Source organism: Aminobacterium sp., assembly GCF_034926885.1.
GTDB lineage: Bacteria > Synergistota > Synergistia > Synergistales > Aminobacteriaceae > Aminobacterium.
This window is the reverse complement of record NZ_JAYFQR010000002.1, coordinates 57,672-173,014: the sequence shown is the minus strand read 5'-3', so window position 1 is coordinate 173,014 and position 115,343 is coordinate 57,672. Positions and strand designations below refer to the sequence as shown.

At 42.0% G+C, this 115,343-nt stretch carries 116 protein-coding genes and 4 tRNA genes (2 of these 120 cut by a window edge); 111 read left to right on the top strand and 9 right to left on the bottom strand.

Translation table 11 applies throughout. The features are described from left to right. From VB083_RS01380 to VB083_RS01295, 18 genes are all read left to right on the top strand, one after another. Nucleotides 1-197 carry the 3' end of a hypothetical protein gene (locus VB083_RS01380; protein WP_213691363.1) on the top strand. The gene continues 355 nt to the left of window position 1, outside the view, so the window shows 197 of its 552 coding nt (coding positions 356-552); its start codon lies beyond the left edge, outside the window; its stop codon occupies nt 195-197. Then, nucleotides 178-810, top strand: coding sequence for a hypothetical protein (locus VB083_RS01375; RefSeq protein WP_213691362.1), 633 nt, complete (start codon nt 178-180; stop codon nt 808-810). Before VB083_RS01380 ends, VB083_RS01375 begins: the two co-directional genes overlap by 20 nt. A gap of 105 nt (nt 811-915) precedes the next feature. Next, nucleotides 916-1,335 (top strand): S1 RNA-binding domain-containing protein, encoded by a 420-nt coding sequence (locus VB083_RS01370; RefSeq protein ID WP_213691361.1) that lies wholly within the window; start codon nt 916-918, stop codon nt 1,333-1,335. Continuing rightward, nucleotides 1,332-1,964 carry a DUF501 domain-containing protein gene (locus tag VB083_RS01365; protein ID WP_213701288.1) on the top strand — a complete coding sequence of 211 codons (633 nt, stop codon included), beginning with the start codon at nt 1,332-1,334 and terminating at the stop codon, nt 1,962-1,964. Before VB083_RS01370 ends, VB083_RS01365 begins: the two co-directional genes overlap by 4 nt. Further along, nucleotides 1,945-3,339: an argininosuccinate lyase gene (argH, locus tag VB083_RS01360; protein WP_213695911.1), complete on the top strand. Its 1,395-nt coding sequence runs from the start codon at nt 1,945-1,947 to the stop codon at nt 3,337-3,339. Before VB083_RS01365 ends, argH begins: the two co-directional genes overlap by 20 nt. Before the next feature lie 81 nt (nt 3,340-3,420). Then, a tRNA-Lys gene (locus tag VB083_RS01355) sits at nt 3,421-3,496 on the top strand. 4 nt (nt 3,497-3,500) lie between these two features. Beyond that, nucleotides 3,501-3,576, top strand: a tRNA-Glu gene (locus tag VB083_RS01350). 14 nt (nt 3,577-3,590) lie between these two features. Beyond that, nucleotides 3,591-3,666, top strand: a tRNA-Thr gene (locus tag VB083_RS01345). A gap of 270 nt (nt 3,667-3,936) precedes the next feature. Beyond that, entirely contained in the window at nt 3,937-4,203 is a 267-nt protein-coding gene (locus VB083_RS01340) for a helix-turn-helix domain-containing protein (protein ID WP_323401623.1), read from the top strand. After that, entirely contained in the window at nt 4,200-5,045 is an 846-nt protein-coding gene (locus VB083_RS01335; protein WP_323401622.1) for an AAA family ATPase, read from the top strand. The genes VB083_RS01340 and VB083_RS01335 overlap by 4 nt, the downstream gene beginning before the upstream one ends. Continuing rightward, complete coding sequence (locus VB083_RS01330; protein ID WP_323401621.1) at nt 5,042-5,854, top strand: hypothetical protein; 813 nt, start codon at nt 5,042-5,044, stop codon at nt 5,852-5,854. The genes VB083_RS01335 and VB083_RS01330 overlap by 4 nt, the downstream gene beginning before the upstream one ends. Nucleotides 5,855-7,016: 1,162 nt before the next feature. After that, nucleotides 7,017-7,493, top strand: a complete 477-nt coding sequence (locus VB083_RS01325) for a hypothetical protein (RefSeq protein ID WP_323401620.1) — start codon at nt 7,017-7,019, stop codon at nt 7,491-7,493. 21 nt (nt 7,494-7,514) lie between these two features. After that, nucleotides 7,515-8,099: a hypothetical protein gene (locus tag VB083_RS01320; protein ID WP_323401619.1), complete on the top strand. Its 585-nt coding sequence runs from the start codon at nt 7,515-7,517 to the stop codon at nt 8,097-8,099. Nucleotides 8,100-8,114: 15 nt separating this feature from the next. Further along, complete coding sequence (locus tag VB083_RS01315; protein WP_323401618.1) at nt 8,115-8,330, top strand: hypothetical protein; 216 nt, start codon at nt 8,115-8,117, stop codon at nt 8,328-8,330. A 27-nt stretch (nt 8,331-8,357) separates the two neighbouring features. Then, complete coding sequence (locus tag VB083_RS01310; protein WP_323401617.1) at nt 8,358-9,824, top strand: hypothetical protein; 1,467 nt, start codon at nt 8,358-8,360, stop codon at nt 9,822-9,824. A gap of 43 nt (nt 9,825-9,867) precedes the next feature. Continuing rightward, nucleotides 9,868-10,182: a hypothetical protein gene (locus tag VB083_RS01305; RefSeq protein WP_323401616.1), complete on the top strand. Its 315-nt coding sequence runs from the start codon at nt 9,868-9,870 to the stop codon at nt 10,180-10,182. Nucleotides 10,183-10,344: 162 nt separating this feature from the next. Beyond that, nucleotides 10,345-11,667 (top strand): hypothetical protein, encoded by a 1,323-nt coding sequence (locus VB083_RS01300; RefSeq protein WP_323401615.1) that lies wholly within the window; start codon nt 10,345-10,347, stop codon nt 11,665-11,667. 12 nt (nt 11,668-11,679) lie between these two features. Continuing rightward, nucleotides 11,680-12,750, top strand: coding sequence for a hypothetical protein (locus VB083_RS01295; protein ID WP_323401614.1), 1,071 nt, complete (start codon nt 11,680-11,682; stop codon nt 12,748-12,750). 433 nt (nt 12,751-13,183) lie between these two features. Here the strand turns inward: VB083_RS01295 and VB083_RS01290 are convergent, their stop codons facing one another. Further along, nucleotides 13,184-14,371: a tyrosine-type recombinase/integrase gene (locus VB083_RS01290; protein ID WP_323401631.1), complete on the bottom strand. Its 1,188-nt coding sequence runs from the start codon at nt 14,369-14,371 to the stop codon at nt 13,184-13,186. 380 nt (nt 14,372-14,751) lie between these two features. Between VB083_RS01290 and cobC the strand changes: the two genes are divergently transcribed. The 31 genes from cobC to VB083_RS01135 all read left to right on the top strand — a co-directional run bounded on the left by cobC (nt 14,752) and on the right by VB083_RS01135 (nt 47,515). After that, on the top strand, nt 14,752-15,405 hold the full coding sequence (gene cobC / locus VB083_RS01285) for an alpha-ribazole phosphatase (protein ID WP_213701287.1): 654 nt from the start codon (nt 14,752-14,754) through the stop codon (nt 15,403-15,405). Nucleotides 15,406-15,468: 63 nt separating this feature from the next. Further along, nucleotides 15,469-16,059: a sigma-70 family RNA polymerase sigma factor gene (locus tag VB083_RS01280; protein ID WP_213691005.1), complete on the top strand. Its 591-nt coding sequence runs from the start codon at nt 15,469-15,471 to the stop codon at nt 16,057-16,059. A 63-nt stretch (nt 16,060-16,122) separates the two neighbouring features. Beyond that, complete coding sequence (locus tag VB083_RS01275) at nt 16,123-16,758, top strand: hypothetical protein (RefSeq protein ID WP_213691004.1); 636 nt, start codon at nt 16,123-16,125, stop codon at nt 16,756-16,758. 33 nt (nt 16,759-16,791) lie between these two features. Then, on the top strand, nt 16,792-18,528 hold the full coding sequence (locus VB083_RS01270) for a BamA/OMP85 family outer membrane protein (RefSeq protein WP_213691003.1): 1,737 nt from the start codon (nt 16,792-16,794) through the stop codon (nt 18,526-18,528). Then, the gene (locus tag VB083_RS01265; protein WP_323401613.1) at nt 18,506-19,765 is read left to right on the top strand and encodes a hypothetical protein; all 1,260 of its coding nucleotides are present in this window, start codon (nt 18,506-18,508) and stop codon (nt 19,763-19,765) included. Before VB083_RS01270 ends, VB083_RS01265 begins: the two co-directional genes overlap by 23 nt. Before the next feature lie 13 nt (nt 19,766-19,778). Continuing rightward, entirely contained in the window at nt 19,779-20,825 is a 1,047-nt protein-coding gene (lpxD, locus tag VB083_RS01260; protein ID WP_213701285.1) for a UDP-3-O-(3-hydroxymyristoyl)glucosamine N-acyltransferase, read from the top strand. Continuing rightward, the gene (lpxC, locus tag VB083_RS01255) at nt 20,822-21,661 is read left to right on the top strand and encodes a UDP-3-O-acyl-N-acetylglucosamine deacetylase (RefSeq protein ID WP_213691000.1); all 840 of its coding nucleotides are present in this window, start codon (nt 20,822-20,824) and stop codon (nt 21,659-21,661) included. The genes lpxD and lpxC overlap by 4 nt, the downstream gene beginning before the upstream one ends. A gap of 13 nt (nt 21,662-21,674) precedes the next feature. Further along, complete coding sequence (gene fabZ, locus VB083_RS01250; RefSeq protein ID WP_213695466.1) at nt 21,675-22,130, top strand: 3-hydroxyacyl-ACP dehydratase FabZ; 456 nt, start codon at nt 21,675-21,677, stop codon at nt 22,128-22,130. Between the two features lie 2 nt (nt 22,131-22,132). After that, complete coding sequence (gene lpxA, locus VB083_RS01245) at nt 22,133-22,936, top strand: acyl-ACP--UDP-N-acetylglucosamine O-acyltransferase (protein ID WP_213690998.1); 804 nt, start codon at nt 22,133-22,135, stop codon at nt 22,934-22,936. Further along, nucleotides 22,929-23,426 (top strand): KdsC family phosphatase, encoded by a 498-nt coding sequence (locus VB083_RS01240; RefSeq protein WP_213690997.1) that lies wholly within the window; start codon nt 22,929-22,931, stop codon nt 23,424-23,426. Before lpxA ends, VB083_RS01240 begins: the two co-directional genes overlap by 8 nt. Further along, entirely contained in the window at nt 23,416-24,513 is a 1,098-nt protein-coding gene (gene lptG, locus VB083_RS01235; protein WP_213690996.1) for an LPS export ABC transporter permease LptG, read from the top strand. Before VB083_RS01240 ends, lptG begins: the two co-directional genes overlap by 11 nt. 1 nt (nt 24,514) lies before the next feature. Beyond that, nucleotides 24,515-25,324, top strand: a complete 810-nt coding sequence (locus VB083_RS01230) for an LpxI family protein (RefSeq protein WP_323401612.1) — start codon at nt 24,515-24,517, stop codon at nt 25,322-25,324. Beyond that, on the top strand, nt 25,309-26,403 hold the full coding sequence (gene lpxB, locus VB083_RS01225) for a lipid-A-disaccharide synthase (RefSeq protein WP_213690994.1): 1,095 nt from the start codon (nt 25,309-25,311) through the stop codon (nt 26,401-26,403). Before VB083_RS01230 ends, lpxB begins: the two co-directional genes overlap by 16 nt. Further along, nucleotides 26,400-27,506, top strand: coding sequence for a cdisaccharide synthetase (locus tag VB083_RS01220; RefSeq protein ID WP_213695463.1), 1,107 nt, complete (start codon nt 26,400-26,402; stop codon nt 27,504-27,506). The genes lpxB and VB083_RS01220 overlap by 4 nt, the downstream gene beginning before the upstream one ends. Next, nucleotides 27,499-29,253 carry an ABC transporter ATP-binding protein gene (locus tag VB083_RS01215; RefSeq protein WP_213690992.1) on the top strand — a complete coding sequence of 585 codons (1,755 nt, stop codon included), beginning with the start codon at nt 27,499-27,501 and terminating at the stop codon, nt 29,251-29,253. Before VB083_RS01220 ends, VB083_RS01215 begins: the two co-directional genes overlap by 8 nt. After that, a complete protein-coding gene (lpxK, locus tag VB083_RS01210; RefSeq protein WP_213695462.1) occupies nt 29,237-31,510 on the top strand; it encodes a tetraacyldisaccharide 4'-kinase in 2,274 nt (757 codons plus the stop codon). Before VB083_RS01215 ends, lpxK begins: the two co-directional genes overlap by 17 nt. Next, a complete protein-coding gene (kdsA, locus tag VB083_RS01205; protein WP_213695461.1) occupies nt 31,485-32,342 on the top strand; it encodes a 3-deoxy-8-phosphooctulonate synthase in 858 nt (285 codons plus the stop codon). The genes lpxK and kdsA overlap by 26 nt, the downstream gene beginning before the upstream one ends. A 2-nt stretch (nt 32,343-32,344) precedes the next feature. After that, nucleotides 32,345-33,352: a KpsF/GutQ family sugar-phosphate isomerase gene (locus VB083_RS01200; protein ID WP_213690989.1), complete on the top strand. Its 1,008-nt coding sequence runs from the start codon at nt 32,345-32,347 to the stop codon at nt 33,350-33,352. A 43-nt stretch (nt 33,353-33,395) separates the two neighbouring features. After that, nucleotides 33,396-34,601 carry a 3-deoxy-D-manno-octulosonic acid transferase gene (locus VB083_RS01195; protein WP_213699656.1) on the top strand — a complete coding sequence of 402 codons (1,206 nt, stop codon included), beginning with the start codon at nt 33,396-33,398 and terminating at the stop codon, nt 34,599-34,601. Next, nucleotides 34,571-35,806 (top strand): hypothetical protein, encoded by a 1,236-nt coding sequence (locus tag VB083_RS01190; protein WP_323401611.1) that lies wholly within the window; start codon nt 34,571-34,573, stop codon nt 35,804-35,806. The genes VB083_RS01195 and VB083_RS01190 overlap by 31 nt, the downstream gene beginning before the upstream one ends. 2 nt (nt 35,807-35,808) lie before the next feature. Beyond that, entirely contained in the window at nt 35,809-36,534 is a 726-nt protein-coding gene (kdsB, locus tag VB083_RS01185; protein WP_213699655.1) for a 3-deoxy-manno-octulosonate cytidylyltransferase, read from the top strand. Between the two features lie 24 nt (nt 36,535-36,558). Further along, nucleotides 36,559-37,680, top strand: coding sequence for an ELM1/GtrOC1 family putative glycosyltransferase (locus tag VB083_RS01180; protein WP_213699654.1), 1,122 nt, complete (start codon nt 36,559-36,561; stop codon nt 37,678-37,680). Beyond that, nucleotides 37,677-38,693, top strand: coding sequence for a glycosyltransferase family 4 protein (locus VB083_RS01175; RefSeq protein ID WP_213699653.1), 1,017 nt, complete (start codon nt 37,677-37,679; stop codon nt 38,691-38,693). The genes VB083_RS01180 and VB083_RS01175 overlap by 4 nt, the downstream gene beginning before the upstream one ends. Nucleotides 38,694-38,713: 20 nt before the next feature. Next, nucleotides 38,714-39,793: a glycosyltransferase family 4 protein gene (locus VB083_RS01170; protein ID WP_213699652.1), complete on the top strand. Its 1,080-nt coding sequence runs from the start codon at nt 38,714-38,716 to the stop codon at nt 39,791-39,793. Then, nucleotides 39,783-40,796: a glycosyltransferase family 9 protein gene (locus tag VB083_RS01165; protein WP_213695456.1), complete on the top strand. Its 1,014-nt coding sequence runs from the start codon at nt 39,783-39,785 to the stop codon at nt 40,794-40,796. Before VB083_RS01170 ends, VB083_RS01165 begins: the two co-directional genes overlap by 11 nt. After that, nucleotides 40,793-41,758 carry a glycosyltransferase family 9 protein gene (locus tag VB083_RS01160; protein WP_213695455.1) on the top strand — a complete coding sequence of 322 codons (966 nt, stop codon included), beginning with the start codon at nt 40,793-40,795 and terminating at the stop codon, nt 41,756-41,758. Before VB083_RS01165 ends, VB083_RS01160 begins: the two co-directional genes overlap by 4 nt. 17 nt (nt 41,759-41,775) lie before the next feature. After that, nucleotides 41,776-42,987, top strand: a complete 1,212-nt coding sequence (locus VB083_RS01155) for an O-antigen ligase family protein (RefSeq protein WP_213699651.1) — start codon at nt 41,776-41,778, stop codon at nt 42,985-42,987. A gap of 294 nt (nt 42,988-43,281) precedes the next feature. Further along, nucleotides 43,282-44,724: an S-layer homology domain-containing protein gene (locus VB083_RS01150; RefSeq protein WP_323401610.1), complete on the top strand. Its 1,443-nt coding sequence runs from the start codon at nt 43,282-43,284 to the stop codon at nt 44,722-44,724. A gap of 123 nt (nt 44,725-44,847) precedes the next feature. Continuing rightward, entirely contained in the window at nt 44,848-45,594 is a 747-nt protein-coding gene (locus tag VB083_RS01145; RefSeq protein ID WP_213691891.1) for a coiled-coil domain-containing protein, read from the top strand. Between the two features lie 80 nt (nt 45,595-45,674). Then, complete coding sequence (pfkA, locus tag VB083_RS01140; RefSeq protein WP_323401609.1) at nt 45,675-46,634, top strand: 6-phosphofructokinase; 960 nt, start codon at nt 45,675-45,677, stop codon at nt 46,632-46,634. 2 nt (nt 46,635-46,636) lie between these two features. Next, entirely contained in the window at nt 46,637-47,515 is an 879-nt protein-coding gene (locus VB083_RS01135; protein ID WP_213699647.1) for a DUF4392 domain-containing protein, read from the top strand. On the opposite strand, the gene VB083_RS01130 is transcribed toward VB083_RS01135, so the two are convergent. Beyond that, a complete protein-coding gene (locus VB083_RS01130; protein WP_307879832.1) occupies nt 47,472-47,969 on the bottom strand; it encodes an ECF transporter S component in 498 nt (165 codons plus the stop codon). The genes VB083_RS01135 and VB083_RS01130 overlap by 44 nt on opposite strands. 154 nt (nt 47,970-48,123) lie before the next feature. Here VB083_RS01130 and VB083_RS01125 point away from each other — a divergent pair, with 154 nt between their 5' ends. The 11 genes from VB083_RS01125 (at nt 48,124) to VB083_RS01075 (ending at nt 59,787) form a co-directional block, all read left to right on the top strand. Then, nucleotides 48,124-48,579, top strand: coding sequence for a hypothetical protein (locus tag VB083_RS01125; RefSeq protein WP_213695407.1), 456 nt, complete (start codon nt 48,124-48,126; stop codon nt 48,577-48,579). A gap of 31 nt (nt 48,580-48,610) precedes the next feature. Next, complete coding sequence (gene fsa / locus VB083_RS01120; RefSeq protein ID WP_213695406.1) at nt 48,611-49,270, top strand: fructose-6-phosphate aldolase; 660 nt, start codon at nt 48,611-48,613, stop codon at nt 49,268-49,270. Next, a complete protein-coding gene (gene rho, locus VB083_RS01115) occupies nt 49,260-50,642 on the top strand; it encodes a transcription termination factor Rho (RefSeq protein ID WP_374047594.1) in 1,383 nt (460 codons plus the stop codon). The genes fsa and rho overlap by 11 nt, the downstream gene beginning before the upstream one ends. 35 nt (nt 50,643-50,677) lie before the next feature. Next, nucleotides 50,678-52,096, top strand: coding sequence for a LysM peptidoglycan-binding domain-containing protein (locus VB083_RS01110; protein WP_213699646.1), 1,419 nt, complete (start codon nt 50,678-50,680; stop codon nt 52,094-52,096). A 111-nt stretch (nt 52,097-52,207) separates the two neighbouring features. After that, on the top strand, nt 52,208-53,809 hold the full coding sequence (locus VB083_RS01105) for a CTP synthase (protein WP_213691965.1): 1,602 nt from the start codon (nt 52,208-52,210) through the stop codon (nt 53,807-53,809). A gap of 38 nt (nt 53,810-53,847) precedes the next feature. Then, a complete protein-coding gene (locus VB083_RS01100; RefSeq protein ID WP_213695404.1) occupies nt 53,848-54,930 on the top strand; it encodes a hypothetical protein in 1,083 nt (360 codons plus the stop codon). A 46-nt stretch (nt 54,931-54,976) separates the two neighbouring features. Further along, a complete protein-coding gene (locus VB083_RS01095; protein WP_213691963.1) occupies nt 54,977-55,411 on the top strand; it encodes a hypothetical protein in 435 nt (144 codons plus the stop codon). Nucleotides 55,412-55,434: 23 nt separating this feature from the next. Beyond that, complete coding sequence (locus VB083_RS01090; protein WP_323401608.1) at nt 55,435-56,583, top strand: hypothetical protein; 1,149 nt, start codon at nt 55,435-55,437, stop codon at nt 56,581-56,583. Next, nucleotides 56,561-57,118, top strand: coding sequence for a hypothetical protein (locus VB083_RS01085; RefSeq protein WP_213695402.1), 558 nt, complete (start codon nt 56,561-56,563; stop codon nt 57,116-57,118). Before VB083_RS01090 ends, VB083_RS01085 begins: the two co-directional genes overlap by 23 nt. Then, nucleotides 57,106-58,785, top strand: a complete 1,680-nt coding sequence (locus VB083_RS01080; protein ID WP_323401607.1) for a hypothetical protein — start codon at nt 57,106-57,108, stop codon at nt 58,783-58,785. The genes VB083_RS01085 and VB083_RS01080 overlap by 13 nt, the downstream gene beginning before the upstream one ends. Before the next feature lie 48 nt (nt 58,786-58,833). Further along, on the top strand, nt 58,834-59,787 hold the full coding sequence (locus VB083_RS01075) for a D-alanine--D-alanine ligase (RefSeq protein ID WP_213701277.1): 954 nt from the start codon (nt 58,834-58,836) through the stop codon (nt 59,785-59,787). Nucleotides 59,788-59,812: 25 nt separating this feature from the next. Here the strand turns inward: VB083_RS01075 and greA are convergent, their stop codons facing one another. After that, nucleotides 59,813-60,304, bottom strand: coding sequence for a transcription elongation factor GreA (gene greA / locus VB083_RS01070; protein WP_307879835.1), 492 nt, complete (start codon nt 60,302-60,304; stop codon nt 59,813-59,815). 95 nt (nt 60,305-60,399) lie between these two features. Between greA and VB083_RS01065 the strand changes: the two genes are divergently transcribed. The 15 genes from VB083_RS01065 (at nt 60,400) to VB083_RS00995 (ending at nt 75,244) form a co-directional block, all read left to right on the top strand. Next, nucleotides 60,400-62,133: a ribonuclease J gene (locus VB083_RS01065; RefSeq protein ID WP_213695399.1), complete on the top strand. Its 1,734-nt coding sequence runs from the start codon at nt 60,400-60,402 to the stop codon at nt 62,131-62,133. Further along, nucleotides 62,123-62,929: an undecaprenyl-diphosphate phosphatase gene (locus tag VB083_RS01060; protein WP_213699643.1), complete on the top strand. Its 807-nt coding sequence runs from the start codon at nt 62,123-62,125 to the stop codon at nt 62,927-62,929. Before VB083_RS01065 ends, VB083_RS01060 begins: the two co-directional genes overlap by 11 nt. Before the next feature lie 6 nt (nt 62,930-62,935). Next, nucleotides 62,936-63,184 carry a hypothetical protein gene (locus VB083_RS01055; protein WP_213691956.1) on the top strand — a complete coding sequence of 83 codons (249 nt, stop codon included), beginning with the start codon at nt 62,936-62,938 and terminating at the stop codon, nt 63,182-63,184. Next, nucleotides 63,169-63,774 (top strand): Maf family protein, encoded by a 606-nt coding sequence (locus VB083_RS01050; protein ID WP_213699642.1) that lies wholly within the window; start codon nt 63,169-63,171, stop codon nt 63,772-63,774. The genes VB083_RS01055 and VB083_RS01050 overlap by 16 nt, the downstream gene beginning before the upstream one ends. After that, nucleotides 63,774-65,693, top strand: a complete 1,920-nt coding sequence (locus tag VB083_RS01045; RefSeq protein WP_213695396.1) for a DUF5693 family protein — start codon at nt 63,774-63,776, stop codon at nt 65,691-65,693. The genes VB083_RS01050 and VB083_RS01045 overlap by 1 nt, the downstream gene beginning before the upstream one ends. Next, nucleotides 65,690-66,706, top strand: coding sequence for a polysaccharide pyruvyl transferase CsaB (csaB, locus tag VB083_RS01040; RefSeq protein ID WP_307879838.1), 1,017 nt, complete (start codon nt 65,690-65,692; stop codon nt 66,704-66,706). The genes VB083_RS01045 and csaB overlap by 4 nt, the downstream gene beginning before the upstream one ends. Beyond that, a complete protein-coding gene (locus VB083_RS01035) occupies nt 66,699-67,538 on the top strand; it encodes a transketolase (protein WP_323401606.1) in 840 nt (279 codons plus the stop codon). Before csaB ends, VB083_RS01035 begins: the two co-directional genes overlap by 8 nt. Continuing rightward, nucleotides 67,535-68,491 carry a transketolase family protein gene (locus VB083_RS01030; RefSeq protein ID WP_213691888.1) on the top strand — a complete coding sequence of 319 codons (957 nt, stop codon included), beginning with the start codon at nt 67,535-67,537 and terminating at the stop codon, nt 68,489-68,491. Before VB083_RS01035 ends, VB083_RS01030 begins: the two co-directional genes overlap by 4 nt. A gap of 2 nt (nt 68,492-68,493) precedes the next feature. After that, the gene (locus VB083_RS01025) at nt 68,494-69,189 is read left to right on the top strand and encodes a cell division ATP-binding protein FtsE (RefSeq protein ID WP_213691887.1); all 696 of its coding nucleotides are present in this window, start codon (nt 68,494-68,496) and stop codon (nt 69,187-69,189) included. After that, nucleotides 69,176-70,060, top strand: a complete 885-nt coding sequence (locus VB083_RS01020; protein ID WP_213695393.1) for a cell division protein FtsX — start codon at nt 69,176-69,178, stop codon at nt 70,058-70,060. The genes VB083_RS01025 and VB083_RS01020 overlap by 14 nt, the downstream gene beginning before the upstream one ends. A 28-nt stretch (nt 70,061-70,088) precedes the next feature. After that, a complete protein-coding gene (locus VB083_RS01015) occupies nt 70,089-71,303 on the top strand; it encodes a murein hydrolase activator EnvC family protein (RefSeq protein ID WP_323401605.1) in 1,215 nt (404 codons plus the stop codon). Nucleotides 71,304-71,340: 37 nt separating this feature from the next. After that, nucleotides 71,341-72,549, top strand: coding sequence for a S41 family peptidase (locus tag VB083_RS01010; protein ID WP_213690239.1), 1,209 nt, complete (start codon nt 71,341-71,343; stop codon nt 72,547-72,549). Between the two features lie 13 nt (nt 72,550-72,562). Next, entirely contained in the window at nt 72,563-73,480 is a 918-nt protein-coding gene (locus tag VB083_RS01005) for a divergent polysaccharide deacetylase family protein (RefSeq protein ID WP_213690238.1), read from the top strand. Between the two features lie 13 nt (nt 73,481-73,493). Beyond that, the gene (locus VB083_RS01000) at nt 73,494-74,780 is read left to right on the top strand and encodes an adenylosuccinate synthase (RefSeq protein ID WP_213690237.1); all 1,287 of its coding nucleotides are present in this window, start codon (nt 73,494-73,496) and stop codon (nt 74,778-74,780) included. A gap of 71 nt (nt 74,781-74,851) precedes the next feature. Further along, nucleotides 74,852-75,244, top strand: coding sequence for a GNAT family N-acetyltransferase (locus VB083_RS00995; protein WP_307879839.1), 393 nt, complete (start codon nt 74,852-74,854; stop codon nt 75,242-75,244). A 64-nt stretch (nt 75,245-75,308) separates the two neighbouring features. On the opposite strand, the gene VB083_RS00990 is transcribed toward VB083_RS00995, so the two are convergent. Beyond that, nucleotides 75,309-75,383: transfer RNA gene (locus VB083_RS00990), tRNA-Val, on the bottom strand. Between the two features lie 98 nt (nt 75,384-75,481). On the opposite strand from VB083_RS00990, the gene VB083_RS00985 reads away from it, so the two are divergent. After that, nucleotides 75,482-75,904, top strand: coding sequence for a hypothetical protein (locus VB083_RS00985; RefSeq protein ID WP_213690797.1), 423 nt, complete (start codon nt 75,482-75,484; stop codon nt 75,902-75,904). Nucleotides 75,905-75,983: 79 nt separating this feature from the next. Next, nucleotides 75,984-77,606, top strand: coding sequence for a carbon starvation protein A (locus tag VB083_RS00980; RefSeq protein WP_213690798.1), 1,623 nt, complete (start codon nt 75,984-75,986; stop codon nt 77,604-77,606). A gap of 41 nt (nt 77,607-77,647) precedes the next feature. Here VB083_RS00980 and VB083_RS00975 read toward each other — a convergent pair whose 3' ends face one another. Then, nucleotides 77,648-77,824 carry a hydrogenase expression protein HypA/HybF gene (locus tag VB083_RS00975; RefSeq protein WP_213690799.1) on the bottom strand — a complete coding sequence of 59 codons (177 nt, stop codon included), beginning with the start codon at nt 77,822-77,824 and terminating at the stop codon, nt 77,648-77,650. 136 nt (nt 77,825-77,960) lie between these two features. On the opposite strand from VB083_RS00975, the gene VB083_RS00970 reads away from it, so the two are divergent. Genes VB083_RS00970 through VB083_RS00960 form a run of 3 tightly spaced genes read left to right on the top strand, consistent with a single transcriptional unit; the run spans nt 77,961 to nt 81,182 of the window. Beyond that, nucleotides 77,961-79,700 carry a 2-oxoacid:acceptor oxidoreductase subunit alpha gene (locus VB083_RS00970; RefSeq protein WP_323401604.1) on the top strand — a complete coding sequence of 580 codons (1,740 nt, stop codon included), beginning with the start codon at nt 77,961-77,963 and terminating at the stop codon, nt 79,698-79,700. After that, complete coding sequence (locus VB083_RS00965) at nt 79,701-80,564, top strand: thiamine pyrophosphate-dependent enzyme (protein WP_213690801.1); 864 nt, start codon at nt 79,701-79,703, stop codon at nt 80,562-80,564. It begins immediately after the preceding gene. 39 nt (nt 80,565-80,603) lie between these two features. After that, the gene (locus tag VB083_RS00960) at nt 80,604-81,182 is read left to right on the top strand and encodes a redoxin domain-containing protein (protein WP_323401603.1); all 579 of its coding nucleotides are present in this window, start codon (nt 80,604-80,606) and stop codon (nt 81,180-81,182) included. A 28-nt stretch (nt 81,183-81,210) separates the two neighbouring features. Here the strand turns inward: VB083_RS00960 and VB083_RS00955 are convergent, their stop codons facing one another. The 4 genes from VB083_RS00955 to VB083_RS00940 all read right to left on the bottom strand — a co-directional run bounded on the left by VB083_RS00955 (nt 81,211) and on the right by VB083_RS00940 (nt 84,430). Beyond that, complete coding sequence (locus VB083_RS00955) at nt 81,211-81,966, bottom strand: hypothetical protein (protein WP_213690803.1); 756 nt, start codon at nt 81,964-81,966, stop codon at nt 81,211-81,213. Between the two features lie 21 nt (nt 81,967-81,987). Then, nucleotides 81,988-82,479 (bottom strand): 2-amino-4-hydroxy-6-hydroxymethyldihydropteridine diphosphokinase, encoded by a 492-nt coding sequence (gene folK / locus VB083_RS00950; RefSeq protein ID WP_213690867.1) that lies wholly within the window; start codon nt 82,477-82,479, stop codon nt 81,988-81,990. Continuing rightward, nucleotides 82,479-83,696, bottom strand: a complete 1,218-nt coding sequence (gene folP / locus VB083_RS00945; RefSeq protein WP_323401602.1) for a dihydropteroate synthase — start codon at nt 83,694-83,696, stop codon at nt 82,479-82,481. Before folP ends, folK begins: the two co-directional genes overlap by 1 nt. 83 nt (nt 83,697-83,779) lie before the next feature. Then, on the bottom strand, nt 83,780-84,430 hold the full coding sequence (locus tag VB083_RS00940) for a histidine phosphatase family protein (RefSeq protein WP_213690804.1): 651 nt from the start codon (nt 84,428-84,430) through the stop codon (nt 83,780-83,782). A gap of 193 nt (nt 84,431-84,623) precedes the next feature. Between VB083_RS00940 and hrcA the strand changes: the two genes are divergently transcribed. From hrcA to VB083_RS00785, 31 genes are all read left to right on the top strand, one after another. Beyond that, nucleotides 84,624-85,640, top strand: a complete 1,017-nt coding sequence (gene hrcA, locus VB083_RS00935) for a heat-inducible transcriptional repressor HrcA (RefSeq protein WP_213690805.1) — start codon at nt 84,624-84,626, stop codon at nt 85,638-85,640. A gap of 25 nt (nt 85,641-85,665) precedes the next feature. After that, the gene (locus VB083_RS00930) at nt 85,666-86,322 is read left to right on the top strand and encodes a nucleotide exchange factor GrpE (protein WP_323401601.1); all 657 of its coding nucleotides are present in this window, start codon (nt 85,666-85,668) and stop codon (nt 86,320-86,322) included. Nucleotides 86,323-86,381: 59 nt separating this feature from the next. Then, nucleotides 86,382-88,214 carry a molecular chaperone DnaK gene (gene dnaK, locus VB083_RS00925; RefSeq protein ID WP_213690807.1) on the top strand — a complete coding sequence of 611 codons (1,833 nt, stop codon included), beginning with the start codon at nt 86,382-86,384 and terminating at the stop codon, nt 88,212-88,214. Nucleotides 88,215-88,227: 13 nt separating this feature from the next. Next, on the top strand, nt 88,228-89,370 hold the full coding sequence (dnaJ, locus tag VB083_RS00920; RefSeq protein WP_323401600.1) for a molecular chaperone DnaJ: 1,143 nt from the start codon (nt 88,228-88,230) through the stop codon (nt 89,368-89,370). A gap of 80 nt (nt 89,371-89,450) precedes the next feature. Next, nucleotides 89,451-90,317, top strand: coding sequence for a 50S ribosomal protein L11 methyltransferase (locus tag VB083_RS00915; RefSeq protein ID WP_323401599.1), 867 nt, complete (start codon nt 89,451-89,453; stop codon nt 90,315-90,317). Further along, nucleotides 90,314-91,618: a tRNA (N(6)-L-threonylcarbamoyladenosine(37)-C(2))-methylthiotransferase MtaB gene (mtaB, locus tag VB083_RS00910; RefSeq protein ID WP_213690810.1), complete on the top strand. Its 1,305-nt coding sequence runs from the start codon at nt 90,314-90,316 to the stop codon at nt 91,616-91,618. Before VB083_RS00915 ends, mtaB begins: the two co-directional genes overlap by 4 nt. Nucleotides 91,619-91,709: 91 nt before the next feature. Next, complete coding sequence (locus VB083_RS00905) at nt 91,710-93,266, top strand: Hsp70 family protein (RefSeq protein ID WP_213690811.1); 1,557 nt, start codon at nt 91,710-91,712, stop codon at nt 93,264-93,266. Next, nucleotides 93,263-94,243 carry a J domain-containing protein gene (locus VB083_RS00900; RefSeq protein WP_323401598.1) on the top strand — a complete coding sequence of 327 codons (981 nt, stop codon included), beginning with the start codon at nt 93,263-93,265 and terminating at the stop codon, nt 94,241-94,243. Before VB083_RS00905 ends, VB083_RS00900 begins: the two co-directional genes overlap by 4 nt. A gap of 29 nt (nt 94,244-94,272) precedes the next feature. Next, nucleotides 94,273-94,614 (top strand): histidine triad nucleotide-binding protein, encoded by a 342-nt coding sequence (locus VB083_RS00895; RefSeq protein ID WP_213699639.1) that lies wholly within the window; start codon nt 94,273-94,275, stop codon nt 94,612-94,614. Between the two features lie 34 nt (nt 94,615-94,648). Then, the gene (gene rpsU, locus VB083_RS00890; protein ID WP_213690814.1) at nt 94,649-94,837 is read left to right on the top strand and encodes a 30S ribosomal protein S21; all 189 of its coding nucleotides are present in this window, start codon (nt 94,649-94,651) and stop codon (nt 94,835-94,837) included. A 6-nt stretch (nt 94,838-94,843) separates the two neighbouring features. Continuing rightward, nucleotides 94,844-95,308 (top strand): GatB/YqeY domain-containing protein, encoded by a 465-nt coding sequence (locus tag VB083_RS00885; RefSeq protein WP_213690815.1) that lies wholly within the window; start codon nt 94,844-94,846, stop codon nt 95,306-95,308. Between the two features lie 74 nt (nt 95,309-95,382). After that, a complete protein-coding gene (gene nrdR / locus VB083_RS00880; RefSeq protein ID WP_213690816.1) occupies nt 95,383-95,844 on the top strand; it encodes a transcriptional regulator NrdR in 462 nt (153 codons plus the stop codon). Nucleotides 95,845-95,981: 137 nt separating this feature from the next. Beyond that, nucleotides 95,982-97,115: an ABC transporter substrate-binding protein gene (locus tag VB083_RS00875; protein ID WP_213690817.1), complete on the top strand. Its 1,134-nt coding sequence runs from the start codon at nt 95,982-95,984 to the stop codon at nt 97,113-97,115. Nucleotides 97,116-97,209: 94 nt separating this feature from the next. Beyond that, a complete protein-coding gene (locus VB083_RS00870; RefSeq protein WP_213690818.1) occupies nt 97,210-98,103 on the top strand; it encodes a branched-chain amino acid ABC transporter permease in 894 nt (297 codons plus the stop codon). Then, the gene (locus tag VB083_RS00865) at nt 98,103-99,149 is read left to right on the top strand and encodes a branched-chain amino acid ABC transporter permease (protein ID WP_213690819.1); all 1,047 of its coding nucleotides are present in this window, start codon (nt 98,103-98,105) and stop codon (nt 99,147-99,149) included. The genes VB083_RS00870 and VB083_RS00865 overlap by 1 nt, the downstream gene beginning before the upstream one ends. Then, the gene (locus tag VB083_RS00860; RefSeq protein WP_213690820.1) at nt 99,146-99,934 is read left to right on the top strand and encodes an ABC transporter ATP-binding protein; all 789 of its coding nucleotides are present in this window, start codon (nt 99,146-99,148) and stop codon (nt 99,932-99,934) included. Before VB083_RS00865 ends, VB083_RS00860 begins: the two co-directional genes overlap by 4 nt. Further along, nucleotides 99,927-100,646 (top strand): ABC transporter ATP-binding protein, encoded by a 720-nt coding sequence (locus VB083_RS00855; protein ID WP_213690821.1) that lies wholly within the window; start codon nt 99,927-99,929, stop codon nt 100,644-100,646. The genes VB083_RS00860 and VB083_RS00855 overlap by 8 nt, the downstream gene beginning before the upstream one ends. Nucleotides 100,647-100,770: 124 nt before the next feature. Next, entirely contained in the window at nt 100,771-101,340 is a 570-nt protein-coding gene (gene pgsA, locus VB083_RS00850) for a CDP-diacylglycerol--glycerol-3-phosphate 3-phosphatidyltransferase (protein WP_213690822.1), read from the top strand. A gap of 25 nt (nt 101,341-101,365) precedes the next feature. Next, nucleotides 101,366-102,589, top strand: coding sequence for a M20 family metallo-hydrolase (locus VB083_RS00845; RefSeq protein ID WP_213699637.1), 1,224 nt, complete (start codon nt 101,366-101,368; stop codon nt 102,587-102,589). 135 nt (nt 102,590-102,724) lie between these two features. Next, a complete protein-coding gene (gene secA / locus VB083_RS00840) occupies nt 102,725-105,400 on the top strand; it encodes a preprotein translocase subunit SecA (protein WP_323401597.1) in 2,676 nt (891 codons plus the stop codon). Between the two features lie 19 nt (nt 105,401-105,419). Then, complete coding sequence (locus tag VB083_RS00835) at nt 105,420-107,249, top strand: hypothetical protein (RefSeq protein WP_213690825.1); 1,830 nt, start codon at nt 105,420-105,422, stop codon at nt 107,247-107,249. 29 nt (nt 107,250-107,278) lie between these two features. Further along, nucleotides 107,279-108,955, top strand: a complete 1,677-nt coding sequence (gene argS, locus VB083_RS00830) for an arginine--tRNA ligase (RefSeq protein WP_213690826.1) — start codon at nt 107,279-107,281, stop codon at nt 108,953-108,955. Between the two features lie 4 nt (nt 108,956-108,959). After that, entirely contained in the window at nt 108,960-109,265 is a 306-nt protein-coding gene (locus VB083_RS00825) for a septum formation initiator (RefSeq protein ID WP_213690827.1), read from the top strand. Between the two features lie 79 nt (nt 109,266-109,344). Beyond that, on the top strand, nt 109,345-109,629 hold the full coding sequence (rpsF, locus tag VB083_RS00820; protein WP_213690828.1) for a 30S ribosomal protein S6: 285 nt from the start codon (nt 109,345-109,347) through the stop codon (nt 109,627-109,629). A 12-nt stretch (nt 109,630-109,641) separates the two neighbouring features. After that, on the top strand, nt 109,642-110,133 hold the full coding sequence (locus tag VB083_RS00815; protein ID WP_213690829.1) for a single-stranded DNA-binding protein: 492 nt from the start codon (nt 109,642-109,644) through the stop codon (nt 110,131-110,133). Between the two features lie 15 nt (nt 110,134-110,148). Further along, nucleotides 110,149-110,415, top strand: coding sequence for a 30S ribosomal protein S18 (rpsR, locus tag VB083_RS00810; protein WP_213690830.1), 267 nt, complete (start codon nt 110,149-110,151; stop codon nt 110,413-110,415). Between the two features lie 90 nt (nt 110,416-110,505). Then, on the top strand, nt 110,506-111,456 hold the full coding sequence (locus VB083_RS00805) for a YybS family protein (RefSeq protein ID WP_213690831.1): 951 nt from the start codon (nt 110,506-110,508) through the stop codon (nt 111,454-111,456). Nucleotides 111,457-111,461: 5 nt separating this feature from the next. After that, nucleotides 111,462-111,908 (top strand): 50S ribosomal protein L9, encoded by a 447-nt coding sequence (gene rplI, locus VB083_RS00800; RefSeq protein ID WP_213690832.1) that lies wholly within the window; start codon nt 111,462-111,464, stop codon nt 111,906-111,908. A gap of 2 nt (nt 111,909-111,910) precedes the next feature. Next, nucleotides 111,911-113,263 (top strand): replicative DNA helicase, encoded by a 1,353-nt coding sequence (dnaB, locus tag VB083_RS00795; protein ID WP_213690833.1) that lies wholly within the window; start codon nt 111,911-111,913, stop codon nt 113,261-113,263. Nucleotides 113,264-113,305: 42 nt separating this feature from the next. Continuing rightward, a complete protein-coding gene (locus VB083_RS00790; RefSeq protein WP_323401596.1) occupies nt 113,306-114,232 on the top strand; it encodes a ParB/RepB/Spo0J family partition protein in 927 nt (308 codons plus the stop codon). After that, nucleotides 114,219-115,343 carry the 5' portion of an O-antigen ligase family protein gene (locus VB083_RS00785; RefSeq protein ID WP_213690835.1) on the top strand. 585 nt of this gene lie beyond the right edge of the window, so the window shows 1,125 of its 1,710 coding nt (coding positions 1-1,125); it begins with the start codon at nt 114,219-114,221; the stop codon falls past the right edge of the window. Before VB083_RS00790 ends, VB083_RS00785 begins: the two co-directional genes overlap by 14 nt.

The following is a 115,343-nucleotide window of genomic DNA, read 5'->3' as shown; positions in this document are numbered from 1 at the left end:
CAGAAAATGGTGTTTTTATACTTCAAGCTGATGCCATGGGATCACCTCTCCGTTTGCGTCTTTCAGAAGAGTATTCCTCAGAAATTGATAGTGTAGCTTCTTTCCTTGTAGAAGTGGCAAAAACAATGGAACTTTCCGAACCTTTTTCGAGAATAGAGAAGGCGTTGAAAGTTATTGATGATGAACAAACAAATTGATGAGCAACGTTTTTACAACTTCAAGGAGGTTTTATTACGGCTCTTCCTTGGTCGAGTAAAAGTTCGGCATTTACAATCAAACTCTAAAATGTTCCAAGTTTTTAGCCTTTATAGAAGTCTTCCTATTCATAAAATTCTTTCTGAGGTGCATGTTTCAACCCTTTCTTTATTGGAAAATGGAACTCAACATGAACCGTATGTGAGTACGTTATCTCTTTTAAAAAATGACGTGCAGGTGCATAGTGTGGTGCTTTCTTCTTTCTTAACAAGAGTTCATTCTTTTAAAACTAGAATGAATAAGGTTACTATAAAAAGTGGAATTCAGATCATGCGTGCATTACCACAGACTCGAGAAAACCGCTCCTCCTCACATTTGTTAAAACCACGAAAAGATGGACATGCTTTTTTGGCGTTGTTTTCTCCTATAATAGAAAAAGCTTTAGTGAAAAGTGTTTTGAATAAAGAGACTGGAACACTGCTAATTTGGTATAATTCCCAGAGCAGGTCTTTTTTCTCTCAGAGTTTGGTGTTATTTAGCCGTCTGGGAAAGAATGGAGGCCTCGTCTGGGAGTGGCATGATCTTCCTCACGAAATGTCTAATTTTAAAAAATAGACCTAGACATTGAACATTTGTTAGAATTATCATTGCCATTTAGAGATAGAGGCAGACTTTTTAAAAAGGCCTTTCATATTAGCCTTCTGGAGGGTAGAAAAACTGATGGTAGAAGAAAAGAGGAGTGACCAAGCTCCTGTACATGTAGGGGATACGGTCGAATGTGAAGTGGAGCAGATCATGCCTTATGGCGCTTTTGTACGTCTTTCGACAGGACAGAGAGCGATGATTCACATTTCGGAGCTCTCTTATAGTTATGTTAAGAAAGTGGAAGATGTTCTTGAGCTCAAGCAAAAGATTAAGGCGAAAGTAATCAAGATTGATGAAAAAAATCGAATTGACCTTTCTCTTAAGAAGATGGAAGAGCCACCTTCTGTTGCGTCTTCCGCTCCCAAGGAAACAGAAGATAGCTTTGAAAAAAAGTTATCTAACTTTCTAAAAGTCAGCGATCAAAAAATAGCCGATTTGAATAGCAAACTAAACAACGCAAAAGCCAATAAAAAACGGAGTAAAAAAAGTAAATGATCGATATGATAACAGGCCAGGGGAGCTTAAGCTCCCCTGGCCTGTATTGGTTTTTTGCAAAAAAGGATATGGATGTAGTAAAGCGTCAAATGGTTTCTCGTAAGTTTCAACAGAAAATTGTTGCATCTGTTGTGTGTCGCTGTTGTTGGGGAGCCCCTCAAGTTTTATATTGTCGGCCTTTTTATAAAAAAACGCCCTTTCCAACTTCTTTTTGGCTCACCTGTCCTTATTTGGTTGCCAAGTGCGGAGAGCTAGAATCCCAACACGGAGTGAGTAGATTAGAAGAGTACCTTCAAAAGAACGTTTCTCTTCGCCGTTGGATTTCATATCATATCCAGCACATTAATGTACGTTTAGCCTTGCTTTCTTCGTCTGAGAAGCGTTATTTCCAAAAAAGACGTCCTGAATTATGGAGAGCCATTACTCAAGGTGGGGTCGGGGGAATTCAAAATAAGAACTCTTTTACAGTGAAATGCCTTCATCTTCACGTTGCTTCTTGGTTGGCTCTCGGAACGCATCCAGCAGAGGAATGGTTTCGCCAACATATAGAAATGACAGACTGTAAAACACCTAACGATTATTCATGTATTGCCAGGGGAGGGGTACTTGATGTGGAAGGGACGTTTTAGTGAACAGACGGCAGAAATCGTATTAAATTACACACAATCTCTTGACCTTGATTGGTGCCTGGCTCCTTTTGATATTAAGGGAAGTCTTGCTCACGCCAAGATGCTAGTATCTGTTGGAATCCTTTCTTCAGAGGAAGGTCAAAAGATAGAAGAAGGGCTTTCCTTGATTCTGAAAGAGATAGAAGATGGATGCTTTACTCCTTCTATTGAGTTGGAAGATGTACATATGAATATTGAACATCGACTCATAGAAATATTAGGCCCACTGGGAGCGAAACTTCATACTGGGCGAAGTCGAAACGATCAGATTGCTACTACTTTACGTCTTTATTTACGCAACAGATTGAAATTAATACATAAGGGAATGTGCATTCTTCTTGAAACTATTCTTAAAAAAGCCTACGCTCACCGTGATATTATCATCCCAGGATATACTCATTTGCAGCAGGCCCAGCCAATAAGTATGGGACAATATTGGATGTCTCACTTTCAAGCCTTTCGACGTGATATGATCCATCTACAGGCAGCTTTGGATGCTCTTGATGATTGCCCTCTGGGTGCAGGAGCTTTAGCCGGATCTACGCTTGCTCTGGATCGTTTTAATACAGCGTCGGCCCTCGGTTTTAAAAGGCCGACAGAAAATAGTCTGGATTCTGTCGCCCATAGAGACTACTTGCTAGATTACCATTATTTTGCGGCAGTTTTTGCCGTACATTGCAGCAGACTCGCAGAAGATTTTATAATTTATAACAGCCAGGAATTTGGGTGGCTTAAACTTCCAGACGCATATTGTACAGGGTCAAGCATGATGCCACAAAAGAAAAATCCCGATGTGCTTGAGCTTACACGAGGTCGGGTTGGGCAAGTAGTTGGGCATTTAGTTGATATGCTCATTATGCTTAAGGGCTTACCTTTAACATATAATCGCGATTTGCAAGAAGATAAACGAGGACTTTTAGCTTCGCTTTCAGTTATCCTTTCTATGGTGGGTATATTACCTGATTTTTTATCTCATGTAGATGTAGATGAACGAAAAGCTACTTCGAAAATGGAAAATGGGATGGTTCTTGCTACGGATGTTGCGGAATATCTTGTTAGGAAAGGTATTCCTTTTAGAGATGCCCATTGGAAAGCGGGACAGCTTGTTCGTTATTGTGTGGATAATGAACGATCACTTTTTGATCTATCTTTGTCAGAATGGCAAGCTATCATACCGGAGGTGGAAGAAGATATTATGCCTCTTCTTTCATTGAAAGCAAGTGTGAGTAGACGCAAGACATACGGTGGCACATCCTTTGATAGTGTCGAGAAGCAAATTGACAATGGATACCATTGGCTTTCCTCAGAAAAAAGTAAGTACAGTCCAGAATCCTGAAATATTTTAAAAGGGGCTTGACTTGCTGCGTTTTTTCTGTAGAATAAACCCTTGCGTAACGGCGGTAACTAGCCGGGGCAAGAGCCGTTAGCTCAGTTGGTAGAGCACCGGACTTTTAATCCGGGCGTCGTGGGTTCGACTCCCACACGGCTCACCATCGCGGTCCCATCGTCCAGAGGTCTAGGACACAGCCCTTTCAAGGCTGCGACACGGGTTCAAATCCCGTTGGGACCGCCATTTTAGTTTACTCTGCCGGTGTAGCTCAGTTGGTAGAGCAGCGCACTCGTAATGCGCAGGTCGGCGGTTCGAGTCCGCCCGCCGGCTCCAGTAATAGCAAGGGTTCCCGAGATTTGCGGGGGCCTTCTTTTTTTACCCAGCATCCATATAGCTTCCATCTTCCAATTTTTACCTCCCTAATTTTAAATATCCGAATAAAATATCTGAAAAATATCCTTTTAAAACTGTTTTTTTATTGCAAGATAAAAAGTCTAAATATTTAGTCTTTTTATTTTCACGTTTTTATGTGTTTTTAGTTGTTACACCCCCCATTTGGCAGACAGGCTTAAGTGTACATCCTAATTTTTTGGAGGTACACCAATGAAAATGGAAAAAGAAAACGAACAGAACTGCGGAATGGAAAAACTTTTTTTGACATCGAAAGAGGCGGCGAAGTATCTCGGAATTTCCGAAGGTTATCTTCGAGTTTGCCGAAGCACGGGGAAAATGGGGCATGTAACACCCCCTCCGTACGTTTTAATTGGCCGTGCAGGGGTCAGGTACGATGTCCGAGCCTTGCGAGCCTGGGCGGCCGAGCTACCCACCTATCACAGCGTTAACGAATACCCCGAAGAGGTATCGATATGACCCTCCCAGCCGTTCTGCCCGTTGTGGATATTTCGAAAGGTCGGAAGCTAGCTTCCATCCCAAGGGATTTCGTTCTCCCCGGCTTGCCTGCGGGGAAACTGGCTGTTATGTCGGCTCCTGGGGGGACCGGGAAATCCTTCTTGCTTTTAGAGTTAGCGTTGGCAGTTGCGTCTGGAGAGCCTGTTATAGCCGGGATAGTACCAGACGCCGCCGGGCCGACTCGTTATATTTCGTTTGAAGAAGATGAGACGGACATTCAGAACCGACTTGTTGCTCTTTTTCAGACTTTTTCTATTTCCCCACCCGTGGAGACTTTTTTTTGCAGTGCATTGGAAGGAGAAAATCTCCCGTTAGTGCAAAATGCAGAAAAAAATGAAGAGGCCGTAAAATATCTAGAAAACATTTGCGAAGGTATGCGACTCGTTATTTTGGACCCCTTATCTAGGCTCCACTCGGCAGACGAAAATTCGAATAGCGAAATGAAAAAAGTCGTGCAAATCTTAATATCGGTAGCCAAAAAAACTCGTTGCGCAATAATCGTTGCTCATCACACTTCAAAATCTGCTGTATTGAACGGCCAAGGGGGTCTCCAGCAAAGCGCCAGGGGGGCTTCGTGCCTTGTGGACGACCCACGTCTCGTTTGCACCTTATCGCGAAGCCAAAACAAAAAATCCCAATATGAAGACGAAGAAAATGACGACCAACGTCTCGTCCTCACATGGGCAAAAATGAACGGATGTCGCCCAATAAAACCTCTGGAACTAGTACGTTTGGAAAGCGGCGTTATCGTTGCCGCAAATGGCGCACAAGACCTATTATATTCAGGAGGGATGTACGAATGACGACAACATCTTGTAATAAAGATAACGTGATAGTGCAGGTACCCCAGCCCCTTATTCATTACCCACCTTTTTTCCCGGCGCAAGTAGCGCAAAAGGGGTTTTCGTGCATGAAAATTAACGAATATGGAGACGTAATAAATATAGAGGCTCCCGAGACCCCCCGAGTTCGAGAATTGTTGGTTTTTTTGGCCGCTTTGACTTTCGTCCAGGACGAAAACAAACCAAAAAATAAAGATGTAGATAGAGTCAAAATGACAATTTCCGGCAAAGAATGGCGGAAAAGAGCAGGATTTGGACGGACAAAAAAAGAAAGAGAGCGCTGGGAACAAAGTATCAAGATTTTATCAAAAATTGCGTACGATATAGAAGTTTCTGGCGCAAAAGATAAGCCCTATAAAAAACGCAATAAGCCGCTCCCATACAATCGCGTTATTTTGGTTGGAATTTTGAACGATATTAAATTCCGAAGAAAAGAAGATATTGTTACATTTACCATCCTAGCTGATTTTGTTCGAAATATCGACGCGACGGGCCTTCGAGTTTCCCTGACCCATTTGCTTTCCCTCTCCGGAAACATCTCGCGCCTGCTTGCATACACTTTCTACGGCCGTCAGGCCTGGCTTGGCACGTGGGAGCAGCTCGCGGCGTTGGCGGGGATTGCAGATTGGGAAGAGATGCGATGGAAGAAAAAAGCCCTGAAAAAGGCGCTTGATGAGTTGTCGGAAAATGGTTTTCAAGTTGCGATTGGCGAAGAAAAAATCAAAATAACAAGAAAAAAAGGATTACTTAGCGGGATTTTAGAAATGTAGAAAAATGTAGATTTCTGGTACAAAACCACATAAAACGCCGTAAAGCCTTGCTATTACTAACTTTTTTGGGGGTGATGTAGATTTCTGCCACAAAAGCGTAGATTTCTGCCACAAAGGTGTAGAATTCTGCCACGCTAAAGCGTTGGGAGGCCTTGCAATCACTCACTTTTTTGTCTCGAAAAATCCTTTAAGTCTTGAAGACTTGAAGGAAATACATAAAAACAAGAACAAAACCCCCATTAACTAGGGGGGTTTTTGTTCGTATATCCTAATATTTTTTAGAGAAGAAAATACCCCCCAACACAAAATAGGGGGGTATGCTTTATACAAAACAACACACGCCCGCCGCGCGCCGCCGCAGCGGAAAGAGGAGCGTGTGTATCCATTTGTTGTCCCTGCGTGCAAGTTATTTTTTTTCGCGTACTAGTTCTCATACAGTTTTTGTCGCGCTATTTTTTACGTTTTTTTAAAAAATGGAAAAAAATAGAGCAACGCCCGCGGGCGAAAGCAAAAATCTTCTATTTTGCGTCCCCGCGGGCTATATATATATATAAAATACAAAAACAAGAATAAACAGAGCTACGCTCTGTCTATACTATCTATCTATACATACATACACGCTTATTTTTTCTCGATTTTAAGAAAATCTTCGAAAAAAAGACTCCTATATGTACATATTCTATATATTTATATATCTATATATATGTTTTTTAGAAATATATATATAGGCTTTGTATGCACTAAAGAGATAAAGTAAGGGGGTCGCTCAAGCTCTATCCTTTTGTGAAAAGGTTCACTCATATGTATATTTTAGATATTTATTTTTTTAAAAAAAGAAAAAACAAGACATAAAACCCTCATTTTTATCTTCTCCTTTTTTTACATTTTATGTTTTTATGGGTCTTAAGACCTATATAAACCTGCCTAAATATTTCTGGGAGAGCACCATTTCGCGTCAAAACTTTTTAAATCCTCGTTTGGGTAAATACATACCCCCCTCTCTCAAACGCTCCACACGTCCACGTATTTTTTTGGATAAAAAGTCTAAATATTTAGACTTATATATTCCTTCCTTTTTTTGTTTTGTTTTTTAATCCCCGCTATACTTTATGTAACAAACAAATTATAGCAAATTCTTAATTATATCACAGGGAGGGGGCACATGCCATATCAATTTTTTAAAATTGGATTTTTTTCTGGGATATTTTTTTCATTTTTTCTCTTCCAAATTTTGCGACGGATATCTGTCTTTTTCGCGAAAAAATGTAGGGAAAAAAGAAAGAAAAAACAAGCAGAAAAAGAAAAAGACATTCAAAAAAATGGGAGATGGACTCGCAAAAATAATGCGGAGGAAATTAAAAATGCTATAGAGCTAGCAGTTGCAGGCGTTCCTGACCTTTCTATTTTCAGAAGCCGTCTCGAAAAAATGGGAATTTTGACAATTTTTGTGCCAGAAAACGCAAAATCAAAATGTGTCGTCGACGGAATTTCAGGAATTATTTTCAGAAAAATCGGGACAGAAGAAGAAATTTCAGGCAGCTCAATCGGGTGGCGTTGGAAATGGCTCCGGAAACATGTCGCAAAAGTCGATATTGACGTCACTTCAGAAAAATTTAATCGGGAAATTAATTATTTTTAATAATAAATGGAGGACATAAAAATGCAGAAAAAAACGTGGAAAATAATAGCCCCAATACAGGGATGGAAAGGCGAAAATATTGATGAACACTGGTTTTTCGTTCAGGAAGAAAAAAAATTTTACATTGAAAAATTTAAAAAAATTAAAGCAAGTGATTATATTTTTTCGTTAATTTTAAAAAATTCTGAAAACGAGATGGAAATAATTAATTTTTGTCAGAAAAAATGGAAGAATACCCATATAGGTATATTGTATGACGAACCTTTTTCTTTTGCCTTTGCGCGGGCGGGGATAGAAGTATGTGTGTCTCCTATTTTTTCCGGATTTTTGCTCGCTGAAAAAATGAAAAATGAAAACGTGATTAAAATACATGACCAAGATGGCATTCTATGCACTCGCGGAAATATTTTTGTCACAGAAGAATATTTTTGGAATCGTTTGAAAAGTTTTGACAATCCAGAATATTTGGGGTACCACAAAAAATGGGGACAAAAAAACGGTGCGAATATAGGAGAAATATTTATTTTTTCGAACTTTTTAAATCGAGAAAATTTTTCGAGTTTTACGCAAAAATTTCTCAAAAAATTAAAAATGGGAAAAATCTAGGAGGGGGAAAATAAAATGACTGAATTTGTTGGACTTGTGCAAATCGCAACAAAAATTCTGAATGTACTGGGAATTCTCGTCGCCGCGGGAAATTTCGTCATTGCGGGGGTTTTTATGTGTGTGCGACACGATACGGCCGAGGCAGGCGTAACGCTGTATACGGCGGCGTGTACGGCATTTTACGTCGCCACCGGGAGCACGCTTATTTGGATTTTTTTAAATCAACTTTAAATTTTGATTAAAAAGGAGATGAAAAACATGAGGAAAAACATATATATATGTTTATTTTTATTCTTTTTTCTACTTGTGTCGGGCGCGGCGGCGGCAGAAGAATTTGAAAAATATGAATCTGATATTAAATCGGGATTAAAATTGGATGAAATGGTAAAGAATAATGTGGAACAATTCTGGAAAGACGCGCAAGACCCATACGACTATATGTATTTCGGAGCGACACAAAAAGAAGGCGGCCAAAACGCATGGCGACCTGACCACGCCAATATAGGCAGCCTTTCCGGCGGACAGTGGCCTGTTTTGCGGACTGTTATTTTTGGTGCCGAAAATATACAGGAGTGTATAGATTTTGTGTCCAGTGCGGAATTTGCGGGAATTTTCAAGCATTATCAAATTCAAACCCAAAAAATGATAGAGAGAAGTAACATGACGGGCACAGACGACGCCCTGTCCGGAACTGACGTAGTTATGGCGGGTATGCGGGCCGAAGCCGAAAAATCTTCGAAAGAAGAAATTTCTAGAAAATTTAATAATTTCAAAAAAATGGGAGATGGACTCGCAAAAATAGCGGAGACAGCGGGCGTTTTTTCGGGGAAAGATGGAAAAACCCTCGCGAAAATAGCCCAAAATATAGGGCTTATATTACTTTTTTACTTTGCCGTCGTACGTATACTCTGGTGGGGTACACACAATATGATTTCTGAAATGAAAAATAATTTCGTAAATTCAGAAATGATTCTGGTCCCCATACAAATCGCGCTCAAAGCCGCTATTCTAGGGCTCTTTATCGCGCATTCAGGAGACATTTTAATTTTTTGTGTACAAATAGTCGACAGTATCACGAAAGTGATAACTCAGGCGACGGGGGGGGACTCCGTTTTCGTGCATGCCAGCGCGTTGGTGGACGCGAAAGTGGCCATGCTCCCCAGCGGATGGACGGGGAAATGGTCGAGCATAGTATGTCGTACAGTTTTGCAAATTTGTGTTAGCGCAACATATATTTTTACGCAAATTGCGCTAATTATTATGATAATTCTGGCTGACATCGGCCTCGGACTTCTCGCTATCCTCGCTCCCGTCGTTCTAGCTTTTTCGATTTTGCCCTCGTTCGAGAATACCCCCTCGACCGTTCTGAAGAAAATTTTTGAATTTTTATTTTATATACCAATCGCGAATGTATACTGTCTCATTCTCATAGTCCTATTATATGCCAGTATGGATTCAGGATTATTAACTTTCGTTATAATTGGCGCGGCGTATATTTTGGGGGCGTTTGCGCTTCCTTCCGTTATTTCCAGCCTGATTGGGGCGGCGTCGGACGGCTTTTCGGCAGGTATGACACAAATAGGAAGTCGAATTTCGGGCGGGCTGGTCGCTACGGCTGGAGTGACACGGGGATTTGTGCGGCACGTCGCCGGAAAAAATGCATCGAAAAAAGGTGTAGCGGTATTGCAAAATGTGGCCGACCCCATCGCGCCCACCCAGAAATAAGGAGCGAATAAAAATGCAGAAAGAAAAAACAAAACTCGAAAAAATGATAGAGAAAAAAAATCGGCTCGAAGCCGATATAAAAATTCTAGAAAAAAAAGAAAAAGAAAAAGACAGAAAACGCGAAACCCGAAAGAAAATCTTGACAGGGGGAGTCGCGAGAAGTTTTCTGGGAGAAAATTTTGACCCTCTTGGAAATTTTTTAATTTTGCAAGACGAGAAATTTAAAAAAATGAAACGCGAAAAAAAATATGAGGAATTGAAAAAAATAAAAAAGGAAAATGTCAATGCGCTTCTGAAATGTATCTTTTCAGAAATCCAAAACCAAAAATCACAAAATCAAAATGGAAGGGGAGAATAGCTTCTCCCCCCTCCCACATTCTTTAAAAAGGGATGAGGGCACAAAACCGGGTTGAGCATAGCTCAACCATAAAAAAACAACAACACACATGGGGGTTCCCCCCATCCCCCCCAAAAAACTAGTACCCTTTACGTATTTTTTTTAAAAAGAGGTGGAAAAAAAATGAAAATCAAATGGCGGATTTCGAATAATTTTACGGGCGTTTGCGCGGGCCGAAAAGATTACGCGAAGGCGGCGGCCCACCTGAAATACATCACGCGCGCAAAGGAATGTCTCGAATTCGAGCATATTTCCAGAAATTTTGAAAATTTAAAAATTTTGAGCGACCGATACGAAATTTCCCGAAAATGGACAGAAATATCCTGTGTCGAAACGGGAATTTCGAAAGAAAAAGATTTCGAGAAAATGCGCACACGAAAAGACGCGAAGATTGCCGAAAAATTTAACGTACCGCTACCAAACGACATTTTTGAAAATTGCGACGATGAAGAGCGAAAAAATGTCTGTAGAAAAATCGCATATGCGGTAGCGGGAGATAGCGCGGATTTTTCCTACGCGCTACATCAAGGGAAAAAAGAAGGGCAAACACAAAATCTTCATCTCCATATTATTTTTCGTACGCGAAAAAAAAATGGGAAAAAGCCTGATTTTTCAAAACTCGAAAAAATAGAAGAAATGGAAAAAATGCGGGAAAAAATAGCGGAAGTGTTGCGGGAGCAGGGATACGACGCTACCACGGAAAAACGGAAAGACCGGCCGGACACGAAAAAAATAAATGGGCAAAAATGGGAAATGTGGAGAAAAGGAAAGCTAAGAAACCCTCGAGACGTGCGGGCATGCAAATATTTGGAAGCGCGGCGGAAATATTCCAACGAAAATCAAAAAATAGCATATTTGGCCGCGAGACAATTTTTCGGGGAGGAAGAGGGAAAACTCCCAGAGAAATGGGGAATTGTAGAGCGCGTCGCGAAAAATTCTAGAAAAAAAAGAAAAACTCTGACCATCGTAGATTTGCAAACGGGGAAAAGCTATGCGTTACGCCGCCTTTTGGGCGTGTCGGAAATGGAAATTCGAGAAAAAATACAGAAAAAAATCCAAAAAATGAAAGAAACAGAAATAGAAATGCGCGAAAACGAAGCCGAAAAAGCTATGGAGGAGCGGGAAAAGCGGTACGAAAGAGGAAAATATCGGCAGATAAAGGGGCCGGGGGTATGTGTACGTGCATACGCGAATGGAGAGATAGATATTATGTCAGCTTCAGAAGTGTTCGTTCGAAAAATATATATACATACAGACACCCCCATTTCGGACGATGAATTAAAAATTCTGGCGGAAAAAGCGATAAAAAATCTAAAACGCGAAAAATGGGAAGAAAAAATAAAAATAAACGGGAGAGAAATAACGATAGGAACAGAAAAAGAGCGGAAAAAGGAGAAAAAGCCGGAAAAAGAGAAATATATTCCGGAAATGCAAATTCCATTATAGGGGGAAAATAAAATGACAAATACAGATTATTTGGAATATATTTTCAATTTGCTGAATGCTGATGAATACTCGATTCGTGGATGGGAGGGGCAGACAGACGCGAAAGATATTTTAGGTGGTTACACAGAAATTTTGAAATGGGGGGAAGAAAATCGACAAAATTGTATTATCATTCCTCACTCTTCCATTTTTCGTTATTTTTATGCATATTTTGCCACAAAAAAAGATTTTCAAAATATGCAGGAACAAACCCTGGGCGGGTATCATCCCACCTTGTATGGGGTATATGCCTCGCCTGACACTCATTTTTCACCACTTTTTGTCCAGAAAATTGCAAATCCCGAAGGAGAGGGGGAATATTCGCCCGCGGGAGATTATTATTTTAGCGTTATGAGGTGTGGCAGGGAGCCTGGGAATGAGGAAAAGGCATATTTGGCCGCGCGGCACGACATTTCTTCGAATTTTGGCGTTCCTCCAGCGTTATTTTCGCTCAAAAACGATGAAGAATGGGGATTTTTCCTTCCCGGCTCGCAGGTTTTTTCAGACTTTTTTTTAGGGGAAGGAAAATCTAAAAAAATAGAAAAATATTATGCGGCCAAAAAGGAAGAAGGAAATATATGTATGCACTGCCACGCCATATATCAAGATTTTTGTTGCACATTTCCTCCGGATACGCGGGGATTTTTCGAAAAATCTGAAGTGGAGAAAGGGGAAGAAAAGTCAGGCGTTGCAACGGTTTCCGACCTTTCAGACGACATAGAAAAAATAATAGAAAGTATCTATTTTCTATATTTAGAAAATTCACTTCCGCTGGCGCGGGCGGACGAAAAAATTATTAAGATATTGATTTTGGCGGGAAAAACTATTGTAAAAATTAAAGATATATTAATAAAACTTTCGCCAAATATAAAAAAAATGGATATGTCAGCCCAAAAAAACGACGAGTATATCAACTTTAAAATCATCAAGGTGGCGAAAGAAATGGAAAAAGAAGAATTGGAAAAAGAAATACAAAAAATATCGGGGCTGGAAATCCCAGGAGAAAAGGAAGACGAAGACGAAGAAATTGAATTGATTTATTAACCTTTTTTTCACTTTTTCGCAAAAAATGCGAAAAGTGTCCCCAAAGCGCAAGCATACTTGCTTCTTTGGGGTCGTTGGGAGTCGTTGCAATCACTCACTTTTTTGGGGGGTTGGGGTATTTCGATACGGTATTTGCATTTTGGAAGTGTATTTTTTCGGGTTAAGAAAGGAAATTTAGGAGGGGGGAGTTCTTTCCCCCCTTTTTTATTCGTTTAATTTTTTTCTATTATTTTTTCTATTTTTCTAAAAAAAGCTAATGCGGAGAAAATGTAGTCTTCTTGCCATCCGTTTTCCATCGTCATATATTGTTGCATTAGAAACCCAAAGAAATGGAAGTGGAACAATTCTGGGAGCCGACCCTTTAATTGTCTTTCTTTCCGCTGGCGCGGCGCGGCGGCGGCGGTGTGGTGCCTCTATACATATTTAAGGGGGATTATTTCCCCTTATTTTTTGAGTAGAGTTCTGAAAGTTTTTCTGTAGCTAAATTTATGTGTTGTGGGGATAAATGTGCATAAATTTGTGTCATTTTCAGGTCTGTATGGCACATTAATTTTTTGACGGTCAAAATATCAACGCCCTGCATAACAAGCTGACTTGCAAAATCGTGACGCATATCGTGCCATCGAAAATTTTTTATGTTAGCTCTTTTTAAGAGCGTTTCCCAAGGATTTTTTATGTCGCCTAAATGCCCTTCAGGAGTATCGCCGGGGAAAATATATCCGTCAGAAGGATTTTTAGACCTCTTTTTCCAGTCCGCCAACGCTTCCAAAGCGACGCTATTCAAAGGAACTGTATGTGTTTTTCCCCCTTTCATAATTTGGGCGGGCAAAAATAGTGTTTTCCTCTCCCAGTCGACATATTCCCATTTCAGGCGCAATAACGTTCCTTTGCGAACACCGGTGTTGAGACTTAAAAGAACTGCACACCGCAAATAGTCTTTTTCTTCTCCGTCCCTTTTTTCGAGGGCAGTTAGAAGGCGTTCTCGTTCGTCTGGTTCCAGGTATCGTATTCGGTGGTTATTATCCGATTCTTTTAGCATTTCCACGTTGCTTTTTAAGGGATTTTGGGAAATATGCCCCTCCCGCATTGCCCAGGAAAACATTCCCTTAAACAGCGCAAGCCGCCGATTGACAGTTTGAGGGGCTAGACTTTTTCCGGTCTTTTCATTTTTGCAGTTTTGTTTCCATTTAGTAACATCATTTGAAGTTATTTCTTCCGCAACGATGGGGTATAATTTCGAGAAACTTCTTAGCATTATTAGCGTTTGCCTTACACTTTTTCGATGAATTTTAAGCCAGGGGACATAAAGATTGACAATTTCTCCTATCGTCAGTCTTTCTCGCATCTTTTTTTCGATTTGTGTGGGGTCTTCCCCGTCGTTCCGTACACTTACTCGAATTTTTTGTGCGAGCTCCCGTGCTTGCGTCACTGTTAGCTCGTTTGTATAGCCCAATCGCCGCTGAACACGTTTGCCGGTATAGGAATTTCTGTAGTCGACGTAAAAGCTTTTTGAACCAGAGGGTTCAATCCTCACGATTAGCCCTGTAGTTTCGGTATCGCTAAGAGAATATCTTTTTTCTTTAGCTTGGCTTTTCAGGATTAAGGTATTGGTTAGTTTTATTTTCAGTTTTAATTCCCCCTTTCAGCTTCCCAGCTTCCATATAGCTTCCAACAAAATAATACAAGCAATAACAAACAAATACAAGGATAACATTAAGGCAACATAACCACCTACTATTTGCAAGGCTTACGGAGTTTGGAGCCAGTATTCATGCATACTTACAGAATACGTCGAAAGCACTCGTAATGCGCAGGTCGGCGGTTCGAGTCCGCCCGCCGGCTCCAGCTTAATAAATGAAAAGCGAGAGGCTTTGTGTTTTTCTTTCTGAAAGGAAAAGCGCAAGGCCTCTTTTATTATTCCATTTGAAAAATGATGAATTCTGCATAATATGCGAAGGCACGATATAATTGCAGAGAATGCGCTAGTAAAGGAGATTGTGAATGGTTTTGAAACAGATATTATTTATTCGCCACGGACAAACTGATTGGAATAATGAAATGCGGTATCAAGGGCAAAGTGATGTCCCTCTTAACGCAGAAGGATTGGAACAAGCCGATCGTCTCTCTCTTCGTTTATGCTCGTGTTTTCAAGCTGACCTTATAATAACAAGCCCTCTGTGTCGTGCTCATAGAACAGCGGAAATTATTGCGATGCGGCAGAAAAAAGACCAAATTCTTGTACGTGAGGATTTAAAGGAAATTGGTTTTGGGAAATGGGAAGGTCTTACTGTCTCCGAGGTAAAAAAACGTTTTCCCGATGAACATGATCAATGGAGAAAAGATCCTTCTACAGTGATTCCTGGGGATGGTGAATCTTTTGAGGCCGTTCGTTTAAGGGTAGCGAGTGTCCTTGAAGAAATCTTACAAAGAGATGAAGAACAAATAATGGTTGTTGCCCATGGGGGAGCAATTCGCACGGCTCTTGTTGATTTGTTAAAAGTGAATTCCTCATTAGTATGGCACATGCGCCTTGATAATTGTTCGATCTCTTCGGTGCATGTTTTTCAAAGTACGATAATGCTGGCATTTTTAAATGATGCGACTCATCTTTACGTACCTAAAGAATTTATTCGTTATATACCTCTTTCTTCTTAGACAATCGTAAGCCAAACTGATAGAATTTTCATAGTTTTGTTTGCGCTATAAGGGGGGATAGGGTTGAGTGTAGATTATGAAAAGAAGCAGGACGAAGTACGACTTTCTCCAGAAAGGGAAAAAGAACTCTGGGCTTCCTGCCGCACAGACGATTGTGCCCGTGAAGAATTGATAGTATCTTATAGACCCCTCGTTTTTTGGCTTGCTCAAAAATTTCATGTTTCTCCGTCTATCTATCCAGATTTAGTCCAGGAGGGTATGGTTGCCCTTATTAAGGCAGTTGATAAATTCGAACCTGAGCGTCAACTTAAATTTACGACATATGCTTTTTACCGTATTAAGGGGCAAATGGTTAATTATTTACAACGTAGCGAGGCTAAGGCTCCCCTTCCTGTCGACGATGAGGAAATGTGTATATCAGACGATTTCTCTTGTGATTCATACGATTTATTTCTTACGTTGTCTCAAGAAATAGAAAAGCTTCCTAATCGGGAAGCAGAAGTGGTTTCGGAGATGTTTTTCAAGGGGCATGAGGCAAAAGAAGTAGCAAAAGATCAAGGGATTGATGTAAGTCATGTATATAGGCTTAAACGCAGCGCTATAGCTCGTCTTAAGAGTTGGATTTTTCCTGATCATACCACTAAAAAAGCGTAATAGGTGATAACTATTAGAGAAGGTATGTAGAAAGAAAAGGTACCCTTCCAGGAGTGATCTGTTGTGGAAAAGCGTATTAGCCGAGTTATGCGATGGCTTGAGAGATGTATGTATGCCACAAAAAGCAAATCGTGGCATAATGCCTTGACGGAAATGGAATGCGCCAGAGCTGAGTTGGAAGAAGCTAGGAAAGAGCTTTGGCAACTAGCTGAAACACAAGGTCAAGAGCAAAAGAACAAGGGGATAGTGGTGTTAAGTCGTGTTGCCACTCTTACTGTTCTTTTCCTCTGTGTTTTGTCTGTTCCTTTGTCTGTTTCTCAAAGTAATGATTCCCAAAAGTATGTAGCAAAAAAAGAGTTTTCCTTAGAATGGGTTACTTCAGATGAACGGGCGGTATTAGCTGGTTTACGTAAAAGCCTGAGCGAAAGTAATATTGAAGCGTTACGTAACAGAGAGGAAGGATATAAAAATGAACGAGATTCTCTACCTATATCTTCAGTTGCGATGACGACAGACGTAAAACAAGCTAAGGAAATGCCAATAGAAAAAAAAGAACTCCAGAACAAAAAGAGTGTGGCAAAAGAAGATCAACAAGTTGGTAATGCAAACGAAACTCTAGAACGACTTTTAACGTTGCTCCAAATAGGGCAAAGTGCATTACGTGAACAAGGACCTGCTATAATTATAAATCGGCAGTAAAAAACTTCACCTTCCTGGAAGGAGAGATTACGTGTGAAACGGCCAGTACTTATTTCAATAATATGTTTCCTTTTTATGTTTTTTATGATTCAGGGAGGTTGGGCACAAGATCTCCAGGTAGTTTCTAGAAATGTTAAAGGAAATGAACATGTAGTATCAGAACATATTCTTTCGACCGTAGGAACCAAGATTGGAGAGACTTTGAATCGAGAGCAACTTCAAAAAGATGTGGAAGCCATTTATGAATTAGGATTCTTTTCTTTTGTGGATGTTGAACTTACACCTGAAGCAGGTGGTGTTGCTGTTACATATGTAGTGAAAGAAAATCCAGTTATAGAAAAGATTGAGATTTCTGGAAATACCATCTATAGCGATGAAGATTTGATGAAACTGGTTTTTACAACCCCGGGAACTGTCTTCAATCGTGTCTTTTTTAGGCATGATCTAGAAAGAATTCAGGAAAAGTATCAAAAAGATGGCTACGTAATGATGAGAGTTGCTGATGTCCAGGTAGAAAATGGTATTATAAACGTTCAGATTATGGAACCTATCGTTGGGGATATTATTATTCAGGGAAATACGAAGACGAAACGTTATGTAATTGAACGCCAAATAAAGGTTAAAAAGGGAGATCTTTTTAACGCTACAGTACTTCGCCATTCAATTAATAAGTTACAGCAACTTGGATATTTTGAAGATGTAAATGTCGGATTTGAACCGGGAGACACACCTCTCGCTACTAATATAGTTGTGACGGTTGAAGAAAAAAAGACGGCTTCAGTAGGGCTTTCCATTAGTCATGGTACAGAAAGTGGATGGTCCGGGGGACTCTCTTACGGAGATATAAACTGGAAGGGTAGAGGGCATAAGGCCGAGATTGGTTTTGAAACAGGTGACAACGAACAGTATTGGTTGACATACATAGAGCCGTATATGGATGAAACGCACTATTCGTGGAAAGTTGGCGCTTATAAGCGAGTTTGGGAAGAGCGCGGTTACTATCGCAGTGGAGATAAACGTCTTGAATACGATGAGGAGCGAGTGGGATTTTATTTCGGTGCCGGTAAAAAATTTACCCACGATCCTCGTTTGAGTTGGTTCCTAACTCTTGATTGGCATGATGTAGATGTTTATAACATTAAAAAAACTTCTTTAGGTACACAGGAAGATATTGATGATTTGACAAAGGGTACAACCTTTGCCGCTATTGGAACATTGACAAGAAGCACCCTTGATGAATACTTGAGCTATCCCAAAGGTGATGTTATAGACTTAAACGTTGAACATGCCTTGGATTTCTTGGGAGCTGACTGGACCTATACTAAATACTGGTTGCAAGGACGATATTATGTTCCTCTTTTAGGACTTAACGATTTCTTGGATATGAATTTGGGGAAAGAAGATAATCCTCCAATTTTGGCAGCTCGTATAAAAGCTGGTTTTTCCTCTGGAACCCTCCCATCTGCTGAACGTTTCTCCATTGGAGGATCTAACTCTTTGCGTGGATATGATGGTGGAGAGTTTGAAGGAGACGAAATGTTTTTAGCAAATGTGGAGGCACGACTTCCCATAGAAAATGCTTTTGGCTTTGTCCTCTTTTACGATGCAGGAAACGCTTGGAGAGATGATAAAAACTTCAGTCTTTCTGATCTTCACGATTCCTGGGGGGTCGGTGTAAGAGTAAAAACCCCTATAGGTAATCTGCGACTTGATTATGCTAAGGGAGACGAGGAAAATAAGACTCACTTTGGGTTCGGTGAACTTTTCTAAAGAAAAAAGGGTTGTAGCCGCTCTCTTTTTGGCTGCAACCCTGCTTTTTATTTCTTTCCCCTTGTACGGGGCTGTTCGTATTGAGGGAATGCCGAAATGGATGGCTGAAAGTGCTGAAAAAAGCCTCAATGCGGTTTGGAATGAAATGGATAGAACCATACCGCTTGCTGAGCGTTTTTCTATGTTGGTTCTTGTTGGGAATAGGTTGCTTTCAGGATATACTATTGAAACGCCTCACTATTCTGATGGTGATGTAATTGTTAGGGCTCTGGCGGAGGATTTTCCCCAGTGGCGTATCGAATTGAACAATCCCTCTCTTCCTTTTCCAGCCAATACGTGGTTTAAAGATGATACGAGACAGTTCCCTGATCTTGTTCATATATGTTTGGAGAATGTACCTGTTAGAGCATTAGCGTGGGCAGATATGGCTTTGAGGCGGGAAATAGAGGCGATAACGAAAGAACATGTTCCTGGCTGGGATATTTCAATTCTTGTCGAATTGGCAGAAGGTGCGAACTCTCCAGTTTTAAGAATTTCCTTTGTTCCTGAACAACCTTTAGTTCTGGCCGTTACTCCTTCAGTTCAGTCAGGGTCGTTGCCTGTTGCTTTTCAAACAGATTTGAAAGATAATTTGCAGTCGGGACTTTTTCCTGTTATTGGATTACCTGTAAATTGGGTTGATTACCACAAGAGAGATATTGAGATATTGGCAGAGCAATCTCTTGCTGATAGAAATATCATCGAAAATTCTAAAGCAAAAGTGGACGTTTCGTTTCGACCGTCTCAAATTTCTCGTGCTGATGCGCGAGTAGAAAGCTCTCGATATACGATTCAGGCATGGGCTGCTGCTTACGGAGGAACGGACGATAGGTATCCGGAATTGGGGCTTCATGTCGGACGTAAAGCTTTACCTATGAGCGGATGGAATGTGGAACTTTACGGTGAATGGATACTTTCAACTAACGATTTTGATCTTGAAAGTCGTTGGGGAGCCCGATGGAAGATTCATTCCCGCATATTGCTAGGAGCCGAAATTGCTTATCCAGGAGAAGAACTATGGTGGCGATTTTGGTTTACTGGTCACGTTAAACAGCCCTATGTATGGTGGCGGTATAGTGAAAATAGTAAAAGCAACATGGGTATAGGCTATCGTATAAATGAGTTCTTATCCATTGAATTGCATTATGATGAGCGCGATGATGATCAATGGAGTATCCGCGCGGTCGGAAATTTGTAGGGGGGCAGTTGATATGAAAAATAAATCTGACGTAAATATGACCTTAGGTCAGATTGCCAAATATATAGGAGGGAAGATCGTAGGGGACAAAGAAATGGTTGTACATAAACTTGTCTCTCCAGAAAAGAGTGAAAAGGGTACTCTCTCAGTAATCTGGGATGAAAAAGAACTGGAGTTACTTTCTTCTGATGCTTTGCTTGTTGCAGCGCAATCTTTTTTTAACGAATCTCGCCAAGGTATTATTGTTGAAAAACCGAGAGAAGCCTTTGCTAATCTTTTACATTTATTTGATAAAAAAACCAGTTTCTCATACGGTATTCATCCTGCAGCTGTTGTATCTGAAACGGCATGTATCTCTGCCGCTGCGTATGTCGGTCCTCTTTGTGTTATAGGTGATGATGTTGTAATAGGAGAAAATGTTATTCTTGAAGGGCAGATTTTTATAGGAGAGCGCAGCGTTGTAGAAGCAGGAACACATATTGAACCCCAGGTAGTTTTGTATTCAGATGTGAAGGTGGGGAAAAATGTATTGATTCATAGCGGAGCTGTAATTGGTTGCGATGGTTTTGGTATTATCCCATCATTTCATCCGGAAGCGCGTCCTCAGAAAATACCACAGATTGGTGGCGTTTCCATTAAAGATGATGTCGAAATTGGAGCCTGCACCACTATAGATCGAGGGACTCTCAACGATACCGTTATTGGATCGGGCACAAAGATAGATGATCATGTTCATATAGCTCACAATGCTCAGATAGGAGAAAATTGTATTATAGTCGCCATGTCTGGTATTGCAGGAAGTGCAGAAATAGGGGAAGGCGTTATAATGGCTGCCCGAAGTGGAGTGAAGGATCACGTAAAAGTTGGCTCAAGAGCACAAATAGCGGCTTTTGGCGGGGCAATAAAAGACGTTCCGTCAGGAATAATAGTCTCAGGTTTTCCTGCGCGGGATCACAAAGAGCATTTTAGAGCACAAGCTCTCTACCTTCGTTTACCAGAGCTCTTTGCGCGCCTTAAGGCTCTGGAGAAAAAATTGTCAGGTAGCGGGGAAGAGAAATGAGTTTTTTATGTACGGTAAAAAATCCTGTACGTTTTGAAGGTGTTGGTCTCCATTCAGGGAAGCCATGTAGTGTTGAAATCAACCCCTTATATGTGTCGAGAGGTATTGTTTTTGAAATAGAAAATCGTTCTTATAGTCTTGACGAAGCGGAGCTTCGAGGTAGCGGGCGCGGCACGGAGCTTGTTTTTTCAGATGGAGCCATAGTAAGAACAGTTGAACATCTTATGGCTGCTCTTTATACTCGCAACATAGGGCAAGCAGTAATAAGAATCAGCGGTCCTGAAATGCCAGTTTTAGATGGTAGTTCTCTTGCTTTTTCTAAGAAATTGAAAGAAGTAGGAGTTGTAGAGACAGATTGCGAAACAGTGCCCTTTTGTCCTTGGGTACCTATAGTTGAGACAGACAATAGCAAGAAAAAAATTCTTTGCGCTTTTCCAAGTGACTCACTTTCTATAACGTATGCCATTGAGTATGAAAATCCCGTTATAGGAACAGAAATCTATGACTTTAGAGTCACTTCTGAAGGCTTTTTGGAAGAGATTGCTCCTTGTAGAACCTTTGCCTTGGAAGAAGAAATGGATGCCCTGCGTGAAAGAGGGCTTGCCAGGGGCGGAAATCTTGAAAACGCTATTTTAGTAACACCTCATGAAGCTTTAAATCAAAAGGGATTATATTTTTCAAATGAATTTGTTCGACATAAAATATTGGATATTATCGGAGATTTGGCCTTGTTAGGTCGACCTCTCCATGCCCATATAGTAGCCATCCGTACTGGTCATGACATGCACCTTCGTCTTGTACGGCGGTTAAAAAGAATGTTAAACCGGAATGAATGAAGGAGGATATATAATGATTGACATTGATAGAATAATGAAGGCTCTTCCTCACCGTTATCCCTTTCTATTGGTTGATCGCATCGTATCTGTAGAAGAAAATCGAGTTGTTGGTTTGAAAAATGTTACAATCAACGAACCTTTTTTTCAGGGACATTTCCCAGGAGAACCAGTTATGCCTGGAGTGCTGATTCTGGAAGCCATGGGACAAGTAGCAGCAATGATGATTGTTTGTCGTCCCAATATGGAAAATAAGATTACATATTTGACAGGAGTTGACAAGGCCCGCTTCCGTCGCCCCGTTCGACCGGGAGATCAGTTGATTACTACAGCTGAGATAACGAAAATACGAGGCCATGTAGGCAAAGTAAAAGCTAAGAGCGAAGTTGATGGAGAAATTGCTGCGGAAGCCGAGTACAGTTTCATTTTGGCAGAACAACTCCCAAAAGAAAAGACGGAGGTAAACGACTAATCATGGGCGCGACCATTCACCCTACCGCAATAGTATCACCGAAAGCCGAAATTGAAGATAATGTTGTCATAGGTCCCTACTGTATTGTGGAAGACAAAGTCCATATCGGTGAGGGAACTGTGTTGGAAGCGTTTATTCATCTTCTTGATTTTACAGAACTCGGCAGCACATGTCATATCTATGAAAATACAGTTCTTGGCAGAGAACCTCAAGACAGAGATTTTGGTGGTGAAGAGAGCTGGGTTCGCATTGGCAATAATGTTGTTATTAGAGAGAACGTAACTATTCATCGCTCAAGTGGTGAAGGAACGACAACAGAAGTAGGAAATGATTGCTTCATCATGGAAGGAGTCCATCTTGGGCACAACGTGCATATTGGCAACCGAGTAACAATAGCTAATAAAGCAGGTTTTGCCGGATATGTTACGGTGGGTGATGGTACTGTTGTCGGCGGTCTCGCAGGTTTCCATCAATTTGTTCGTATTGGACGTTTCTGTATGATTGGTGGTTTATCAAAGATAGTTAAAGATGTTCCTCCTTTCTTGCTTGTAGATGGTCATCCAGCGCGTGTGCATGGTATAAATCGAGTCGGATTAAAACGGGCAGGCTTTTCTTCTGGAGAGAGACAGGAAATAAAGGAGCTCTATCGACATCTTTACCATGCTGGACTCCCTTTCAGAACGGCAGCTCAAAGTATGCCTGTAGAAGGAAGCCTCGCCGCTGCAGAAATTTCTGCTTTTGTGGCTCAGTCCAAGCGAGGAGTAACGCCATGGCCGCATGTAATTAAGGGAGATGCAGATGATTAAACTTCTTGTTCTCGACGTAGATGGAACGCTCACTGATGGCGGCGTATATCTAGATGGTCGTGGAAATGAATTTAAGCGTTTTGATATTCATGATGGCATGGGAATCGCCCGTCTTCGTAAAAGTGGGGTTGATGTCGCGATTATTAGTGGGCGTTATTCTGCTGCCACTGAGGGGCGAGCTAAAGAGTTGGGAATTTCATTGCTTCATAACGGAGTAAAAAATAAATACGAAGCCTTACAGAAGTTGGCTTCTGATCTTTCTATCTTGCCTTCGGAAATAGCTTATGCTGGAGACGATATTAATGACGTAGAATGCTTGCAGTGGGTGACATTTAGTTTTGCCGTAGCTAATGCTGTGAATGAAGCAAAAATAGCGGCAAAAAATGTAACATCTGCGTGTGGAGGACATGGAGCCATCAGAGAGGTGGCTGAATATATACTTGCGCATAATAGAGAATGTGTAACGGGACGTGGATGCAGTGAAAAATAGAGGAATACTTGACCGATTTATTTTACGGGAAATGGCCGGGTCTTTCTTTTTTGGTGTAATGGCCTTCACCATGGTTTTTGTCGCGGGGGATCTCCTGTTTCAGATAGCCAGTCTGATTATAGAAAAAGGGATCTCTCTTGGTGTTGTGCTACGGCTTTTTGTTTATCGTTTACCTGAAGTTGTCATATTGACTTTGCCTATGGCTTGTTTGCTTTCTGCACTTCTTACCTTTGGAAAACTTTCAGCCAACAGTGAAATTGTTGCGTTAAAATCGTCAGGCATTTCTTTTCAGCGAATCTTACGTCCTGTAATTATTGGGGCCATTTTCGTTGGCATAGTGGCTCTTATATTAAATGAAACAGTAGTCCCTTTTTCTAATCGTGCTGCCGAAAATCTTATGCGGTACGAAGTAATGCGGGAAAAGCCATCTATTCTCAAAGAGCAGGTTTTTCTTCGTGATGAGAGCAACGGGCAGCTCAACAGAGTTATTTATATAGAAAAATTACAACCTCGAAAAGGTACTATGAACAATGTGTTACTGCAGGAATTCGAGGGCGGAAAGATAAAACGTATTACTGTAGGTAAAACTGGTTTATGGAAAGATGGAAAATGGTGGATCAATGACGGAGAGGTTTTTCAGGTAGCAGAGAATGGAAAAGTGGAACTCCTTTTTCGCTTTGATCGTCAGCAATTTGATTTAAACCTCTCTCCACAGCAAGTTGAACAGGCATCCCGTAAACCCAGCGAAATGAGCGCTATTGAATTGTTGACTCAAATACGGTTACTTCAGGCGCAAGGTGGAAACAAGGCTCCCTTATGGGTTCTTTTTCATTTGCGTTTGGCAGTGCCGTGGGCGAGTGTTGTCCTTGCTATCTTGGGCGCAAGTCTTGGCGTTCGTTCGCATAGAACGGGTTCAGGAGTCGGTTTTGGTCTCAGTGTAATGATTGTTTTTGTTTATTACGTCGTGATGTCTCTCTGTAAAGCTTTTGGAGAAACAGAGCACATGCCGCCTTTTTTGGCTGCCTGGATTCCAAATGTAGTGTTTTTACTTGTAGGCGGATACTTTGCACGAAAGGCGAATGATTAAAATGGGTAAAATAGCTATCATTGCAGGAGAAGGTGTTCTCCCCGAAATTATAAGTCGAAGACTTGCGGAACAGCAAACTTCTCCTTACATCTTTGCCATTGGAGGAACAAGAGAGGCATTGCGTCCTTTCGCTCAGGAAATATGGCCAGTTTTTGACCTCGATCTCAAAGGTCTTTTACATCGTATGCTTGCATATCAAATAGATACACTTATTTTGGCGGGACAAGTTTCTAAAAAACTTATGTATCAAAGAGAGAATCTTGATCAGTTACTTAAGCAGACACTTGATGCTGAAGATAACAATGATCACGCTCTTCTCGGACGGATAGTTGAAACCATAGAAAAAATGGGAATACATGTAGTTGGTTACAGAGATATTCTTTTTGATCTTCTTACCCCAAGAGGGCAGATTTCTCAGCGAGGACTGACAGAGGATGAGTCGAAAGATATAGCATATGGCTGTTCAATCCTTTCTCAGATTCTTCCTCTCTCTTTTGGGCAAAGCATTGTTGTTCACGATGGTGCCGTAGTTGCGGTAGAAGCTATGGAGGGAACGGATGCCATGATTCAGCGGGCTGGCGATCTCGTTCATGGTGGATCGGTTATAAAAATGATGCGAATCGATCAGGATGAGCGATTTGACATCCCTGTTGTTGGACCCCATACCCTTCAAGTGATGGCAAAGGCAGGACAGACAAGTTTAGCTCTTGAAGTAGAACGTACTCTTCTGCTTGAAAAGGAGCATTTTCTTGATCTTGCCGCCAACTTGGATATTGCCGTTGTAGGGGTAGACTCGTGTCTATCTTCATAAGTTGTGGCGAACCTTCTGGAGACTATTACGCTGGATTGATTATAAAGGCTCTTCGAGAATCTACAGAAGAGCCTATTGTAGGTATGCTAGGCAAAGAAGGAATAAAAGCGACAGGAACTGCTCTGTGGTCTATTGATCAATTAAGTCTTATGGGAAGTTCTGATATTGTTGCTGCTATTCCTCGTTTATGGCGTTTAAAAAACACTATAGCGAGTTATATTGTTAGAGAACAACCTCGAAGAGTTATTGTCATCGACAGTCCTGATTTTCACCTTCCTCTTGTTCGTACCCTTCGGAAAAAAGGTTTTAGAAATCCCGTTATTTATGTTGCTCCTCCCACAGTGTGGGCGTGGAGAAAGAAGCGGGTTAAAGCGTTACGCCGATATTGTACATTTATGTTGCCACTATTAGGTTTTGAGCACAGGTATTTACGTGACCACAATGTTCCCTCTGTTTGGGTGGGACACCCTTTTCTTGATTTGAAAAATTTTTCTTTTACAGATCCTTCTAGCAATATAATTGCCCTTTTGCCTGGCAGTCGAAAGAGCGAAGTAGAACGATTATTGCCGGTGCTCAAAGAATGCGCTTCCCAATTTCATGAAATGGGCTATCAGCCAGTTTTTTCCATCGCTCCAGGTCTTTCTTCTAAGATTAAGAAGAAGATGAAAGAGGAGTTACATGAGTGGCAATTTTTCGAGGGTAATGGCAAAGAGTTAATGAAGCAGAGCTGCATTGTAATAGGAGCAAGCGGCACTGTTGCATTGGAGGCCATGATGGTAAATCGTTTTATGATTGTCATATATAAAGGGTCTTGGCTATCATGGCGTATTTATAAAAATTTTGTTAAGACCCCTTGGGTCTCTTTACCCAATATTATGGCTCAAGAAAAGATATATCCTGAACTTTTACAGGAAGATGCTTCTTGTAAGAATATAATGAAAGAAGCTACAAATTATTTACAGGACAGAAAAGTGCAACAAGAAAAACATGAAGCTCTAAAAAGAGCCAGAGACGATATGGGAAAACCAGGAGCTCTTGCTCTTTGGCAAAAGGTTATTTTAGAGGGGGAACGGCAGTGATATCCGTCACCTTGTTGGTTAATGGGCCAGGAGAGCTTTGGGGTTGGTGCAGACCGTTAGCTCAAGAATTGAAACGTCAGAAAAAACATGTGACAATTTGGCTTCTTCCTTGCCAATTCGCAAGTGGGCGGGAAGCAGAGGCTGCTGTGACTATCGGTGCAGATGAAGTCAAAGGTCCCTATTCAGCGACTGAAACATTGAGAGCTTTGAAGAATCATCAAACTGATGTTGTTCTTCAAATGGGAGGGGATCTTCTCTTTGGTCATCACATTGCTCGAAAGCGAGATGTCCCTCTTTTTTGTTATACATACGGACAGAAAAAGGGGTTGCATCACTGTAACGCAGTTTTTACAGCCTATGAAGCTATGGCACGACAGATATCATCAGAAACTATTATTGTTGGCGATCTTGTGAAGGAAGGGGTTTTTATGGACGAAGGGCCCTCCCCATGGCAAGATGAAGATGGTGTAAAATTAGTTTTTTTCCCTGGAAGTCGTCCGGCAATACGGAATAAAGCGTTGCCTTTTTTGTCAGAAGTAACGTATTTGTTGAGAGAAAAAATAGAAACATTGCAAGTAACAACGTTGTTATCCCCATTCTCAAAGATAGAAGAACAAAAAATGTGGGAAGATGAAGGGATGAATCCTTCTATTACGGGAACAGGAATAGTTTTGAAAGAGGCGGATATTGCTTTAACGCAGCCTGGAACTAATACTTTAGAACTAATGCATATGTCTGTTCCAACTCTTGTGGCAGTTCCTTTTGCCTTTTTAAGGGAAATTCCATTAAGTGGAATAAAAAGTTTTATCACGTCGTTACCAACGATAGGCCCTGCAATAAAGGAAAAGATACTACGAAGTAAAGCTGCTCACAGAACGACATATTTGGCGTGGCCAAACCGTTTGGTAAAAAAACAGATAATGAGAGAAAGTGTAGGAGAATTACATCCTTCGGATGTTGCCAACGAACTATATGATTTATGGCAGAATAGAGAGGCTTTCGAAGTTCAAAAGACACAACTTTTAAAGTTATCGCAACAATCTCGAGACATGCCTTCGAAAAGTATAAGCGCCATGATTGAAAGGCTGTGTGTGCATGAATAAAAAACATATCTACCTTCGACTTTTACAATATACACGTCCCTACTTGCCTCGGCTCTTTGCAGCTCTCGGCTGTATGGTATTGGCGTCTGCCTTTACCGTAATTCCGCCGTGGCTTTTAAAGAATGTTGTTGATGATGTGCTGATCGCCAAAAAGATGGATGTCCTTAATGTCCTCGCAATAGGCCTTGTTGCCATCTTTGTTGGAAAGGGTGCTGCTTCCTATGGGCATCAATATCTTATGAACTGGGTAGGACAGCACGTCGTAATGGATCTTCGTGTTCGTCTTTATGATCATATGCAACGAATGTCTCTCCGTTATATTTATGGGAAACGCGTGGGAGAACTTATGTCGCGTATTACGAACGATGTGACTGTTTTACAGAATATGGTGACATCTGTTGTTGTGGATCTTGTTGTTCAGGGAATAACATTTTTGGGAATGCTCGGATTCCTTATATATATAAATTGGCGTCTCACGCTTATGACCTTTGCCATTCTACCTTTAACATTTTTGATTCTTGATCATGCATCGAAAAAACTTCGTATCGTAGGGCACACCATCCAAGAAGAGCTTGCAAGGTTATCTGCCATTGTCCAAGAGGCGTTGTCAGCTATTCGCATCGTTCGCTCATTTGTGACAGAGGATATGGAGAATGAACGCTTTAAGGGACAAAATATGTCTAACTTCAAAGCATTAATGCATGGAGTACAGGTACAATCTGCTCTTTCAGGCATTATAGAGGTTATTCTTATTGCTGCGTTGGCATTTATCCTCTGGGTTGGAGGAAGAGATGTCATACATGGAGTCTTGACGCCCGGAGAACTTATTGCCTTTTTAGGATATCTTGGATTTCTCGTGCAACCTATACGTGTCTTTACCCGTGTAATAAGCAGTATGCAGCTTGGATTGGCTGCTGGAGAGCGAATCTTTTCCATACTCGATACGCCGTGTGAAATTCACTCACCAGAAAACCCTATTCCACTTGGTGTTATTCAGGGTTCTATACAGATGGACGATGTCTGGTTTGCTTATACAGATGAACAGTGGGTTCTGAAAGGTATCTTTATGGAAGCAAAACCTGGAGAAAGAGTTGCCATTGTTGGTTCTACCGGCGGAGGAAAATCTACATTGATGGACCTTATCCCTCGTTTTTATGATCCTTCCAGGGGAACAGTACGTATAGATGGACATGACGTAAAAACTCTTGATTTGACGGAGCTTCGAAAACAGATAGGCATTGTTCCGCAGGATCCTGTTTTGATGAAAGGAAGCCTGGCTTTTAATATATCCTATGGATGTCCATCGGCTACGCAGGAAGATATTGTAAGAGCAGCTCAGATAGCCGGAATTCATACGTTTATTTCGTCTCTTCCTAAGGGATATGAAACAGAGATAGGGGAACGAGGAATAACGTTGAGCGGAGGTCAGCGACAGCGAGTAGCTATAGCCAGAGCGATCATTCGTAACCCCAGAATCCTCATTTTGGATGAGGCAACTTCATCTCTAGATGTTGCAGTAGAGAGTCAGATTCAGGAAGCTATGGAAAAGGCAATGGAAGGCCGGACTTCTTTTGTTATTGCTCATAGACTTTCCACTATTCGGAGTGCTGACAGAATTCTTGTTTTAGATAAAGGTTGCATTGCAGAAAGCGGTTCACACGAAGAACTCATTAAAAAGGGAGGAATATACCGCCACCTTTATGAGTTGCAATTTGGTGGAGAAATCAACCATGAAAGTTGTTCGTAGTTATCTCGAATGGGCGAGAGGAGAGCGCAAAGTAAGTCCATGGTCTTTGCTCGTCCCTTTAACGTGCGTATCTCACAGTTTTATACGTTCTCGGAATTTTTCTTTCGATCACGGTCTTATGGCGAGTTACGAACCCTCTATTCCAGTTATTAGTGTTGGAAATATTACACTTGGTGGAACAAATAAAACGCCATTCGTGGAAATGCTTTCTCGTCATTTTTACGATACGGGAATTAATGTTGGTATTGTAAGCCGGGGCTATGGGGGACAGACGAACGAACCTGTGGTTATTCAGGGAACATCTTTCGATAGAAATATAGTGGGAGATGAACCCCTCCTTTTAGCGTCTCGTCTGCCTTATGTACCAGTTGCTGTTTCGAGAGATCGTTTAAAAGATGTTGAGGCTCTGCAAAAATATAATGTAGAGCTTATTGTTGCTGACGATGCATTTCAACACCGGCGGCTAGGGCGAGATGTGGATATTGTGCTTGTTGATGCCTGTTGCCCTTTTGGAAATGGGCGTCTTGTTCCCGCAGGCATTTTAAGGGAACCTCCAAGTGCGCTGAAAAGAGCACATATTGTTGTTATTACAAAAGCAGATCAAGTATCAGAAAAACAACTTAGAGAGGTTCGTCAAAAACTTTTGCGCTACGTTCCCGAAGAGAGGTTATTTACATCAAGGCTAGAATTACGATGCTGGTCATTCTGGAACGGTTCCTGGCAAGATGAGATTGACTTTAATGTGAATAGACTCCCCGTTGTAGCCTTTTCTGCAATAGGAAGTCCTGGAAGTTTTCGGAGAACTCTTGAACAACAGGGGCTTAACGTTCTGAAAGAGATGCGCTTTAAAGACCACCATCGTTTTGATTACCGCGATATGGAACGCCTCATAGCACTTAAAAAAGAATTAGGAGCGTCACACCTTGTTTGTACTGAAAAAGATGTGTATAACTTGCCGGAAAGTTCTCTTGAGGAGCCCTTGCTTGTGCCCATTATTTCTACAGTTATAGACGAGGAAGAGCGTTTTTGGCATCTTTTAAGTGAAAGGCTTCGTCCCCAACTTGTTGTAGCTTCTAACGGATATGGAGAAGATGCAATGGGAGCATTGCTTGCGCAAAAGGTAAGAAAGCGTTTCCCACTTGCTCGTGTTACTTCTTTTCCCATTGTCGGAAAGGGGGAACAGTATTTAAACGCAGGTATTACTGTTGACTCTGTTACCTCCGATTCTCCTTCTGGAGGAGTTATTAAGTATCATATTTCAGATTTAATACGAGACTTGAAATCGGGTCTCGTTCGACATATTTTTTCTCAATTAAAAGCATGGCATAAGTTGCGAGGACAAATACGAACCCCGCTCTGTGTGGGGGATGTATATCTTTTGCTCCACACATTATGGGGGCAAGGGCAATTGCCAGTGCTTGTAGCCACGGCTAAAACGGTATACTTAAGTGGACATTGGCGCCTTGAACGTTTTTTATTAAAACATCGTTGTCGCCGTGTCTGGACTCGAGATGCAGAAACTGCATCAGAGCTTGTTCGCTCTCATGCAGATGCAATTTTTGCAGGGAATCCAATAATGGACCTAACATGTGATAATACTAATGGGACCTTTGAATGGCCTGGTGAAAAAGAAGTTCGGGTATTGCTTTTGCCAGGAAGTAGAAAAAGGGCGTATCACGATATGAAGTTGCTGCTTGATGCGGCCTTGATTCTTTACGATAAGGTTCCATGTGTTTTTGTAGCGGTTATAGCTCCGTCCCTCGACATAAAGCAACTTGTTGCTGCAGCTCCAGGATGGAGTCTCATGGAAAACGAAAGCGGAATAGAGAAGAATGGATTGCGCGTTTTTTTCCATTTTGGAACGTTAGTATCTGCGGCTGCTCGTGCACATATTCTTTTGGGATTGGGAGGAACGGCGAATCAGGTATGTGCTGGTTTAGGAGTTCCCGTTGTTTCTATTTATGAGAAGGGGAAACTTGTACAGAAAAAACTTCTCGGAGAATCAGAAATCCTTGTGTCACCAGATCCTCGGGTGTTGGCCGATACAGCTTTTGACATTCTTTCAAACCCGGAGCGACGTGCGGCCATGTCAGAAGAGGGGAAAAAACGTTTAGGCGGACCTGGCGCTCTGGATAATGTAGTGGAATATGTGGCACGGGAGTATGGTTGGGATCTTCGATGCCATGTGTATAAAAAAATATCCCGAAATATAAAGCAGGGGGATGACGTGTATGGTTCAACCGATACCAGTTCATGATTTTTGTATAGGAGAGAAAAAACTGACAATTATTGCTGGCCCATGCTCTTTAGAGAGTCTGGAGCTTGGCTTGGAAATAGGAGAAAAGGCAAAAGAAATATGTCATCGTTTGGGAATGAATTATATTTTTAAGGCTTCCTACGATAAGGCAAACAGAACGTCTATTCATAGCTATCGAGGTCCTGGCCTTGAAAAAGGGCTTTCGGAACTGGCTGAAATAAAAGAAAAACTTTCAGTGCCGGTCTTGACTGACATCCATGAGTCGTGGCAAGCTGAGCCCGTAGCTGAAGTGGCAGATATTTTACAGATTCCTGCCTTTCTTTGTCGACAGACCGATTTATTAGTAGCTGCAGCTCAGACGCATCGACCTCTTCATGTTAAAAAAGCTCAATTTTTAGCCCCTCACGATATGAAGCAGGTTGTGGAAAAATGCAAAGAGGCCGGAAACGATAAAGTCATTCTTTGTGAGCGTGGAACAACAATGGGGTACAACCAGCTTGTTGTTGATATGCGCTCTCTTGTGCTTATGAGAAATATGGGGTGTCCTGTCGTTTTCGATGCAACTCATAGCGTGCAGATGCCTGGTGGAAAGGGTACATCAAGTGGTGGAGACAGACGATTTGCTTTGCCTCTGGCCAGGGCTGCGGCAGCAATCGGAATTGATGGTTTATTTATAGAGACCCATCCAGACCCATCTTCAGCAAAAAGTGATGGGCCTAATATGGTTCCTTTGAAGAAGTTAGAATATTTCCTTTCTCAGATTGGCGATGTGTGGAATCTTGTAGAGAACGCCATCGGAAAAACAGATATAGATTGGGCAGAGGAGGCGTAAGCATGGTCTGTCTTCCCAGAGAACGAGCTGGAATTGAACTTGATGATGAGCGGCTTCTTTCCATAGGCCGTAATGTCTTAGAGCAAGAGGCGCTAGAACTGTCACGCAAAGCGAATGAATTGGGAATCGAGTTAGTGAAAGCGGCACGAACCATTCATTGCAGCAAAGGGCGTCTTGTCGTTATAGGTATGGGAAAGTCGGGGCTTATTGGCAGGAAAATTGCGGCAACTTTGGCTTCGTTGGGAACCCCGTCTTTTTTCCTTCACGCAGCAGAGGCTTCCCACGGAGATCTTGGAATGGTTTGTAGAGAAGATGTAGGCCTCTTTATAAGTAATAGTGGTAAGACTAAAGAGGTGGTCTCTCTGTTGCCCTTTTTCAGACGTTTGGGGGCCCCAGTGATATCGATAACGGGAGGAACATCATCTCCTCTTGCTAAAAACTCCGACATTGTATTGAACTCTGCTGTAAGTCGAGAAGCTGATCCGTTGAATCTTGCTCCTACAAGTAGTACTACTGTTCAACTTGCTATCGGTGATGCGATAGCGGGAATGGTAACTGAATTACGTGGTTTAGTGGAAGAAGATTTTGCCCTTTTCCATCCAGGTGGATCTTTGGGGCGGAGACTTTTGACCAAAGTGGAAGACGTTATGGGATCGGGACAAAAATTACCTATAGTAAAACAAAATGTTACGGTAAGCGATGCCTTATTCGAAATGACAAGCAAGGGGTACGGGGCAACGGTAATAGTCGATGCTCAGGAACATCTAGTTGGCATATTTACGGATGGAGATCTCCGTCGTCTTATAGAACGTTGTGGTGTTGAATGTTTAGAATCAGATGTTTCAAGCGCTATGACTCAAAATCCAGTAACCATAGAACCAGGGCGTCTTGCAGCTGAAGCTGTTCGCATTATGGAAGAGCGGGAGATTTCAGTAATTGTTATTGTTCGGGATAAAAAACCGCTGGGAATAATTCATCTTCATGAACTACTAAAAGCGGGGGTGGCCTGATCTGAAATACGCAACATACCGGCATCTCGTTTCGGCTGCTTATATGCTGGCCTATCCATGGCTGGCTCATAAATATAAAATGGGGCTTGATGAACGTAAAGCTTTCTATAGTGACGAGAAAAAAGAAATTTTAAGTCATAATCCCCTTTGGGTTCATGCTGTATCGGTAGGCGAAGTGCAGTCAGCTTGGCCTCTTCTTGGTGCTGTGAAAAATGATTCGAAAGATATTCCCGTTGTCTTATCAACTACAACATCTACGGGGAGGGGAATGGCTTTTAAGCTAGCTCCCGGGCTCTTTGAAACACATATCTACTATCCTTGGGATATTCCATGGATTGTTTCTCGTGCCCTTGATATTATGCAACCGCGTGCCTATGCCGTAATAGAGACAGAAATCTGGCCGAATTTGCTCAAAGAGCTTGCGAAGCGTAAGATCCCAGCCTTTCTTGTTAACGGACGTTTTTCTGAGACAACATCATCAAAGGGGAAAAAGCAGTCTGCATTTTGGAGGGACATTTTTTCTTGTTTTACCCGACTAATGGTTCGTGCTCAAAGTGATGCCGATTATTTGCTTTCATTAGGAATAGATATAAAGAAAATTATTGTTACGGGAGATTGCAAAGTTGATGCATTGGCTTTGCGTCAAAAAGCCGTTGATCTCTCGTGGGCTAGAAAAATTATAGGAGAAAAAAAGCCCATATTTTTAGCGGGCAGTACTCATACGGGCGAAGACGAAATAATACTTGAAGCTTTTTCTTTGGTGAAGGCCCGTGTTCCTGAAGCACGACTTATTATTGTGCCACGCCACCCTGAACGGGCAGAAGCAATAAGTTTGTTAGCCCAAAATGTTGCGTCTGTAGAGCGCTTGTCTTCTTTAGAAAAAGAGTGGAGTATCTTAATTGTTGATAAAATAGGAGTCCTTTTTGACCTTTATGGAATTTGCGATAGTGCTTTTATAGGGGGCAGTCTCGTTCCGAAGGGCGGGCAGAATCTTATGGAAGCTGCGATATTTGGTGTCCCTATTTGTCATGGTCCAGATATGGAAGATTTCCCGGAAGCTGCTGGGGCTCTTGGTGAGAAGAAGGTCGCAATTACAGTACATAATGCAAAAGAGATAGCGGAGTGGTGGATAAAAAGTCTTTCCCCTTCCCTTCGAGACGATGTACGGCGAGGAGCTAGACAGTATTTTGAGGGAGTGGGGGGAGCTGCACAAATATCATGGAGAGAAATACGCGAGGTGATGAGATAATGGAAGTTAATGAAAAGCTGCTGAATCAATTTTATGAGAAGTTAGATGAAAGATCGAAAACGGCTTTAGATGAAGCCGTTGAGACTATGGTGGGAGTGAAGAAAAAAGGCGGCAAAATAGTCGTTGCTACCGGAAGTGGCCCCAATATACATGAAGGAGTTACGACTCTCATCGCTGAATTAATGGATAAAGGAATTATTGATGGAGTTACAACAAGCTCTGCTGTTATTGGTCACGAAATGGCTGGCGCTCTTGATAAAGTGAAAATGTGTAATGCATCGGAGTTAGGGTTCGACGAGAAATATATGCCCCGAGGGAATGTTTTTGAGTTTACCCAGCTTACCCCTTATGAAATAGACGTTCTTCGCCAGGAAATGGTTCTTGATGAGCTTTTTCTGAGACGTGGCGAAGAGGTTGATGGTCATATTGTTTTAAAAGCGGCTGGTAATATGGCTTACCCTATGGGATTAAGAAACGAGTCTTTGGCAGCTGAAATTTTGACGGTGTGCAAGGCATACGGCCTTCCCTTCGAACTTGTTGCAGGATGGGGTGCTGATCGCCGTACAATGATTGGTATCGGTGCCGAAAAAGGATTGCCTGTACTTGTAAGCATTCCTCAGATGATAGGAAGTGGCCATATCGGAATGTCTATCGGAGATAGCATTTCTATTTTTGAAAGGTCTAAACGGATAGCTAGTATGCTTGAAAGCGCTGATATTATTATAGAATCGGCAGTAGCATTGACTCAGGAAATTCACGACGGTCCTTTTGAATGCTATACAGGTCACGGCATTTGGTCGTGGTGGAAAGGTCTTCACACATACAGTTTGCGCGATAAGAAGCTTATTCGCATAGATCTTGATGAAAACCTCAGAAAAGCTCAGGATCTGCAAAAGCAGAGCGCCATGATTCAGGAAGCCATCGATAAAGGATTGCCGAAGACCAAAATTTCTAAAATACCTTTCCGCATGGAGATGTCTGCCTTTGCCAGACATGAAGGAAGTATTCCTATAATTGGAGATATTGGTCAGGTCTGGCCCCTTATGGCTTGGCGAGTTGCGAATGAACTCAATATAAATCTTGATTTTATGAGTTATTCCCAAGAAACAGAAGATGGTAAGGCAATGAGAGAATGGATTGTCAAGGAAATAAAATTCCTTGACCGAGAAAAATTACTTCAAAAAGCGAAGGAGTATCGTATTTAGCTATGAATATACTTGGCGTAATTCCTGCACGTTATGGATCAACTCGACTTCCGGGGAAACCTCTTGCTGATATTTGCGGCAAACCACTTATACAGCATGTCTATGAAAAAGCACAGTGCTCTTCCTTTTTAGGAGCTGTTATTGTGGCAACAGACGATGAAAGGATTATAGAAGCAGTGCAAGCCTTTAACGGCAATGCAGTCCTTACGTCAAAAGAGCATCCCAACGGTACATGCAGAGTGGCGGAAGTTGCTGAAAACATGAATGTGGATTACGTCATTAACATTCAGGGTGATGAGCCTCTTCTCGATCCTCGTATGATCGATGAAGTGGCCCTAGCCCTTACTGAAAACGAAGATATAGTCTCAGCGACTCTTTGTGCGCCTCTTTGTGATGAGGCTGATTTAAGTAACCCTAACGTTGTTAAAGTCGTAAGGGATTGTCGTGGTTTTGCGCTTTATTTCAGCCGTTCACCAATCCCTTATTTTAGGGTGAAGACATCTCTTCCCGTATACGAACATATAGGGATATACGGATACCGTAAAGACTTTTTGATGAAGTATGTGAAATTAGAAGCTACGCCTCTCTCTACGGCAGAATCTTTAGAGCAGTTGAAAATACTTGAACACGGGTATTCGATGAAAGTGGTGGAGACTGCTGTATCCCATCGCGGACCAAGTGTAGATACTCTTGAAGATCTTAATGCCGTGCGTCGTATTTTAGGCTGATCGGAATCATTAAGGAGAACAAACATGCATCGACAACCTGCCCTTGTTATTATTTTGAGTGATGGAATACGAGGTCATCTTTTTCAGAGTAGAGGAATAGCTGGCTGGCTCCATAAAGAAATAGGTGCGGTCATTACAGAATATGAAGTACCTAAAGTTTTAGGGGTACGTAAGTTTCGTCTTCTCAAAATAAGAGGGCGTGCCCTACCGTCGATGAGCAAAGAAAAAATTAGAAATTGGCTTGAAGAGGCTGGAGCTGTTTCTTTATTGCAACAGTGCCAGTCTATTTTCGATCAATATAATGTAAAACCTTGCGATACCCTTTTTATTTCAGCTGGAAGCGGGACTGCGGCATTTAATCTCGCATTATCGAAATATTTGGGTGCAAAAAGTTGTGCCTTAATGACTCCTTCTTTTATAGGTTCGGAACCTTTTGATTTTGGAGTTGTTCCACTGCATGATCGTCCGAAGAAGGCCAATAATGTTTTGCCGACTTTAGGCGCGCCTAATTCCATTTTCCCTGAGAAGTTACAGCAAGCTGCCGAAGAACTGGCCTTGCTTTATCCCTTTCAATCTGAGAATAGATGGGCGCTTCTTATTGGTGGAGATGACGCAAATTATTCCATCAGCAGCCAATGGATACGTGAAAACGTTGTTCCTATCATTCATGCGGCACATGGAGCATGTGCTGACCTTTATATAACAACTTCCAGACGAACGAACTCTGAAGCGGAAGAAGAGCTACTCCGTATTACAAGTAATGAAGCTCATGTTAGAATGCTGTTGTTGGCATCAAAAGATTCCATGAACCCTGTTCCTGGAATGATGAAGCTTTGTAATCGTGTCTTTTGTACAGAAGACTCTGTCTCTATGGCTTCAGAGGCTGTAACAGCAGGACATCGTGTTATATTAATGCGGGTTGAGCATAGAAAGGGAATAAGGGGAATGTTGCAACACATGAGCAAGCCCTTTTATTTGTGGGGAATTCCACGTTTTAACACACTTTTTGATGCTTTCAAAGAGAAAAGCTGTCTTGTGGAATATTCGCAGCAAGTTTTAGAAGAACAAAATGACTATAAAGGAACGACAGAATTTAATGAAGCACGGCGTGCAGCGTTGTGGATAATCAAGAGGTGGAAAGAATGAAAATCATTCAGCTTCTTCCTGAATTTTCTGAGGGGGGAGTTGAACGTCATGTTCTTGCGCTTTCAAATGAATTATCTAAAATGGGGCATACGGTGCTGGTTGTTTCTGGAGGAGGTAAGCTCCAGAAAAATCTAAAAAATGTTGAACATTGGGCTCTTCCTGTCTATCAAAAAAATCCGGCAACGGGTCTATATGCGGCAATAAAGATCGCGAACAGGGCGAAACAAGAAAAGTGGGATGTTATTCACGCACATTCTAGAGTTCCAGCGTGGATAGCGTGGTGGGCAAGTTGTTTCTCCGGGGTCCCTTTTGTTGTTACTGCCCATTCTACGTATTCTAAAAATATGGGAATAGCAGTTTTTAAGAAAGCAGCAGGAGCCATATGTATAAGTCGTTGGGTATATGAATATCTTGACGAGTATTTACCTGCTAAGCGAGTTGTTATCTTAAATGGGCTGCCTCCCTTGAAAATCTCATGGAAGGGTGAACTTTCATCTTGTCCTTTCATCTTTTTATTTGTAGGTCGGTTAACCAAACTTAAAGGACTGCATATTGTCTTGGAAGCCTTGAAAAACTGTTCTTTTAGAGAGAAAAATAACTGGCGTCTAGATATTGTGGGAGATGGACCCTTTAAGCAAGAACTTGAGATTAAGTGTGCTGATTATAATCTTTCGGACAAAGTCTTTTTCCACGGTTTTCAGGATAATCCAGACCAATGGATGTCAGAATGTTCATGTTTTCTGTTCCCTTCATTGTCTGAAGGGATGGGCCTTACGTTGATGAGGGCTATTCAAATGAAAGTTCCGGTTTTGGCCTCCGATTTACCTCCCGTGAAAGAACTCTCTTTCTCTTCCGAATGTTTGATTACTCCGGGAAGTGTAAGTGAGTGGAAAGATGCTTTAGAAGAAATAATTTTGACCAGAGAAACAAAGCAGTTTTTCATGCATGAATTGCCATTTCATAAAGATATGGCGCGAGATACAGCGAATTTTTATGAAGAAATTCTTACTTAATTTCTCCAGGAGGGATATTTATGAGGGTGTTGCACTACGTAAATGAAGGGACGTTGTCGTGGAGCCGCCCTTGGATTCAATTAATCCAGAGTCTACAAAATAAAAATGTAGATAATGTTGTTGCTTGTCCTTTGGAAGGACAATTGTCATCCTTATTTACTGAAGCAGGGATTACTGTTTTTACATACAAACCCCGTATCTCTTGGGCTCCCTTTCTCTGCAAAGGTTTTGAAGAATGTCTAAAAAAGATACAGCCAGATATTATTCATACACGACTTTTTTCTGCAGCAGTTATAGGAGGATATTGGGGGAAAAAATATAATATTCCTGTTGTTGCCACAATAGATTCAAGGCCTAAAAAGAAGTATTTTCGTTATATAGATAAAACTATTGCGGTCTCTTCTTATATTAAACAACAAGCGATAGCAAGCGGGATGCAGAAAGAACACATTGATGTTATTCCTAATGCAGTAGAGGTGAAGTATTATGAAAAACCAGCTACTTTTGACTCTGGAATAGTTAGAGATCGTTATGGAATAAGAAAAGAAGACGCTATTATCATTGCTGCAGGGCGTTTTGTTGGTTGGAAGGGTTTTGATGTTCTCATTGAAGCCTTTAAGAAAATTAGCAGTGAAGATAGTAGAAATGTATGGTTATTATTGGCTGGTTGTGGTGAGGAAGAAGATAAATTAAAATTATTGGCCAATAACCATCCACGTATTATTTTTTTAGGTTTTGTTAATGATATTCGTCCCTTTTTGTGGGCTTCCAACCTTTATGTTTTGCCCTCGCGACTACCGGAACCCTTTGGTCTCTCTTTGTTAGAAGCTATGGCATCAGGGTTGTTATGTGTTGCTACAAGTAACGGGGGACCGAATGATATTATCAATCATGATTATGATGGTTGGCTTGTTCCTCCCGATGATTGTGAAAATCTTGCCAACACCTTGAATCAAGTTTTGCTTTCTTCTGAAGTTCGAAAAAAAGAGGTAGAAAAGCGTGCTATTCAAAAAGCGGCTACTTTTGATGTGGAACAAATTTCTTTGTTGTGTATTGATTATTATCAGTCTTTATTAATGGGAGAGAAATATGCGCATTGAGGCATCTCGTGTTTCACGAGTATTAGTTATTGGACTTTCCTGCATAGGGGACATGCTCTTTGCTACGGCGGCTCTTAGAAACTTGCGTCATTTTTTACCTGATGCCAGTTTCACTTTATGGGCCCCACCTCGTATTATAGGAATGTTTGAAGAAGATCCTATGTGGAATAGTGTAGAATTGTATGATCGTAGAAAAGATTTTTCTGGTTTCAATGGTCGTTTAAAGGCCGTACAAAAAATGAGAGGCGGTAAATTTGACCTTGTTGTCGATTTGAGAGCAACGCTCATGCCTTTAGTTAGCGGAGCTCTGTACTCTCCTCTGTTTGCAGTAAACGAATTTTTCTTCCCCAAGAAAATTCATGAGGTGGAGAAATGGCTTTATTTTTTTTCATCTTTGGGTGTTCCATTGTTATATCGTAATATGCGACTCCATATCTCTTCTTTTCAAAAAAATAATGTTACGACATTTTTGAAAGAAAAATTGAAAGGGAATCCTTTTTTTGTTCTTAATCCAGGGGCCGATTCCGCTAAAAGATGGCCATGGGGACATTATGCTAATCTGGGGGAAAAACTTGTCGAACGTTACAATGCCTATATTGGTGTAATAGGTTATAGCGATCAAGAACAAAAAATAGCTGCTTCTGTGCTTGAAGCTGTTGGCGAAAAGGGGATAGATTTATCAAAAAAGCTGGCATTAAGCACTTTGGGGGCGTGGCTTTCATGTGCTAATTTGGTTGTTTCAAATGATACAGGACCGCTCCATATGGCTGCTGCTCTTTCAGTTCCTGTGGTTGGCATCTATGGGCCATCTCTACCACAGATAAATGGTCCGTGGGGGACAATACATCGAGTTGTTATTCCGCCTGTTTCATGTGCTCCTTGTATCCAAGGGAAAAAATGTAAGCAAGGCGTAGGAAGTTGCCTTTCTAGATTACCTGTTGATACTGTAATGAACGCATGCGATGATGTCTTGTCAGAGAGCCAGCGGGATTCAGAAAAATGAGAGAATTAAACTTAGCGGGGCGAATGCTTGTTATAGCTTATAGCTCTTTTGGTGATGTTATCTCTAAATTTGGTGCAGTCAGAGAGTTAAAAAGGAAAAATCCGCATCTCTATATTACATGGCTTGTTTGTTCCCCCTACAGGGAGCTAGTAGCATCTCAACCTTTCGTAGACGAAATTATTGTTTGGGACCGTTCCCAAGGAAATATTGGCTTTGCTAAGTTGTTACTAGAGATAAGAAGATGTAAGTTCGATATTGTTTTGGATTTACAGCGTTCTGACAGAGCTTTGGTCATGACCCTTTTCTCAAGAGCTTCTCAAAGGATAGGTTGGCACGCCTGGTTCCCATATGTTCATAATTTTTTTGTTCAAGATGCCCTTGCCTTTTTGGGGATAGATACAAACGTTCTTGAAAAACCAAGAATCTTTGTGCCAGAAGAAGCAAAAAAACGGGTTAAATTGCTTTTGGGTTCTCCTGATCTCCCCTTAATCTTGTGTATTATTGGGGCAAGTAAACCTGAAAAATGCTGGCCAGTGGCGAACTGGATTGAATTTTTGAATCTACTTACTGACTTAAATGTTATTCCCTTTCTTATAGGCCATGGAGAATTAGAAGAAGACTGGGGACAGACAATATGTTCATCCACAACAAACAAACGTGTTAAAAATTTAATAGGAAAATTATCATTTTTAGAAATGGGCGCTGCGTGCTCTGTTGCTGCTGTCGCTTTAGGTGGAGATACTGGTCCTTTGCATTTAGCAGAAGCTATAGGAACTTCTACTATAGGTCTCTTCGGTCCCACTGATCCTTGGGATGCGGGATATAAAGATATAGTCTTTATTACAGTTAATTGTCCTCATCTGGGATGCCAGAATTGGGATTGCACATCTCCTTGTATGAAAACATTAAACCCCCTAGAGATTTTTGATGTTGCGCGCGAGATTATTCACAAAAGAGCTTAAAACAAAGGAGCGTTGTCATGGTTGCAGATCGCATGATTGAGTATGGCTTTTTATGGTCTTTATTTTGGTCTCCATGGGGGCCTGTTCCGCGATATTTTGGCTGGTTAGTTGCATTGGTTGGCTTTGCAATAAAAATTGTGCGAAAAGAGCCGATTCCTCCTGTGTTTGAAAAAACAGTATCTTATGTATGTATAGGATTATTGTTATGGGGAGGGGTTGGAACGTGGATTGCGAAACATGACCTTAACGCATGGGGGCGAGGATTCTCTATGCTTGTGGAGTTTCTTTTCGCTTGTTGGCTCGCTGCTTATGTTTTGAAAAAAGAAAAAAACATAACACGTTGGGTACGCATTTGGTACGCAACGATTATGCTTACTCTAGCTTATTCTTTTTATGAAATACTTCAATCCCCGTTAGGCGAAGGTCTTTTCTCAAATATTAATTCTCTTGGAATTTATATTTGCATCATTTTCCCCTTTGCACTTTTATATCCCGGAAGTAATAATTTCGCAAAAATGATGCCAATAAAACGAGTTGGTTATGTTCTCGTTGCCCTTTTAGTGTTTTTAAGCTTAGTTATGAGTTTTACCACCGCAGCATGGGGATCATGCAGTATTGCCCTATTATTACTCCTCTATTTTGATCGGCGTGTCAGGAAAGTAACGGGGCTTTTCTTCTTGACGTTTATACTTATTGCTTCCGCTGGCTATATTTCAGGAAATTCAACTTTTCATCAAGTCTCAAATCGTTTTCTTCGGGAAATTAAGCAAATAACAAGTTTTAATGATATGAGTATGTTAACAACAAAAAGGTCGGATATTTGGAAAGTTTCCTACTATATGATAAAAGAAAAACCCCTTTCTGGTTGGGGGTGGGGAAAATTTCATGAAGAATTTGATGCGATACGAAGAAAATATGTTCCCCAAAATCGAATAAAAATTGCTGATGCACATAATATGTACTTCAATCTTGCTATATACGGGGGAATTCCTACTCTTTTAGGGGTGCTGTTTTTATTTCTAACGGCCTTAAAGAATATGTTTTATAGGTTTAGACAGTCTGGCGACAAGTGGTGTTGGCTTTTTCTTGTCTGTTGGGTTACCATAATATTAATCCTTATATACAGTATTGCAGGTGATGTCTTTTCTTTCAGATATAAGGCAGCTGTTTTATTTTGGTCTGTGCTTGGCTTTGGCTTGCAACGCAGGGATCGTATATTTAGGGCTTAAGCCCTATTCCCATAAAATGAATTTCACGATAGCATAGTCAGCGAAATTACTGAGTCCTTTGACAATTTGGCTTGGTTCATCACAGTGCTTCGTTCATCCGTGAGTATCTCAGAAGGCAGGAAAGGAGGTGCCGACGACCCCCGGCCATAAAGAGGGAGCGGATGTTGAAGGCGGAGAAAACACATTTTAGATAAAAGACAAAAGAAGGAAACGAGGAAACTTCTAATAATGTCTTTCTCGAAAGTGTGTAATCCCGCAAAAATACAAAAAGACAACCAAGGGGGTTGCACTAATATGAAAAAAATGCTTGCACTTGTAGCAGTAGTAGCATTGGTTGCATTTGCCGCACCGGCATTTGCCGCTAATCCTTTCATGGATGTACCTATGAATCACTGGGCCTATGATGCAGTAGGTCAGCTTGCCGCTCGTGGCGTAGTTTCCGGTTATCCTGATGGTTCCTACAAAGGAAACCAGCCCATGACCCGTTATGAAATGGCTTCTCTCGTAGCCCGTGCACTGGCTGTTGTTGATATGAACAAAGCCAGCAAACAGGATGTTGAGATGCTTAAGAAACTCGTTGTTGAGTTTAAAGACGAACTTGACGCTCTTGGCGTAAAGGTTGACAAACTTGACAGCAGAGTAGCTGTTCTTGAAGAGAATCTTGGCGGCTGGAAATTCTGGGGCGAGTTCCGTTTTGATGCGAAGTTTGCCGACAAAAAAGGCGGCCTTTACACGAAGAATAACGATGTAGATTTTGACCTTAATCGTTATCGTATTTGGATGAGCAAAAAAGTTGATGATAAAGTGACTTTCACCGCTCGTCTTGGTAGAAGTGCTGATGTTGCTAACCAGCGTGCAGATATGCGTTGGGAGTATTACTGGATTGATGTTGCCTTCCCATGGGATATTGCCATGAAGGCTGGTGTTTGGACTATGGACTGGCAGGATGCTGATGGTCTTTACACCGATAACGATGCTTGGTTTACAGATAGAATCCATAAAGGTTTCTATTTTGCTAAACCCTTCAGCATGGGTGAGTTTGCAGTTTATGCCTCTCGCATTGACGATGTAAAAAACGGTGACGTAAACGAAGAGGAATTAGCCGAGTACGGTGCTCGTGTAAAGTTTAACTTTAATGAGAATTTCTGGATGTCTGGAAACTATATTCTTGGTAAACTTGAAGATGGTGATGTTGTAGATCCTGACTCCGATGATACGTCTGTATGGTGGGCAGCGCTTGGCGTAAACTTTAATGAGAATTGGGCAGTTCGAGGTGCTTACTATAAAGAAGACCTTGGCAAAACTGTTGATGCTGGTGAAGAGAAACCTGCAGCATGGCAGGCTATCGTTGACGTAAATCAGGAAGCTCTTGGCTTTACTTCTGTTTGGGTTGAGTATACTGATTTTGACGAAAATTTCGAAGCTGCTACCGATGGTCCTTGGGATAACTATGGTAAGGTCACTGGCACATCTCTTGGAAATTACAACAATATTCTTTTCGTTAAGTTAAATCAGAAGTGGAATGATAAGTGGAGCACATTCCAGCGCTATTTGAGCGGTGACGCTCGTGGCACCGGTGTTGACGTTGATGACACCACTAACTGGACATTTGGCGTGAAGTATTACTACACACCAGCTCTTTCTTTCGAGCTTCTCTATGATAAGATTGAAAACAGCCAGACAGAAGCTGGCAACGACGATAACGTAATCAGACTTCGTACTCACGTGGTATTCTAAGTCTAGCTAAAACAGGTATTGATTAGTAAAAAGGGGAACCCAATTTGGGTTCCCCTTTTTTCATGTCTTATTGCAGTGTATAATAACCCTCAGTTTGCTACATAACTTGAGGAGGGACTATCCGTGAAATTGAGACAATTCCTTTTAACAGTTTTATGTTCGATATTTATCCTTGGGATAACTTCCCCTGGCTTTGCCAATGAAAAAATTCTGAGTCGTTGGGCAAAAACGAATCATTATGAAAATGATATCGGGAGTGAGATGTGGGTAACAGCTACGTATTATGCTTCAGAATACGTAGATGCTTTGGTTCAGAGCGAAGCCGAAAAAAATTTATGGACAGCTGATGAAACAGAGCAATATAAGTATCAGTTGTTGAAGACTTTAAATTTAAATGCATATATCCCTATTTTCGTTGCCATTGATAACAGAGGACCGGCGATGCATATGGCTCCTTTTAGTGACCATATAACATTGTGGGTGGGCAAGAAAAAATTACAGCCAGTTGATTATGATAAAAGATTCAACTTCAAGCTTCAGGGTAAGCGCGATGGATTTATTTATTTCCCGAGATACGATGAAAAGGGAAAGCCTGTACTCCAGGGTGTTAAGTCGATACGCCTTACTATTAACGGGAATGTCAGCCCAGTGACTATGGGGAAAACCATAGATTATATCTGGGATGTAGTTGATGATAATCCTGAAAAACTCTACACAGGTAAGGCAGCTGCTCGATTAGAGCTTGATCGGCTTATTAAGCGACTTGAGAAGCTGAATGATCAGAAGAAAGAGCTTGAAGGGCAATTAGCTGAAGTAGAAAGCGAGTTGCAGCAGGTACAAAAGCGAGTGGAAGAGTTGCAACGACAGTAGTTTTTATGTGACAATACAAGGACGGCTTTTGCCGTCCTTTTTTTATTTTTTGCGTATTTTTTAGAGGAGGAAGAGAAGACGTGAAAAGGGTTGCAGTGCTTACCAGCGGAGGAGACGCTCCTGGAATGAACGCGGCTATTCGGGCAGTGGTGCGAACAGCCATTTATCATCGTCTTGAGGCTATTGGTGTAATGCGAGGTTTTGAGGGGCTCATTGACGGCGAATTTGCTCCTCTGAACAGGTCTTCTGTGGGAGGAATTATCCATAGAGGTGGAACTATTCTTAAAACGGCTCGTAGTGAACGTTTTAAAACGGAGGATGGCCTCAATAGGGCGCTCTACCAACTTAAGAATTCGGGAATTAATGGTCTTGTTGTTATCGGAGGCGATGGATCTTTTCGCGGCGCACAAAATCTTCATTTGAAAGGTTTTCCCGTAATAGGTGTACCGGGAACCATTGATAATGATGTTGCTGGAACGGATGAAACAATAGGTTTCGATACAGCTGTCAATACGGCCCTTGAAGCTGTGAAGAAGCTTCGTGATACAGCGAGTAGTCACGATCGGCTCTTTATTGTGGAAGTCATGGGGCGTGAAGCGGGCTTTATCGCTCTTGAAGTTGCTGTTGCTAGCGGTGCCGAATATGTAGTTGTACCGGAACTTTCATTTAGTCTCGGTCGCCTTTGCGATAAACTTCACGATACGCGGTCTCGCGGTAAAACGCATTCCCTTATTATTGTTGCAGAAGGGGCTATGTCTGCGGCGGATCTTAAAAATAAACTTCAGGATACGGCTGGGTATGACGCGCGAATAACTGTTTTGGGATATATTCAGCGGGGTGGGAGTCCAACTTCCTTTGATGCGATTCTTGCTTCTCGTATGGGCTCCTTTGCAGTTGAATCTTTACTTGAAGGGCATAAAGGAATGATGGTAGGCACGGTGGCTCATCAAATGACTCTGTCACCTCTATCCGCTTCATGGCAGACTAGAAAAATACTGAGTCCAGAGAAATTGGAACTTGTTGAAAAGTTGAGTATATAACGATGATCGAAATTAAAGAACTTTGTTCTCTTGTTGCCTCAGACAGGGCAGCAAGACGAGTCTCTCTCCTTTGTGCGCCAGAACTTTGGAGTCGGGCTCTTGATCTTTTAGTGGCTTCTTCTTCCCTTGCTATTGTTACGGGCTTCTATGTTCCCTCAGCTGACGCCCCTGAGACAGATGGTCCTTCAGGGGCTGTCGTTTTAGGGCGCGCTCTTGCACGTTCTAAACGTAATGTCACTCTTTTTACTGATCCGTTATGTTACTCTGTGGTGAAGGCTGCGAGCCAGGCTATCAATGGGCCAGACGTAGTAGCAGTGTCGACATCTGAAGAAATATTGGCATCAGATTTCTTTGATGCTTTCGTGTATATTGAACGATTAGGCAAAAATTCTTCAGGTTGTTATCATAATATGCGGGGCAAGGATATTTCACAGTGGACTGCACCTTTAGATGATGCTGTTACGCATGCTTTAAAAAATAAAGTATCAGTACTTGCAGTGGGAGATGGAGGTAACGAGGCCGGAATGGGAGCTTTCTTCCCTGAACTTTCACGATTGTTGCCTGAATTTAAAGATTCCCTATCAATTGTTTCAGCAGATGTAACATTGCCAGTTGATGTGTCGAGTTGGGGAGGATACGCCCTGGCAGCATTACTTTCTCTTTATGAATCTCAATGGCTAGGTCAAACTTCCGAAGAAGAAGAAAAGCTTCTAGCCGCACTTTATGAGGCGGGGGCTGTTGACGGTGTAACAAAAAAGAGGGAGCTTTCCATAGATAGCTTCCCTCTTGATGTGCATATTCGGGTTGTTGAGTCATTGTATAACTGGTGGAGAAAGTCTATGAATTTGAAAGAAGAAAGGGCTTCAGGCGTTTTTCAATAAGAGGAGCAAGAAGTAATGCAAGAAGTGCCCCTATTCCTGTTTGTGTAATGTCAGTTGCAAATTCTACCGGTGCTGCCTGAACTCCATAGAGTAATGTAGCCATACTCGTATAGCCGATAATCATAACAATAGCTCCTACTGTTATGGCTAGTATTTTGTTTTTTTCGCGTAATTTACCAGTTATAAAACCTTCAGTGCCTTTAATTATGAGAGTGAAGGGGGCCCATAAAGGGTAACCTAGAATGAGATCAGCGAGAGATGCTCCGATACCTCCGCATAAGGCACCATATCGTGGCCCGAAAATAAGAGCAATAGTGTAGATCACTCCTTCTCCCATGTTAAAATAGAGGCGAAATCCAGGCATGGGAATACTTATAAGAGTAGCAACTGTAACTATTGAGGCCATAACAGCTCCGAGAGCGACGCGAAATGCCTGAGTGTTTTTTTTCATCATACGATCAGCTCCGTCCTAGTGGGAATGTATAGATATAGTACTATGATTCTAAGTCTGGTTTTAGAGCCAGTTTGACAATGATTGCAGCATTTCTGGACCTGAATAAATCTTTTTTATTTTAAAAGCTTGTCATATTCGAGGGGCGATGGGTATAATGTCTAGGAACGGGAGAGTATTCCTCCTTTTAGTGGTTTCATGTATTGTGCTTCTTCTTGGTTTTTCCTGTTGGGCAGTAAAACACAATCGACGGGCAACAGATTCTTCCTTCCAGCTTGAAAACATAGTGCTTTGCGACGAAGTAGACGAAAAACTGCGACCTCTTCATACAGGGACTCAGTTTATGGCGGGGGTTCGCCAGTTGTGTTTATGTTTTGACTATAGCCTTGATAGCAAAAGAAGCGATATTCGAATTAAGTGGTATTATGGAGATCATTTGATCTATTCTGAAGTTCTTCTGCTTTCTCCAGGTAAGGGATCGAAAGTGTTTTGCCTTTTACGGGAAGATGGTTCTCCGTTACCCATAGGCATGTATGATGTGCAAGTTTGTTATGAAGGAACCGTGTATTCCAACCTGAATTTCGAAATTTCCAATTCAATAAAAGGTGAATAGCTCTAATTTAAAAAGTAAAGAAGGGATGTATGTGCAGTTTTTCCTTGATACAGCCAACCTTGATGAGTTAAGACAGGCTGCAGCGTGGGGAGTTATTTCAGGAGTGACAACAAATCCTTCTCTTATAGCGAGAGAGGGGAACGTAGAGTTTCAAGAGTTAATTAAAACCATTACAGGTATTATAAATGGTCCAGTGAGTGCCGAGGTTATTGCGATTGATACAGATGGAATGATTAATGAAGGTCGTCAGCTCGCCTCTATTTCCCCGAATATAGTAGTAAAAATCCCTATGACACAAGAGGGGATGGGGGCGGTAAGAGTTCTTTCCCATGATAATATTCCTACAAATGTAACTCTTGTCTTCTCTCCTCAACAAGCGCTTTTAGCTGCTGCCGCCGGAGCGAGTTACGTGAGTCCTTTTGTGGGCCGTCTTGATGATATTGGCGAAGATGGTAGCGGTCTTGTGCAAGATATAGCTGATTTATTCCATATTCATTGTATAGAAACAAAGATAATAGCGGCCAGCGTCCGTCATCCTGCCCATGTTTCTGAGGTAGCGATGGCTGGTGCACATATTGCAACGGTGCCTTTTAAAGTGATGAAACAGATGTTTTATCATCCCTTGACTGAAAAAGGCCTGCAGCAATTTATTTCAGATTGGGAGGGGTATCGTAAAAGCCATGACAGATAATCAGAATTCGGAAAATAACATGATAGATAAACCCATTAATACAGAAAATGAAGTACCCGAGGTCAATGAGACCGAAGAAGAGGCAGAGGTTGAGGTGGCTGAGGTGAAATCTGTACCTAGACCACGATATAATTACGCGAAACTCTCATCTCAGCTCATAACAGAACTTAGAAAAATTGCAAAAGATATTGGTGTAACCGGATTTTCCTCTCTCCGTAAAGATGACCTCATCATTGCTATTCTTACTACGCAAGCTGAGCAACTTAATTACCGTTTTGGTGGAGGAACCCTTGAAATATTGAATGAAGGGTATGGTTTTTTAAGGCCTAAAGGACTCTTGCCAAGCGATCATGACATCTATGTTTCAGCTTCTCAGATTCGTCGTTTCGGTTTGCGTAATGGAGATGTTGTTTGGGGAATGGTAAGACCTCCCAAGGAACAGGAGCATTATGAGGCCCTCTTACGGGTGGAAATGGTAAATTTTGCAGACCCTGAAGCAGCACGCAGACGTCCTCATTTTGGCGCATTGACACCAATATTCCCCGATTCAAGATTAACGTTAGAAACAGACCCCAAAGAAATATCAACTCGATTGATAGATCTTTTTGCCCCTGTGGGAAAAGGGCAACGTGCTCTTTTAGTTTCTCCCCCGAAAGCAGGCAAAACAACGGTATTAAAGAAAATTGCGAATGCCGTAACAGTTAATCACCCTGACATAATACTTATGGTTTTGCTGATAGACGAACGCCCAGAAGAGGTTACAGATATGGCTCGTTCAGTAGATGGTGAAATAATAGCGTCTACATTTGATCGTCCTGCCGAAGAACATTTACGAGTAGCAAATCTTACTTTAGAAAAGGCGAAGAGACTCGTTGAAACGGGGAAAGATGTCGTATTGCTTCTCGATTCCATTACTAGACTCGCACGTGCTTCCAACCTTGTTGTTCCGCCATCTGGTCGTACCTTGTCAGGCGGTATGGATCCAGCAGCACTTTATTTCCCTAAGCGATTTTTCGGAGCCGCGCGTAATATAGAAGAAGGCGGAAGTCTCACTATTATTGGTACGGCCTTAGTTGATACAGGCAGTCGTATGGATGACGTAATATATGAAGAGTTTAAAGGAACAGGAAATATGGAACTTCATCTTTCAAGAAAACTTTCCGAACAGCGTATATTCCCAGCTGTGGATATTACAAAGTCTGGAACACGAAGAGAAGAATTGCTTATGCCTGAGGAAGACTTGAGCCGTATCTGGTTATTACGACGAAGAATGGTTAATGTTGATGAAGCTGGAGCTCTATCTTTAATTATAGATAAATTGAAGAAATCGCCAACGAATAAAGATTTCCTGTTGACCATTAAGATGGCGTAGTATAGAGTAGTGGGAGTGTTTAAGGAGGGACGAGTATGAAGGATTCTCCAGCCCAAGGTACCCATTCTAAATCAGGCCGTATGGGCTTTATGATAGTAATGCTTCTTATGTTCAGTACGGCTATCTTTCTTACTGTTTGTGCAAGTAATCGTTCCGCAGGAGTGGCCTGGGGAAATCTTCAAGGTAGTGATGATTCAGAAGAAGGGCGAGTTCCAGCTGGTTTTGTTGTTATTGATATGTCTGGAGCAGTTGCAAATGAAACGGATGTAAATAGCGAAACTTTAGGAATAGGTCCCCTTCCTGAGGGAGAAGCTCTTTCTAGCGCAGAGGATTCTGTCCTTATGGCAGAAGGAGAGAGTTCCGATGCTACTGATGACGTTGATCCCAATGTAGATTATGTATCTGCGAAAGCTGCTGAAAATGCAGAAAGTAGTGGCGGTGATGTCGTTCTTTCCGAAGTGAAGACGGAGTGGGAAGAATATACTGTAAAAACAGGGGAAACACTTATTGACATTGCCTCTCGTTATAACGTAACTGCAGAGGATATTGCTCGTGCTAACGAATTAAAAAACCCTAATCGTTTAATGGAAAACCAAAAACTCCTCATTCCTCATTCTGTAGATAAAGTAGAGGTGGTTTTGGAGGAAGTAAAAGCACGAAAGGCAAAGCTAGCAGAAAAAAGAAATAGAGTAAAGCCTCTTGAAATAAAAAAATATACTGTTGTTAACGGCGATAGTTTGTGGTCTATTTCTAACACATTTAACCTTGAAATAGACACACTTTTTGGAAGTAATGATTTAAGAGACCCCAATGTTTTGAAACCGGGAAAAGAGTTGCGAATTCCTAACCAAGATGGAATTTTCTACACGGTAAAAAAGGGAGATACATTGGCTACTATCGTTAAAAAATTCCAAATCTCCATGGAAAAGACCAAAGAAATAAATGAATCTCGAGTAGATCTAAGTGTTTTAAAAGTAGGAGAAGAACTATTCCTTCCTGAAGCTCGCCCAGAGGTTTCAGTATTGAATGCTTCTGGTAGGGGCTCTTCATCTGGAAGTTCTTCGTATTCGAGGTCTTTTAGGTGGCCTGTTGTAGGGCGTATTAACAGTCCTTTTGGCTGGCGTCGTCATCCAATTACTCGACGTAAAAGTTTCCATACGGGTATTGATATAAAGGCTTCTCGTGGTTATCGTATTCGCGCTGCAAAAGATGGCAGAGTCGTGTATTCTGGTTGGATGGGTGGATACGGGCGAGTTGTTGTTTTAAGCCATGGAGGAAGTTATTCTACTTTATATGCTCACTGTTCCAAGTTGGCTGTAAGAAAAGGACAGCGAGTTAATCAGGGACAAGTTATTGCTTATGTTGGTGCTACCGGTCGTGCAACTGGACCTCATCTTCATTTTGAAGTGCGTAAAAATAACAGTCCTATTAATCCCTTAAAGGTGCTTCGATAGGCTTCGGGCCCCATGACAAGGGAACTTCGATTGGTTAAACTGGACCAGGGATTTGTAGCGGCCCTGGTCCATCTTTTTTGATATTTTATTTCCTAGGTGGAGGATTAATCCATGACAAAGTTTATTTTTGTAACAGGCGGCGTGGTTTCTTCTCTTGGAAAGGGTATCACTGCCGCATCCTTAGGTGTGTTGTTGAAGAAACGGGGATTTAGAGTCTCTATTATTAAACTTGACCCATACTTGAATGTCGATGCTGGCACAATGAATCCTTTTCAACATGGAGAGGTTTTTGTAACAGACGATGGAGCGGAAACGGATCTTGATCTTGGACATTACGAGCGTTTCATTGATGAATCTCTTTCAGCGAACAACAATGTAACGACAGGAAAAATTTACTCTGCAGTCATATCTAAAGAACGACATGGTTGTTACCTTGGCGGGACTGTGCAAGTTATCCCCCATATTACCAATGAGATTCAGGAGTGCATCCTCAGGGCTGCAGATGATAATGATATTGTTATCGCAGAGATAGGTGGAACAGTTGGGGATATAGAGGGGCAGCCCTTCCTTGAAGCTATTCGCCAGATGGCGACTCGAGTAGGGCGTGAAAATGTGCTTTACTGTCATGTCACTCTTGTCCCATACTTGGAAGCTGCGCGGGAACTCAAAACAAAGCCAACCCAGCATAGCGTTCAGGAGTTGAGGCGAATCGGTATTCTTCCCGATATAATTGTATGCCGTTCACATTATCCTATATGTGACGAGATGAAAGAAAAGATCGCGCTCTTCTGCAATGTACCTGAAGAGGCAGTTATTGAGGCTCTTGATGAACCAACGATCTATAAAGTGCCATTAAGTCTTCATGCGCAAAAATTTGATAGGTTGGTTATGAAACTGCTTTCCGTCACAAGCCCGTTAGAGCCTGAACTGGACGATTGGGAACATGTAGTAAAAAGTTTCTGTCATCCTGATGGTGAAGTTGAAGTCGCCATGGTTGGTAAGTATATTAATCACAAAGATGCATATCTTAGCGTTGTTGAAGCGCTAAACCATGCAGGTGTTCAAAATGACGTTCGAGTGAGAATTCGATCTGTTGAAGCGGAAGAGATTGAGGAGCACGGTGCAGAAAAAGTTTTATCAGGAGTTCATGGTGTTCTTGTACCTGGTGGATTTGGAGCAAGGGGTATAGAGGGTAAAATAGAGGCAGCGCGTTATGCCCGTGAAAAAAGGATTCCTTATTTAGGCCTTTGTCTCGGTATGCAGGTTGCAGTTATTGATTTTGCTCGGCACGTATGTGATCTTAAGGGCGCTAATAGTGCTGAAATAGATGAAGCAGCAGAACATCCGGTGATACATCTTATGGATGAGCAACGCGATATTGACGATTTAGGCGGAACAATGCGCCTTGGCGCTTATCCGTGCACTCTCATGGAAGGAACGCATTCTTCCGCTGCTTATGGTGATCAAGTTGTTAATGAACGGCATCGTCATCGTTACGAATTTAATAACGCATATCGCGAAACTATGGAAAATGCGGGCCTTAAAATTGCAGGTATTTATAAAGAGAAAAATCTTGTTGAAATTGTAGAAATTCCAGAGCATCCGTGGTTTGTAGGGGTTCAGTTCCACCCTGAGTTCCGTTCGCGACCTGTTAAACCCCATCCTCTCTTTGTAGGGTTTATACGTGCGGCGGTGGATCTTTCTGAAGAGTAGAAAAACGGCTACTGATAGTTAAAGGAGGGACCCATAGAATGAAGAAAATGCTGAAATTGTTCGTGACAGTAATGATTTTAACAGCCCTGTGTTTAGGTGTTTCAAATACTGCTTTGTTTGCTCAGAGTGACGAAGGAACGTCGACTTTTCAAACATTGAACCATGTAGAGGATATACTATACGGTAGAATTAAGACTGGTGGTTTAATAGAGCGGCTAAGTAATATTGAGAAAGATCTTTTTGGCCGGGAACTTCCTGGAAGTATTGCTGAACGACAGACGGCTATTCTAGACTTTTTGGAAAAGGGAACATCTGGGCAACCTTCCATGCTTTTTAAATTAGGAGTTGCTGAATGGGCGATTAATCAACGGGTAGATGCGTATAACCCTGTTAACCGACGTGTTGATGCGCTGGAAACGGTCCTTGAGGGGACAGCAAAACCTGACAAACCTATAGCCATGAGATTAGAACGTATATTAGGACTAATTCTTTCAGATGCGGTTCAGTGGCAAGATTCGGAGATTCCGGCAGGGCAGGTCTTTAAGGTGAAATTTAAAAATACTCTTTCCCCTTCAACCGCTAAAAAGGGTGATAGTGTGGATCTTGAACTTTCGGAAGATTTAGTTTCAGGAAATACTCTTTTGGCACCCGCTGGTTGTCGAGTTGTGGCTCATATCGATAGTGTGACGAAACCGCGTAGTTTTGGTCGTCCCGCAGAAGTTAATGTAGGAGTTGACCAATTGTTGCCTTTGGGGCCTGAAGTTATTCCGGTAACTATAGGAGAACAAGCTAAAAAAGCTTCAAAGGCTGAGTCTTCTCAAATTGCAGCTGCTGGTACAAGCTTTATTGGGGCTATCCTTTTCGGCCCGGTAGGTCTGGCTGGTGGCTTTTTGGTGAGGGGAGATGCGAAAGAGATACCGGCAGGAACTGAACTTTTCATAGAAACAGCACAGGCTGTTCGTATCTCAGCGTATCCAGTGCCGGCAGGATTGCAGGGGATGGTTCGTTCAAATGAAATATCTGGCGAACCTGAATCTGGTGGTGTAGCTCCTGTCGATGAGCCTAACACGACAGAAGCTACAAGTAACGAAACAGATAACACATTAACTCCTATAGATTAACCCGTGTGTAAGAGTGTTTTTGAGTAGTGAAGGAGTGAAGAATTTTATGAAATTCGTTAAGAAAAAAATAGCAGCTGTAGTTCTCGTTTTAGTTTTATCTTTGTCAGGCGTAGCCTATGCAGTAAATCTTGGAGACCTTATTGGTGTTGTAGGCGGCGGTTTTTTGGTCTCTCAGATAGCGGGCCCTCTTAATGATTTTATTAACAAAATTACCTTTAATAAAGGTGCCAAGGTTGAGGGGCATACGAAAGTTGTTCCTATTGTTTCTTTAGGTTCCGGAACGCGTATAGGTGCTGCTCAGGTTGCAGGGCCACGTGGTGAAGCTATAGAAAAAACAAAGGCAGTAGCGCAGCTTGAAGTTACGTTCAGAGATCGTCTGCGTGTCAAGATTTTGATACCAGTTGACTCGGAAAATCCAATAAAACAGTTTAGGCGAGTTCAAGGTGTGGGAGTTTCTGCCATAATTGACTTTAAACTGTAATAAAGGAGGCTCGCGACAGCCCTATGAAACAGAGACATGTTGTGCTTATTCTGATCCTCATCTTAGGGACTTTTGTTGCCTCGCCATTGTGGGGCATGGAAGCGTTGGCGCGAGCGACAGATATTTTAGAAAAATGGACTTCCTTTCATTGGGGGCGAGATTGCCTCGTCTGGTTGGTACATTATCCTGAAGAATTAATAGAGCCCTGGGTCGATGCGGAATCGACCCGGGTTGCTATGTCTTCCCAAGAAAAGGAAGCCTATAAGAAAGCTTTCGTTGATCAGCTTCATATTGAAGAAACGGAATCTTTTCTTGTAACTATCTATTCTTTTGGCGTTAAACCTCTTTTGCTTCATCCCTTCTCAGAAGCAATTTCCATGCTTTTGCCAGATGGAACGCGAATTCAGCCCCTTTCCTATGAACTAAAATTTGATGAACCGATAAACGGGGTTGTGCAGGGACTTGTTTTTTTCCCTCGTCAAAACGTACCGGTTTTTTCAATAGCAATGAAAGGAATGGGCATTTCTGACGAGTCTATATTTGAATTTGCAGCTGCGAAAGAGAATGATAGAAATACTGAAACTGTTGCTGTTGCAGAACAGAGTAAGAAGAAAGAGCGGGTTGTTATTGAACTTCCACCTCTAAAGGAAGGATCAAAAGAAGAAAAGAAAGAAAAAGAAGAGCAAAAAACTGAAAAGGTTGTAAAGGCTGAAATTGAAAAAATTGAGGAGCCTTTTGTCCCTGTTGTTCCTCCGGTAAAAATAGATCTTTCAGGATATGAACCATTAACAAAAGAAGAAGAGGAGAAAATTGATACTTCAAGTGTCGATACTAAGAGTTTGAAGGAATCTGCATTAGAGAAGAGCAGTGAATTAGGTGCGGATAAAGAGAAGGTACTTGAAGAATTTTTGGCACATTGGCAAAAGGGCAATGTTGAAGAGATGTATGATTTATTATCAACTGATGCAAAAAAAATGTGGAATATTGGATCTTTTAAAAAAGACGTAGAGAGTAAAAATATGCGCGTGCCTCTTAGTGGTGGGTACAGTGTCGAATGGAATGGAGAACAGGCACGTATAACTTCTGTTCAAAAGTTGCTTTTTGTTCGGACTTTACGAAAAATGACAATTTCAATGGTAGGAGAAAAAGATGGTTGGCGAGTTCAGTGGTAAAAAGAGATTTTTAGTATTCATTTTGATTATATGTGGCAGTATTGCCTTCTATCTATGGTCTGCCTGGAAGGATCTTCATCTTGATCCTAATTCTATAAAAAAAGTCGTTAAAGAGGGGCCAACTGTAGTTGTGGAAAGCCTTTCTATGGAGAAAGAGATATCTGGGGGGGTATGGCATATTCATGCCGAAAGAACTGTTCGGAAATCAGGTAATATTTCTGCAGAATCTTTGACGATGCAGGGAAACACGGCTGATGGTAACAAATGGAACGTAACGGCTCCTTCTGGAAATTTTGATGAAAAAACATCTGATGGCATATTGTATAAACCAAGTGGTACTACGACAGGGAAAGATTTTACTGTGACGTGGAATGCTCCAGAGGTCTTATGGAAGAGTACAAGTGCAGAGTGGATTTTTCCTAAGGGGATATGGGCGGAACATACCCGTGGTACTTTAACAGGGTCATATGCCCGTGTTACTGAAGATGGTACATTTTATGTCGAGAAAGGGGCTAGTCTGACGTGGAAAGAATAGGCCGTAACTGTTTCACCGCTCTGGTATGCATGTTAACCATAATAGTATCTAGCCATACACCTAGTTGGGCTTCTCAGCCTTCTGAGGTCTTTCTGGAAGCAGATCTTGTTACATACAATGAAAAGGGGACTATTGCTACAGCAGAAGGAAGCGCAAACCTTCGATACGGTACCATTCGGATTTATGCCGATTATATTCACTTTGATGTAGAATCTCAGGAAGCGTACGCTACGGCATTGCCTAAAAAAAACGTTACTATTCTTTCTGGCGGAAACAAGCTTTATGGGGAACGACTTTTATATCACCTTCCTACGGAAGAAGGCGTTCTTGATGGCGCAAGCGGACAAGCACCAGCAGGAATAGGGCAGCTTTATATAAAGGGGAAAAAACTTGATTTTGCTCCTGCAGAGAGTGCTGCTAAAAAAGGCTGGATCAGCAAGAAGACCGCAGCACGTTTTAAAGAGAAGGTTACCATAGGGAAATGGAGCGAAACTTCTTTAACGACGTGTCCTCAGGAGAATCCTCATTACAGAGTGGTCACGAATAAATTAACCATTATCCCAGGGAAAAGTATTGTCGCAAAAAAACCCAAAGTATATATAGGTGGGTCATACCTTTTTACATATCCTTTTGATTACGTTGTTCGTTTAAATAAAAAGAAATCTTTCCTTGACTCAGAATTGATGCCAGCTATTGTTCATGATTCTGATAAAGGTGTGGGATTTGGGTATAGTGGGCCTATAGTTTGGGATGATGGAGAAGCTCGAATAGGTCTTACAGCTTGGACTAAAAAAAATATGGAATGGACTCTTGCTCTCTCTCAGAGTTTGCAGAATTTAGGGCTATCTGGAGTTTCTCTCTTTGCTAATGTGGAGTATTCTTGGGAGGAAACGACAGATCAGCAGGCATATCGTCCTTTATGGGGAGTAAAAGGAAGCTGGAATGGATGGACAGCCAAGTTATGGTGGTCTCAGAGAGAAAGTTTGAACATAGAAAAGGGCGGCGGAGAGATTTATAAGAATCTTTTATACCGAGAACCTGAATTCCATTTTTATAGTCCCTATTGGCCTCTTATGTCTTGGATGAACACGAAATGGCGTATTGCCGGTACTGCTGGGAAATATGAAGAACGACGAGCTAAAACTACCTATACGACAGATCGTTTGGGTTTGGGGCTGATGGTATCTGGTGTTGCCGATCCTGCGCCTATTCGTCCATTCTGGAGTTCCAGTTATTGGCATTATCGATATGATGGCGGAGATGATGAACAGAAAATTTTGTGGCTATCGGCAGGCGCGGGATATAAAGTGGGACCTCTTGATGCAAGAACTGCGTATCGCCGACGTTGGGTTTCGGGGCATTCGCCCATGCTATGGGATAGATATGGCAATTTGGAAGAACTCTACCAGCAGTTTGCTTTCCCCGTGGGGAAAGATGTGTCTCTGGCTGTTCGCGGTGCCTACAATATACGCACTTCAGACTGGTTTGAACGGGCATATATTTTGTCTTACGATACAAGCGATTGCTTGAAATGGCAGCTTGTCTACCGAGATGATTTAAGTCGCGAGAACGACGATTGGATAAGTATGAAGCTTGTTATTAATGCGTTCCCCGACAAACCTTTGGCCTTTGGAGATAAAAAATTATCGAGCCCATTCCCTTTTTAGGCAGTGGATATACTACATTACATCTTTCAACGAAATGAGGATATAGCTGTGAAAAAAGCTTTGAATATTGCTGTTTTATATGGAGGAGACGGACCGGAACGTCAGGTTTCTCTTAAAAGTGGTCAAGCTGTGATTCAGGCTTTGCGGGATGCTGCCTATAAGGTCGAACCTTTTGATGTGAAAAGCATAGAGCAATTAATGGATTTGAAAAGTTCGAAGTTTGACAGTGTTTTTATAGCCCTTCACGGCAGTTGGGGTGAAGACGGGCGCGTTCAATCAGTCTTAGAAACCATGAAACTTCCTTATACAGGTTCGGGACCGTTGGCTTGTTGCTTATCAATGGATAAGGCTGCAAGTAAAGGACTTTTGAATCTTTTTGGGATATCAACTCCTGAAGGTGTGCTTGTTTTAAAAGATTCCGATTATTCGCTGGAAAAAGCTAACTCCTTTGTGCAAAAACACGGTACCATTGTAGTCAAACCTTGCAATGGTGGTAGTACTTTAGGAGTCACAATTGTTTCAGAAGGGCAGAGTCTTTCTCAAGCTCTTTGCGAAGCGTGGAAATATGATACGAGATGTATTCTTGAAAAATACATAGAGGGTGTAGATGTTGCTGTGACAGTATGGAATAATAACGGCTCTCTTGAAGCGTTACCATCTGTGATGATTTGCCCGGAAAAAGGCTTTTATGATTATGACTCGAAGTACACTCCGGGGATGACGAGATATATTGTACCTGCTCCTTTTATGCCGACAGTCAATACGACAATTGCCACAATGGCTTGCAGAACCTTTGAAACCATGAGTTGTGATGGATACGCGCGAATAGACTTCAGAGTTGAAGAAGACGGTACACCTTGGGTTCTTGAAGTCAATACGGCACCGGGAATGACGGGAACAAGTTTGGTCCCTAAGGCTGCAGCAGCTGCAGGTTACGATTTTTCTACGTTTTTGTCGAAAATCGTCAGCTTATCCTTTGATAAAAAAGGCGTCTGCCGTTAAACGGCAGACGCATCGATGAAGCACATTACATTACTGCAATACTTACAATACGTAAGCTTCTGATTCCTCTAGGAACCTTGACTAGAATTTCTTCTCCGACTGTTTTGCCAAAAAGGGCTTTTCCTACTGGACTTGAAGATGAAATGCGGTTTGTTTTGGGGTCTGCTTCTTCTGATCCGACAAGTGTGTACGTAAAAACTTTCTGATGGGTAGTATCTTCTATCGTAACTGTTGTACCGAGGGTAACGCGGCTGGTGTCTACGTCGGAAGCATCTATGACTTTAGCTTTACTTAGCTGATATTCCAACCATGAGATTCGGGCTTCCAACTTAGATTGTTCATCTTTTGCGGCAGAGTATTCTGCGTTTTCACTTAAGTCACCAAAGGATCTGGCTTCTTCAAGTTGGCGCGATATTTCGGCCCGTCCGTTACTTCTCAAATCAATGAGCTCGGCAGTAAGCTTATCGTAACCGCTTCGTGTCATTACAGGTGCAGAATCAAAATCACTTCGACTCAAAAAGTTCAACCTCCTTCAGAGGGAAAAATCTACGGTAACGTAGTATGTTATCAAAAAAGTGCTATTCTGGCAATGTTATTTTAGGAGGTGCATGAATGCCAGACAATAAAAAAACTCGACGTCGCCCTAGACGGCAAAGAAAAAGTAACAATCTTAAGGTTTTTGCCCTTGGGGGACTCGGCGAAATTGGGAAAAATATGTACGTATTTCAATATAAAGATGACATTATCGTTGTCGATGCAGGATTGATGTTTCCAGATGAGGAAATGCTTGGCATAGACTTCGTCATCCCTGATACATCGTACCTAGAAGAACATCGCGAAAATATAAAAGGTATTATTATTACTCATGGGCATGAAGATCACATTGGCGCACTGCCCTTTATTTTACCTCGTCTTGACGTTCCTGTTTATGGAACTCGGCTGACTCTCGGTATGGTTAGGCATAAATTGAGAGAAACAGCTTCGGGATATGCAGAAAAATTTGTAGAGGTAGAGACTGGAGCCCAAGTTACTCTTGGCGCCTTTACCGTGCAATTTGTTTCAGTTTGTCACTCTATTCCCGATGGCGTCGGACTGGTAATACAAACTCCCCTAGGGACTATTGTGCATACAGGAGATTTTAAATTAGATCCCACTCCAATAGACGGACGTCTTACCGACTATGCTGCGTTTGCCGATGCAGGTGAAAAAGGTGTTCTTCTTATGCTTTCAGATTCGACGAATGCCGAAAAAAAAGGTTTTACATCTTCAGAATTTTTAATAGGAGGAACTCTCGATAAGGTTTTTCGATTACATCGAAATAAGCGCATTATTATAGCTGCATTTGCAAGCAACCTTCATCGAGTTCAGCAGGTAGCTGATGTAGCGAGTAGATTTAATAGAAAAATAGCTTTTATAGGCCGAAGTATGATCAATTACGTCGATTTGGCAAGGGAGCTAGGTTATCTATCCATTGATGATAAGCTGATAATTCCCGCATCTGATGTCTATCAGTATGCTCCTAATCAAGTTGTTGTTATGACTACTGGAAGTCAGGGTGAGCCTTTTTCTGGCCTTGTCTTGATGAGTAAGGGAGAACATAAACAGATACAGTTGGGGGCAAAAGATGTAGTTGCCATATTTGCCACACCTATTCCAGGCAATGAAAAACTTGTAAGTAGCACCATAAATCGTCTTTTCGCCTGTGGATGCGAAGTTATTTATGAAGGAGACAAAGAAATTCACGTCTCTGGGCACGCTGCACGCGATGAATTGAGGTTAATGATCAATCTTGTAAAGCCGAAGTATTTTATTCCTATTCATGGAGAATATCGTCATCTCGTTCGTCATGCTCAACTTGCAGAGGAAATGGGAATTCCGTCAAAGCATACCTTTGTTATGCAGAACGGAGATGTACTTACTGTCTCTGAGCACAAAGCTCAAGTCCGTGATCATGTGACAGTTGGTCGAATCATGGTCGACGGTGTGGCTATGGGGGAATTGGAAGGTAGCATTATGAAAGAGCGTCGGGAATTAGCAGAAGATGGTCTGATTGTCGTTTCCGTTGTTGCAGATGTGAATTATAATCTTCTATCTGAGCCTTGCATTGAGAGCAGGGGATTCCTTCACATGGAAGATGCATCTAGTTTGCATAAAGATTTACTTTCATCTGTTAAGAAAGTTTTTGAGCATTTTGCTAAAAAGAATAAAGTTATAGATCAAGATACAATCGCATTACGAGTGAAAAGCCGGGTCCGCGAAACTATTCGTCGTCGTTACGAACATTCTCGACCGATGATTCTTCCAATCATAACCATAGTAGAGGAGACACTTCATAATGAGCATTGAACCGCTTGTTTTAGGCGTTGTGCAGGGATTGACTGAATTTCTTCCTGTAAGTAGTTCCGGTCATCTTGCTCTATTGCAAAATATTTGGGGAATAACAGATAACAACCTTACATTTGATCTGTTACTTCACTTTAGTACGATGATAGCTACATTGTGTTTCTTTTGGAGGGATATATTTTCTCTCGCATGTGAATGGATAAGCGGTTTTCTCTCTGATGCTGGTCGACAGACTCAAGGGTGGCGGTTCGGTTGGGCTGTAATCGTGGGAACGATAGCTACTGCTTTCATCGGCTTCCCACTAAAGCCTGTTGTGGAGCGATGGATGGGCGAACCTCTTCTTATTGGAGTGTCTTTGCTTATGACTTCTTTTCTCCTCTTTTATGCTTCGAGGTTGCCACGTTCTTCATCGGAATTATCACTACGTTCTGGTCTTATTATAGGAATTGCGCAAGGATTTGCCGTCATTCCCGGGATTTCCCGTTCCGGATCAACTATTGTTACTGGACTAAAACGAGGATTGTCTCCTGAAGAAGCTTTTCGTTTTTCTTTTCTTCTCTCTTTACCAGCAATTTTAGGAGCGACTATTTTACAGCTTCTTGATGTATCGGAGAGTGGATTTTCCCCTGCAAATACGTTGCCTGATTTTTGGTATGGTGGGGTAGTTGCGGCCTTTATAACTGGTTATATGGCCCTTGTTTGGTTGCGGAGGATGGTGACATTGGGACGCTGGCGGATATTTGCACTATACTGTTTAATTCCTGCTGGTGTGAGTATAACATTTCATTTTTGGAGGTAGATAGAGGTGGCCGTGGGAAAAACTTTTTCTGTTCGTTGGTGGATGCTTGTCGTTGCTATTGTTATTGGAACCCTTATCGGTTTTTATTTGCAGCGTTTTGTCCCTACGGCTCCGTATTTTCGCAACATTGTGTCTGTAGGGTTCAACTTCCAGGATTTTAATTTGCTCGTAGTTGATTTTGGCTTGAAATTTTATCTTCATGTAAATTTGGGAACACTGATCGGAGGCATTGTAGGATTGTGGCTTGCACGGTAAATAAAAAGATTATTTTGGCTTCGGGAAGCCCTAGACGAAAAGAACTTTTAGAATCTTTAGGGTGGTCTTTTGATGTTATTGTTTCAAATATTGATGAAGAATTATTGGCTGGAGAGGCTCCTCCCGATATGGTTAAACGTTTGGCTATAGAAAAGGCTAGGGCCGTTGCCGTAAATTTTCCAGATGCCTATGTTATTGGTTCAGATACCAGCGTTGTTATAGAAAAGAAGGTATTAGGCAAGCCAGAAAATAAGAAAGAATCGATAGAGATGTTGAAATTACTCAACGGAAGAACACATTACGTTTATTCGGGAGTTGCTCTTTGCTTTGGCGATAATGTTTTCTCAGATTTTGACTGTACTGAAGTAACCTTTCGGTACTTAAATGAAGAAGCTCTCTTTGCTTACGTTGAAAGCGGAGAGGGACTTGATAAAGCAGGATCATATGCTATACAAGGTCTTGGTTCTCTTCTTGTTGAGTCTATTCGTGGTTGTTATTTTAATGTTGTAGGTTTACCGTTATATTCTTTAAGTTGTCTTTTTGAAAAAGCCGGAATTTCCCTGGCTGATCAATGGAGGATGAGGAGTTAATGAAATTTAAGAAAGGGTATTTTACTCTGTTTATCTTAACGCTAACACTAATCAGTGCTGGCTTGGCCCTTGTTCCTCGCTGGAATGCGGAAAAAGAGCATAGGAATACTGCTATTATCATTGAGTATAGAGATGTACTTTCTTTGGCAAAGAAGAGTAACGAGAAGGCAGATATTGTTTTTGACAGACTCCGCCAAGCGGGGGTTTCAGGCCTTATTGTCTCTGAAACTATTGGTAAAGACCTTTCTTCAGGGTTGCTTCCCATTTATTATGGCACAGTAGCGGATCTTCCAGATGATCTAGGAAAAGGAATTAATGAGCCTTACGGTTCTGCTGCATTGTGGATTCCTTCAAACCTTATGGAATCGGAATGGTATGATACAGCCTTGCAGACTCGTTTCCCGAATAGCCATAGATATGTAAAAGAAGAGGGAGTAGTTTATGTGCTTCCTCATACCTTGGATGAACTATTAGAGACAGGGGTTTTGCCTGATTTTTCAGGACTTCTCTTTGCATTATCTACGGGAACGCCGGTAATGTACCGAGTTGCTCCAGTTACTCCTTCCGATACACAAAGCGAGATGACGTTACTTGAAGCGTTGCTTGACGATTTCTCTTCTGTTATACGTGTTATCTCTCCTTCCGGACTTTTTGCAGCTGGATATCCCAACTTAAAACCTCTATCTCATGTTTTAAAAGAGGCGGGAATTCCTGTAGCGATGGTTGAATTTTCAAGACAATTCGGAGCACCTCAGTTAAATTGGTTGATGTACCCGAATTTGCTTTCACTTCATAGTGTTACAACCGAAGAGATCATAAGTCGTAATATATCTCGACACACACTTTATGAGCGAATGCTTCGAGCGGCAAAAGAGCGAAGCGTGCGCTTATTGCTTATGCGTCCTTCTGTGATTGAAGCGGCAGAAGACCCTCTTTTAGTCTTCGAAAAAGAGATTCAGCGCTTATCACAAGGTTTATCAGATCAGGGGATCACTCTTCAATGGCCTGAACCTCTTTCAGAATGGAAAATGTCTTTCTTCGGGGCAGTGGCATGTTCTTTCATTTTCCTTTTGACCATTGCTCTACTAGCTGATCGTTTTGAACTTCTTAATTTGACATCAGTAAATCTTTCTCAGACGATTGCCTTTATAGTTATTAGCGTTTTTCTTGCTATAGGTGTCTGGAAAGTTTTATTTATAGCCCGTATTGTTGCAGCTTTTACTGCTGGCCTTCTTGCTTCTGAAGCGTGCCTTATGGCGTTGGAGCAGTGGAGAAAGCCTTTACGGGGGCTGATCTTCAGTTTCCTTGTCGCCCTCATTGGTGGGCTTGCCATAGCAGCTCTATTTAGTTATCCCATTTATATGTTGCGGCTTAGAACCTTTTCCGGAGTGAAATTAACACTCTTTTTACCCTTGATAATTGTGCTTATTCATGACTTGCGACGGCGGGTGCATCCAGAATCTCTAGGTCAGGTTCTTGCAAGACCTCCTCTTTGGGGAGAACTCGCTCTTATTGGAGGACTGCTTGCTGCTGCTGCTATTGTTCTATTACGAAGTGGTAATGCTCAATTTGTGCCAGGATGGGAAGTTGCCGTTCGCGATACTCTTGAGAGAATTCTTGTTGCTCGTCCGCGTAATAAAGAGCTTTTCGCAGGGTATCCTGCACTTTTGCTTTGGTTTTATTTTAGAAGAAGTCAGCTTTGGGGACGATACCGTGAAATTTTTAGATTGGCATCGACGTTAGCTTTCTCTTCCCTTGTTAATAGCTTCTGCCATTTCCATACGCCTTTGTATTTCATTCTCTGGAGAGAATTTAATGGCTGGTGGTCTGGTATTTTGCTTGGTGTATTCTTCCTTGTGGTGTTTCATTACGTTCTTCGGCCTCTGTGGAATCGTTGGCGAGGAGTGATTTGGGATTGAGTCGATATCGCCCCTTTAAGGTAGCCATTGCTGGCTATTATGGATTTAAAAACTTAGGCGATGAACTTTTAGCAGCGTCTCTTATTGCGTCACTTGAAAAATCCGGAGTGGCAAAAAGTGAAATGGTTGTATTGTCTAATTCTCCTGAAGAAAGCAGAATGTCATTTGGAACTCATGCTGTTAATAGATGGAATTTACGCGACGTTATGCAGACTTTATCCCGTTCGGAAACCTTGATTTTCGGTGGGGGTGGGCTTTTTCAAGACACGACAAGCCTCCGTTCATGTTTATACTATTGGGGGCTACTTCGTATGGCGAAAATAGCCGGATGTCGTTCTGCAGCATTAGCCCAATCAATTGGTCCCTTTCGTTCCCGAACAGGGGAAATTTTAGCTCGTAATGGCTTATCTCTTTGTGAAATCAGAACGGTTCGTGACCAGAGATCGCTAAATTTGCTTCATAAATGGAAACTTGAAGGCGATCTTGTTTTTGATCTTGTTATGGGACTCCCTATTCGCGAGAATTATGATAAGCCTAAAGTGTTGCTTGTTAATATTCGACCATGGGAAGGGGATTTGGCTGTTAAAACGGCCAAGGCAGCGGCAAAGTATGCTAGAGAGCATTCTCTTCCGATCATAGGTGTAGGCATGGCTCCAGAAGATGAAAAGCTTTTACGCTCTTTTTCTGCAACAGAACTTTTGCCCTGTCAGGAAGTTCGGCTTGTTCGAAATTTACGTGATATTGAAGACGTTTGGCAGTTAGGTGGATTAGCTATGGGTATGCGGCTGCATTTTTGTATGATTTCACTGCTCTCAGGATGTCCTCTCGTTGCCGTTCCATACGATCCCAAAGTGGAAGCATTCGCGCAAGAATGGGAAATCCCTCTTTTCCCACAAGGCGATTTACCTCCTTTGCCGTGGCCGTATCCTTGTGGCGAAAAATTAAAACGTGCGCGCAAAAAATGTGATGAATCCGTAAGAAGAGCCTGGAAGGAGTTGAACTCTCATGAATAGAATTCCTGAGAATGAAGTAAAAGTTCTCGAAGAGGCTGCTGCTTCAATTCGAAAGGATGTTGTTCGCATGATTGGAGTGGCGCGTTCTGGCCATCTTGCCTCTTCTCTTTCGATAGTAGAAATCATGGCTTGGCTCTATTGGAAAGTCCTTAATATACGTCCAGAAGATCCTAATTGGGAGGAAAGAGACAGAGTTGTCTTAAGCAAGGGACATGGATGCCCGGCCCTTTATTCCGCTCTTGCGAACAGAGGTTTTTTTACACGAGATGAACTATGGAATTATAGGCGTCTTGGAGCTATGCTGCAGGGACATCCTTGGGTGAGCCGTACACCTGGAATAGATGCTTCCAGTGGCTCTTTAGGGATGGGGTTGGGAATATCTAACGGCCTTGCCCTTGGGATGCGACTTAAGGGATTTCAGGGTAGAGTCTATTGCATTACTGGAGATGGTGAACTTCAGGAAGGGGCAATCTGGGAATCTGCCATGACATCTTCCCACTATAAGCTTGACAACGTTGTAATGATTATTGATCGAAACGATATGCAAATGGAAGGCTCAGTTGAAAAAGTTATGTCGATTGAACCATTAGAAGCAAAACTGCAATCCTTTGGATGGGAAGTTTGCATGGCTGATGGGCATGATTTTCCTAGTTTGGATAACGCCCTATCCTTGAGGGTCTCTGGTAAACCATTGGCCATTATTGCTAAAACAATTATCGGAAAAGGCGTTTCCTTTTTAGAGGGACGACAACATGAGCCATTTGTTGTCCTTACCCGTGATCTTGTAGACAAAGCTCTTAGAGAACTTGATTCAGGGGGATTATTATTATGACAACTGATGAGACGAAAAAGAGTACTCGTGATGCCTATGGAGCTGCACTTACAGAATTGGCTACTTTATATGACGACATAGTTGTAATAGATGGGGATGTCGGATCTTCAACTCGAAGTGTCGCCTTCCGTAATTTGCACCCTGACCGATATTTTGATCTGGGAATAGCTGAACAGGACATGATTCTCACATCTGCCGGATTAAGTCTCGCCAATTTTCGTGTTTTTGTCTCTTCCTTAGCATCTTTCCTTGTGGGGCGTGCTTATGATGAAATTCGTGAAACCATTGCTATTCCAGGCTTGCCTGTAAAACTTATTGCTACCCATGGAGGAGTAACTGTCGGAGAAGACGGAGCAACTCACCAAATGCTTGAGGACATAGCATTGATGAGAGCTTTACCTGGAATGGGAGTTCTTGTTCCTTCAGATTACAATTCTGCTCTTACGTTGATCAAAATAGCGGCTGAATGTACCAAGCCTGTTTATGTGCGTTTAGGACGGCCGGAACAGCCACTTCTTTATGAAAATAATGATACTGATTTTACGCTTGGTGGCGGCAGAGTTTTAAAAGAAGGAACAGAAGTGACCATATGTGCGTGTGGTATTATGGTTCATGAAGCATTAAAGGCATCAAAAATACTTGCGCAGCAAGACTTATGCGCAGAAGTTATTGATTGTTATAGTGTCAGTCCATTACCAGCTCAGCAAATTCTTGAATCTATTCATCGTACGGGTTGCTGCGTTGTTGCCGAAGAACATTTGCTTCATGGTGGATTAGGAGAAGCTATTGCAAGTCTTGTTTGTCGCAGTTATCCTGTACCAGTTAAATTTGTGGCTGTAGATAATAAATTCGGTCAGAGTGGAACGGCAGAAGAATTACAAGAATATTACGGGCTCACATCGAGCCAGATTGTGAGTGCTGCAGTACAGGTTTGGACGATGCGCAGGAGGTAAAAATGGATATACGCCTGGCAGGAGTCACTAAAATTTTTCAACCAGACATTACAGCTTTAGAAGACGTCTACCTTGATATTAAGCAAGGAGAGTTTCTTTATCTCGTAGGAACGACTGGATCGGGCAAAACAACTCTCATGAGGCTTATTACACGAGAACTCGTTCAAACACGAGGTCAAGTTACTGTAGGAGGACGTAACTTAAGGAAAATCAGACCTTCAGAATTACCGTATTATCGTAGAGATATAGGAGTTGTCTTTCAGGATTTTAAGCTTCTTCCCAATCTAACTGCGTGGGAAAACGTTGCTTTCGTTCTTGAGTCCATGGCGATGCCGCCTCGAATGGTAGAGAAGCGTACCAATGATGTAATAGACCAGGTCGGTTTGTGGCGTCGACGTTTTTTGTATCCCCCGCAACTTTCAGGAGGAGAACAACAGCGAGTAGCTATTGCTCGCGCTATGGCTAATTCCCCATCCATTTTTATTGCTGATGAGCCCACCGGTAACTTGGACGTTCATACTGCAGAAGATATTATGCGTCTTTTGATATCGCTCAATACTGCAGGGGCAACAGTTCTTATGGCGACGCATGATCAATACCTCGTAGACGCTTACAGACAAAGAGTTGTAGAGCTTCATGAGGGACGTATTGTTCGGGATGAAGAAAAGGGGAGGTATCTTATTGATGGCGAGCTTTAGATATGCACTGCGAGATACCTTCAGGTTGGTTTTTCGACACTGGGGATTGAGTGTCCTCACACTTCTTACTGCAGGTGCTGTTATATACCTTCTTGGTATGTCAGCTCTTTTTTCTTTGAATGTTCGGTCTATGGTGTCGAAGGTCGAGAGTGAACTCGTTGTTCAAGCCTATCTCAAAGATGACAGTAAGATTCAGCAAACGGTAAAGGAAATTAAAACTATTCCATATGTAACGCAGGTAAAGGCCGTATCACCAGAAGAAGCTCTTGAACGACTGCGTGCCAAACTGGGAACTAAAGCAAAAGCAGTGACCCTTCTTGGGGAAAATCCACTTCCATGGAGTATTGAGGTTAAAGTAAAGCGAGCTGGAGAAGTTGCTCCGCTTGTGCGAAACCTTACGACAATGCCGGCAATAGAAGAACTTGTTTATGCCGGAAAACTTGCGGAAAAACTATCAAAAATCTCTTTTATGGTCTCAAGAGTTTCCGTTGTAGTTCTTGGATTAGCCCTTATAATTAGTGCTCTTGTTGTGTATAACACTATTCGAATCTCTCTTTATTCTCGTAAAGAAGAGATACAGGTTATGGTCTTAGTTGGGGCGACGAAAACATATATTTCGCTTCCCTTTGTTTTACAGGGGATGATTTTAGGTTCCTTGGGAGCTTTATTTGCCGTTCTCGCTGTCGTGGGTTCCTATACTTCGGCGCAGGAGGCTATACGAACAACTCTGCCTTTTGTGGAGCTTATCGGCGATTCGCAATTCTTGTTGAAGTTTTATGTATTACTCTTAGGAATTGGAACAACTTTAGGGTGGATATGCAGCTGGTTTGCGGTGAATCGTTTTGTTCGTGTGGCACAAAAGCCCCTTTGATATGAAAGAGGGGAGGAATAAGAGTCTCTTGAAGAACTTCACAAAAAGACAATTATTCGGTATTCTTCTAACGGTTTTTTCTACTTTTTTTGTCGTTTTGCCTGCTTTTGGATTAACGTCACGAGAACTTGACGAACAAATAGCGGCGGAAGAGCGTCGCATGACGATAATGGAAAGACGGACGGCTTATTATGAACAACTTATAAAGAAAGCCGGAGAGAAAGAAAAGGGAATTCTTGACCAGATTACTCAATACGATCAACGTAAAGGGAAGGCAGAACAACAGATCAAGGTTCTTGAATTAAAGCAGAACAAGGCTGAACGAAGAATAAAAGAATTGAATAATGATATAAAAAAGACAGATGCACGTATTGTAGAGATAAAGGGGTATTTGAAAGAACGCTTTGTAGCTATATATAAATACGGAGGAATGGCTGAATTAGATCTTCTCTTAACAGCTTCGACGGCCCACGAGGCAATGGCCACATCTATCCTCCTTAGTAAAATAGCCAGAGAAGATGAAGATATGATAGAAGAATTAGGTATTAGCCGTGAGAAGCTTGATGCATCGAAAAAGGAATTGGAAGAACAAAGAGTACTTTATGCATCTCAGGAGAAAAAACTTCAGGCAGAACGTCAAGCTTATAAAGCTGAAATACAGAAGAGAAATCAACTCTTGTCGAAGTTGAGAAAAGAAAAATCGCTTCATGAACAAACGGCAAAAGAGTTGCAAAAAGCGCAAGAAGAAGTGGGAGATACGATTCGGCGCCTTATGCGTCAGAAGCAAGAGCTTCTTGCCAGAGAAAAAGAAAAAAATAAAAAGCGTCCGTCTACGAATATTACATATTTACCCTCAGGTGGCCAGCTGGCTTGGCCTGTGAGGGGAGAGATATCTGAAAGATTTGGAAAACGGGTTCATCCTGTTTTTAAAACAACTTCAATGCATACGGGAATAGATATCCGAGCGCCTCGAGGAACGTCAGTTCATGCAGCAGGACCCGGCGAAGTTCTCTATGTTGGATGGTTGCGTGGATATGGACAAATTATAATAATTGATCATGGAAATGACTTGAGTACTGTTTATGCTCACCTTTCAAGCACATCTGTAGATGAGGGGCAAGGGATATCAAAGGGACAAATTATAGGGCAAGTTGGAAGTACAGGTGTCAGTACGGGTCCTCATCTTCATTTTGAAGTGCGCAAAAATGGTGATGCGCGAGATCCAATGAAATATTTGCGATAAATATTCTTGAGATGAGAAAAGGAGTAAAAAACAGAGCATGCTGAAACGACTAAGAGGCGTCATTTTTGGACTGGTATTAGGGGTAGTTCTCACAGGAGCCCTTTTGGGAGCTCATGCTTCTGATTTGGAAGATTTCGCTCGTTTTGTTCCTTTTAAGCTGGAAAATCTTTGGCTTATGAAGCAGGCACGAGCAATTATAGAGACGTATCAGGTTGACAGCGATAAGGATAAAAAAGAAGAGAAAGATCTTGTCTATGGTGCCATGAAAGGCTTTGTGCAGGCTTATGGAGATCCTTATACTCGCTTTGTTGATCCTGAAGAACTAAAAGAAGAAGAAATAGAAATGGAAGGGGAATATGGTGGACTTGGTATTTACCTTGGGCATAGAGACGGAAAAACTCTTGTAATAAGCCCTATAGAAGGGACCCCTGCAGATCGGGCTGGTTTAAAGCCTGGAGACGAAATAGTCAAAATAGGTGACGATATTATTATTGGTTGGGAATCTCAGCAGGTTGTCAAACGACTTCGCGGTGCGGCAGGAACCTCTGTTACTATATGGGTTCGTCGCGAAGGAGAAGATAAGTTGCTTCAATTTGATTTGATGAGAGAAAATATAAAACTGATATCAGTACGATCAGAAATGCTTGAAAAAAATACGGGATATGTCAGGCTCTCTCAGTTTAAACAAAAAACTGCCGAAGAGGCCCGGGATGCCATCATCGATTTAGAGAAAAAAGGTGCTAAGGGGTTAATTTTAGACCTACGCAATAACGGTGGTGGTTTATTAAATGCGGCTGTTGATATTAGCGACCTCTTCTTGGATGGCGGTTTGGTTGTTGGAATGAAAGGGCGCGTAGAACGGGCAAATGATAAGTTATATGCGCAGGCCGGAGTTTTGACGAAGCTTCCTCTTGTCGTATTAATTAACGAAGGAAGTGCCAGTGCTTCGGAAATAGTGGCTGGTGCTCTCAAGGATCGCCAAAGGGCTGTGCTTGTAGGAAAAAAGAGCTTCGGAAAAGGATCTGTACAGACTCTGTTTAATCTTTCGGATGGATCGGGGTTATATGTTACGATAGCTCGGTATCATACTCCTTCTGGAACAATTATTGATCATATAGGATTAACACCTCATGTGACAGTCGAAGGAGAATATAATCCAGATCGTAAAAAAGACATTCAGTTGAAGCGGGCTATGGACGAGCTGCTAAAGCTTGAAAAAGGAACATCTAAACTGCTGAAAAATTAATTAGAGGAAAATTATGCCGAGAAAAAAGACGAGAAAGAGGGGGAGGTCTAGAGGCCTCCTCTTTATCCTGTTCGGGATATTGATTTTACTGGTATTTGTTCCGCTCATAAAATCTCATGATACTGTGAGAGATATAACGGAAGAAAGGTCAGAAAATAATGTCTCAGCAGACAATAAAGAAGTATATGTAGTAAATGTTCAAGAGAGACCTGAAACGTCTATAGAAGACGTTGTATCTGAAGACAAGATAGAAGAGCAACATGGTGCTCTTGTGGCTCTTGTTATAGATGATTTCGGATTCTCATATTCCATGGCAGAAGAGATAGCTGCTATAGATCTTCCTTTTACGTGGGCAATTATTCCGCATCAACGTTTCACAGAAAAAACAGTTCTATTGGCGGAATCAAAAAAAATTCCATACTTGGTTCATATGCCTATGGAAGCATTAGCCGATAAAGCGCAGGGGGACTCTCTTATTGGAGTAAGCATGTCTGCTCCAGCTGTTGCAAAGGCTGTAAAAGATGTTTTTGCAATCATGCCAAACGCGATAGGAATGAACAATCACAGAGGTTCAAAAGCAACAAGTAACGACCAGATTATGAGTGTGCTGATGGAGACTTTGGCTCCTATGAATAAAATTTTTATAGATAGCCGAACATCGTCTAAATCTGTCGCTTATAAAACTGCTCAGCGCTTCGGGGTTCCAAGTGCTTATAATTCAATTTTTCTTGACCATGAGACAAATATCGAATTTATGAGAAAGCAGTTTCAAAAGGCTGTTACTATTGCAAAAAAAAGAGGATGGGTTGTAGCCATTTGTCATAATAGACCGGATACAATTCCTTTTTTACAAGAGCTTTGCGATTCTAATATAAATGACGTAAAATTTGTAACTGTGCCTGAACTTCTTAGAATTCAAAAGGCACAATGAGGAGGCCTTGAAAGTGAAAGGACGAGTAGAGATTATTATTGGAGCCCAGTGGGGTGATGAAGGCAAGGGGCGTGTTGTAGATGCCCTTGGCAATCGAGTGGAAGTGTTTGCTCGTTATCAGGGAGGCGCCAATGCTGGACATACAGTGATTGTAGAAGGGGAAAAATATGTATTTCATCTTTTACCATCAGGAATGCTTTATCCCTGTAAATTGTGTGCTATAGGGAACGGAGTTGTTGTCGATCCTGAGCAGCTAATTAATGAGCTTAAAACATTACAGGAGCAGGGAAAAGATCGAGCCCGTCTTATCATTAGCGGATCAGCCCATGTCGTTATGCCTTATCATAAAATCCTTGATAAGGCCGACGAACAGTTTAGAAGTAAAGATAAAAAGATAGGAACTACAGGACGTGGAATCGGTCCGTGTTATGTTGATAAATTTAACCGTTGTGGCATTCGTATTGAAGATCTTCTTGATCCGGAAATACTGCGCGAGAAACTTTCCTTCAATCTTGATCTGAAAAACCTTATTTTAACGAAGGTTTATAATGCAGAACCTGTTGCTTTCGATGATGTGTATGCCCAGGCACTTTCCTGGGGAGAGACATTAGCTCCCTATGTTGCCGATGTCTCTTTAGCGTTGCAAGAAGCCATGTTAGAAGGTAAGGGCGTTCTTTTCGAAGGGGCTCAGGGTACCCTTCTTGATGTTGATCACGGAACGTATCCCTTTGTAACGAGTTCCTCACCTATAGCAGCTGGTGGCTGTGTTGGATTAGGGGTAGGTCCTTCCGATGTTGATCGTGTTATTGGTGTTGTAAAGGCCTATTGTACCCGTGTCGGCGAAGGTCCTTTCCCTACAGAAGATCTTGGAAACGATGGACAGACATTACGAGACAAGGGGGGAGAGTATGGAGCTACAACTGGCCGTCCTCGGCGCTGCGGTTGGCTTGACCTCGTAGCGCTTAAATATGCTGTACGCGTTAATGGTATGACTTCCATAGCTCTCACCAAACTTGATGTTCTTACTGGGTTTGACAAAATTAAAGTTTGTACCCACTATGAAGCAAATGGTAAAAAATACGAGAATTATTTGACGAATACATCCCTTCTTGAAAAGGCTACGCCAGTTTATACTACATTGGATGGTTGGAAAGAAGACCTCTCAGCCTGCCGAAACTTTGATGACTTGCCTGAGACAGCGAGAAAGTACGTGGAGTACATAGAGAAAGAGACAGGTGTACCTGTGCAACTTATAGGAGTTGGTCCGGGGAGAGATCAGACTATTATCAGGGGGCTTTAATACTGTCTTTTTTATTTGTAGAAATAGATTTTGCTTCCCTTAGCGATATTGACTCTCTTTGTTCTCTTGAAGTGGAAAAAGGTGGAGCCGCTTGGCCCCGCGAATTTATAGTGGAAGATATTAAAAACGGGCTGTCAGTGTATATGACAGCCCGTTGGCATTCTCGTATAGTTGGGCTTATCGTGTTAGAAAAGAAGAAAAATGCAATTATGATTAGTGATTTATTTGTTAGCAAGAGCCATAGGAAAAGAAAGATCGCTAGCCAATTACTTCTCGCAGCAGGTGAATTTTGCCTTAATGAGGGGTATAATAAATTGAAACTTCATGTTCGTGAAGATAACGAAACAGCAAGAAAATTATATTTAAATTTCGGATTTCGCGTAATTAAAAAAGAAGAACATTACTACGAAGATTTTGCTACGGCTTTACTTATGGAGACAAAACTTCCCTTTCATTGCAGCTAAGATGCACCTTTAAGTCTAAAATTATGTATTTAAAATTGTATACCAGACGAGTAGGCATAAAAAATGGTGGGCGACACAGGGTTCGAACCTGTGACCTCTTCCGAGTGAAGGAAGCGCTCTTCCACTGAGCTAGTCACCCACAATAGCAGGTATTATAGCTGTCTTATCTCATTATTTCAAGCCAATGAGATAAATTTTGTACATATAAAGCATATTCTTGATTCAAGGGTGATGCATATGGTTGATATGTCTTTTCTATATGGCAAAAGTATGGATTTTTGGACGTATTGGGGTTTTGAACCATGGTCTCATAATTTGATGAGGGGGGTTTATCGAAAGGTAACCTTCGTAAAAGATTCCCTTTTAGGGGAAGTCGGAAAGTATTATGCATATGATTATATAGTTTGGTCACATCAAGGGCGACATGACGCCGAATATATCCTCTCCACATGGAAACCAATTCCTGAAGTAATGACTCAGCGCTTCCTTTTCATAGAAGAAATTTCCAGTTTCCCCAAAAAAGTTAAGATGTTTTTCTTTGGCTTAAAAGGATTTATTGAAGTTTATTCTTACGTTCCGGGAACTAAATGGAATCCTAAAATTAAAGATTTGGCTCCATTAGTTAATAAAGCTCGGGAAATAGCCATTTCTGATATTTAGGGGGGTGATCTTGCCATAACGAAGAAAAGAGTAGTCCTTTTAATTTATGGAAATACATAATTTTTTGGAGGTGAAACAGATGTTAGCAATGCTATTCATTGTAGCAATAGTATTTTTTGCAATCGCATACCGCGTTCATGGGCGGTATATGGCACGTATTTATGAACTTAATAATGATAATCCTACTCCGGCTGAGACTATGTACGATGGCATAGACTATTGTCCCGCGCATCCAGCTGTTTTGCTTGGACACCACTTTGCTTCCATCGCTGGAGCTGGCCCGATTGTAGGACCTATTGCTGCTGCTAGTATGTTTGGATGGCTTCCTGCATATTTGTGGTGTCTTATCGGTTCTGCTTTCCTTGGTGGTCCGCACGATATGGGTGCTCTTGTTTCTTCAATGCGGCATAACGGAAAATCTGTTGGCGAAGTTGTTGACCACTGGATCGGACGGCGTGGAAAATTCTTTTTCCTGACTTTTACAATTTTAAGCCTTGTCCTCGTTGTTGCTGTTTTCCTTCAGCTTTCTGCAAATACCTTTGCTGCAGACCCAGCAGTTGCTTTTTCAAGTACTCTTTACATCTTTATGGCTGTTATCTTTGGTGTCCTTGTTTATAAGTATAATACGCCACTTTGGCTTATGACCCTTGTAATGGTTCCTATAGTAATCGGAGCTTGTTGGTATGGAAATTACGCTGATTGGGTAGCAGGCAGCTTTACTTATTCTATGCCCGCCTGGCGTTGGGTTCTAGCCGTTTATATTCTTCTAGCCTCTGTTCTTCCAGTGTGGCTTTTGTTACAGCCTCGCGACTATCTTGCTTCTTTCTTCCTTTATTTTGCTGTTATTATCGGTGCCATTGGAATGATTTTTGGTGGAAAATTTGAAGTTCAGCTCCCCGCTTTTAAGGGGTTTGTTGCAGGAACACAATATATGTGGCCTATGCTTTTTGTAATCGTTGCCTGTGGAGCCATTTCTGGTTTCCACTCCCTTGTAGGAAGCGGAACAACATCGAAACAGCTTCGTCGTGAAACAGATAGCACTCTTGTCGGTTATGGTTCTATGCTTCTTGAAGGAGTTGTTGCTGTTATCGCTATCGGTACTATCATGATTAGCGGTAAAATTCTTGAAGGTGGTCCAGTTGTTACGTATGCTCAAGGTTTTGGTAAATTTGCAGGCCTTGTCGGAATAGATCCTAAAATTGGTGCTTCATTGGGCGGATTGGCGATAAATTCTTTCTTGCTTACCTCTCTTGATACAGCAACACGTCTGACCCGTTATCAAATTCAGGAACTTACTAATATGAAGGTCGATAAATACACAGCAACAATTGTAGCGGTTGCTGCTGCAATGGCCTTGCTCCTTGTTAAAACAGTGGGACCTGATGGAAAGCCTATTCCGGCATGGGCGGCTATTTGGCCGATGTTTGGTGCAGCAAACCAGCTAGTTGCTGCTCTAGCTCTTCTTGCTGTCGGAGTTTGGATTGCCAAGGGGTTAAAGAAAAACAACTCTTTCCTTATGGTTCCAATGTGGTTTATGTTGGCGACAACAGTAGCTGCTTTGCTCATAATGATAAAAGAGAAGCTTACTGGCGTTCCTAATTATTTACTCGTTTCAATTTCTGTCATATTGTTGGTCTTAGCTGTCTTGATGGTGAGAGAGGCTTTCAATGCTCTAAAAACAAAAGATACTACGGAAGCGTAAATGAAAAAAGAGGTCGGAGAGCTATTCTCCGACCTCTTTTATTATTTTTCTGGTCTGCCGACGCTAAAAGACTTACTATTCCAAGATTTTCCTCGTTTTAACGGTTCTCCTTCAATCTTTGAAAGAAATCTGCTTCCGCAATAAGAACATCTCATTATCGGAGCTGTCGATTCTAATTCGAACTCTTTTTTGCATTCCAGACATTGGAACTTAGCCATATATAAACACCTCCATATAGATATCTCACGACGGCCTATTTATTATAATTGATTTGTGCTTTTAATGAAGATATTTAGTTATAATAATACAAATTTGTATTGTAATATTAACATGTTTTGAGAGAGGAGGTTTTTAATGACTATTCCAATCGGGAAATCAAGAAAAGAGATATCTTTGGTTCTTTGTGGAGCTGCTGGACAAGGAGTACAGACAGTTGAAGAGTTACTTATACGGGCTATACGTCATATTGGCTACAGCGTTTTTGCCAGTCGTGAATATATGTCTCGCGTAAGAGGAGGAAATAATTCTACAGAGATACGAATATCTCCTTGGCCAATACGGGCCTTTGTAGATCGTATCGATATAGCGGTGCCTTTAAGTTTGGGAGTCAGAGATAATATTTTGCGACGTATTTCGAAGGAAACGGTTGTGATCTGCGATCAAGAGGATTTAGGCGGTGAAATAGAGAAGTTTAGGGGCTCTATATTAAATGTGAATATTAATGAAGTTGCAAGAGAAATTGGAGGGAAAGTCTTTTCTAATTTTATTGCTGCAGGCGTTATATTAGGCCTTATCGGTGGAGGAATGGAGTCGGCAAAAGCATTTTGCGATGAAAAGTTCAGTGGTAAAAAAGAGAAACTTGCAGAACAGAATAAGGTGGCCTTAGAGAGAGGCTATGTTATAGGAAGATCATATATTGGAGATGATTCTATTCTTCTTCCACCTGATCAGGCTATTAGATCTGCTCAAAGAGTTGTAATGAGTGGAACAGAAGCAGTCTCCTTAGGGGCTCTTTCTGCTGGATGTTCTTTTGTTACGGCATATCCCATGTCTCCTGCAACGGGAGTTTTAACATTTATGGCTCAAAAGGCTAAAGAGATGGAAATTATTGTTGAACAGGCTGAAGATGAAATTGCTGCAATAAATATGGCGATAGGGGCCTCATATTCAGGAGCCAGATCTATGGTTACGACGTCGGGAGGAGGTTTTGATCTTATGTGTGAAGGCGTCAGTCTGGCTGGAGTAATGGAGACACCTGTAGTTATCCATCTTGCTCAGCGTCCAGGGCCAGCTACTGGTATGGCTACACGTACAGAGCAAGGAGATCTTAATGTCGCTTTATATGGTGGACATGGCGAGTTTCCACGAGCTGTATTAGCGCCGGCTTCTCTTGAGGAAGCCTTCAGACTGTCATCAAAAGCCTTTTATTTGGCTGATACATATCAGATTCCCGTTATTCTCATGACAGATCAATACTTTCTCAACACATATTATGATATGGCTATGCCTGATGTGAAGGGTACGTTGGTCCCCCCTGCAATTGTTGAAGCGAATGACAATTACAGACGGTACGAGATAACTCATGATGGAATTTCACCGCGAGCTGTTCCAGGATATGGAAATGGGTTGGTTGGAGCAGATAGTCATGAACATGATGAGATTGGACATGTGTACGAAGACTTTGATCTTCGTGAACGTATGGTTCAAAAGCGCTTGCGAAAGATTGAGAGCATGCAGAAGGATATCGAAGAGCCGTTACTAATTGGTCCAGAAGATTTTAGAACGCTTATTATTGGATGGGGGTCAAGCTTCCATATTATTGAAGAGACGTTGGAGTTTATAGGACGTTCTGATACAGTTTTAATGCATTTTCAACAGATCTATCCACTTCCTCAAAACATAGGAATGAAGTTGGAACAAGCACAAAAGATTATCGTTATAGAAGGAAATAAAACGGGTCAATTTGCAAGATTATTGACACAACATACAGGGAGGATGATTGATTATGTTCTTCCTTATTATTCTGGGTTGCAATTCTCAGTAGAGCAACTGACGCGAGACCTTGATTCTTGTTTAAACGGGGAGGTGTTGTAGATGACTACGCCGAAAATTTTCGACCTTCCAGAAGCTGATATAGCGTGGTGTCCGGGATGTGGCGATTTTAAAATACTTGAAGCTCTCAAATCTGCTTTTTCACAATTAAACTGGCAACCTAATGATGTAGTTGTTGTATCTGGTATAGGTCAGGCTGCGAAGACACCCCATTTTATAAAATGTCATTTTTTAAATGGTTTACACGGTAGAGCTCTTTCCAACGCGACAGGAATTAAAATAGCTAATCCAAAACTGAATGTTATAGCTATAGGTGGAGATGGAGATATGTATGGGGAGGGCGGAAATCATTTTATCCATACTATTCGTCGGAATCCTGACATTACAAATTTGGTCTATAACAATATGGTTTATGGTTTAACGAAGGGACAAGCCTCTCCTACAAGTTTTACTGGTTTTAAAACACCTGTTCAAGTAGATGGCGTATTTGCCACTCCTTTTAACCCTTTAGCTGTTGCCATTGTTTTGGGGGCTACTTTTGTTGCACGAGCTTTTGCAGGAGATGTGGAACAAACAACCTACCTAATAAAACAGGCTATTGAACATCGTGGCTATGCGCTAATCGATATATTTCAACCGTGTGTTTCCTTTAATAAGATAAATACATATAAATGGTACGAAGAGAATACATATTATATTGATGATACTCATGATCCTGAAAACCAGATCTCTGCGCTTTCTTTAGCGCTAAAGAAAGATAAATTCCCTTTAGGTGTTTTGTATAAGCAGGAAGGAAGAAAAACATTTGAGGAGAATTTTTCTCTGTATAAAGAAAAAAGAACGCCTCTTTTTCAAAGAAGTGCTAAAATCAGAGAAATTGAAACTTGTATTACAGGTATGATGTGAGAACGAAAAGGATGTTTCTTGAAAGGGAGGGAAGAATAAATGGAAGAGTTAATTCCGTTAGGATATGAAGCTCCTGATTTTTCGTCAAGAGACCAAAACGGTAAAAACGTAATTCTTTCCACTTTGATAGGGAAAAATATCTTGCTTTCTTTTCATCCTTTAGCTTGGACAAGTGTTTGTCAAGCGCAAGTCAATACAATAGATACTCATATGAGACTTTTTGATAAATTAAATACTATACCTTTTGCTCTCAGTGTAGACTCATATGCCAGCAAAAAGGCATGGAGTGACGCCCTTGGAATAAAAAAGCTACAATTCCTTTCTGATTTTTGGCCTCATGGTTCTATAGCGAGACAATATGGCGTCTTTAGAGAACAAGATGGAATTTCTTCTCGTGCGAATATACTTCTCAATGAGAAACATGAAGTCATTTTTACTAAAATATACGGACTGGAAGAAACACCTGATCTTCGAGAAATAATCTTCGTACTTAAAGATTACACTCGAACTGAAATCCCTAATATTGAAATTGAAATACAAAGATGCATGAAAGATGCTCTGGGTAGAACTGTCTGTATCAAAGATAGCAGAGCCAAAGGTATCGATGCAACAAACTAGATGAGAAAACCCCCCAGTTCTCGGGGGGTTAATTTTGCCAGTTGAGGCTGAGTATTTTCTTCCAAGAGAAATTAATAATAGCTTCTCGCGATGGAGTTTGCCCTTTTCCCATTTTTTCAAAATCGTCGTAAAGGTTGTTATAGGCGTTTTTTATTACTGGGTCCGTTTCTGCTTGACGCACGAGTTCCGTAATAGGTAGAAGCTGCTTGTAAACTTCAGGGACAAGCACAAAGTTAGGACCATCACGTGTAAGTCCGACTGTGTAGACAAATGTGAGAAGGGAAGAACTTTCTCTTTCTATATTTTCTAACTCAGAATATGACGGAAGTGTTGGAGATACATAGAGAAAAACATCATCAGGCATGGATAATTGCAAAGGTAAAGAGTCCCAACATGAACCCCCTGCTGGTGTAATGGCTAGCCATGCTCGAGGCGTTTCTGTGAGAGAGGTGATCCAAAGAAAGTAAACTTTGGAAGTGTTGCTATCAACAAATGAGAGTCGCCATATAAGGTCAGGGCAAAGATCACTGTCTGCCAGAGGTTGGCGCCACGCACTGCCGGTGATCTTTTTCCCTTGAAGCACATTGAGTGGATGAAGTCCCGCTGGGGAACGAAGCCAAGCTTCTTTGATAACGCCTCTATCACTTTGTATCGTCAAGGCCAGAGGATGTCCTGGCACAGAGTATATTCTAGTTGTAGTTGCTGCTTCCAAGGAAAGAGGTGCTGTTAAAAGAAGACAGACCATATAAAAGATGAAAGAAATTCTGATCTTTTTAAAAGACATAAATGCTAAACACCTCCTGTTTTACAAACTTGAAATTTTAATTAAAGTTTCATCTTGTAGATTGAGTTTTTGCGCAAGCGCATCAATAGTTGTCTTTGAAAGAGGATGAACCCAATCTGGTGCTATTTGTGCCAATGGGACAAGAACGAAAGCTCTTTTATACATTTCAGGATGAGGAATGCATAAGGTGGAGCTTGTATAGGTTTGTCCATTTTCTAAAAGTAAAATATCAATGTCTATTTCTCTCGGTCCCCAGTGAACTCTTTGTACACGACCTATTTCTTGCTCTATGGTCTTTATAGTAGAAAGCAACTCTTCAGGTTTTGCTTCAGTTTCTATAATTACACACGCATTTAAAAAACGAGGCTGTTGTGTCACGCCTACTGGAGCGGTTTCAAAAATATCACTTTTTGCAATAATGGCGATCTTTTTTTCTTTCAACAGCTGCACTGCCTTTCGCAGATTTCCCATTCGATCACCAATGTTGCTGCCTATTCCTAATGCAACGCGCATCACATTTCTGCCTCCCTTACCGCTTCTACCATTTTTATAACATCATGTGTAGCCTCTACGTCGTGAACTCTAACGAGTTCTACTCCTTCTTGTGCGCAATGAGCAGAAACTGCAAGGGTTCCATAAAGGCGAGACTGAAGGTCCTCTTTGGCGAGAATAGTTTTTATAAAACCTTTTCGCGAGTGTCCAATGAGAAGAGGATGGCCTAAACTTCTAAACGATTGTATTGACTTCAAAATACGGAGATTATCTTCTAACCGTTTTCCAAAACCTATGCCTGGGTCAATAATAATACGCTCTGCTGAGACACCCGCATCTTGAAGCCTTTGTAGCTTTTCTTTGAAATAGTCGAGGCTTTCCCCAATAACATCATTATAATACGGGTTTGTTTGCATATTCTTAGGGGCCCCCTGAATATGGGAAAGAACATAGGGTAACGTAGTCTGAGCTACTGCCTCAAGCATTTTATCATCAAGGGAGAAACCGGAGATATCATTAATAATATCTGCACCGTTTTCTGCTGCAATTGTTGCAATTTCCCCTTTATAGGTGTCTACTGAAATAATCGCTTCAGGAAACTCTTTTCTTAATGACTGAAGAGAGGGGAGTAAGCGTTCTTTTTCTTCCTCTTCGCTAATAGGATCAGCACCTGGACGAGTCGATTCAGCCCCTAGATCAAGAATGTCAGCTCCTGTTTCAAGCATGTGTTCTGCCTGCTTCAGTAGGTCAGCAATGGATTCTAAGCGGTTTCCAGCGTAAAAGGAATCGGGGGTGGCGTTAAGGATGCCCATAATTTTTGTTTCCCCCTGCTTTAAATTTAGAAAACGACCTCTCGGAAGTGGTAATTTCCATGATGAAGCAAAATATTTTTTAAAAGAAACTGCTAACTCTTTTCGTATTTTTTCAATGCCCCAACATGACATGGCTTCCAGTTTAGGAAAAAGTGCTTTGTATTGTCCTTCTGTTCCTATAAGAAGAACATTACTATATTTGCTCTGTGCATCTATAACATTGCGATGAACAACAGCATCTCCACCTCTGGCAAGCATCTCTTGCTTGAGATAGGCGGCGGCACGAAAATCAACATCTGGAATCCAAAAAGCGAAGACTTCTCGTTTAGGAACAAAATATGCCACTGATCGGGGATCAGCTCCTACTTTTGCTATCAAAGATACGAGGTCTTTATTACTCTTGATTTTTACTGGGTATATAGCCAATGAACTATTCCCTTCCTTTAGTGATTAATAAGCATGAAACACAAAGATAATAAGTCCTCTCATAAAGGAGGTCAAGAAAAAGACTAAATCCACTCGGTTTGTACTTTTTTCAGATGAAATGTCTGATTTAATGAGAAAAGGCTATACCCTCGTTTTTCATCATGAGTAAGAACGCTATACGAAGCTGTATCCATGTGAGTTTTCCAGAAATATGGTTCAGGTATATGAATACAAGCTGCAATGAGAGGTTTAAGAACTGTACGATGGGAGACCACAACAAAAGTTTCGCCTTTATGTCTTTTCACGAGCTCATTGAGAGTTTGTATGGAACGCTTTTGAACATCGGCAAGAGTTTCAGCGCCAGGGAGAGACAATTTTTCCGGATAGGTAAGCCACATCTGCCATTCCGAAGGATATTCAAGTGCTATATCCGTTTTGAGCCGGCCTTCCCAGGAACTGAAGTTAATATTATTTATCCCTTCTAGAATCTCAACTTTTTCTATTGAGCATGATGTAGCTATTGCTGACGCTGTCTGGCGAGCTCTGAGCAAGGGACTTGTATATGCATATTGAGGAGAGAGAGCAATAAGGGCTTTCCCCAGATCAGAAGCTTGCTCTAGCCCTCTTTCGTTAAGTGGATAGTCGACTCGTCCTCGGAATCGTTCTTCCTTGTTCCCTTGGCACTCACCGTGACGAGCGAGAATAATAGTGGTGTGTTTATATTGAGATGCCATATAAAAGCCTCCTCACACTTTAAAAGGTATTTTTATCTTTATATCAAAAGAAAGTATAACAAAAAAAAGTATAACAAAAAGGCTGACCAGTCTTGACAATACACCCCAGGGTTGATAATCTACCTTTTGTAAACATGAGGGCTAGCACTCATTGGCATAGAGTGCTAATACGTCCTCAAGAGGAGGGAGCTTTGTGCTTACCGAGCGACAACTAGAGATCGTTCTTGCCGTTGTTTATGAGTATATACAGACTGGGGAACCTGCCGGTTCCAGAACAATTGCTCGTAAATACTTAAAAGGTTGCAGTGCTGCCACGGTAAGGAATGAAATGTACGATCTTGAGCAGATGGGGTATTTTTACCAGCCTCATACGTCAGCCGGGCGACTTCCTACGTCTAGAGCATATCGTCTTTATGTCGACTCTATATTGCATCGAAGAAGAATTGCACCTGTGGGGTTTAAAAGTTGGAGAAATGGTATCAAAGACCAAAAGCAAGGTATTGAATCCATTCTTTCGTATGCCTCTCAACTCTTGGGCCGGGTTACAAATTATGTCGGTGTGGCTGCCATATCCTCTCTTCACGAAGTGGAAATACAGAGGGTAGATTTTGTCCGTCTTGGGGGAAATGCCGTTCTCGTAATACTCGTTCTTCAAGGTGGCCTTGTTCACCATAATAATGTTACCCTGCCGTGTGAGCTTTCCCAAGAAACTCTTGACGAGTTGGCTCGTCGTATAAATATGATTGTTGTCGGACATCCGTGGGCTGAAGTTCGCCAGGTTCTTTCTTCTTATGTTCTTGAGGGACTGGAAAGATTGTCAGAGGCGTGCCATGTTGCTATCCTTCAAATGGACGACATGTTGCAGAAATATAACTATAAGCTTTTTGTCGGAGGCGCCCAGCATATTCTCAGTTTGCCTGATTTTCAGGACATTAGTAAGTTGCAGGCTATAATTTCACTTCTTGAAGAAGAATCGGCTATGGTAGATATGGTAGACCGGTGTTCTATCGATCTTGGAGTTAACGTGACCATTGGTGATGAAAATCCTGAAGAAGGAATGCAAGATTGCTCAGTCCTTATGGTTCCTTCCCGTAAAAGAGGGCGCAAAACTGTATTGGGGATTATTGGTCCCATACGAATGGATTATGAAAAAACTATTACAGTCCTCGAAGCCATGATGGCTGACATTGAGAAAGAAAATATCGATTAATAATATTTAAGGAGGTTTCACCTTTATGGCCCCTGTAGATAAAGATAAATGTGAAAGACAAGACGATCAGGTCGTTCAGGAAAAACAGACCGATGTGTTAGAAGAGTCTGCACATCTTATTGAGAATGAGGATGAGATGGAAATCTTAGTTAAAGAAAAAGAAGAGATGGAAAAAGTTATAGAAGAGCTTAAAACGGAGAATAGTGCCCTTAAAACAGCTGCAGCTTCGGCCAGGGCTGATTTTTTTAATTTTAAAAACAGGGTAGAGCGAGATAAAGAGAGGTATATCCGTTTAGCTAATGAGGATTTGATTTTGCAGTTATTGCCAGTTCTCGATAACTTCGATAGAGCGTTGAATCAATCGGGTGATTTTGCAGAAGATGATATACGAAAGGGTGTCTTGATGATTCGTAGGCAGTTTTTCGGAGTTTTGGAGAGTGCCGGTGTCTCTGAGATTCCTACTGTGGGAGAGAGTTTTTCACCCCTTTGCCACGAAGCGGTAGGAATAGAAGCCGTTGATGATCCTCAAAAAGATGGAGTTATCGTAACAGAACTTCAAACGGGGTATAAGATCGGGGATAAGGTTGTTCGAGCATCTAGAGTAAAAGTAGGCAAATATGTAGGTAAAAAAGATTCTGATGCGAGTATAAATAGCGATAAAGATAAGGAAAAAGACGCATAGCGCGTTAATATTTAAAAATACATACAAAAAACTAACTCTTTTTTATAGAGGTGATATTCATGTCAAAAGTAGTAGGAATAGACCTTGGGACAACGAATAGCTGTATTGCCGTTAAAGAAGGCGACAGCGTTACTATTATCCCTAATGCTGAAGGAGCCAGAACCACTCCATCTGTTGTAGCGTTCACGAAAGATAATGAAAGACTTGTGGGCCAGTTAGCCAAACGTCAGGCTATTGTCAATGCCGATCGTACTATTATGTCGATTAAACGAGACATGGGTACTGAAAAGACCGTGAAAGTTGACGATAAGCCGTATACGCCGCAAGAGATTTCAGCCATGGTTTTACAAAAAATGAAGCGTGATGCAGAGGACTATCTTGGCGAGTCTGTTACGAAGGCTGTCATAACGGTTCCTGCATATTTTACAGACGCTCAGCGTCAGGCAACGAAGGACGCAGGAACAATTGCGGGGCTTGAAGTATTACGTATTATCAACGAGCCTACAGCTGCCTGCCTTGCCTATGGAGATTCTAAACAGGGCGAGAGTAAGTTGCTTGTTTTTGACCTTGGCGGCGGAACCTTCGATGTTTCCATCCTTGATGTAGGAGAAGGAGTATACGAAGTACTTGCAACATCTGGAGATAACAGACTCGGCGGAGATGATTGGGATAACTGCATTGTCGAGTGGATGGTAAGTGAGTTTAAGAAGGCCGAAGGTATTGATTTAAATAATGACCGTATGGCTTTGCAGCGTTTGCGTGAAGCTGCTGAGAAAGCTAAGGTAGAGCTTTCTTCTATGCCTGAAACAACCATCTCCTTGCCTTTCATTACGGCGAATGAGACTGGTCCCAAACATCTTGAAATGTCTCTTTCCCGCGCTAAATTTGAGGAGCTTACATATAACCTTATGGCAAGAGTAGAAGGGCCTGTAAAGCGTGCGTTAAAGGATTCAGGCTTAACAGCTAACGAGATCGATAAAGTATTGCTTGTTGGTGGTTCCTCTCGTATGCCTATGGTTCAGAAGAAGATTAAAGATCTGCTTGGAAAGGAACCGACCAAAGGCATTAACCCTGATGAATGCGTAGCTGCAGGAGCTGCTATTCAGGGAGCGATTTTATCTGGAGACCATAAAGATATAGTTCTAGTTGATGTCACTCCTCTTTCTTTGGGAATTGAGACTCTTGGTGGCGTCTTCACAAAGATAATTGAACGAAATACAGCTATTCCTGTTTCTCGTAGCCAAGTCTTTACGACAGCTGCAGACAACCAGAACCAGGTTGAAATAATGGTTTTGCAGGGAGAGCGTCCTATGGCTGCTGATAACGTAAAGCTGGGAAGTTTCGTTCTTGACGGGATTCCTGCAGCACCACGGGGAATACCCCAGATTGAGGTCACATTTAATATAGACGTCAATGGAATTTTGAACGTATCTGCGAAGGATAAAGGAACAGGTAAGGAGCAGAAAATTACAATTCAGTCTTCAAGGCTTTCCGATGACGAAATCGATAAGATGACGAAGCAGGCAGAGGAAAACGAAGCAGAAGACCAGAAACGTAAAGAAGCGGCAGAAATTAAGAATGAGGCCGATGGCGTTGTATATCAGGCCGAAAAATTAATGAGAGATCACGGCGATAAAATATCTGCTGAGGAAAAAGGAAAAATTAATACGGCTATAGAAAATGTAAAGAAATCCCTTGAAGGTTCTGACTTAGAGAAGATGAAAGAGGCCAAAGAGGCTCTTATTAAACAAATTCAAGAGTTTTCCACTCGCTTGTATAGTCAGGCTGGAGCTGATTCCAATCCAGGCGCCGAAGAATCACAGCAGAGTGCAGACTCTGAGCAGGCTGGAGAAACAGTAGACGCTGAATTTAGTGATCAGAGTCAGGCGTAAGGGGTGATCTGAGGTGCCAGCTCCCGGTGCGCAGGAAGACTTTTATGAAATACTTGGCGTTCCCCGGGATGCCTCGGCTGCTGATATCAAGAAAGCCTATCGGCGGCTTGTTCGGAAGTATCATCCCGATGCGAATCCAGGGAACGCTGAAGCCGAAGAAAAGTTTAAAAAAATAAATGCAGCCTACGAAGTTCTGAGTGATTCAGAAAAGCGGGCTCAATACGATCAGTTCGGAACTGTAGGCGATATGCCGCCAGGAGGTAGTCCCTTTGATGGGTTTGGCGGAATGGGAGATGTCTTTGGAGATATCTTTGATAATATTTTTGGTGGCGGAATGGGTCGACGCCGTTCAGATCCTAGAGCTCCCCGGCGAGGATCCGACCTTGAAATGCGCCTTACAATTACGCTTCAGGATGCTGCCTTGGGAATTGATCATGAAGTAGATATACCAAGGTGGGAAACGTGCTCAAAGTGTAACGGTAGTGGAGCAGAACCTGGAACATCTCCTGAAACGTGTTCAAGATGTGGAGGAACTGGTCAGGTTGAAGTGCGTCAACAGACGCCTTTTGGTCAATTTGTTTCAGTGACCCCATGTCCTGAATGTGGAGGTACGGGGCAGATCATTCGAAATAAATGCTCAGAATGTCACGGAGAAGGACGTGTCAGAAAAACTCACCGGGTGAAAGTAAAGGTCCCGGCTGGAGTGGATACTGGAACGCGTCTTCGTATTCAAGGAGAGGGAGAAGCCGGTTTAAACGGAGGTCCGTCTGGAGATTTATACTTCGTTATCTATGTAGATGAGCATCCGGTCTTTAAAAGAGACGGAGCTGATCTACATAAAAAGGAAACCATAGCATTTCCCACTGCGGCTTTAGGCGGAGTGATCCATTTGGAAACGCTTATCGACGGTAAAGAAGAGCTTGATGTTCCTGCAGGTACGCAACCAGGAAAGGTCTTCCGCGTGCGAGGAAAAGGAATGCCTAAGCTGAGAGGTGGCCGAGGTCGTGGCGATTTGTTCGTACATGTAACGATAGAGGTTCCTACTCGGCTTACTGAAAAGCAAAAGGCTCTGATTGAAGGTCTAGCAAAAGAGATGGAGCTTGAAGTTAAAGACGAAGGACTTTTTGCGAAATTTAAAAATATTTTTGGCTCTTAACGAATCGGGGGGGCTGTCTTTGCGGCTCCCCGTTTTTTCCCTATATTTTCATAATGAAATGATTTAGAGGAGGACGAATAATGACCGGGGCAGATAGTTTCTGGTGGTATATAACACTTGAAGGAGGATCTGAGCAAGAAGAAGCACTTTCTTCTTTAGCAGATCTTTCTGGAGGGATAGGGTCAGAGGAACATGAAGGCTCTGGGAAAATTCGTCTTCGAATTTATTACCGAACGTCTCACGATCTCGGATATTGGCTCGAATTGCTTAATCATGTTTTAGAATCCTTCCCTGGAATAAGTGTAGTGGACATGGGAAAAATTGAAAATCGCCAATGGCATACAGAATGGAAAGAAGCCTTTCCTCCCCTTCCCGTAGGAGAGAAGTTTGTTGTATTGGCTCCTTGGCATCGTGGATCGGAACCTAACGATCGCATTCCCCTTTATATTTATCCTGGTTCGGCCTTTGGCACTGGATATCATGAAAGCACCCAGATTGCTTTGACACTTTTGGAACGTCACATGAAACCTCACTGGAATATAGCTGACATTGGAACAGGGTCAGGCATTCTTTTTATTGGTGCTATTCGACTTGGCGCTGGTAAAGTGTATGCAAGAGATCTTGATCCTGCAGTACTCAATGAAGTGTTGAATAATATGGAACTCAATGGCATTTATAAAGAAGAGGTGGATCTTAAAGAAGGAAATCTTCTTCAAGGTTTCGATCATACCGTAAATTTATTAATTGCAAATATTATAATAGAACCTCTTATGTCTATGATTCCTGATGTTCCCCATGCTTTATGCGATGGAGGAATTGCGATTTTCTCTGGCCTCCTGACGAAGGAAAAAGATACATTTATCGAGACGCTTAATAAGGCAGGTCTAAAAATTATCGATGAGCTTGAAAGAAACGATTGGTGGGGAGTGGCAGTAACTAAGAAATGATAAGTCAGCTCAAAGGGAAGAAAATTTGTATTATTGCTATGGGGTGTCGATCCAATCAGTCTGAGGCAGACTCCCTTGCTTCTATGTTGCAGGCTGCTGGGGCAGATATTGTAAGCGAGCCACCTTTTGACGGTGCTGTTCTGGTGACATGTACTGTAACAGCTGTGGCTGATAAAAAAAGTCGACAGCTGTTAAGACGCTTACGAAGGCAGGCACCACAAGCCGTTATCGTTGCTACAGGTTGTTGGGCTCAACAAGCTGAATCTCACCTCGCGCAAGTTTTAGGAGTTGACTTTCTTGTAGGAAACCGGCAAAAGTGGCAAATACCCTCTCTTTTCAGTATGGCCTTTTCGTCGAATCAGCCCATGGCTTTTACTGATATGAGAAGCGATGTCCTTCGTGATGCCCAATGGGATCATTTGTTTCAATATCACCCTCTTCTTCATAGCCGAGCCTTTGTAAAAATACAGGACGGATGTAATCATTTCTGCACATATTGTATTATCCCCTTTGTTCGGGGGAAGCCGGTAAGTCGTCCTCTTGATGATATCCTCAAAGAGGTCTGTTCAATAGTGGATTCAGGATGTTCTGAAATAGTGCTCACAGGAGTTCATCTTGGTCTTTATGGTAAGTATGGAGAGGTTTCACTTGGAGAAGTTGTACGGCAAATAGGAGCAATTTCTGGAGTGAAACGAATCCGCTTTGGTTCCCTTGAACCATTTGGGATAGATGATGAACTGCTTAGCTCTTTGGCAGAAACACCTCAATTTTGTCCTCATCTTCACCTCCCTCTCCAGAGCGGAGATGACGGAGTGCTAGAAAAGATGGCTCGTGGATATAGTGTAAATGACTATATGACTTCAGTAAAAAAGGTTCGTCGTTTTCTTGGCGATAATGTGCATATAAGTACGGATATTCTCGTAGGATTTCCAGGTGAAGACGAAAAGGCTTTTGCCAATACTCTTGCCCTAATGGAAAATGTAAAATTTGGTAAAGTACATGTTTTCCCTTATTCACGAAGAAAGGGAACAAAAGCTGCCTCTTTGGGAGGACAGATACAGCATGAAATAATTCAGGAGAGAGTGCATCGGGTTTTAGAAACTGGCGAAAAACTTCTGAATGAGTATTGTTCTCAGTGGATAGGTAAGACCTTCCCTATCCTAATAGAGGAGGCAGGAGAAAACGAATCTTCGGGATTAGCTCCCTTTTTTGTAAAAGCTGTTGTTCCCCGAAAGATGTCTGTCGGCCAAATAATTGAGGTTTCTCCACGTAAATATGCATCAGAGCAATTCTATGCATAAGGCCGATTCCTGAAAATGAATTCTTACACTGGTATAATGAATATAGATTAAGCGGAGTCTCAATGCTATAAGTGGAAGGCGGTCTGTTTGTATGGACTCTATGCTTGGGATAGATCTTGGAACTCGATATGCCCTGGCGGCCTGCAAAATTAATGACAAAGTTGAAGTGCTTTCGAATCGGTGGGGATTGAAAAAAACTCCCTCCGTTGTTTCGTGGGCATCCGAGGGGTGGCTTGCTGGCGAGGAGGCTGCTCGTCGTGAAGTGGCGTTTCCAGAGTACACATATTGGGACATGAAGAGGCATATAGCTTGTACCGGACCTATTCGATGTGGTCGGCGTACCTTCTCTCCAGAAGAACTGTTAGTCCCCCTTCTTTCGTTGGTCAGAGAGGATGCGGAAGCAACACTAACTCGTTTTATAACGTCGTGTGTCCTCACTGTTCCTGCTTCTTTTAATTTTTCCCAGCGACAAGCTGTTGCGCGAGCTGCGGATAAAGCTGGTTTTGAAGAAATAAAAATAATTAACGAGCCTACAGCTGCAGCGTTTGCCTATGGAAAAGAAGGGCTCTCTCTAATTTTAGATTTTGGAGCGGGAACTGTCGATGTCTCTGTAGTTGAAGCTGAACAGGGTATATGGCAGGTTTTAGAGAGTGTCGGTGATTCGTGTATAGGGGGAAGAGAAATTGATTTTCTTCTCGCTCGCATGCTTCAGAAACGACTTTCATTGATCTCTAAAACGTCAGCAGATAGTGAAGCGCTCTGGCGGTACCTCCTTGGTGAGGCGGAGAATATAAAAGTAGCTCTCTCGACGTGTTCTTCCTTTACGTGGTTGCCTTCCTTTGGAATTTGTCAGTCAAGCAAACCGATATTGATAAGAAGAGAGGAATTGGAGCGTCTTATGCGCCCCATGCTTCATAAAGTGGTTAATATAGTAAGTGAACTTTGGAAAAAGTACTCTCCTCAACGTCTTTTGCTTGTAGGCGGGAGCAGTCGCATACCTTTATTGCACTCAATGCTTGAAGAACGAGTTGCCCGACCTGATCACTTGAATCAATGTCCTGATGAGGCTGTTGCTATTGGCGCAGCTCTTTTTGGAGCAAGTTCAGAAAAACGTTTTTTGATAGATGTTCTTTCTCAAGATCTTGGTATCCGCTCTGCAACTGGCGATTTTGTTTCTGTTCTTCAAAAAGGCTCACCTCTTCCTTGTAAGGCTTCGAAAAGATTTATAAGCATTGCTAACGGCAGTTTGGATTTGCATATAATGCAAGGAACATCTGAGGGGCAGTTTTCAACATTAAATCAGGTAACGATCGACTTTCTTTCAGAAAAAGAAGAAGTTGAACTCTTTTTCTCCGTAGATTCTAACGGACTTCTTGCTATAGAGCTTCAAAGAAAAAATGGAGAGAGAATAGCAATTCCTGATATTACGGTAGAAGAATGTACGTTAAAGGAAAACCCTGTACCGCCGGAAATAAAAGATTTGGAAAAACGTTTAGCCCGTGTTTCTATTGCTCTACCTTCAGAGCAACAAGGCAGACTTTTGTCTCTTTTTAGTTCCGCCAGAACACTTTCCGATAAATCTATTTATGGGGATGCTGTAGCTATTCTTGAAGAGATGGTTCGTGAAATGGAGAGGGTTTCCCTATGACAGATATATCACTTCAGATCGAAGAAAGTCTGGCAATCCTTGGCGTTGCTTCTGGCGCTTCAATGAAAGAAATTCGCTCTGCTTTTAGACGCTTGGCACGCACATGCCATCCTGATATAGCAGGACCTCAGACGGCAGCAGAGTTTGAAAAGATTACGGCGGCATATCTTTTTTTGAAAAAGAAGGGAACCACTCTTACTCGCAAAGAAACAAAGATAACTAAAGATCGTTATACTCGTACGAAGCCAAAAAGAGAGGGTTTTAGAAAAGCTCAATCGCAACGTACAGAAAAAAAAGCGAATCCTGAAAAAATAAGGCATCTTCTTACAGAAAAAATAATAGTTGAAGCAGAAATAAAAATGGCTAGACTTATGGAGAAAGTTGCAGAAAAACAGGGGGAATCAGATTTTTATAGGTCACAAAAGAGACTTTTAAGTTCCCATCCTGAAGTTCGATCTCTGGCGGCATCTCTCCTTTTCAATCATTTAGATGAAAAAGGTGTCGTTGATTCTTTTGCTGAAATGATTCAAGCGTATCCTGAAGACGAATACGTGTTACAGTACATTTTTGATGGAATATATTTTCAGAACAGATTTATTCCAATTGCAGAAGCGGTAGCTGCAAAAGCTTCTCAGCTTACAGAGAAAGTAGCTCTTTCTTTTTTGCGCTGGATTGCACGCTTCGATAAACGTAAAATATATCTCGAACGTTTTCTTTCCCATCCATCGGAAGATGTTGTAGCGAAAGCTTTGACACGATGGCCTCATGGGAAAGGGCTTCCCGACGATTTAAGTTTAATTCGTCTTCTAAAGAAAGATAAAGAAGAAATTCTCGTTCCCCTTTTGCAAATATTGAGAAGAGAAGAAAATGTACCCTCTTGGACCATGACGAAAATAAAATTGCTTGCTCAATCTCATAGTGCAGCAAGTGTACGAGTTTGGGCGGGGTCTATTGTCCGGAATAAAAATCTGGTATAGAATAACGTGAAGCTGAGAGGTGGGTTTTGGTGAGCGAAAGTTGTCTTTTTTGTAAAATTATTAAAAAAGAGCTAAATGCTGATATCGTTTATGAAGATTCTAAGGTCGTAGCATTTAGGGATGTTAATCCTCAGGCTCCTGTTCATGTGCTTATTATTCCCAAAGAGCACGTTGGTTCATCAGCCGAAGTTAGCGAAAATAGTCTTTGGGCCGATCTTATGGCATCAGTAACGTATGTTGCCAAAGAGCTTGGCTTGAATAAATCCGGTTACAGGTTAGTTATTAACTGTGGTGCTCAAGCTGGACAAACAATCCCCCACCTTCATGTTCACCTGTTGGCGGGACGGTCGTTCCGCTGGCCACCAGGTTAGTCAATGTGGGTGGCACAGAAAGGGGGGATCCAGTATGACTACGATCATTCGGAAAGATAACGAGTCCCTAGAAGATGCGCTTAGACGTTTTAAACGTGAGGTTTCGAAAGTTGGAACCCTTCGCGAGGCACGTAAACGCGAACATTACGAGAAACCAAGCGAAGTGAAGAAAGCGAAAAGGGCCGAAGCGGCCAGAAAACGACGGGGCAAATCCAGGGGGTAATTTAAGGTGAGCAATCTGTCGGAACGTATTCAAAAAGATCTTGTGGCAGCGATGAAAGCGAGACAAGATATGGAACTTTCAACGTTGCGAATGTTGAAATCAGAAATACAGAAAGCCCAAACAGAAAAAGGGCGCACGACGGAACTTACAGACGAAGATATTGTGATTCTTATCCAACGTCTCATAAAACAGAGACATGAATCTGCAGAACAATATTCTGCCGGTGGAGCCGCCGATAGGGCTGCAGAAGAATTGAAAGAAGCTACGTTCCTTGAAGTTTATCTTCCTGAACAGCTTTCTGATGTAGAGCTTGATGAAATGATAGAGAAAGCTGCTGCTGCCTCAAAAGCTACGGGGCCCAAAGATATGGGGCGAGTAATGGGGCGTTTGATGGGGGAGATTCGAGGCCGGGCTGATGGGAAAAGAGTTAAAACCCGGGTTCAATCGTATTTGCAGTCTCTCGTTGATTAACTTTTGTATAAAAATAAAAGCCGGGTATAATACCCGGCTTTTATTTTTAATGTCACTTTAGAGGGGGACCCTATATGAGATGTCCTAAGTGTGGAGCAATGGAAACAAGGGTGATAGAGACACGTACTGCAGATGAAGGACGTGTCGTACGCCGTCGTCGCGAATGTCCCGAGTGTCTGGCGCGTTTTACAACGTATGAAAAAGTTGAAGAAAAAAAGACCCTGCGTGTTATCAAAAAAGACGGAAGCAGAGAATTTTTTGATAAGGAAAAAATTACAAGGGGGATTAGCAAAGCATGCGAGAAACTTCCAGTCTCCTTAGAGCAGATTGAGGAAGTAGCTTCTCGTATAGAAGAAAGTTTCCGTTCAAGTGGTTATGGGGAAATTCCAGTCTCTCTCATTGGAGAAAAAGTTATGGAAGAACTCAAGTTACTGAATAAAGTAGCATACGTCCGTTTTGCCTCTGTATATCGTGAATTTACTGACCTCTCAAGTTTCCAGCGTGAAATTTCACGTCTTTCTGACGAAAGAGAATAGTCTTTTTCTATATAATCGTCTCTCTAGTTAAAATTTATACCATTGTTTGATTGGATATTCGTGTATAATTACATTATCTTTCTGTATCTTATACTCATATATCTTTTTATTAATATGAAAAAGGAGGGGTTTGGTTTATGAAGCTGAGAAGAGTAGCATTGGCTCTGGCAATGGTTCTGCTTCTTACAGGGGGGGCTTTTGCCCAGGATACGATTCGTATCGGTGTCTATCTTCCCCTGACAGGGCAGAATGCTTTCGGTGGTCAGTTGGAGTTGGACGGCGTGAAAATGGCTCATGAAGAAATACCAGAAGTGATGGGAAAGAAAATTGAACTTATCGTTGTTGATAATAAGTCAGACAAAGTTGAGTCAGCAAATGCTGTTAAACGACTGATCGAAAAGGAAAAAGTTATAGCTATTATAGGAACCTATGGATCTTCTTTGGCTATGGCTGGTGGAGAAGTAGCAGAAAAAGCGGGAATTCCTGTTATGGGTACATCATGCACAAATCCTCTCGTAACCCAAGGGAAAAAGTATTATTTCCGTGCGTGCTTTATAGATCCTTATCAGGGCGCAGCTGCTGCAACATACGCAATTCGCGAACTTGGTATAAAGAAAGCCGCTGTTCTTGTTGATGTTTCTAACGACTATAGCGTTGGTTTGGCAGGATTCTTCAAACAGTCTTTTGCAAAACTGGGCGGAGAGATAGTCTCTGAACTTAAATATAACACTGGAGATCAGGATTTCACGGCTCAGCTTACTGAAATTATCAGTAAGAAACCTGGTATTATGTTTATTCCTTCTTACTTTGCAGAAGGTGCCATTATCATGAAACAGGCTGCTGAACTCGGAGCAGAGTTTAAGATAATGGGCGGAGATGCCATGGATAATCCAGAGATAGTTACTATTGGTGGAGAAGCGGTCGAAGGCTTTATGCATACAACTTTCCCATATGACCCATCTATGAAAGATATGAGTCCTCTTGCCAAACAGTTTACTGAGAATTGGAAAAAGGCTCACCCCGATAAAGATCCTAACGTCAATGCAGCGCTTGGCTATGATTCGTATCTTCTCGTTATCGATGCCATTAAACGGGCTGGAAACGCTGAGCCAGAAGCGATTACCAAGGCTCTGACCGAAACGAAAGACTTCCCCGGAGTAACAGGTAACACCACGATTAATGAGACTCACGATGCTGAAAAAGAAGTAGGAATTGTTATGATCAAGGAAGGTAAAAAGACATTTATAGGTACAGTGAAGCCTGAAATGTAAAATGGCCTTTCATGTCTCTTTTCAGTAAATTTTAATTTCTATAGAGGCAGGAAGGATAATTTCCTTCCTGCCTTTTCACAAGGGGGAAGTTGCTGTGAGCCTAAATATGTTTATTCAGCATTTATTTAATGCTATTACCCTTGGCTCTCTATACGGCCTTATTGCCATTGGCTACACTATGGTTTATGGAATTTTACGTCTTATCAATTTTGCTCATGGCGATATTTTTATGCTTGGTGCTTATTTTGTCTTTTTCTCTGTCACTCTTACTAAATTGCCGTGGGGAATAGCTGTTATTGTTGCTGTAATACTTTCGACTTTTTGTGGAATTTTGGTAGATCGTGTTGCATATCGTCCTCTTCGGAACGCGCCCCGTATCTCTGCTCTTATTAGTGCTATTGGCGTTTCTTTCTTTATAGAAAACCTTGGTCTCGTCATTTTTACTGGTCTTCCTAGACCAGTGGCTCGTCCCGATTGGCTTGTACGTGTCATCAAAGTTGGAGGAGTTAGAATTTTACCCTTAGCAATAGTCGTTCCTCTTGTAACATTTCTTCTTGTTATCGGGTTACTGTGGGTCGTGTATAAAACTAAACCAGGTTTGGCTATGCGGGCAATTTCCAAGGATATTGAAACGACACGTCTTATGGGCGTTTCCGTTGATAAAGTTATAGCCATAACTTTTGCTCTCGGTTCGGCCCTAGCGGCAGCATCGGGTATCATGTGGGCACTGCGATATCCTCAAATTAACCCCTTCATGGGGGTTATTCCTGGATTTAAGGCTTTTATAGCAGCTGTTTTTGGCGGTATCGGCTCTATTCAGGGAGCGGTTACTGGGGGAATGATTCTTGGCATTATTGAGATAATGGTTGTGGCCTTCTTCCCCGCTCTTTCTGGATATCGCGATGCATTTGCATTTATTCTTCTGATCGTTATCCTCCTCATAAAGCCTACCGGCTTAATGGGGGAGAAGTTGGAGGACAAGATCTGATGGATAAAAAGAAGAGAAATTTCATACTTAATTTATGCGGAATTGGCCTTTTGGCACTTTTTATGTACTGGGCACAGGGAAACCTTGATGGGTATAAAATTCAGGTAATCAATCTCGTGGCTGTCAATGCTATTCTTGCACTCAGCCTCAACCTGATTTATGGTTTCACCGGAATGTTTTCTTTGGGACATGCAGGATTTATGGCTATTGGTGCCTATGTTTGTGCCATATTAATCTTGAGTCCGGCTCAGAAACAGGCCTTATGGATTTTGGAACCAATTGTATGGCCCTTTTCTGTTATGAGCGCTCCTTTCCTTGTAGCAGTCTTAGCAGGAGGTCTCGTTGCTGGCTTTTTTGGTTTACTGATTGCTCTTCCGGTGTTGCGTCTTGGAGGCGATTACCTCGGTATCGCTACCCTTGGTTTTGCCGAAATTATTCGTGTAGTTCTGACGAACATAACACCAATAACAAATGGAGCTCTCGGTATTAAAGGAATTCCCTCCTATTCTAATTTGTGGTGGAATTATGGTTGGCTTCTGTTTACCCTTTACGTTATGGTGAAATTTATCAATAGCAATTTTGGTAATGTCCTCAAGGCTATCCGAGACGACGAAATAGCGGCCAAAAATATGGGGATCAATACCTTCAAATATCGTGTCATTTCTTTTACCATAGGATCATTTTTTGCTGGTATCGGCGGAGCTCTCATGGGGAGCCTTATTACAACTATCGACCCTAAGATGTTTATCTTCCTTTTGACTTTCAATATTCTCATGATTACCGTAGCCGGAGGTTTGGGATCCATTACTGGAAGTGTTTTAGGCAGCATCATTATCACCATATTGCTTGAATGGCTTCGTTTTGTGGAAAACCCCCTCACCATCGGTTCTTTTGAAATTCCCGGAATTCCCGGAATGCGAATGGTTATTTTCTCTCTAGCCCTTATTTTCATTATTCTCTTCAGAAGAGAGGGCATTATGGGAATGAGAGAATTGACCTGGGATGGTTTATTCGCTCGTTTCTCTAAAGGGGGAAAGACAGAATGAATCAGGTCAAAACAGTGCTTGAAACCAAAGAAATTACTATGCGTTTCGGAGGATTGACAGCTGTTAACTCCTTAAATATGGCAGTTCCCCAGGGAAGCATTGTCGGACTCATTGGTCCCAACGGAGCAGGAAAAACGACAGTATTCAATATGATTACCGGTTTTTATACTCCGACAGAGGGAAGCGTTTTCTTTAACGGCAATGAAATTACAGGACTTCCCCCATATAAAGTGTGCGAAACGGGCATTGCCAGAACGTTTCAGAACATACGACTTTTTACGAATGAAACTGTCTTGCAGAATGTAATGATAGGTTGTCACGTACGACAGAAAAGTAAATGGTGGATGGCTCCTTTTCTTATCCCGTCAATGATCAGGGAAGAGAAGGAAATTCGAGAAAAATCAATGAAATTGCTGGAGTCAGTTGCGTTGGCTCAACATGCGGATGAGCTTTCAAGTTCTTTACCCTATGGAGCGCAACGGCGTCTTGAAATTGCTCGTGCACTGGCCACTGAACCAAGCTTTTTGCTTTTAGACGAGCCAGCTGCAGGAATGAATCCCCTCGAAACTGTAGAACTCATGGCTTTTATTCGCAGAATCAGAGATGAATTCAACTTGACAATACTTCTTATAGAACATGATATGAAAGTAGTCATGGGAATCTGTGAATATATATGGGTTCTTGATTATGGGAAGCTTATTGCCGAGGGAGATCCGGAAGCAATACAGTCTAACCCTCGAGTTATCGAAGCTTACCTAGGAGAGGAGTACGCGAAAAATGCTTAAGGTTGAAGATCTTCACGTTTACTATGGCGGTATTCATGCTGTCAAGGGCATTAGTCTCGATATTCCACGAGGGCAGATTGTAACGTTAATAGGGGCCAATGGTGCAGGTAAAAGCAGTACGATCAGAAGTATTGCCGGCCTTGTTAAAACAGCTAAAGGTAAAATCTTATATACGAACGGCAACGGCATAGAAGAGAATATATTGGGCAAAGCTCCAGAAAATATTGTTAAAAAAGGAATTGCCATGAGCCCTGAGGGACGGAGGATCCTTCCCCATCTCACTGTTGAAGAAAATCTATTTTTGGGTGCTTATATACGTGACGATAAAGAAGGCATTCAAAAAGATATCGATCACGTTTATTCCCTCTTCCCTCGACTTAAAGAGCGCGCCTGGCAAAAAGGTGGAACTCTTTCTGGAGGAGAGCAGCAAATGCTTGCCGTAGGACGTGCTCTAATGAGCAGACCTGAACTTGTTATGATGGATGAACCTTCCTTGGGGTTGGCTCCCATGCTTGTTAAAGAAGTTTTCGATATTATTCAGGAAATCAACGCACAGGGGAAGACCGTTCTTCTTGTAGAGCAGAATGCCTTTGCAGCCCTTAAAATCGCCAACTATGCCTATATTCTGGAAGTGGGAAGCATTGTCCTTTCAGGTACGGGCGAAGAGTTGTTGAAAAATCCGCGAGTAAAAGAAGCCTATCTGGGCGGCTAAAAATAGTAGTATAATAAATTGTTATGAAAAGCAAGGGGACGGATGACTTGCCGTCCCCTTCTTTGTGTCATAATATTGAGATGCTTAGCAACAGAGAAAATTAGTTGAGGAGGCACCCGTTTAAATGTCTGCCCTGAATGTCCCAAATATGTTAAGTTTGCTACGAGTTTTTCTTTCTCCATTAGTTGTTATATTTTTGACTTTAAAAATAAGTACGCCTGTCCCTATCTTTGAAAAATTGGGAGCAAGCATTAGCTACGGAGATCTTATTGCAGGTTTCGTTTTCATCATAGCGGCTCTTACAGATACTGCCGATGGATACATTGCTCGTAAAAAAGGTATAGTTACGAATTTAGGCAAATTTATTGATCCCTTAGCAGATAAGATACTGGTTATTGCGGCATTAATATCGCTCGTTGAATTGCAGCGTTTGCCGGCTTGGATTGTTGTTGTGATTATCGCAAGAGATTTTATCGTTACCGGAGTTCGGCTTGTTGCTGCTGCTGAAGGAGTTGTTATTGCGGCATCTTCTATGGGAAAGTTGAAAACAGTAGGTCAGATTATTGCTATATCATTGCTTATTTTTAACTTGCCTGGCGGCCTTCCTGCAATGTGGATTGCAATGATCCTTACCGTCTGGTCTGGTATGGAATATCTTATTAAAGGGCGTAATATGCTTTTCGATGCTTCATAATCATGGAGAAAGAAGGGGTTTAACAATGACTTCTCATGTCATTCAATATGTTGATACGATTCAAGATCGAATCGTGAAGAGTTTGGCTGAACTTGTAGAATACCCTGCTGTTTCCCCCCATGAAGGAGGAGAAGGTGAGAATAGAAAAGCCCGTTTTCTGGAAAAACTTGCTCAAGAATTAGGTCTCTCTCATATCCAATGGCATAACGCTCCAGATGAACTAGCGCCAGAAGGATTCAGGCCTAATCTGGTTATACGCGTTCCGGGGAAAACTGATAAGAGGCTTTGGATTATTACTCATATGGATGTGGTTCCTGAAGGTGATCGCAGTTTATGGCAGACGGATCCTTTTAAAGCTGTAATCAAGGAAAATCGTATCTATGGCCGTGGTAGTAATGATAATGGTCAAGAGCTCATTGCTAGTCTGTACGCTGCCGCAGCCATGAAGGAATGCAATATTCTGCCTGAATATGAGACATATCTTTGTTTTGTTGCAGATGAAGAACTTGGCAGTGAGTTTGGAATTCAATATCTTATAGAGCAGAATCTTTTTAAAGAGGATGATCTGATTATCGTTCCTGATGGTGGGAACGATCGGGGAGATTTTGTAGAAGTTGCCGAAAAGAGTATCCTATGGCTTCAGTTTACAGTAGAAGGACAGCAAGTTCATGCGAGTAGGCCTGATTTAGGATTAAATGCGTGTCGCATCGCGAATGCCTTTGCTACGGAACTTGACAAGGCTTTTCATAACGCTTTTCCTGAAGAGGACAATCTTTTTACACCACCTTTTTCCACATTCGAACCTACACGACGTTTACCTAATGTAGGAAACGTCAATACGATTCCAGGTAAAGAAACATTTTGTTTCGACTGTCGCATTTTACCCTCTGTGAATGTAGATGATGTTTTAAATGTAGTTTCCCAAGTAATTAGCCCAATAGAGAAAGAGTATGGAGGAAAGATAAAATTGACTGTTCTTCAGAGAACGGATTCTACCCCCCCAACTCCGCTAGATGCTCCAATCGTTCAGCTGCTTACCAAGGCGATTAAAGCCGTTTACAGTTTTGATCCCGAGGTGGGTGGCGTTGGAGGAGGAACGTGTGCTGCATATTTTAGAAAAGAGAATATTCCTGCTGTTGTTTGGGCTCAGGAGGCAGATGTAGCTCATATGCCTAACGAATATTGTGAAATTGAACATCTGATAAACGAAACCAAGGTTTTTGCCCTCTTAATGGCTGGTGTAGAATAAAAACAAGGGCGGAGGAATAAGAGCCTCCGCCCATATTTTATTTTAAGTGAAAATACTTTTGACCCACTCCTTTGTTACAGCATATAATGTTTTTTTGTGGAATGATTATTGCAAATATTTGTAGAGGTGAAGTGAATGTTTAATGGCTTAAAGCGCGTTCTGGGGTTGGACCCTAATGAACGGGCGCTCAAGAGATATCGCCAGATTGTTGATGATATCAATGAACTCGAAGCGGAAATGACGGCGAGAAGCGATGACGAGCTTCGTTCCTTGGTTACAGATTATAAAGAGCGTCTCAATAATGGTGAAAGTCCAGATGATCTATTAAAAGAAGTTTTTGCCTTGGTGAGGGAAGTTTCACGTCGAACCCTTGGTCTTCGCCATTTCGATGTGCAGCTTATGGGAGGCATTGCCCTTCACGAAGGAAAAATAACTGAAATGAAAACAGGAGAAGGAAAAACTCTTGTTGCTACTTTGGCCGTTGTCCTCAATGCACTTTCTGGGCAAGGTGTTCATGTCGTTACAGTAAACGACTATTTGGCGAGACGTGACGCTGAATGGATGGGGCCCATATATCATTTTTTAGGCCTGTCTGTTGGTGTTATATACGCCTATATGGATCAGGAAGAGCGTAAAAAAGCCTATCTTTCTGATGTGACATACGGTACAAACAGTGAGTTCGGTTTCGATTATCTGCGAGACAATATGGCTGTTTCCCAGGAACAGCTTGTTCAACGACCTCACCATTTCTGTATTGTTGACGAAGTCGACTCTATTTTGATCGATGAAGCGCGAACGCCTCTTATTATCTCAGGTCCTTCTGAAGACAACGTAGAGATGTACAACACAGCAGACCAGATAGCGAGACAGCTTAAAGAAGGTCCGGATTTTGAGAAAGATGAAAAAGAACGGAATGTCTCCATTACAGAAGAAGGAATAGCGAAGTGTGAGAAACTGCTGAAGATGCCAGGGCTTTTTTCTGACGCGGCTCATTCTGATCTGGCTCACAGAATCGTGCAGGCAATTAAGGCTCATGTGCTTTTTCAGAAAGATGTACACTATGTCATCAAAGATGGTGAGATTGTAATAGTCGATGAATTTACAGGCCGTCTTATGTTTGGACGTCGCTACTCAGATGGATTGCATCAGGCCATTGAGGCGAAGGAAAAAGTTAAAGTCGGAAGAGAGAGTCAAACCCTTGCTACCATAACTCTTCAGAACTACTTCCGTATGTACCAGAAACTGGCGGGAATGACAGGTACGGCTATAACCGAAGCAGAAGAATTCAAAGAGATTTACGGACTTGAGGTTATTTTGGTTCCTACGAATAAGCCTATGGTTCGTAAAGATCTTCCAGATGTCATCTATCGTACGTCTTTAGAAAAATTTCATGCTGTTGCAGAGGAAGTTGCAGAGACTTATGAGCAGAAGCAACCTGTACTTGTAGGCACGACGTCAATAGAAAATTCTGAACATATTAGCAAACTTCTTAAAGCACGTAAAATTCCTCATCAGGTCTTGAATGCCAAGTACCACGAAAGGGAAGCCCAGATTGTGGCCCAGGCTGGACGAGCTGGGGCTATTACCGTAGCTACAAATATGGCAGGACGTGGAACAGATATTGTTTTAGGAGGAAATCCAGAATTTTTGGCCAAAGAGACCCTTCGAAAAGAGGGCGATGAAAATGCTCAGAACACTAAGCATTATGAAGAACTACTCGAAGAATATCGAAACATTTGTGCAGAAGAGCGCGATCAGGTTCTCAAAAGTGGCGGCCTTAAAATTATTGGAACGGAGCGTCACGAATCGCGAAGAATCGATAATCAGCTGAGGGGACGAGCAGGTCGTCAGGGCGATCCTGGTTCCAGCCGCTTCTATCTCTCTTTGGAAGATGACCTCTTAAGACTTTTCGGGTCTGATCGTATTCATGGACTTATGGAAAAGCTTGGCATGGAAGAGGGAGAAGCTATTGAGCATAACCTTTTGACGAAAGCTATTGAGTCGGCACAGAAAAAAGTAGAGCAGATGCACTTTGACATTCGTCGTCAGCTCTTGGCATACGACAACGTTATGAATCAACAGCGTGAAGCTGTTTATGGTGAGCGACGCCAGATTCTTACGGATAAAGATATTATTGAGCATACATGGGAAGTTATTCAGGGCGTTATAGGTGATGTGTTAGACCACTACTTCCCCGAAGATGGGGAGGCGGAGCCAGAGAGAGCTGCTTCAAAGTTAAAAAGTATCTTTGGTCCAGGGCTTGACTCCTTTTTGAAAGATGTAGATAGCCGCCGTCTTTTGCCAGAGGCCTCTGAACAGATAAAACAGGAAGTCGAAAATCGCTTCAGGATAAAGATAAAGAATCTGGGATCGGCAATTTCTGACGAACTGATGCGTTTTATTGTTCTTCACACGCTAGATAGCAGTTGGAAAGACCACTTACTTGCAATGGATGAATTACGGAGAGGAATAGGCCTTCGTGCAATTGGTCAAAAAGATCCTCTGCTTGAATATCAGTTCGAATCGTATAATCTTTTCCAGGCAATGATGGAAAGGGTAAGAGAATCTATTGCTGAACTTGCTTTCAGAGTAACAGTAGTTTCAGAGGAAACGCGGAGGACTCCTGATCGGAGGAATCTTAGGGAAAGTAGAGATTTCACTCTTCCTTTCCCTTCAGAAGAGGTTCCGGGAGCTCAGGTTGGTGCCGAAAAACCTCAACCAATACGAAAGGGTCCCAAAGTAGGGCGCAATGATCCGTGTCCATGTGGCAGCGGAAAAAAGTATAAACACTGCTGTGGCAAAAACGCCTAAAATGAGGAGGAAAATAAGTATGGGCCGAACTTTTACTAAAGCAGCCCTGGTGTTTGCTGTGTTTTGTGCATGTATAGCGGGAATGTTCCTATTACAGTCTCCGGCAACGGCCTCCACTGAAATCAATATTCGGAGACTTGTTCAGGAAGCCCCCGATTTTTCTCTCTACGGAAACGCACAGGGAATAGTATGGCTGAAAGAGTATCATTATACACTGCTTGCCGATGGAAGCATGCAGACAGACGTCACATGGGCTATCCTTGTAAAGGAAACCATTGATGAGTCATGGCAGAATTGGTCTCTTATTGTTCCCGAAGGAGGGAACATTTCCATCGAAAAAGCCGAAGTATACGATCCCGCCTCAGCTATGTTATTAACTAAAGCTGACATAACAACTACAGAATCTGAGGGACGGACTTTCTACCGTGTTAAATTTCCGGCACGGGATGAAGTTCTTTGGGTTCTTTCGTACAGGATTACTTCCCCTCGAAAATTAGGTGTGGACGGATACGTAAAAACAGGAATATCTTTGCCTCAATGGGAGCAGAAGATTACTGTAGATGTTCCTTCAGGTTCTTCTTTTACATGGCTTTCAAGTGAGAATGAAGCACCAAGTCTCGAGAAAAAAATGGGTCGCGACAGATACGAATGGCATATTGTCAATCGCCCCGTATGGAGAGATACTTCTCTTTTGAGTTCTTTCGAACCTTTTATAGCTTTTAGCCTTCAGCAGGGGAAAATTCCTTTTTATAAACTCTTGCAGTCTACAGAAGACGTTGTTGTTCCAGAGGCACCAGATAGTGTCATTTCAATGGGACGTGGAGCTAATCGTGTAAAAGCAGGAGAAGATATTATTCAGTTTGTCAAAAATCACCCATCTTTCCAAGATAAAGCTGCTCATAATGTAGTCCGATCGAAAATTCCAAGTGACGGGCCGTGGTCTGAATGGGAAAAAGCGCTAATTCTTTGTAAGTGGTTGCCTTTGGCAGGTTGGCAAGTTAATCTAAAGTGGATTACCCCTACGGAAATTACTGAAGAGACTCCCATTACAAGGGGACTTCTTCTCAAACCGGTTGTTGAGGCAAATATCCCTGGGGGTGGCCGTGTCTACTTTGATGTAGAACAAGGTCTCTCTTTAGGCGAAACACCTCCATCACTTTGGGGAAATAGAGTTTACGGACTTGTGAATAAAGAAATTGTATCTGACGTTATTCAAGGTGGAGGTGCAGCAGACCACCGACTTTCTCTTAGATGGGACCTTGATTTGGAGGAGTCAGGTTTTTTGGTGGGAAAACTTTCCTTTTTTGTAAGAAATGGGTGGACAGGGCTCTTTTTCTCAGGGAAAACGCCTACCCTTGAAGAAGCGGCTTCTGTTCTATCTAGCTGCACTGGGTTACAACTTGATAGTAGTAAAGGAGAAATCAAGCAGCTTAAATATGGTTTTGAGATACGGTTCCCCGTACGAATGCTTGGAGCCATTACGGGTTCTGAAGGTCACCAGATGCTCGTAAAACTTCCTGTTTTTGTCCCGGCATGTTTGCGAGAACTTTCTTCGGTACGTCCGCCGTATTCACTACGTTTTCCTTTTGCTGTCGAGGCTGAATATGAGCTGAGTTTGCCATCATCAATGAATGTACTCACACTTCCAAGTACGTCTGATAGAGATATGGGTAAAGTAAAGTATTATGAAGATATGACATATAGAAAGAAAAAACATGTTATTCGTGGTAGCGCCAGAGTTGTTGTCTCTTCTGATCGTATAGACGGGGCATTAGCTTCAGCACTGAACGAGTCTCTTCGTCGTTTTGCTGATTTTAATGCCAAGACATTGGCCCTGCGCGCCAAATAAGATTTTTAGAGATTTCCGGAGGTGTAAGAATGGCTGATGTACTCGTAACTCTTCGCCAACTTCTTAATGATTCCATACGATCAATGGCGGAGGAGCAAAACATTCAACTTGAAAATCTTCCTGACTTTGTGATAGAGAAGCCAAAAAATGAAGATCATGGTGACTGGGCAACAAACGCAGCTATGCAATTGGCTCGCATATTTCACAATAGCCCGAGAAAATTGGCAGAACAAATAGTAGATCGTCTTGCTGATTGCGATTATTTTACTTCTGTTGAAATTGCCGGACCGGGGTTTATTAACTTCAGGTTGTCTCAGAAATGGATGGGCGAGGTCTTAGAAGAAATACTTACGCTTAAAGATCAATACGGTCGTCAGAATGTGGGGCAGGGCGAAAAAGTTCAGGTTGAGTTTGTAAGTGCAAATCCTACAGGACCTCTTCATGTGGGACATGGACGGGGTGCCGCTGTTGGTGACATTATCGCTAAGATAATGGATTTTGCAGGGTGGAATGTTCAGAAAGAGTACTACATCAATGATGCCGGCTTGCAGATGAAAATATTGGGCACATCTACTCAATCACGTTACTTTGAACTTCTTGGTCATAAAGATCGCGCCCCATTCCCGGAAGATGCGTATAAAGGTGAATACATTTACGATTTAGCCCAAGAAATTATTGATAAGGAAGGCGATCGTTTTCTTTCCTTGCCTTTAGAAGAGAGCATGGAGTTTTTCCAAACTTATGCTGCAGGACATATTTTAGAGGGTATAAAAAAAGATCTTGCAGATTTCGGCGTTCATTTTGACGTATGGTTCTCCGAAAAGAGCCTTTATGAACGAAATTTGGTGCCGGAAGCCATGGATACTCTAAGGAAACATGGCTATGCTTACGAGCAGGACGGAGCGCTCTGGTTCAAAGCGACAGCCTTTGGGGATGAAAAAGATAGGGTTCTCATTCGCAATAATGGCGTGCCAACATATTTTGCATCAGATATTACGTACCATATGGAGAAGTTTGGCAGAGGTTTTGAACGAGTTATCGATATATGGGGAGCGGATCATCATGGGTATGTTCCCCGTATGAAAGCGGGAGTAGAAGCCTTAGGGAAGGATAGGGAGAGTTTAGAGGTCGTTCTGATTCAGTTCGTCAACCTTTTGCGAGGTGGCGAACAGGTTGCAATGTCAACTCGTTCTGGACAATTCGTAACGTTAAGAGACGTTATCAATGAAGTAGGAGTTGATGCAACCCGCTACTTCTTCGTTATGCGCCGAAGTGACAGTCACCTTGATTTTGATCTTGAGCTGGCGAAGCAATCTTCCAATGAAAATCCCGTTTATTATGTTCAATATGCTCACGCTCGAATTTGCAGTGTTTTAAAAGAAGCTGAAAACCGTCAAATAAAGCTGTACGGACTTGAAGCTTTAAACACAGAACTTTTGACTTCCGATGAAGAGAAGAAGCTGGTGAACCGTTTATCCCTCTTCCCTCAGGAGGTTCGGAGAGCAGCTATAGATCGTGCTCCTCATGTTATTGTAAATTATGCCTATGATTTGGCGTCTGACTTCCATTCCTTCTATAACGCCAATCGTATTCTTGGGGAGCGCCCAGATGTTATGAATGTTCGGCTTTTACTTGTCTTAGCATCAAAATACGTTCTTTCTCGTTCTCTGAGCCTGCTTGGCTTAAACGCTCCAGAAAGGATGTAGACATTTGCCGCGGTTACGGTGGGTTCTTCTGGCTATTGTTTTATCTCTCATTGCGGCTATCATGGGAACTGCCTATATCGTGGAATTACGAGAGGTTCATCGCTTGTCTGCATTGGTAGATAAGCGAATGGCTCTTTTAATGCAGAAGAGCCAGATCATTCAGGAATACAAAGAAAAAATTGAATTTTATAAAACGCCGGAGGGAATGGCGCATTTAGCGAGAGACCAATATAATCTGGTTTTCCCCGGTGAGAAAATTTATAAAATTGTAGTAACGTCGGATGATATATTGCCCGAGAAGAAACAGTAGCGTATAATACACGGGCATGTGTCCCTGTCCCTTTATTAATAAAAGGGACCAATTAGACCAAAGGGAGGAGGTGAGTTGCGTGCGACCGTACGAATTGATGGTTCTTGTTAATGCCGACCTTGAAGATCCCAAAGAGGAGATTGCAAAGGTAGAAGAGGTCGTGCGAAACCTCGGTGGAGAGCTTTCGAAAACTGACATATGGGGAAAAAGAAAGCTAGCATATCCAGTTAACGAACACACCGATGGTTTTTATGCCGTTTTGACCTTCAAGCTCGTTTCAGACGAAGTAACTGAGCTTGAACGTTTACTGAGTCTTCGACAGAATGTATACCGGCATATGATCGTCCGTCTTGACGAAGAATAAGGAGGAGATCTTTTGGCCAGGGGATTCAATAAAGTCATACTCATGGGGAACTTGTCCCGAGACCCAGAAATACGATACACAGCTTCCAAGCAAGCAGTAGCGCGGTTGAATGTAGCCGTTGATCGCCAGTGGAAGGGGCGAAATGGTGAGATTCAAAACCAGGTCGACTTTATTCCTATCGTTGTATGGGGAAGCCAGGCTGAAAACTGCGAGCGGTATCTTAGAAAGGGTCGTCCTGTTCTTGTTGAGGGACGTCTCCAGGTACGGAGCTACGAAGACAAGTCTGGCGAACGCCGTTGGGTGACGGAAGTAGTTGCTTCTTCGGTTGTCTTCTTAGGTAGTGCCCCTCGAGATGACGATAACAAAGGAAACCACTCTAGTAGCGGAAGCGATGACTTTGGTAGCATCCGTGACAGAGGTTTCGATGGAGAAGAGTTCCCTCTGGATATCTCCGAAATGGGAGAGACTGATTCCGGAGATGATGAAGCAGATATTCCGTTTTAGGGAGGAGGAACATCAATGGCTGTAAGTGGTGGCGCTTCAAAGGGCGGAAACAGAGGTCCGAGAAGAGGCGGCAAGAGACGGCCAAAGGTTTGTTTTTACTGTGTCGACAAAATTGATCACGTTGACTATAAAGATGTAGAACGCCTGCGGAAGTACGTAAGTGAACGGGGCAAGATTATGCCAAGACGTGTTACCGGAAATTGCGCAAAGCATCAGCGTCAGCTGACAATAGCGATTAAAAGAGCTCGTTTTATGGCACTTCTGCCCTACGCCTTAGATTAAACGGCAAAATAGAGACTTTTCCAAGGGGGGTAGCTGCGGCTTCTCCCCTTGTTTTTTCGGCACAACTAGTGCATGAAAGGATGTTTGTGTGTGACACCGACGAGAAGCCTCGTAGAATCATCCCTTCTTGTAGGGTTGGCTGTGGTCCTTTTTTTGGCCGCACAGTTTCTACCGGTTGTGGGGATTGGTTTTTCCTTTCTTTGTCCGGCTCCTCTGGTGGTAATGGGTCTAAGACATGATTTTAAGAAAGCTCTGCTGGGTGTTGCTGTAGCGACAGGGCTTGTCATGATCTTCATGGGACCTCTGGGAGCACTCTTTTTCCTCCTTGGTTTTGGCGTATTGGGAGTAGGTCTTGGCCAATTGGCAAAGCGCCTTCATCGAGGAGTGGAAATCCTTCTCTATGGCATACTCCTTTCTCTGGGAAGTAAATTGCTTCTTATGGTGATAGCGAGTAAAGTTATGGGAGTAAATCCTTTTTCTGTTGATCCTGTAGAGATTGAGAGTATGTTGAATAAAGTATTTGCTTTTTATGCGGGAAAAGGGTTATCGCAAGAAACTATCGAATCGATGAAGCAGCAGATGATGATGACCTTGAAAATTATCCCTCTCGTTTTCCCGGCTTTGCTGACTCTTGCTGCATCAGTGGATTGCTATTTGAGTTATGTTATTAGCGGGGCAGTAATCCGACGTATCGGGAGTGGCACTCTTCCTCCGTTGCCTTCTTTTTCAAACTGGAGATTCCCCAAAAGCATTTTCTGGGCTCTTCTTGTCTCCATACTGTTTTCCATGTTAGGAATGCAACAAGGGGAAGCAAGTCTTATGTTTCGTATGGGAATGAATCTAAAACTTTTGATCAATATTCTTTTTTTACTCCAGGGACTGTCCGTCATCTGGTATTATTTTTCATTGAAGGGTTTGGGATCTTTTGTGAGATGGGTTGCTGTTATTTTAGTTCTCTTTGTTCCCTTCCTTTCAACAATTGCATTGATTCTTGGTGTATCTGATATGTGGTTTGATTTCAGGTCACGAATCAGGAGGTAATAGCAATGAAGGTGATCTTGAAAGAAGATGTTTCGAAACTTGGTCGTAAGGGAGACCTTGTTGAGGCCTCCGATGGATATGTTCGTAACTATCTTATCCCTCGAGGTTTAGCAGATGAAGCTACTCCTGCTAAAATAAAAGAGTGGCAGAAAGAAAAGAAGACTCAAGAGAAAAAGGAAGAAAAACTTTTGGCTGAAGCCGAAGAGAAATGCCGTTGGTTGCAGGGGAAAAGAATCGTTGTAAAGGCGAGTGCCGGCGATAGCGGAAAACTTTTTGGCAGTGTTACTAATGCTCATGTAGAAGAGGCATTAAAGAAACAACTGGATGTGTCTATTGACAAGAAAGATATCAAATTGGATGAGAACATCCGAAATACAGGAGAGTATTCCTTTACTGTAAAGCTCTATTCAGGAGTAGAAGCTCGTATGACAGTTAAAGTCGAGGCTGAATAGTTGTGACTGAGACCATTTATGACAGAGTGCCTCCAGCGAGTCCGGAGGCTGAGCGTGCTGTGTTGGGGGCTTGTCTCGTTGACAGAGAAGCCCTCAATACGGTAATAGAGATTTTAACTCCAGAAGATTTTTATGATTTGACTCATCGTGAAGCTTACGATGTGGTTTGTGACATGGCGCAGCGAAATAAGCCTGTCGACGCTTTGACATTCCTTGAAGAAATTAATCGCCGTGAACTTGATAAAAAAATTGGTGGGCAGCCCTTTATAGCAGGACTTGTCAATGGGGTTACGACGACGGCTAATGCGGAATATTATGCTCTTATTGTTAAAGATAAGGCAATACATCGGCGTCTTATTTCTGCGGGTAATAAGATCGTACGTCTTGGTTATTCTGAGGAATTGGAAGTAGACGAGATCCTTGAAGAATCTGAAAAAGCAGTTTTTGAAATTGCTCAAAAGAGGAATAGAACGAATTTCAGACCAATATCTGATGTTTTAGGCAAGACATTCCAGATTATTGAAGAGCAATATCGTAAGTCAGATCAGGACGTAACAGGTTTCTGCACTGGTTTTTATCAGTTTGACAGAATAACGGGAGGATTCCAGCCGGGAAGTTTGAATATTATTGCGGCTCGTCCGTCTATGGGTAAGACAGCCTTGGCTTTGAACATGGCGCAGTATGGTGGTGTCGATCGTCATGATCCTGTATTGATCTTTAGCCTTGAAATGAGCGCTGAACAGCTTGTTCAGAGAATGCTTGGTTCTGAAGCCAAGGTCAATATTCATGATATACGTAACGGGTCGTTTGCAGAAAATGATTGGGATAAACTTGCGGATGCTGCTGGACGGCTATCTCAAGCTCCCATCTTTATTGACGATAGTTCAATGCTCTCTACTCTTGAGTTTAGAGCCAGAGCGCGACGTTTTAAATCCCGTTTTGAAAATTTGGGACTTATCGTTGTCGACTACTTGCAGCTTATGAGTTTCGCAAGGCGAATTGATAGCAAACAGCAGGAAGTTGCTGAAATATCACGAGCTTTAAAAGGAGTGGCACGAGAGCTTGATGTCCCAGTTGTTGCCCTTTCTCAGCTTTCACGAGCTGTTGAGCAACGAAACGATAAAATGCCTCAATTGTCAGATCTTCGAGATAGTGGAGCAATAGAACAGGATGCAGACTTGGTTATGCTTTTATATCGTCCCGGTTATTATGATACGGCAGCTGCTCCAGAAGAAGAAGATAATAGGGCTGTTATTCGTATAGCGAAGCATCGTAATGGACCTACAGGAGATGTCGATCTTGTCTTCTTGAGGGAATATACGAGGTTTGTAAATGCTGAAAGAGGATATATGTAAGGTCCTTCTTTCAGGGAGATTGACTATATATGGAGGAACGATATGGCAGGCATGATGAATTTTCTTCGAAATGAATCATTGCTGCACGGGATGAAAAACGAGACGGCTAACGATCAAAAGCGGCGATTATGTGATTTGCCTATAGATCAGATACGACCGAATCCCCTTCAGCCGCGGCAATATTTCGATGAAGATGATCTGCAAGAACTAGCTACGTCTATTGCAGAACTCGGAGTAATACAGCCTGTGGTCGTTTGCCAGGTAGAGAATGGTTATGAACTCATAGTGGGGGAGCGACGTCTTCGAGCCGCTAAACGAGCCGGACTTTCTGTAATCCCGGCAATCATAACGGAAGTAACGCCGACAGACCAACAGGTTATTGCTCTCGTAGAAAATATTCATAGAAGTAATCTTTCTTCAATAGAAGAAGCTCGATGTCTACAGGATATCTTGCAACGTACAGGCTGGAACCAATCGTATCTTGCACAGCGCCTTGGACGTTCTCAGTCTGCTATTGCAAATAAACTTCGTCTTCTTAAATTAGAAGATGATGTGCAGACTATGGTTCTTGAGGGAGAGTTAGGGGAACGTCAAGCGAGAGCTCTCGTTGCTCTTGAAGGAGACGTTCAAAAAGAATGGGCACAGCGTATCGTCGATGAAAAAATTCCTGCAAAAGATGTAGAAAAGCTTGTTCGTCAGGAATCGTCTAAAACAGATACGCTTAAAAGTAATAGAACAACTCAGGAAAAGAAACAGAAGGGATTAAGTTTTGCCGGACCAGAAGGGCCGACAGGAGAGCTTCTTAAAGATTTGGCTTTATTGGTGGAGCAAAGCCGCCGGCGAGGAATTCCTGTTGTCTGGAAAGTTAAGGAGCTCGCTCAGCGGCAGCTTATTGTTGAAATAGCTGTAGATTTGAAAGAACAAATTGTGAATGATGAAGAAAAGGCTTTGTCCCATGAAAGCAAGTAACAATATTGAATCGTTTTTTGCATCTCAAAGCCCCTCATTTTTAATGGAGGGCTTTTTATTTTGTTGTTTTGGAATGGTTCTAATCTTTCCAAATATGATCTTTTCAGGTGATTATTGGTATCAGACGTTACATTTGATGAAATGGTTTTTTGCTTTTGTCCCCATAGCTATGATGGTTATGGTTTTATGGATCTATTCATTTCGGAGTCATATTTCTTTTACAATAGATTTTTTTTCGATATTATGGTTTATTTTTCTACTCTATATGGCGATACAACCAGTCTTCATTGAAATATCTTCCATCCCTTCTTTTATAAGGGGCTATGTTTTTTTTGCTAGCCTCTTTGCTCTTTATTGCTTAACTCTAAACTTTTTTAAGGAAACGATGCTCTCTTTTATATTATGGGGGAGTAGTATCGCCGGCGTTCTCAGTGTCTTTTTTGCTGAGTTGCAGTTGCTTGGAATAAATGGGGTTTTCCCCTTTATTCTCAACACTCCTGGACACTATATTGCCAATACTGGGCAGCAGAATATGTTCGGCATATGGCTTGCTCTATGTGCTCTCAATACCATGTTTCTTTACATAAAGAAAAAATCTTTTAACTCAGGAATCATTGCCCTTTTCTTGTTAGCAATTATTGAATGGGGTCTTTGGAATACAACGAGTCGTTCTGCTATTTTCGGAATGGCAGCGGGGATTTTTTTCATGTTGATTATGGCTCTTCGGACGCAGACGAAAGAGACACTCAAAAGGACTTTTGCTGTAGTTTTTATTTTCCTCCTCGTCATGGCTGGAATTGTGGAAATTAACAAGGGGCGCATAGGAACGCTGAAGGATAAATTTAAAGATATCCTTGACCATCCTACGTCTGTAGCCAAGCGAGATAGCATTTGGCTCACGTCATGGACCATGTTTCGCTCAACCCCCGTTTCAGGAGTAGGCCTTGGCCAATACAAATGGCACTATCTTGAAGCCCAAAGAGAAATGAGGCATTTGCGTCCGGAAAAAACATGGCAATTTACGTACTGGGCGCACAATGAATATCTGCAATGGATATGCGAAACAGGCGTTATTGGGGGAGGCTGGCTTCTTCTTTTAGCAAGTTGGTGG

Excerpts from the sequence above, each read along its gene's own strand:
- VB083_RS01375 (WP_213691362.1), top strand. The coding sequence starts at position 178 with ATGATGAACAAACAAATTGATGAGCAACGTTTTTACAACTTCAAGGAG.
- VB083_RS01370 (WP_213691361.1), top strand. The coding sequence starts at position 916 with ATGGTAGAAGAAAAGAGGAGTGACCAAGCTCCTGTACATGTAGGGGAT.
- VB083_RS01365 (WP_213701288.1), top strand. The coding sequence starts at position 1,332 with ATGATCGATATGATAACAGGCCAGGGGAGCTTAAGCTCCCCTGGCCTG.
- argH (WP_213695911.1), top strand. The coding sequence starts at position 1,945 with ATGTGGAAGGGACGTTTTAGTGAACAGACGGCAGAAATCGTATTAAAT.
- VB083_RS01340 (WP_323401623.1), top strand. The coding sequence starts at position 3,937 with ATGAAAATGGAAAAAGAAAACGAACAGAACTGCGGAATGGAAAAACTT.
- VB083_RS01335 (WP_323401622.1), top strand. The coding sequence starts at position 4,200 with ATGACCCTCCCAGCCGTTCTGCCCGTTGTGGATATTTCGAAAGGTCGG.
- VB083_RS01330 (WP_323401621.1), top strand. The coding sequence starts at position 5,042 with ATGACGACAACATCTTGTAATAAAGATAACGTGATAGTGCAGGTACCC.
- VB083_RS01325 (WP_323401620.1), top strand. The coding sequence starts at position 7,017 with ATGCCATATCAATTTTTTAAAATTGGATTTTTTTCTGGGATATTTTTT.
- VB083_RS01320 (WP_323401619.1), top strand. The coding sequence starts at position 7,515 with ATGCAGAAAAAAACGTGGAAAATAATAGCCCCAATACAGGGATGGAAA.
- VB083_RS01315 (WP_323401618.1), top strand. The coding sequence starts at position 8,115 with ATGACTGAATTTGTTGGACTTGTGCAAATCGCAACAAAAATTCTGAAT.
- VB083_RS01310 (WP_323401617.1), top strand. The coding sequence starts at position 8,358 with ATGAGGAAAAACATATATATATGTTTATTTTTATTCTTTTTTCTACTT.
- VB083_RS01305 (WP_323401616.1), top strand. The coding sequence starts at position 9,868 with ATGATAGAGAAAAAAAATCGGCTCGAAGCCGATATAAAAATTCTAGAA.
- VB083_RS01300 (WP_323401615.1), top strand. The coding sequence starts at position 10,345 with ATGAAAATCAAATGGCGGATTTCGAATAATTTTACGGGCGTTTGCGCG.
- VB083_RS01295 (WP_323401614.1), top strand. The coding sequence starts at position 11,680 with ATGACAAATACAGATTATTTGGAATATATTTTCAATTTGCTGAATGCT.
- cobC (WP_213701287.1), top strand. The coding sequence starts at position 14,752 with ATGGTTTTGAAACAGATATTATTTATTCGCCACGGACAAACTGATTGG.
- lpxD (WP_213701285.1), top strand. The coding sequence starts at position 19,779 with ATGAAAAATAAATCTGACGTAAATATGACCTTAGGTCAGATTGCCAAA.
- lpxC (WP_213691000.1), top strand. The coding sequence starts at position 20,822 with ATGAGTTTTTTATGTACGGTAAAAAATCCTGTACGTTTTGAAGGTGTT.
- fabZ (WP_213695466.1), top strand. The coding sequence starts at position 21,675 with ATGATTGACATTGATAGAATAATGAAGGCTCTTCCTCACCGTTATCCC.
- lpxA (WP_213690998.1), top strand. The coding sequence starts at position 22,133 with ATGGGCGCGACCATTCACCCTACCGCAATAGTATCACCGAAAGCCGAA.
- VB083_RS01240 (WP_213690997.1), top strand. The coding sequence starts at position 22,929 with ATGATTAAACTTCTTGTTCTCGACGTAGATGGAACGCTCACTGATGGC.
- VB083_RS01230 (WP_323401612.1), top strand. The coding sequence starts at position 24,515 with ATGGGTAAAATAGCTATCATTGCAGGAGAAGGTGTTCTCCCCGAAATT.
- VB083_RS01215 (WP_213690992.1), top strand. The coding sequence starts at position 27,499 with ATGAATAAAAAACATATCTACCTTCGACTTTTACAATATACACGTCCC.
- lpxK (WP_213695462.1), top strand. The coding sequence starts at position 29,237 with ATGAAAGTTGTTCGTAGTTATCTCGAATGGGCGAGAGGAGAGCGCAAA.
- kdsA (WP_213695461.1), top strand. The coding sequence starts at position 31,485 with ATGGTTCAACCGATACCAGTTCATGATTTTTGTATAGGAGAGAAAAAA.
- VB083_RS01200 (WP_213690989.1), top strand. The coding sequence starts at position 32,345 with ATGGTCTGTCTTCCCAGAGAACGAGCTGGAATTGAACTTGATGATGAG.
- VB083_RS01195 (WP_213699656.1), top strand. The coding sequence starts at position 33,396 with ATGCTGGCCTATCCATGGCTGGCTCATAAATATAAAATGGGGCTTGAT.
- VB083_RS01190 (WP_323401611.1), top strand. The coding sequence starts at position 34,571 with ATGGAGAGAAATACGCGAGGTGATGAGATAATGGAAGTTAATGAAAAG.
- kdsB (WP_213699655.1), top strand. The coding sequence starts at position 35,809 with ATGAATATACTTGGCGTAATTCCTGCACGTTATGGATCAACTCGACTT.
- VB083_RS01180 (WP_213699654.1), top strand. The coding sequence starts at position 36,559 with ATGCATCGACAACCTGCCCTTGTTATTATTTTGAGTGATGGAATACGA.
- VB083_RS01175 (WP_213699653.1), top strand. The coding sequence starts at position 37,677 with ATGAAAATCATTCAGCTTCTTCCTGAATTTTCTGAGGGGGGAGTTGAA.
- VB083_RS01170 (WP_213699652.1), top strand. The coding sequence starts at position 38,714 with ATGAGGGTGTTGCACTACGTAAATGAAGGGACGTTGTCGTGGAGCCGC.
- VB083_RS01165 (WP_213695456.1), top strand. The coding sequence starts at position 39,783 with ATGCGCATTGAGGCATCTCGTGTTTCACGAGTATTAGTTATTGGACTT.
- VB083_RS01160 (WP_213695455.1), top strand. The coding sequence starts at position 40,793 with ATGAGAGAATTAAACTTAGCGGGGCGAATGCTTGTTATAGCTTATAGC.
- VB083_RS01155 (WP_213699651.1), top strand. The coding sequence starts at position 41,776 with ATGGTTGCAGATCGCATGATTGAGTATGGCTTTTTATGGTCTTTATTT.
- VB083_RS01150 (WP_323401610.1), top strand. The coding sequence starts at position 43,282 with ATGAAAAAAATGCTTGCACTTGTAGCAGTAGTAGCATTGGTTGCATTT.
- VB083_RS01135 (WP_213699647.1), top strand. The coding sequence starts at position 46,637 with ATGATCGAAATTAAAGAACTTTGTTCTCTTGTTGCCTCAGACAGGGCA.
- VB083_RS01130 (WP_307879832.1), bottom strand. The coding sequence starts at position 47,969 with ATGATGAAAAAAAACACTCAGGCATTTCGCGTCGCTCTCGGAGCTGTT.
- VB083_RS01125 (WP_213695407.1), top strand. The coding sequence starts at position 48,124 with ATGTCTAGGAACGGGAGAGTATTCCTCCTTTTAGTGGTTTCATGTATT.
- rho (WP_374047594.1), top strand. The coding sequence starts at position 49,260 with ATGACAGATAATCAGAATTCGGAAAATAACATGATAGATAAACCCATT.
- VB083_RS01110 (WP_213699646.1), top strand. The coding sequence starts at position 50,678 with ATGAAGGATTCTCCAGCCCAAGGTACCCATTCTAAATCAGGCCGTATG.
- VB083_RS01105 (WP_213691965.1), top strand. The coding sequence starts at position 52,208 with ATGACAAAGTTTATTTTTGTAACAGGCGGCGTGGTTTCTTCTCTTGGA.
- VB083_RS01100 (WP_213695404.1), top strand. The coding sequence starts at position 53,848 with ATGAAGAAAATGCTGAAATTGTTCGTGACAGTAATGATTTTAACAGCC.
- VB083_RS01095 (WP_213691963.1), top strand. The coding sequence starts at position 54,977 with ATGAAATTCGTTAAGAAAAAAATAGCAGCTGTAGTTCTCGTTTTAGTT.
- VB083_RS01090 (WP_323401608.1), top strand. The coding sequence starts at position 55,435 with ATGAAACAGAGACATGTTGTGCTTATTCTGATCCTCATCTTAGGGACT.
- VB083_RS01085 (WP_213695402.1), top strand. The coding sequence starts at position 56,561 with ATGGTTGGCGAGTTCAGTGGTAAAAAGAGATTTTTAGTATTCATTTTG.
- VB083_RS01065 (WP_213695399.1), top strand. The coding sequence starts at position 60,400 with ATGCCAGACAATAAAAAAACTCGACGTCGCCCTAGACGGCAAAGAAAA.
- VB083_RS01060 (WP_213699643.1), top strand. The coding sequence starts at position 62,123 with ATGAGCATTGAACCGCTTGTTTTAGGCGTTGTGCAGGGATTGACTGAA.
- VB083_RS01045 (WP_213695396.1), top strand. The coding sequence starts at position 63,774 with ATGAAATTTAAGAAAGGGTATTTTACTCTGTTTATCTTAACGCTAACA.
- VB083_RS01035 (WP_323401606.1), top strand. The coding sequence starts at position 66,699 with ATGAATAGAATTCCTGAGAATGAAGTAAAAGTTCTCGAAGAGGCTGCT.
- VB083_RS01030 (WP_213691888.1), top strand. The coding sequence starts at position 67,535 with ATGACAACTGATGAGACGAAAAAGAGTACTCGTGATGCCTATGGAGCT.
- VB083_RS01025 (WP_213691887.1), top strand. The coding sequence starts at position 68,494 with ATGGATATACGCCTGGCAGGAGTCACTAAAATTTTTCAACCAGACATT.
- VB083_RS01020 (WP_213695393.1), top strand. The coding sequence starts at position 69,176 with ATGGCGAGCTTTAGATATGCACTGCGAGATACCTTCAGGTTGGTTTTT.
- VB083_RS01010 (WP_213690239.1), top strand. The coding sequence starts at position 71,341 with ATGCTGAAACGACTAAGAGGCGTCATTTTTGGACTGGTATTAGGGGTA.
- VB083_RS01005 (WP_213690238.1), top strand. The coding sequence starts at position 72,563 with ATGCCGAGAAAAAAGACGAGAAAGAGGGGGAGGTCTAGAGGCCTCCTC.
- VB083_RS00985 (WP_213690797.1), top strand. The coding sequence starts at position 75,482 with ATGGTTGATATGTCTTTTCTATATGGCAAAAGTATGGATTTTTGGACG.
- VB083_RS00980 (WP_213690798.1), top strand. The coding sequence starts at position 75,984 with ATGTTAGCAATGCTATTCATTGTAGCAATAGTATTTTTTGCAATCGCA.
- VB083_RS00975 (WP_213690799.1), bottom strand. The coding sequence starts at position 77,824 with ATGGCTAAGTTCCAATGTCTGGAATGCAAAAAAGAGTTCGAATTAGAA.
- VB083_RS00970 (WP_323401604.1), top strand. The coding sequence starts at position 77,961 with ATGACTATTCCAATCGGGAAATCAAGAAAAGAGATATCTTTGGTTCTT.
- VB083_RS00965 (WP_213690801.1), top strand. The coding sequence starts at position 79,701 with ATGACTACGCCGAAAATTTTCGACCTTCCAGAAGCTGATATAGCGTGG.
- VB083_RS00960 (WP_323401603.1), top strand. The coding sequence starts at position 80,604 with ATGGAAGAGTTAATTCCGTTAGGATATGAAGCTCCTGATTTTTCGTCA.
- VB083_RS00955 (WP_213690803.1), bottom strand. The coding sequence starts at position 81,966 with ATGTCTTTTAAAAAGATCAGAATTTCTTTCATCTTTTATATGGTCTGT.
- folK (WP_213690867.1), bottom strand. The coding sequence starts at position 82,479 with ATGCGCGTTGCATTAGGAATAGGCAGCAACATTGGTGATCGAATGGGA.
- VB083_RS00940 (WP_213690804.1), bottom strand. The coding sequence starts at position 84,430 with ATGGCATCTCAATATAAACACACCACTATTATTCTCGCTCGTCACGGT.
- VB083_RS00930 (WP_323401601.1), top strand. The coding sequence starts at position 85,666 with ATGGCCCCTGTAGATAAAGATAAATGTGAAAGACAAGACGATCAGGTC.
- dnaK (WP_213690807.1), top strand. The coding sequence starts at position 86,382 with ATGTCAAAAGTAGTAGGAATAGACCTTGGGACAACGAATAGCTGTATT.
- VB083_RS00915 (WP_323401599.1), top strand. The coding sequence starts at position 89,451 with ATGACCGGGGCAGATAGTTTCTGGTGGTATATAACACTTGAAGGAGGA.
- mtaB (WP_213690810.1), top strand. The coding sequence starts at position 90,314 with ATGATAAGTCAGCTCAAAGGGAAGAAAATTTGTATTATTGCTATGGGG.
- VB083_RS00905 (WP_213690811.1), top strand. The coding sequence starts at position 91,710 with ATGGACTCTATGCTTGGGATAGATCTTGGAACTCGATATGCCCTGGCG.
- VB083_RS00900 (WP_323401598.1), top strand. The coding sequence starts at position 93,263 with ATGACAGATATATCACTTCAGATCGAAGAAAGTCTGGCAATCCTTGGC.
- rpsU (WP_213690814.1), top strand. The coding sequence starts at position 94,649 with ATGACTACGATCATTCGGAAAGATAACGAGTCCCTAGAAGATGCGCTT.
- nrdR (WP_213690816.1), top strand. The coding sequence starts at position 95,383 with ATGAGATGTCCTAAGTGTGGAGCAATGGAAACAAGGGTGATAGAGACA.
- VB083_RS00875 (WP_213690817.1), top strand. The coding sequence starts at position 95,982 with ATGAAGCTGAGAAGAGTAGCATTGGCTCTGGCAATGGTTCTGCTTCTT.
- VB083_RS00865 (WP_213690819.1), top strand. The coding sequence starts at position 98,103 with ATGGATAAAAAGAAGAGAAATTTCATACTTAATTTATGCGGAATTGGC.
- VB083_RS00860 (WP_213690820.1), top strand. The coding sequence starts at position 99,146 with ATGAATCAGGTCAAAACAGTGCTTGAAACCAAAGAAATTACTATGCGT.
- VB083_RS00855 (WP_213690821.1), top strand. The coding sequence starts at position 99,927 with ATGCTTAAGGTTGAAGATCTTCACGTTTACTATGGCGGTATTCATGCT.
- pgsA (WP_213690822.1), top strand. The coding sequence starts at position 100,771 with ATGTCTGCCCTGAATGTCCCAAATATGTTAAGTTTGCTACGAGTTTTT.
- VB083_RS00845 (WP_213699637.1), top strand. The coding sequence starts at position 101,366 with ATGACTTCTCATGTCATTCAATATGTTGATACGATTCAAGATCGAATC.
- secA (WP_323401597.1), top strand. The coding sequence starts at position 102,725 with ATGTTTAATGGCTTAAAGCGCGTTCTGGGGTTGGACCCTAATGAACGG.
- VB083_RS00835 (WP_213690825.1), top strand. The coding sequence starts at position 105,420 with ATGGGCCGAACTTTTACTAAAGCAGCCCTGGTGTTTGCTGTGTTTTGT.
- argS (WP_213690826.1), top strand. The coding sequence starts at position 107,279 with ATGGCTGATGTACTCGTAACTCTTCGCCAACTTCTTAATGATTCCATA.
- rpsR (WP_213690830.1), top strand. The coding sequence starts at position 110,149 with ATGGCTGTAAGTGGTGGCGCTTCAAAGGGCGGAAACAGAGGTCCGAGA.
- rplI (WP_213690832.1), top strand. The coding sequence starts at position 111,462 with ATGAAGGTGATCTTGAAAGAAGATGTTTCGAAACTTGGTCGTAAGGGA.
- VB083_RS00790 (WP_323401596.1), top strand. The coding sequence starts at position 113,306 with ATGGCAGGCATGATGAATTTTCTTCGAAATGAATCATTGCTGCACGGG.